Source organism: Streptomyces sp. NPDC088554 (assembly GCF_044752945.1).
Lineage (GTDB): Bacteria > Actinomycetota > Actinomycetes > Streptomycetales > Streptomycetaceae > Streptomyces.
Window position 1 is genome coordinate 202,502 of record NZ_JBIVMF010000006.1, and the last position, 102,400, is coordinate 304,901.

The 102,400-nt window shown below is 71.0% G+C and carries 90 protein-coding genes, 1 tRNA gene and 2 pseudogenes (1 of these 93 only partly in view); 42 read left to right on the top strand and 51 right to left on the bottom strand.

What is annotated here, in order from left to right; all coding sequences use genetic code 11:
• Positions 1-647, bottom strand: the 5' portion of a protein-coding gene (gene infC / locus ACIP8W_RS09855; RefSeq protein ID WP_401949992.1) for a translation initiation factor IF-3. Its footprint begins 34 nt before the window's first position; the window shows 647 of its 681 coding nt (coding positions 1-647); the start codon lies at positions 645-647; the stop codon falls past the left edge of the window.
• A gap of 365 nt (positions 648-1,012) precedes the next feature.
• Here infC and ACIP8W_RS09860 point away from each other — a divergent pair, with 365 nt between their 5' ends.
• The gene (locus tag ACIP8W_RS09860) at positions 1,013-1,375 is read left to right on the top strand and encodes a DUF1844 domain-containing protein (RefSeq protein ID WP_401949995.1); all 363 of its coding nucleotides are present in this window, start codon (positions 1,013-1,015) and stop codon (positions 1,373-1,375) included.
• A gap of 11 nt (positions 1,376-1,386) precedes the next feature.
• Here ACIP8W_RS09860 and ACIP8W_RS09865 read toward each other — a convergent pair whose 3' ends face one another.
• From ACIP8W_RS09865 to ACIP8W_RS09875, 3 genes are all read right to left on the bottom strand, one after another.
• Positions 1,387-2,130: an SseB family protein gene (locus tag ACIP8W_RS09865; RefSeq protein WP_402154181.1), complete on the bottom strand. Its 744-nt coding sequence runs from the start codon at positions 2,128-2,130 to the stop codon at positions 1,387-1,389.
• A 243-nt stretch (positions 2,131-2,373) separates the two neighbouring features.
• Positions 2,374-3,570: a type VII secretion-associated serine protease mycosin gene (gene mycP / locus ACIP8W_RS09870; RefSeq protein ID WP_401950001.1), complete on the bottom strand. Its 1,197-nt coding sequence runs from the start codon at positions 3,568-3,570 to the stop codon at positions 2,374-2,376.
• A gap of 59 nt (positions 3,571-3,629) precedes the next feature.
• A complete protein-coding gene (locus tag ACIP8W_RS09875) occupies positions 3,630-4,829 on the bottom strand; it encodes a hypothetical protein (protein ID WP_401950004.1) in 1,200 nt (399 codons plus the stop codon).
• A 209-nt stretch (positions 4,830-5,038) separates the two neighbouring features.
• Here ACIP8W_RS09875 and ACIP8W_RS09880 point away from each other — a divergent pair, with 209 nt between their 5' ends.
• Positions 5,039-6,241: an amino acid deaminase/aldolase gene (locus ACIP8W_RS09880; RefSeq protein ID WP_402202562.1), complete on the top strand. Its 1,203-nt coding sequence runs from the start codon at positions 5,039-5,041 to the stop codon at positions 6,239-6,241.
• 21 nt (positions 6,242-6,262) lie between these two features.
• Here ACIP8W_RS09880 and ACIP8W_RS09885 read toward each other — a convergent pair whose 3' ends face one another.
• From ACIP8W_RS09885 to ACIP8W_RS09900, 4 genes are read right to left on the bottom strand one after another with little or no spacing between them, the layout of a single operon-like run.
• On the bottom strand, positions 6,263-6,736 hold the full coding sequence (locus tag ACIP8W_RS09885) for a DUF2510 domain-containing protein (RefSeq protein WP_402202563.1): 474 nt from the start codon (positions 6,734-6,736) through the stop codon (positions 6,263-6,265).
• A 20-nt stretch (positions 6,737-6,756) separates the two neighbouring features.
• Positions 6,757-7,563 (bottom strand): 3-oxoacyl-ACP reductase, encoded by an 807-nt coding sequence (locus tag ACIP8W_RS09890; protein ID WP_401950012.1) that lies wholly within the window; start codon positions 7,561-7,563, stop codon positions 6,757-6,759.
• A gap of 4 nt (positions 7,564-7,567) precedes the next feature.
• Complete coding sequence (locus ACIP8W_RS09895; protein WP_401950015.1) at positions 7,568-8,944, bottom strand: aldehyde dehydrogenase family protein; 1,377 nt, start codon at positions 8,942-8,944, stop codon at positions 7,568-7,570.
• 11 nt (positions 8,945-8,955) lie between these two features.
• Positions 8,956-10,320 (bottom strand): glutamine synthetase family protein, encoded by a 1,365-nt coding sequence (locus tag ACIP8W_RS09900; protein WP_401950018.1) that lies wholly within the window; start codon positions 10,318-10,320, stop codon positions 8,956-8,958.
• Between the two features lie 99 nt (positions 10,321-10,419).
• On the opposite strand from ACIP8W_RS09900, the gene ACIP8W_RS09905 reads away from it, so the two are divergent.
• From ACIP8W_RS09905 to ACIP8W_RS09915, 3 genes are all read left to right on the top strand, one after another.
• Positions 10,420-11,151, top strand: a complete 732-nt coding sequence (locus tag ACIP8W_RS09905; protein ID WP_401950462.1) for a FadR/GntR family transcriptional regulator — start codon at positions 10,420-10,422, stop codon at positions 11,149-11,151.
• A 194-nt stretch (positions 11,152-11,345) separates the two neighbouring features.
• Entirely contained in the window at positions 11,346-12,818 is a 1,473-nt protein-coding gene (gene eat, locus ACIP8W_RS09910; RefSeq protein ID WP_402202566.1) for an ethanolamine permease, read from the top strand.
• 45 nt (positions 12,819-12,863) lie between these two features.
• Positions 12,864-13,550 (top strand): gamma-glutamyl-gamma-aminobutyrate hydrolase family protein, encoded by a 687-nt coding sequence (locus tag ACIP8W_RS09915; protein WP_401950024.1) that lies wholly within the window; start codon positions 12,864-12,866, stop codon positions 13,548-13,550.
• A gap of 19 nt (positions 13,551-13,569) precedes the next feature.
• On the opposite strand, the gene ACIP8W_RS09920 is transcribed toward ACIP8W_RS09915, so the two are convergent.
• Entirely contained in the window at positions 13,570-14,523 is a 954-nt protein-coding gene (locus tag ACIP8W_RS09920) for a LysR family transcriptional regulator (RefSeq protein WP_401950027.1), read from the bottom strand.
• A gap of 71 nt (positions 14,524-14,594) precedes the next feature.
• Between ACIP8W_RS09920 and ACIP8W_RS09925 the strand changes: the two genes are divergently transcribed.
• On the top strand, positions 14,595-15,737 hold the full coding sequence (locus ACIP8W_RS09925) for a TDT family transporter (RefSeq protein WP_402202569.1): 1,143 nt from the start codon (positions 14,595-14,597) through the stop codon (positions 15,735-15,737).
• Positions 15,738-15,763: 26 nt separating this feature from the next.
• On the opposite strand, the gene ACIP8W_RS09930 is transcribed toward ACIP8W_RS09925, so the two are convergent.
• From ACIP8W_RS09930 to ACIP8W_RS09945, 4 genes are all read right to left on the bottom strand, one after another.
• Positions 15,764-16,312 (bottom strand): helix-turn-helix domain-containing protein, encoded by a 549-nt coding sequence (locus ACIP8W_RS09930; protein WP_401950033.1) that lies wholly within the window; start codon positions 16,310-16,312, stop codon positions 15,764-15,766.
• Between the two features lie 192 nt (positions 16,313-16,504).
• On the bottom strand, positions 16,505-18,307 hold the full coding sequence (locus ACIP8W_RS09935; RefSeq protein ID WP_402202571.1) for an ABC transporter permease/substrate binding protein: 1,803 nt from the start codon (positions 18,305-18,307) through the stop codon (positions 16,505-16,507).
• Complete coding sequence (locus tag ACIP8W_RS09940) at positions 18,300-19,424, bottom strand: glycine betaine/L-proline ABC transporter ATP-binding protein (RefSeq protein WP_401950039.1); 1,125 nt, start codon at positions 19,422-19,424, stop codon at positions 18,300-18,302. Before ACIP8W_RS09940 ends, ACIP8W_RS09935 begins: the two co-directional genes overlap by 8 nt.
• 7 nt (positions 19,425-19,431) lie before the next feature.
• A complete protein-coding gene (locus ACIP8W_RS09945) occupies positions 19,432-19,596 on the bottom strand; it encodes a hypothetical protein (RefSeq protein WP_402202573.1) in 165 nt (54 codons plus the stop codon).
• A gap of 131 nt (positions 19,597-19,727) precedes the next feature.
• On the opposite strand from ACIP8W_RS09945, the gene ACIP8W_RS09950 reads away from it, so the two are divergent.
• From ACIP8W_RS09950 to ACIP8W_RS09965, 4 genes are all read left to right on the top strand, one after another.
• Positions 19,728-20,633: a 5'-3' exonuclease H3TH domain-containing protein gene (locus tag ACIP8W_RS09950; RefSeq protein ID WP_402202622.1), complete on the top strand. Its 906-nt coding sequence runs from the start codon at positions 19,728-19,730 to the stop codon at positions 20,631-20,633.
• A gap of 48 nt (positions 20,634-20,681) precedes the next feature.
• Positions 20,682-21,521 carry a siderophore-interacting protein gene (locus ACIP8W_RS09955; RefSeq protein ID WP_401950042.1) on the top strand — a complete coding sequence of 280 codons (840 nt, stop codon included), beginning with the start codon at positions 20,682-20,684 and terminating at the stop codon, positions 21,519-21,521.
• A gap of 264 nt (positions 21,522-21,785) precedes the next feature.
• A complete protein-coding gene (locus tag ACIP8W_RS09960) occupies positions 21,786-21,917 on the top strand; it encodes a hypothetical protein (RefSeq protein ID WP_402153611.1) in 132 nt (43 codons plus the stop codon).
• Between the two features lie 124 nt (positions 21,918-22,041).
• A complete protein-coding gene (locus tag ACIP8W_RS09965) occupies positions 22,042-23,577 on the top strand; it encodes an amino acid permease (protein ID WP_401950048.1) in 1,536 nt (511 codons plus the stop codon).
• Here the strand turns inward: ACIP8W_RS09965 and ACIP8W_RS09970 are convergent.
• Positions 23,492-27,604, bottom strand: coding sequence for a Pls/PosA family non-ribosomal peptide synthetase (locus tag ACIP8W_RS09970; protein WP_402202575.1), 4,113 nt, complete (start codon positions 27,602-27,604; stop codon positions 23,492-23,494). The genes ACIP8W_RS09965 and ACIP8W_RS09970 overlap by 86 nt on opposite strands.
• Positions 27,605-27,827: 223 nt before the next feature.
• On the opposite strand from ACIP8W_RS09970, the gene ACIP8W_RS09975 reads away from it, so the two are divergent.
• Both ACIP8W_RS09975 and ACIP8W_RS09980 read left to right on the top strand, forming a co-directional pair.
• On the top strand, positions 27,828-28,865 hold the full coding sequence (locus ACIP8W_RS09975; protein WP_401950054.1) for an ATP-binding cassette domain-containing protein: 1,038 nt from the start codon (positions 27,828-27,830) through the stop codon (positions 28,863-28,865).
• An 86-nt stretch (positions 28,866-28,951) separates the two neighbouring features.
• Entirely contained in the window at positions 28,952-29,806 is an 855-nt protein-coding gene (locus ACIP8W_RS09980) for an ABC transporter permease (protein WP_402202577.1), read from the top strand.
• A gap of 35 nt (positions 29,807-29,841) precedes the next feature.
• Here ACIP8W_RS09980 and ACIP8W_RS09985 read toward each other — a convergent pair whose 3' ends face one another.
• Positions 29,842-30,531, bottom strand: coding sequence for a TetR/AcrR family transcriptional regulator (locus tag ACIP8W_RS09985; protein WP_401950060.1), 690 nt, complete (start codon positions 30,529-30,531; stop codon positions 29,842-29,844).
• A 190-nt stretch (positions 30,532-30,721) separates the two neighbouring features.
• On the opposite strand from ACIP8W_RS09985, the gene ACIP8W_RS09990 reads away from it, so the two are divergent.
• The 4 genes from ACIP8W_RS09990 to atzF all read left to right on the top strand — a co-directional run bounded on the left by ACIP8W_RS09990 (position 30,722) and on the right by atzF (position 37,588).
• Entirely contained in the window at positions 30,722-31,549 is an 828-nt protein-coding gene (locus ACIP8W_RS09990) for an urea amidolyase associated protein UAAP1 (RefSeq protein ID WP_402202579.1), read from the top strand.
• Positions 31,549-32,154: an urea amidolyase associated protein UAAP2 gene (locus ACIP8W_RS09995; RefSeq protein ID WP_401950467.1), complete on the top strand. Its 606-nt coding sequence runs from the start codon at positions 31,549-31,551 to the stop codon at positions 32,152-32,154. Before ACIP8W_RS09990 ends, ACIP8W_RS09995 begins: the two co-directional genes overlap by 1 nt.
• A complete protein-coding gene (uca, locus tag ACIP8W_RS10000) occupies positions 32,151-35,708 on the top strand; it encodes an urea carboxylase (RefSeq protein ID WP_402202581.1) in 3,558 nt (1,185 codons plus the stop codon). Before ACIP8W_RS09995 ends, uca begins: the two co-directional genes overlap by 4 nt.
• A gap of 173 nt (positions 35,709-35,881) precedes the next feature.
• Positions 35,882-37,588, top strand: coding sequence for an allophanate hydrolase (gene atzF / locus ACIP8W_RS10005; protein ID WP_401950069.1), 1,707 nt, complete (start codon positions 35,882-35,884; stop codon positions 37,586-37,588).
• A gap of 61 nt (positions 37,589-37,649) precedes the next feature.
• Here atzF and ACIP8W_RS10010 read toward each other — a convergent pair whose 3' ends face one another.
• From ACIP8W_RS10010 to ACIP8W_RS10060, 11 genes are all read right to left on the bottom strand, one after another.
• The gene (locus tag ACIP8W_RS10010) at positions 37,650-40,478 is read right to left on the bottom strand and encodes a DEAD/DEAH box helicase (protein WP_401950072.1); all 2,829 of its coding nucleotides are present in this window, start codon (positions 40,476-40,478) and stop codon (positions 37,650-37,652) included.
• A gap of 153 nt (positions 40,479-40,631) precedes the next feature.
• Positions 40,632-41,582, bottom strand: coding sequence for a twin-arginine translocase subunit TatC (tatC, locus tag ACIP8W_RS10015; RefSeq protein ID WP_401950075.1), 951 nt, complete (start codon positions 41,580-41,582; stop codon positions 40,632-40,634).
• Positions 41,583-41,636: 54 nt separating this feature from the next.
• Positions 41,637-41,933, bottom strand: coding sequence for a Sec-independent protein translocase subunit TatA (gene tatA, locus ACIP8W_RS10020; RefSeq protein WP_401950078.1), 297 nt, complete (start codon positions 41,931-41,933; stop codon positions 41,637-41,639).
• Between the two features lie 231 nt (positions 41,934-42,164).
• Positions 42,165-42,362 carry a hypothetical protein gene (locus tag ACIP8W_RS10025; RefSeq protein WP_401950470.1) on the bottom strand — a complete coding sequence of 66 codons (198 nt, stop codon included), beginning with the start codon at positions 42,360-42,362 and terminating at the stop codon, positions 42,165-42,167.
• Between the two features lie 26 nt (positions 42,363-42,388).
• On the bottom strand, positions 42,389-42,649 hold the full coding sequence (locus ACIP8W_RS10030; protein WP_401950081.1) for a hypothetical protein: 261 nt from the start codon (positions 42,647-42,649) through the stop codon (positions 42,389-42,391).
• A 98-nt stretch (positions 42,650-42,747) separates the two neighbouring features.
• The gene (locus ACIP8W_RS10035; RefSeq protein WP_401950084.1) at positions 42,748-43,704 is read right to left on the bottom strand and encodes a helix-turn-helix transcriptional regulator; all 957 of its coding nucleotides are present in this window, start codon (positions 43,702-43,704) and stop codon (positions 42,748-42,750) included.
• Positions 43,705-43,721: 17 nt separating this feature from the next.
• Complete coding sequence (locus ACIP8W_RS10040) at positions 43,722-44,678, bottom strand: helix-turn-helix transcriptional regulator (RefSeq protein ID WP_401950087.1); 957 nt, start codon at positions 44,676-44,678, stop codon at positions 43,722-43,724.
• 124 nt (positions 44,679-44,802) lie between these two features.
• The gene (locus tag ACIP8W_RS10045) at positions 44,803-45,171 is read right to left on the bottom strand and encodes an FKBP-type peptidyl-prolyl cis-trans isomerase (protein WP_401950090.1); all 369 of its coding nucleotides are present in this window, start codon (positions 45,169-45,171) and stop codon (positions 44,803-44,805) included.
• Positions 45,172-45,214: 43 nt separating this feature from the next.
• The gene (locus ACIP8W_RS10050; RefSeq protein WP_401950092.1) at positions 45,215-46,150 is read right to left on the bottom strand and encodes an FKBP-type peptidyl-prolyl cis-trans isomerase; all 936 of its coding nucleotides are present in this window, start codon (positions 46,148-46,150) and stop codon (positions 45,215-45,217) included.
• 116 nt (positions 46,151-46,266) lie between these two features.
• The gene (pafA, locus tag ACIP8W_RS10055; RefSeq protein WP_401950095.1) at positions 46,267-47,628 is read right to left on the bottom strand and encodes a Pup--protein ligase; all 1,362 of its coding nucleotides are present in this window, start codon (positions 47,626-47,628) and stop codon (positions 46,267-46,269) included.
• Between the two features lie 9 nt (positions 47,629-47,637).
• Complete coding sequence (locus ACIP8W_RS10060) at positions 47,638-48,915, bottom strand: MFS transporter (protein ID WP_401950098.1); 1,278 nt, start codon at positions 48,913-48,915, stop codon at positions 47,638-47,640.
• Positions 48,916-49,054: 139 nt separating this feature from the next.
• Here ACIP8W_RS10060 and ACIP8W_RS10065 point away from each other — a divergent pair, with 139 nt between their 5' ends.
• Positions 49,055-50,101: a LacI family DNA-binding transcriptional regulator gene (locus ACIP8W_RS10065; protein ID WP_401950101.1), complete on the top strand. Its 1,047-nt coding sequence runs from the start codon at positions 49,055-49,057 to the stop codon at positions 50,099-50,101.
• A 36-nt stretch (positions 50,102-50,137) separates the two neighbouring features.
• Here ACIP8W_RS10065 and prcA read toward each other — a convergent pair whose 3' ends face one another.
• The 6 genes from prcA to arc form a co-directional block, all read right to left on the bottom strand.
• Positions 50,138-50,899, bottom strand: coding sequence for a proteasome subunit alpha (gene prcA, locus ACIP8W_RS10070; protein ID WP_401950104.1), 762 nt, complete (start codon positions 50,897-50,899; stop codon positions 50,138-50,140).
• Between the two features lie 55 nt (positions 50,900-50,954).
• Positions 50,955-51,800, bottom strand: coding sequence for a proteasome subunit beta (gene prcB / locus ACIP8W_RS10075; protein ID WP_401950107.1), 846 nt, complete (start codon positions 51,798-51,800; stop codon positions 50,955-50,957).
• Positions 51,781-52,011: an endonuclease domain-containing protein gene (locus ACIP8W_RS10080; protein WP_401950110.1), complete on the bottom strand. Its 231-nt coding sequence runs from the start codon at positions 52,009-52,011 to the stop codon at positions 51,781-51,783. Before ACIP8W_RS10080 ends, prcB begins: the two co-directional genes overlap by 20 nt.
• Before the next feature lie 8 nt (positions 52,012-52,019).
• On the bottom strand, positions 52,020-52,238 hold the full coding sequence (locus ACIP8W_RS10085; protein WP_401950113.1) for a ubiquitin-like protein Pup: 219 nt from the start codon (positions 52,236-52,238) through the stop codon (positions 52,020-52,022).
• A 144-nt stretch (positions 52,239-52,382) separates the two neighbouring features.
• Complete coding sequence (gene dop / locus ACIP8W_RS10090) at positions 52,383-53,894, bottom strand: depupylase/deamidase Dop (protein ID WP_401950116.1); 1,512 nt, start codon at positions 53,892-53,894, stop codon at positions 52,383-52,385.
• Between the two features lie 189 nt (positions 53,895-54,083).
• Positions 54,084-55,850: a proteasome ATPase gene (gene arc / locus ACIP8W_RS10095; protein WP_401950119.1), complete on the bottom strand. Its 1,767-nt coding sequence runs from the start codon at positions 55,848-55,850 to the stop codon at positions 54,084-54,086.
• Between the two features lie 253 nt (positions 55,851-56,103).
• Between arc and ACIP8W_RS10100 the strand changes: the two genes are divergently transcribed.
• Positions 56,104-56,424, top strand: coding sequence for a ferredoxin (locus ACIP8W_RS10100; RefSeq protein ID WP_401950122.1), 321 nt, complete (start codon positions 56,104-56,106; stop codon positions 56,422-56,424).
• Between the two features lie 4 nt (positions 56,425-56,428).
• Here ACIP8W_RS10100 and ACIP8W_RS10105 read toward each other — a convergent pair whose 3' ends face one another.
• From ACIP8W_RS10105 to ACIP8W_RS10115, 3 genes are all read right to left on the bottom strand, one after another.
• Entirely contained in the window at positions 56,429-57,016 is a 588-nt protein-coding gene (locus ACIP8W_RS10105; RefSeq protein ID WP_401950125.1) for a hypothetical protein, read from the bottom strand.
• A gap of 185 nt (positions 57,017-57,201) precedes the next feature.
• Entirely contained in the window at positions 57,202-58,107 is a 906-nt protein-coding gene (locus tag ACIP8W_RS10110) for a tRNA (adenine-N1)-methyltransferase (protein WP_401950128.1), read from the bottom strand.
• Between the two features lie 220 nt (positions 58,108-58,327).
• Positions 58,328-59,536 (bottom strand): site-2 protease family protein, encoded by a 1,209-nt coding sequence (locus ACIP8W_RS10115; RefSeq protein WP_401950473.1) that lies wholly within the window; start codon positions 59,534-59,536, stop codon positions 58,328-58,330.
• 94 nt (positions 59,537-59,630) lie between these two features.
• Here ACIP8W_RS10115 and ACIP8W_RS10120 point away from each other — a divergent pair, with 94 nt between their 5' ends.
• Entirely contained in the window at positions 59,631-60,548 is a 918-nt protein-coding gene (locus tag ACIP8W_RS10120; protein ID WP_401950475.1) for a RecB family exonuclease, read from the top strand.
• A gap of 132 nt (positions 60,549-60,680) precedes the next feature.
• Entirely contained in the window at positions 60,681-61,352 is a 672-nt protein-coding gene (locus ACIP8W_RS10125; RefSeq protein ID WP_401950131.1) for a response regulator, read from the top strand.
• 68 nt (positions 61,353-61,420) lie between these two features.
• On the opposite strand, the gene ACIP8W_RS10130 is transcribed toward ACIP8W_RS10125, so the two are convergent.
• The 3 genes from ACIP8W_RS10130 to metH all read right to left on the bottom strand — a co-directional run bounded on the left by ACIP8W_RS10130 (position 61,421) and on the right by metH (position 67,988).
• Positions 61,421-63,025, bottom strand: coding sequence for an ABC transporter substrate-binding protein (locus tag ACIP8W_RS10130; RefSeq protein ID WP_402202588.1), 1,605 nt, complete (start codon positions 63,023-63,025; stop codon positions 61,421-61,423).
• 573 nt (positions 63,026-63,598) lie between these two features.
• Entirely contained in the window at positions 63,599-64,321 is a 723-nt protein-coding gene (locus tag ACIP8W_RS10135; protein WP_402202590.1) for an HAD family hydrolase, read from the bottom strand.
• A gap of 157 nt (positions 64,322-64,478) precedes the next feature.
• Positions 64,479-67,988: a methionine synthase gene (gene metH, locus ACIP8W_RS10140; RefSeq protein WP_401950140.1), complete on the bottom strand. Its 3,510-nt coding sequence runs from the start codon at positions 67,986-67,988 to the stop codon at positions 64,479-64,481.
• A gap of 236 nt (positions 67,989-68,224) precedes the next feature.
• On the opposite strand from metH, the gene ACIP8W_RS10145 reads away from it, so the two are divergent.
• From ACIP8W_RS10145 to ACIP8W_RS10170, 6 genes are all read left to right on the top strand, one after another.
• The gene (locus ACIP8W_RS10145) at positions 68,225-68,989 is read left to right on the top strand and encodes an IclR family transcriptional regulator (RefSeq protein ID WP_401950143.1); all 765 of its coding nucleotides are present in this window, start codon (positions 68,225-68,227) and stop codon (positions 68,987-68,989) included.
• Between the two features lie 228 nt (positions 68,990-69,217).
• The gene (locus ACIP8W_RS10150) at positions 69,218-70,009 is read left to right on the top strand and encodes an MIP/aquaporin family protein (RefSeq protein ID WP_401950146.1); all 792 of its coding nucleotides are present in this window, start codon (positions 69,218-69,220) and stop codon (positions 70,007-70,009) included.
• 68 nt (positions 70,010-70,077) lie between these two features.
• Positions 70,078-71,634 (top strand): glycerol kinase GlpK, encoded by a 1,557-nt coding sequence (glpK, locus tag ACIP8W_RS10155; protein ID WP_401950149.1) that lies wholly within the window; start codon positions 70,078-70,080, stop codon positions 71,632-71,634.
• Positions 71,635-71,702: 68 nt separating this feature from the next.
• The gene (locus ACIP8W_RS10160) at positions 71,703-73,322 is read left to right on the top strand and encodes an FAD-dependent oxidoreductase (RefSeq protein WP_401950152.1); all 1,620 of its coding nucleotides are present in this window, start codon (positions 71,703-71,705) and stop codon (positions 73,320-73,322) included.
• 169 nt (positions 73,323-73,491) lie between these two features.
• Positions 73,492-74,163, top strand: a complete 672-nt coding sequence (locus ACIP8W_RS10165) for a FadR/GntR family transcriptional regulator (protein WP_401950155.1) — start codon at positions 73,492-73,494, stop codon at positions 74,161-74,163.
• A gap of 323 nt (positions 74,164-74,486) precedes the next feature.
• Entirely contained in the window at positions 74,487-75,521 is a 1,035-nt protein-coding gene (locus ACIP8W_RS10170; RefSeq protein WP_401950158.1) for a PAC2 family protein, read from the top strand.
• 92 nt (positions 75,522-75,613) lie between these two features.
• Here ACIP8W_RS10170 and mshC read toward each other — a convergent pair whose 3' ends face one another.
• The 4 genes from mshC to ACIP8W_RS10190 all read right to left on the bottom strand — a co-directional run bounded on the left by mshC (position 75,614) and on the right by ACIP8W_RS10190 (position 79,161).
• A complete protein-coding gene (mshC, locus tag ACIP8W_RS10175; protein WP_401950161.1) occupies positions 75,614-76,843 on the bottom strand; it encodes a cysteine--1-D-myo-inosityl 2-amino-2-deoxy-alpha-D-glucopyranoside ligase in 1,230 nt (409 codons plus the stop codon).
• Between the two features lie 138 nt (positions 76,844-76,981).
• A complete protein-coding gene (locus ACIP8W_RS10180) occupies positions 76,982-77,815 on the bottom strand; it encodes an SCO1664 family protein (RefSeq protein WP_402202593.1) in 834 nt (277 codons plus the stop codon).
• Positions 77,779-78,369: a DUF3090 domain-containing protein gene (locus tag ACIP8W_RS10185; protein WP_401950167.1), complete on the bottom strand. Its 591-nt coding sequence runs from the start codon at positions 78,367-78,369 to the stop codon at positions 77,779-77,781. The genes ACIP8W_RS10180 and ACIP8W_RS10185 overlap by 37 nt, the downstream gene beginning before the upstream one ends.
• Before the next feature lie 105 nt (positions 78,370-78,474).
• Positions 78,475-79,161 (bottom strand): histidine phosphatase family protein, encoded by a 687-nt coding sequence (locus ACIP8W_RS10190; RefSeq protein WP_402202595.1) that lies wholly within the window; start codon positions 79,159-79,161, stop codon positions 78,475-78,477.
• A gap of 73 nt (positions 79,162-79,234) precedes the next feature.
• Here ACIP8W_RS10190 and ACIP8W_RS10195 point away from each other — a divergent pair, with 73 nt between their 5' ends.
• Positions 79,235-80,248, top strand: coding sequence for a magnesium and cobalt transport protein CorA (locus ACIP8W_RS10195; RefSeq protein WP_402153460.1), 1,014 nt, complete (start codon positions 79,235-79,237; stop codon positions 80,246-80,248).
• Between the two features lie 19 nt (positions 80,249-80,267).
• On the opposite strand, the gene ACIP8W_RS10200 is transcribed toward ACIP8W_RS10195, so the two are convergent.
• Both ACIP8W_RS10200 and ACIP8W_RS10205 read right to left on the bottom strand, forming a co-directional pair.
• Complete coding sequence (locus tag ACIP8W_RS10200; protein WP_401950176.1) at positions 80,268-81,053, bottom strand: ferritin-like domain-containing protein; 786 nt, start codon at positions 81,051-81,053, stop codon at positions 80,268-80,270.
• 235 nt (positions 81,054-81,288) lie between these two features.
• Complete coding sequence (locus tag ACIP8W_RS10205; protein ID WP_401950179.1) at positions 81,289-82,341, bottom strand: LLM class F420-dependent oxidoreductase; 1,053 nt, start codon at positions 82,339-82,341, stop codon at positions 81,289-81,291.
• 130 nt (positions 82,342-82,471) lie between these two features.
• On the opposite strand from ACIP8W_RS10205, the gene ACIP8W_RS10210 reads away from it, so the two are divergent.
• Both ACIP8W_RS10210 and ACIP8W_RS10215 read left to right on the top strand, forming a co-directional pair.
• Positions 82,472-83,455, top strand: a complete 984-nt coding sequence (locus ACIP8W_RS10210) for an aldo/keto reductase (protein WP_401950182.1) — start codon at positions 82,472-82,474, stop codon at positions 83,453-83,455.
• Positions 83,452-85,749 (top strand): helix-hairpin-helix domain-containing protein, encoded by a 2,298-nt coding sequence (locus ACIP8W_RS10215; protein ID WP_402202598.1) that lies wholly within the window; start codon positions 83,452-83,454, stop codon positions 85,747-85,749. The genes ACIP8W_RS10210 and ACIP8W_RS10215 overlap by 4 nt, the downstream gene beginning before the upstream one ends.
• A 41-nt stretch (positions 85,750-85,790) precedes the next feature.
• Here the strand turns inward: ACIP8W_RS10215 and ACIP8W_RS10220 are convergent, their stop codons facing one another.
• Positions 85,791-86,441 (bottom strand): hypothetical protein, encoded by a 651-nt coding sequence (locus ACIP8W_RS10220; protein WP_401950187.1) that lies wholly within the window; start codon positions 86,439-86,441, stop codon positions 85,791-85,793.
• Between the two features lie 47 nt (positions 86,442-86,488).
• Here ACIP8W_RS10220 and ACIP8W_RS10225 point away from each other — a divergent pair, with 47 nt between their 5' ends.
• Positions 86,489-86,677, top strand: coding sequence for a DUF5703 family protein (locus ACIP8W_RS10225; RefSeq protein WP_401950190.1), 189 nt, complete (start codon positions 86,489-86,491; stop codon positions 86,675-86,677).
• 85 nt (positions 86,678-86,762) lie between these two features.
• Here the strand turns inward: ACIP8W_RS10225 and ACIP8W_RS10230 are convergent, their stop codons facing one another.
• From ACIP8W_RS10230 to ACIP8W_RS10240, 3 genes are all read right to left on the bottom strand, one after another.
• Positions 86,763-87,608: a chaplin family protein gene (locus tag ACIP8W_RS10230; RefSeq protein ID WP_401950193.1), complete on the bottom strand. Its 846-nt coding sequence runs from the start codon at positions 87,606-87,608 to the stop codon at positions 86,763-86,765.
• 136 nt (positions 87,609-87,744) lie between these two features.
• Positions 87,745-87,978, bottom strand: coding sequence for a chaplin ChpH (gene chpH / locus ACIP8W_RS10235; protein WP_401950196.1), 234 nt, complete (start codon positions 87,976-87,978; stop codon positions 87,745-87,747).
• Between the two features lie 144 nt (positions 87,979-88,122).
• Positions 88,123-89,448 carry a M20/M25/M40 family metallo-hydrolase gene (locus ACIP8W_RS10240; protein WP_402202601.1) on the bottom strand — a complete coding sequence of 442 codons (1,326 nt, stop codon included), beginning with the start codon at positions 89,446-89,448 and terminating at the stop codon, positions 88,123-88,125.
• 234 nt (positions 89,449-89,682) lie between these two features.
• On the opposite strand from ACIP8W_RS10240, the gene ACIP8W_RS10245 reads away from it, so the two are divergent.
• Positions 89,683-89,770 (top strand) — tRNA-Leu (locus ACIP8W_RS10245).
• A gap of 291 nt (positions 89,771-90,061) precedes the next feature.
• On the opposite strand, the gene ACIP8W_RS10250 is transcribed toward ACIP8W_RS10245, so the two are convergent.
• Both ACIP8W_RS10250 and ACIP8W_RS10255 read right to left on the bottom strand, forming a co-directional pair.
• Complete coding sequence (locus ACIP8W_RS10250; protein WP_402202603.1) at positions 90,062-90,244, bottom strand: hypothetical protein; 183 nt, start codon at positions 90,242-90,244, stop codon at positions 90,062-90,064.
• A gap of 510 nt (positions 90,245-90,754) precedes the next feature.
• Positions 90,755-91,084: an antibiotic biosynthesis monooxygenase family protein gene (locus ACIP8W_RS10255; protein WP_401950204.1), complete on the bottom strand. Its 330-nt coding sequence runs from the start codon at positions 91,082-91,084 to the stop codon at positions 90,755-90,757.
• Between ACIP8W_RS10255 and ACIP8W_RS10260 the strand changes: the two genes are divergently transcribed.
• Together ACIP8W_RS10260 and ACIP8W_RS10265 are read left to right on the top strand one after the other, a co-directional pair.
• Positions 91,085-92,833, top strand: coding sequence for a recombinase family protein (locus ACIP8W_RS10260; protein ID WP_401950207.1), 1,749 nt, complete (start codon positions 91,085-91,087; stop codon positions 92,831-92,833).
• A gap of 1,314 nt (positions 92,834-94,147) precedes the next feature.
• Positions 94,148-94,726, top strand: a complete 579-nt coding sequence (locus ACIP8W_RS10265; RefSeq protein WP_401950209.1) for a recombinase family protein — start codon at positions 94,148-94,150, stop codon at positions 94,724-94,726.
• A gap of 306 nt (positions 94,727-95,032) precedes the next feature.
• Here the strand turns inward: ACIP8W_RS10265 and ACIP8W_RS10270 are convergent, their stop codons facing one another.
• Entirely contained in the window at positions 95,033-96,004 is a 972-nt protein-coding gene (locus ACIP8W_RS10270) for a helix-turn-helix domain-containing protein (RefSeq protein WP_402202605.1), read from the bottom strand.
• Positions 96,005-96,100: 96 nt separating this feature from the next.
• On the opposite strand from ACIP8W_RS10270, the gene ACIP8W_RS10275 reads away from it, so the two are divergent.
• From ACIP8W_RS10275 to ACIP8W_RS10315, 9 genes and pseudogenes are all read left to right on the top strand, one after another.
• Complete coding sequence (locus tag ACIP8W_RS10275; RefSeq protein WP_401950214.1) at positions 96,101-96,295, top strand: hypothetical protein; 195 nt, start codon at positions 96,101-96,103, stop codon at positions 96,293-96,295.
• Positions 96,295-96,474 carry a hypothetical protein gene (locus tag ACIP8W_RS10280; protein WP_402202607.1) on the top strand — a complete coding sequence of 60 codons (180 nt, stop codon included), beginning with the start codon at positions 96,295-96,297 and terminating at the stop codon, positions 96,472-96,474. Before ACIP8W_RS10275 ends, ACIP8W_RS10280 begins: the two co-directional genes overlap by 1 nt.
• Positions 96,475-96,735: 261 nt before the next feature.
• Positions 96,736-97,455, top strand: a complete 720-nt coding sequence (locus ACIP8W_RS10285; RefSeq protein WP_401950219.1) for a GntR family transcriptional regulator — start codon at positions 96,736-96,738, stop codon at positions 97,453-97,455.
• Positions 97,452-98,474, top strand: a complete 1,023-nt coding sequence (locus ACIP8W_RS10290) for an ADP-ribosylglycohydrolase family protein (RefSeq protein ID WP_401950222.1) — start codon at positions 97,452-97,454, stop codon at positions 98,472-98,474. The genes ACIP8W_RS10285 and ACIP8W_RS10290 overlap by 4 nt, the downstream gene beginning before the upstream one ends.
• Before the next feature lie 104 nt (positions 98,475-98,578).
• Entirely contained in the window at positions 98,579-100,048 is a 1,470-nt protein-coding gene (locus ACIP8W_RS10295) for a purine-cytosine permease family protein (protein WP_401950225.1), read from the top strand.
• Positions 100,045-101,016 carry a PfkB family carbohydrate kinase gene (locus ACIP8W_RS10300; RefSeq protein ID WP_401950227.1) on the top strand — a complete coding sequence of 324 codons (972 nt, stop codon included), beginning with the start codon at positions 100,045-100,047 and terminating at the stop codon, positions 101,014-101,016. The genes ACIP8W_RS10295 and ACIP8W_RS10300 overlap by 4 nt, the downstream gene beginning before the upstream one ends.
• Before the next feature lie 109 nt (positions 101,017-101,125).
• Positions 101,126-101,335 (top strand): ferredoxin, encoded by a 210-nt coding sequence (locus ACIP8W_RS10305; RefSeq protein ID WP_401950229.1) that lies wholly within the window; start codon positions 101,126-101,128, stop codon positions 101,333-101,335.
• Positions 101,332-101,583, top strand: a pseudogene (locus ACIP8W_RS10310) (FAD-dependent oxidoreductase); the annotation flags it as partial. The gene ACIP8W_RS10305 and the pseudogene ACIP8W_RS10310, both read left to right, overlap by 4 nt.
• Positions 101,580-102,305 (top strand): annotated as a pseudogene (locus ACIP8W_RS10315) (cytochrome P450); the annotation flags it as partial. The pseudogenes ACIP8W_RS10310 and ACIP8W_RS10315, both read left to right, overlap by 4 nt.
• Between the last annotated feature and the right edge of the window lie 95 nt (positions 102,306-102,400).

Sequence of the window (102,400 nt, forward strand, 5' to 3'; positions counted from 1 at the left end):
GCGGCGGCTTCGGTCTCGGCCGGGGCGTCGGCCGACTCCTCTGTCGCGTAGCCCTGGCGCTCGGCCTTGCGGGCGGCCTGCGCCTCGCGAGCCTCGGCCATGGCCTCGGTCTTCTTCTTGTGCGGGCCCAGAACCATGATCATGTTCCGGCCGTCCTGCTTCGGGTTGGACTCGATGAAGCCGAGCTCCTCGACATCCGAAGCGAGACGCTGGAGCAGTCGGAAGCCCAGCTCGGGGCGGGACTGCTCACGACCACGGAACATGATCGTGATCTTGACCTTGTCACCCTGCTTGAGGAACCTGACGACGTGACCCTTTTTGGTGTCGTAGTCGTGCGGGTCGATCTTCGGCCGGAGCTTCATTTCCTTGATGACCGTGTGCGCCTGGTTCTTGCGCGCCTCACGGGCCTTCATGGCCGACTCGTACTTGAACTTCCCGTAGTCCATGAGCTTGCACACGGGCGGACGGGCTGTCGCCGCGACCTCGACCAGGTCCAGGTCGTACTCCTGCGCAAGCTCCAGGGCCTTGGCGAGCGGGACAATGCCCACCTGCTCACCACTGGGACCGACAAGTCGCACTTCGGGAACGCGAATCCGGTCGTTGATGCGGGGCTCGGCGCTGATGGATCCTCCTCGGTAGCACCACACGACTGTCTGGCAGACAGCCGCGTAACGTCTGTTTACAGACCAACCGCGGCGGAACATCAAAAATGCCCCGGACGGCACACAGGCAGGAGCTCCTCGAATACCGGAGCACCGCCGTGCAGCTACCACGGGGCGCATCGGGCAGTTCCATCGTCCGTACGGAACGATGGGGACTGCCTGACCGGTGACCCGCCGCCCGGTAGGGGCAGCCAGGTGGGAGATCGGAGCCTCCACTTGTGGGCCGGGCACACACGTGTCCGACCGGTCGTTCCAAAAGCTTAGCATCCGCGCGGGGCTTGTGCTAAGTCGTGGGTACACGCCCACTCCCCCGAACGGTCCCGTCCCCCCGTACGCCTATCGTGTGACGCATGAGCGACGCGACCCCACCCCAAGACACCCCCGGCTATGACGCCATGGCCCGCGACATCGCGGAGGTGCCCGCCGTCGAGGTGATCGTCACGGTCGCGGTGAACCTGATGAGCGCCGCCGCCGTCAAGCTCGGTCTGACCGAGGAGGGCGACGAGCACAAGGACCTGGACGAGGCGCGCAAGCTGGTCCACGCGCTGGCCGGGCTGATGGACGCGAGCGCGACGGAGATCAGCTCGTTCCACGCGGCGCCGCTGCGCGACGGGCTGAAATCGCTCCAGCTGGCGTTCCGTGAGGCGTCGGTCGTACCGGACGAGCCCGGACAGGGCCCCGGTGAGAAGTACACGGGCCCGGTCTACGGCTGACCGGCTCTTCCTTACCTCCGTACGAACAGGGGCTCGCCCGGTGGGGCGGTCTCGGCCGGCAGCAGCGCCAGGTCGAGTCCGCGTACCAGGCGGGCCCTCAGTACGTCGTCGGCCGCCAGCGCCCCGGCGATCCTGCGGGCCGCCTCCGCCGGGGCCGCGGCCGGGTCCAGTACGAGCGCGAGGGTGCCGTCCGCGCTGCCCGGACCCAGATGGGCCCGGACCACCGCGGGCTCGGCGGCGACGGCCGCCCGCACCGCCGCCACCACGGCGGGGTCCGCCAGCGGATCGGCGCTGGTGCGCCCCTCGGCGAGCGCGCGCAGAGCGGCCCCGGTGAGCTGGTAGGTGACGGGCCCCGCCAGATCCAGCACCAGGGTGTCCGCCTTCTCGTGCGCGGCGGCCCGGAGCGCCTGGTGCAGCGGTACGGCGACGGGCCGCGCCTGCGGGTCCCAGCGCGCCAGCGCCTCGGTGGAGGTGAAGGCGGGCAGCGCGCGCCGGTCCCCCGCCCGCAGCGTCGGCACGGCCATGTCGCTGGTCTTCTCGCGGCGCAGCCCCGTCGCCGGGTCCTCCTCCACCTCCCCGAGCACCGCGACCACGGGCACCAGCAGCCTGGCCCCCCGGAGCGCGGCCAGCACCCGCCCCTCGGCCCCGGGCGCCGACCGGTCCGGCTCCCACGCGGCGAGCGCCGCCGTCAGGGCGGGATCGGCGGTGCCGTCGTCGTCGGAGAAACCGGGGTCGGGGATGTTCTTGAGGGTCACCGGATCAGCCTAGGGGCTGTCCGACACATGGCGCCGTCCGCCCCCTTGGGGCGGGGCCCGGCGGCGTCCGGTGCGTGCGATCGCAAGGCGGTGGGGGGAGGCGGCCGAGGGAGTGCGTGCCAGGCGTCGCCGGCTCTGGAGGCACCTCCCGGCCGAAGGCCGGGGGAGGGATTTGTCGGACAGCGCCTGGTCAGGCCGTGGTCCGCGCGGTGGGCCGGGCGGTCGCGCGCAGGAGCGAACCGCTCAGAGGCGGGGGCCGACCCGTCTGACGCCGCCGCGCCACAGGAGGACCGCGCAGGCCAGCAGCAGCGCGCCCGCTCCGCCCGCCATCGGCGCGAGCCAGACGGCGGGCTCCGGCTCCTCGCGCGGGACGGCGGGGCCGCTGCCGAAGTACTGCTTGTCGTAGCTCGCGGCGTCGGCGGCCTCGGTCTTCAGATCCGTACGGGAGAGCTTCGCGCCCGCCGCGATCGCGGCCGCCGGGTCGACGAATCCGTACCCCTTGGAGTCGTCGCGGCCGCCCTCGGGGTGGTCGCGGGCGGTGTCGGCGAGGAGCTTCTTGATCTGGGCGGGGGTCAGACCGGGGTGCGCGGAGCGTATGAGCGCGACGGCTCCGGAGACGAAGGCCGCGGCGGCGCTGGTGCCCCAGCCCTCGTAGTAGCGCCGGTCGGGGTCGGCGATGACGACGTCGACACCGGGGGCGCTGACGGTGGCGTACCAGCGGCGGGTGGAGAACGCGGCGCGGGTGCCGTCGCGGTCGACGGCCGTCACGGCGATCACGCCGGGGTAGGCGGCCGGGTAGGAGACGCGGTCGCCCTTCTCGCCTCCGTTGCCCGCCGAGGCGACGACGACGGCGCCCTTGTCGAGCGCGTAGCGGACGGCGGCGTCCTCGCCGGGTTCGGGGTGGGCGGACTCGCTGTCGTCGCCCAGGGAGAGGTTGATGACGTCGGCGCCCTGGTCGGCGGCCCAGCGGATGCCCTCGGCGAGCGCGCCTCCTTTGGAGGTGCGCGCCTTGGCGCGGGCCGGGTCGGTGCCTTCGAGGATGACCCGGACGGGGAGGATCCTCGCCTCGGGGGCGATCCCGAGGACGCCCTCGGAGCGGTTGAGCCCGTGGCCGTGTCCGGCGATGATCCCGGCCATGGCGGTGCCGTGCCGGGCCCAGGAGCGGTCGCCGCTCACGGCGCCGAAGCCGATCAGGTCCTTGCCGGGGAGTACCTGTCCTTCGAGGTCGGGGTGGCTGTCGTCGACGCCGGTGTCCAGGACCGCGACCGTGACGCCGGTGCCCTGGGCGCTGCGCCAGGCCACTTCGGTGTGCAGGGCGTCCAGGGCCCACTGCCGGGCCCGTATCGCGTCGGCGTGCGCCGGGGTCGCGGGCAGCAGCAGGAAGGACGTGGCGGCGAGCACGGCGGCGAGGCGGCGGGGCCGGGCCGGCCTGGGGGTCATCGTCATGGGTCCTCGTCGGTGGGCTGATCGGGGTCCGGGCCGGGGCGGTGTCGTCCGGCTCAGGGCTGTTCGACGGTGCCGATGCTGACGGTCTTGCGCAGGGCGCGTTCGATACGGTCCGCGATGCCCTGGGCCTCATGGCCGAGGCCCGCCTGCGCGGGCGCGGTCGTGGCCCCGGCGACCATGGCCTGCCGTGCGGGCTGGGGCGCCGTGAACGTACGTCCGTCGGCGAAGCCGGAGACGGCGTACACGACGACGGGCGCCTCGGTGAGGACGTTCACCGTCCAGCTGGCGCGCTGCGCGTCGCCGAACGCGGCGGCGGGCGTGTCCTTGACCGGGAACGTACGGGGCATCAGGTCGGCGCGGTCGGCCAGGTCCTCGTCCCGGAAGCGGGTGCGCAGGGCGGCCGTCGTGGTGGCGTCGCCCTCGGTGAAGACGAGCCCGACCGTGGTGACGCTGCTCGATGTGGCGTCCACATAGGTGGCGCGCAGCACGCGCGCGCAGCCGACCGGGCGCAGGGCGGTGAGCAGCAGCGGGTCGAGCGCGCGGGCGCAGCCGCTGTCGGGGGCGACCCCGACCCGGGTCCAGTCGCGGTCCGAGCCGCCGGGGCCCGCGCCGTCCCCCGTGAGGGTGGTCGGGAAGAGGCTGTTGACGGGAACGCTGTGCCACAGGGCGCGTGCCGTGGTGAAGCCGTCGCGGACGGCGGGCTCGGCGGCGGAGTCGCCGGTCAGCCAACTGCCGGTGACGGCGCCGCCGATGAGCCCGAGGCCGAGCACGGCACAGACCACGGCGGCGGCGGTCCTGCCGGGGTGCCGCGCGGGCACGGGCACCAGCGTGGCGTACTCCGGCGGGGACGGCCAGGGGTACGGCGGCGCGACCGGCCGCTCCGGTACGGCCGGCGGTGCGGGGACCTCGGATCCCGGTACGGGCGGCGGGGGCGTCCGTACCGGAGCGCGCGCCGGCCGTACGAAGGACACCGGCGGGGGGACAGCCGGTGTCGGGGCGCCGTAGACGGGCCGCCGGACCTCGGAGGGCGCGGCCGGGCGGGCCGGGGGCGGGGTCCGGTCCGGGGACTGCGCGGGGATGCGCAGCGGGGGCGGGCGCAGCCGCCGGCCGTCGGCGACGCGGGCCGCCGCGGGCGAGACGCCCGCGCGCCGGGGGTCCGCCGGGGCGTCGGCGGAGGGGGTGGCCGGGCCGGGGGCGCGGGGCGGGGTCGTGGGGCGGGGTGGTACGGGAGCGCGTGGTGCCTCGGTGCTCATCCGCCCCCCAGTGCCGCCTGTGTCGATCCGGTCCTCGTGCCGGTCGGTCCTCGTGCCGGTCGCCGTACGGAGCAGGCCCGTTCGACGCGGCGTGTGCGTCACTCTACGGGCTGGAGCGGGCCCGGCGGGAACGACCGCGTGGGCCGGGGCATATCTGGCCCGGATCATCCCCCTACCCGCGCGTAATCATGTCTGGCAAGCTGCGGGCCATGAATTCGCGTGCCAGTGACCGGACCCGGTACGACCGGGCCACCGCCCATCTCGACGCACCGCTCGCCATCGTCGACCTCGACGCGTTCGACGCCAACGCCGACGATCTCGTCCGGCGGGCCGGCGGCAAGCCCGTCCGGGTGGCCAGCAAGTCCGTGCGCTCCCGGGCGCTGCTGGAACGCGTCCTGGCCCGTGCGGGGTTCGCGGGGATCATGTCGTTCACGCTGGCGGAGTCGCTGTGGCTGGCGCGCGCCGGGTTCGAGGACGTGCTGCTCGCCTATCCGTCGGCGGACCGCGCGGGCTACGCCGAACTCGCCGCCGATCCCGAGCTCGCCGCCGCCGTCACCGTGATGGCCGACGATCCGACGCAGCTCGATCTGATCGACGCGGCCCGCGCGGGCGGTCGCGAGGAGATCAGGGTCTGTCTGGAACTCGACACGTCCTTGCGGATGCTGGGTGGCCGGATCCGGATCGGCGCGCTGCGCTCCCCGCTGCGCGAACCGGCCCAACTGGCCGAGCTGGCCCGGTCGGTGGCCCGCCGCCCCGGTTTCCGGCTGGTCGGGCTCATGGCGTACGAGGGCCATGTGGCCGGGGTCGGGGACGCGCTGGCGGGGCGGCCGCTGCGGTCGCGGGCGATCCGGCTGATGCAGTCCGCCGCCCGCCGGGAGCTGGCGGAGCGGCGCGCGGCGGTGGTGCGGGCGGTGCGGGCGGTCGTACCGGACCTGGAGTTCGTCAACGGCGGCGGCACGGGCAGTGTCCAGCACACGGCGGCCGAGGCGGCGGTGACGGAGATCGCCGCGGGCTCGGGGCTCTACGTACCGAGGCTCTTCGACAACTACACCTCGTTCACGGGCCGTCCGGCCGCCCTGTTCGCGCAGCCGGTGGTGCGCAGGCCCGGGGTCGGGGTGGTGACCGTGCTCGGGGGCGGCTATCCGGCGTCGGGGGCGGCGGGCCGGGACCGGCTGCCGGTGCCGTATCTGCCGGAGGGGCTGCGGTACGACGGCCGGGAGGGGCCCGGTGAGGTGCAGACTCCGCTGCTCGGCTCCCCGGCCGACGATCTGCTGATCGGCGACAAGGTGTGGTTCCGGCACGCCAAGGCGGGCGAGCTGTGCGAGCGGTTCGACACCTTGCGGCTGATAGAGGGCGACCGGGTGGTCGGGTCCGTACCGACCTACCGGGGCGAGGGGCTCGCCTTCCTCTGAGCGCGCTGTGTCCACGGCCCGTCAGGGGCCGATGGAGCTGTCCCCGCCCCCCGAGGCGTCGCCGATCGGGCGGATGGACCGGGCGATCTCGTCCGTCCCGGTGAGCGGCGGCGCCTCGGGCCCGGCCTCGAAGGCGAAGCGGACGACGACCAGCGACTCGGTGCCGACGGTCGAGGGGAAGACCAGCGACTGGACGGAACCGCCGGGAAGGGTGGTGGAGGGTCGGTCCGAGGCGCTGCCGGTGGCCGCCGCGCGGTCCCGGTCGCCGTCGCCGAAGGGGTTGACGGCCACCGTCACGATCACCGCCGCGAGGGCCGCCCCGGCGGCCAGGGCCAGGAGCGGGCCGTTCCTCCGCTTCCCACCGGAAGGCGGCCGGGGCGGGAGACCCGCCCCGGGCTGTCGTACATGACCGGTCCGGGCGGTCCCGTCCCACCAGCGTTCGGTGGACGGGAGACCCGGATCGGGATACCGGCCCGGCGGGGTCGTCATGCTCATCGACCCAGCTGGTGGAGGCCCTACATCGGGGTGACGTACGCCCCCGCGATACCGCCGTCGACCAGGAAGTCCGTGGCGTTGACGAACGACGAGTCGTCACTGGCGAGGAACGCGACGGCCGCCGCGATCTCCTCCGCGGCGGCGAAGCGGCCCACCGGAATGTGCACCAGCCGGCGCGCGGCCCGCTCCGGGTCCTTCGCGAACAGCTCCTGGAGCAGCGGGGTGTTGACAGGGCCCGGGCACAGCGCGTTGACGCGGATGCCCTCCCGGGCGAACTGCACCCCGAGTTCGCGGGACATCGCGAGCACCCCGCCCTTGGAGGCGGTGTACGAGATCTGGGAGGTCGCCGCGCCCATCCGGGCCACGAAGGAGGCGGTGTTGATGATGGAGCCCCGGCCCTGGCGGCGCATATAGGGGAGGGCGGCCTTGCAGCACAGGTACACGGAGGTGAGGTTGACCTCCTGGACCCGCTTCCAGGCTTCGAGGCCGGTGGTCAGGATCGAGTCGTCGTCGGGGGGCGAGATGCCCGCGTTGTTGAAGGCGATGTCGACGCTGCCGTAGGTGTCGAAGGCGGTCTTGAAGAGCGCCTCGACCTGCTCGGGGTCGGTGACGTCGACCTTGACGAAGATCCCGCCGACCTCTTCGGCGGCGGCCTTGCCCGCCGTCTCGTCGATGTCGCCGCAGACGATGTGCGCGCCCTCGGAGGCGAGCCGGCGCGCGGTGGCGAGACCGATGCCGCTGCCGGCTCCGGTGATGACGGCCGTACGTCCCACCAGACGGCGGCAGACGATGGCGTCCTGAGGGTCGGTCGAGGTGTTGCCGGTCATGTGTTCAGGCCTCCGTGCTGAGGAAGACGTTCTTGGTCTCGGTGAAAGCGGTCAGGGCGTCGGGGCCCAGTTCGCGGCCGAGTCCCGACTGTTTGTAGCCGCCGAACGGTGTCCCGTAGCGGACGGCGCTGTGCGAGTTGACGGACAGGTTCCCGGCGGCGACAGCGCGCGAGACCCGCAGGGCGCGGCCGACGTCCCGGGTCCAGATCGATCCGGCGAGGCCGTAGTCGGTGGCGTTGGCCAGCCGGACGGCGTCCGCCTCGTCCTCGAAGGGCAGGACGACGGCGACCGGTCCGAAGACCTCCTCGGTGGCGACCGGGGAGTCGGCGGCGGCGTCGGTGAGGACGGTCGGCGGGAACCAGAACCCGGGGCCCTCGGGCGCGCTGCCCCGGATGCCCCGCGCGGCCCCGTCGACGTACGACCGTACCCGCTCCAGCTGGACCGCCGAGATCAGCGGGCCCATCTGGGTCCGCTCGTCGGAGGGGTCGCCGACGACGACGGACTCCACGGCGGGGGCGAGCAGTTCGAGGAACCGGTCGTGGACCTCGCGCTGGACGAGGATGCGGGTACGGGCACAGCAGTCCTGGCCCGCGTTGTCGAGGAAGGACATCGGGGCCGAGGCCGCGGCCTGTTCGAGGTCGGCGTCGGCGAAGACGATGTTGGGGCTCTTGCCGCCGAGTTCGAGGGTGACGCGTTTGAGGAGACCGCTGCTCTTCGCCATGATCCGCTTGCCGACCCGGGTGGAGCCGGTGAAGACGATCTTGGCGATGCCGGGGTGCTCGACCAGAGCGTCGCCCGCGACCTCGCCCGCACCGGGGAGGACCTGGAAGAGGCCCTCGGGGAGCCCGGACTCCAGGGCGAGTTCGGCCAGCCGGAGCGCGGTGAGCGGGGTGGTCTCGGCGGGCTTGAGGAGGACGGCGTTGCCCGCCGCGAGGGCCGGGGCGGTGGCCCAGGCGGCGATCGGCATGGGGAAGTTCCAGGGGGCGATCACGCCGATGACGCCGAGCGGTTCGAGCAGGGTGATGTCGAGGCCGCCCGCGACGGGGATCTGCCGGCCGGTGAGCCGTTCCACTCCCCCGGCGGAGTAGTCCAGCAGGTCGCGGACGTTGCCCGCCTCCCAGCGGGCGTTGCCGATGGTGTGACCGGCTTCGCGGACCTCCAGGCGGGCCAGTTCCTCCAGGTGCTCGTCGACGACGACGGCGAAGCGGCGCAGCGCCCTGGCCCGGTCGGCGGGGGCCGCGGCGGCCCATCGGCGCTGGGCGGCGGCCGCCCGGCGTACGGCGGAGTCGACCTCGTCGCGGGTGGTCGCCGGGACGGTGGCGACCGTCTCTCCGGTGGCCGGGTCGAGCACCCGGTGTGCGGCGGCGGGTTGTTCCTGCACGTCGTTGTTCCTCACAGACGTTCGAAGGAGCGGCGAAGCTCCCAGTCGGTCACCGCGGCGTCGAAGGCCTCCACCTCGACGCGCGCCATATTGCGGTAGTGCGCCACGACCTCGTCGCCGAAGGCCGCGCGGGCGATGGGACTGTTCTCCCACAGCTCGGCGGCCTCGCGCAGGGTGGTGGGTACATGGGGGTAGTCGGCGCCGTAGGCGTTGCCCGCGCACGCCTCGGGGAGTTCGAGTTCGTTCTCGATGCCGTGGATCCCGGCGGCGACCAGACCGGCGACGGCCAGATGCGGGTTGACGTCCCCGCCGGGCAGCCGGTTCTCGAAGCGCAGGGAGCGGCCGTGGCCGACGACGCGCAGGGAGCAGGTGCGGTTGTCGTAGCCCCAGGCGACGGCGGTGGGGGCGAAGGATCCGGGCTGGAAGCGTTTGTACGCGTTGATGGTGGGCGCGTACAGCAGGGAGAAATCGCGCAACGCGGCGAGCTGGCCCGCCAGGAAGTGGCGCATGACGGGCGACATGCCGCCGGGGCCGTCCCCGGCCATGGCGTTGGTGCCGTGTCCGTCCTGGAGCGAGAGGTGGATATGGCAGGAGTTGCCCTCCCGCTCGTTGTACTTGGCCATGAAGGTGAGCGACACGCCCTCCTGGGAGGCGATCTCCTTGGCGCCGGTCTTGTAGACGGTGTGCTGGTCGCAGGTGACGAGGGCTTCGTCGTACTTGAAGGCGATCTCGTGCTGGCCCGGGTTGCACTCGCCCTTGGCGGATTCGACGGTCAGTCCCGCGGTGGCCATCTCGTTGCGGATCCGGCGCAGCAGGGGTTCGACCCGGCCGCCGCCGAGGATGGAGTAGTCGACGTTGTACTGGTTGGCGGGGGTGAGGCCGCGGTAGCCGCTGTCCCAGGCATGCTCGTAGCTGTCCTTGAAGACGATGAACTCCAGCTCCGTGCCGACGTGCGCGGTGTAGCCGTGTCCGGCGAGGCGCTCCAGCTGGCGGCGGAGGATCTGGCGGGGCGCGGCGACGACGGGGGAGCCGTCGCTCCAGGCGAGGTCGGCGAGGAGCAGCACCGTGCCCTCGTTCCAGGGGACGCGGCGCAGGGTGGAGAGGTCGGGGCGCATGGCGAAGTCGCCGTAGCCGCGCGCCCAGGAGGACATCTCGTATCCGTCGACGGTGTTCATGTCGGTGTCGACGGCGAGCAGGTAGTTGCAGCCCTCGGTGCCGTGTTCCAGGACATCGGTGAGGAAGAACGAGGCGGCCAGCCGCTTGCCCTGGAGGCGGCCCTGCATATCGGGGAAGGCCAGGACGACGGTGTCGATCTCGCCGCTCGCCACGAGGACACGCAGTTCCTCGACGCTGAGCGGGGGTGTGCGGTCTGCCACGGGGGTGCTCCTCCTTCGACCAGCCGGAAGCCATAAGGTATTCCCGTAGACCATTTCTTGGGAAGGGGAAACGGCGACGTGACGGAGAACAGCGAGCCGATGGACCCGCCGGACGCGGACGCGCTGACCCCGGTACTGCGGCCCGTACGGGCGGGAAACGGCTTCGAAGAGGCGCTGGAGCAGATCCTGCGGATCGTCCGGCTCGGTCTGGTGTCCGGCGGGGAGCGGCTGCCGGCCGAGCGGGAGCTGGCGGAGCGGCTGGGGATCAGCCGGGTCACGCTGCGCGAGGCGCTCAAGGTCCTCCAGGACCAGGGCCTGCTGGAGAGCCGGCGCGGCCGGTACGGCGGGACCTTCGTGCTGCCCCGGCCCGCCGCGCCCGCCGTGGGCGCCGAGCGGGAGCTGCGGCGGCGGGTGGCCGGTCTGGACATCGAGGACGTGCTGCGCTTCCGCGAGGTGCTGGAGGTCGGCGCGGCGGGGCTGTGCGCGGCGCACGGGCTGACGGCGGCCCAGGCGGACCGGCTGCGCGCGGCGCTGGACGCGACCCACGACGCGCCGCTGGCGGAGTACCGCAGGCTGGACACGCTGCTGCATCTCACGCTCGCCGAGCTGTCCGGCTCCGCGACCCTGACCGGGCAGTACGCCGCCGTGCGGGCGTCGGTGAACGACCTGCTGAACTGCATTCCGCTGCTCGTACGGAATCTGGAGCACTCCCAGCGGCAGCACACGGCGCTGGTCGGGGCGGTCCTCGACGGCGACGCGGACGGCGCGCGGGAGATCGCCCGTGAGCACTGCGGCGGGACGGCGGCGCTGCTGCGCGGCTTCCTGGCGTGAGCCGCCCCGGCCGCATCCGAGCCGCCCCCGCCCGCATCCGAGCCGCCCGAGCCGTTCCGCCCGCCGCCCGGCCGCGTGATACGCCCGCCCGGCCGCGTGATCCGTAACAACGGCTTAACGCACGGGTCTTGCGTGGGGCCATGCGGAACGTAAAGGTGTGGCCTCACACCTTTATCCCGAGGCAGGAGCTGCCCATGTCCGACGGCACCGACTCGCTCATCCCGCCGGCCGTCGCCGCCGCCGACGACGCGGCCCGGCAGGACGCCGACTATCTGAAACGGCGCACGCTCAGACGCGGCAGCGCCGGCTGGCTGCTGCTCACCGGTCTGGGCGTCGCCTATGTCGTCTCCGGTGACTTCTCCGGCTGGAACATCGGCCTCTCCGAGGGCGGCTTCGGCGGACTCGCCATCGCCACCCTGCTGATGGGCGTGATGTACGCCTGTCTGGTCTTCTCGCTGGCCGAGCTGTCCGCCATCCTGCCCACCGCGGGCGGCGGTTACGGCTTCGCCCGGCGGGCGCTCGGCACCTGGGGCGGCTTCCTCACCGGGACCGCCATCCTCATCGAGTACATCCTGGCCCCGGCCGCCATCTCCATCTTCATCGGTGAGTATGTCGAGTCGCTCGATCTCTTCGGTCTGACGGCGGGCTGGCCGGTCTATCTGGCCTGCTTCGTGATCTTCATCGGGATCCATCTCTGGGGTGTCGGCGAGGCGCTGCGCTTCAGCCTGGTGGTGACGGCCATCGCCGTGGCGGCGCTGCTGATCTTCGCGGTCGGCGCGTTCACCGAGTTCGACGCGGGCGGGCTCAACGACATCCCCGCCGACCCGGACGCGCTGGGCTCCAGCTCCTGGCTGCCCTACGGAGTGCTGGGCATCTGGGCGGCGTTCCCCTTCGGTATGTGGTTCTTCCTCGGGGTGGAGGGCGTGCCGCTCGCCGCCGAGGAGGCGAAGGATCCGGTGCGGTCCCTGCCGAAGGCGCTGTCGATCTCCCTGGGCGTGCTGGTGCTGCTCGCGCTGATCACCTTCTTCGCGGCGACCGGCGCGCGCGGCGCGGCGGCCGTCCAGGAGGCGGGCAACCCGCTGGTGGTGGCGCTCCAGGGGGACGGCGAGCCGACCGTACTGAGCCGGTTCGTGAACTACGCGGGTCTCGCCGGGCTCGTCGCGTCGTTCTTCTCCCTCATCTACGCCGGGTCCCGGCAGCTGTTCGCGCTCTCCCGCGCGGGATATCTGCCCCGCTTCCTCTCCCTCACCAGCGGCCGCAAAGCCCCCTATCCGGGTCTGGTCATCCCCGGGGCGATCGGTTTCGGGCTGGCCGCGTCCACCGGTGACGGCGGCCGGATGCTGAATGTCGCGGTGTTCGGCGCGACCATCTCGTACGCGCTGATGGCCCTCTCCCATCTGGTGCTGCGCCGCCGCGAGCCGAGGCTGCGCCGGCCGTACCGTACGCCCGGCGGGATGATCACCTCGGGCACGGCCTTCGTGCTGGCGCTGTCCGCGCTGGTCGCCACCTTCCTGGTGGACAAGGACGCGGCGTTCATCGCGCTGGCGGTGTACGCCGTCGCGCTGGCCTACTTCACCTTCTACAGTCGCCATCGGCTGGTCGCCGCCGCTCCGGAGGAGGAGTTCGCGGCGCTGGCGGCGGCCGAGGCCGAGCTCGAACGGGGCTGACCGGTCCCGGGAAGACCGAACACCACACGACGGAGGACCGGAGCCATGAAGCCGCTCATCGGGATCAGCACCTATCTGGAGGAGTCCACCGCCTGGGGCAACTGGAATCTGCCCGCCGCGCTGCTGCCCGCCGGCTATCCCCGGCTCGTCCAGCGGGCGGGCGGGCTGGCCGCGATGCTGCCGCCGGACGGCGACCCGGACGCCGCCGCCTCGATGGTGGCGCGGCTCGACGGGGTGGTGATCGCGGGCGGTCCCGATGTGGAGCCCGCACGGTACGGAGCCGATCGCGACCCGCGTACCGGACCGCCCGCCCGGCAGCGGGACGCCTGGGAGCTGGCGCTGATCGGGGCGGCGCTCGCCTCGGGCACCCCGCTGCTGGGGATCTGCCGGGGGATGCAGCTGCTCAATGTGGCGCTGGGCGGGACGCTGGTCCAGCATCTGGACGGCCATACCGCCTCGGTCACGGGGGTCTTCGGCGCGCACTCCGTGAAGCCGGTGCCCGGGACCCTGTACGGCGATCTGGTGGACGAGGAGTTCTCCGTACCGACCCACCACCATCAGGCGGTGGACCGGCTCGGCCGGGGGCTGACCGCGTCGGCGTTCGCGTCGGACGGCACGGTCGAGGCCGTGGAGCTGCCGGGACCCGGGTGGGCGCTGGGCGTCCAGTGGCATCCGGAGATGGCCGATGACCTGCGGGTGATGGCCGCGCTGGTCGGAGCGGCGACGGCCTGAGAGCCCGCCGCGCCGCCGCTCAGCCGAGGGCCGTCCCGCGTGTCAGCGACAGCAGGTCGCGCGCCGGGCCCGCGGGCAGCGTGCCGACCGGCCAGACCGCCCGCAGATCGCGTCGCAGCGCGACGCCCGCCACCTCCACCCGGATCAGCCGGCGGGCGGCCAGCTCCTCACCGACCGCGAGTTCGCTCAGGACGCAGGGGCCCGCGCCGTTCACCGCCGCGGCCTTCAGCGCGGTGGTGGAGGTGAGTTCGAGCAGGGGCTCGGCGAGCCCTCCGTACGCGGCGAGTCCGGCGTCCAGCACCTGCCGGGTGCCGGAGCCCGGTTCGCGCAGGACCAGCGGGGTCCCGGCCAGCTCCGCCGGGTCGAGCGGGGTACGGCGCCGGGCCCAGGGATGGCCCGGCGCGGCCACCACCAGCAGCCGGTCGTGGCCGATGACGGCGGAGTCGAGGCCGTCCGGCGCGGCCAGGCCCTCGACGAAGCCGAGGTCCGCCTCATGGGCGAGGACCCGCTCGGCGACCGTGACCGAGTTGCCCGCGTGCAGGGAGACCGCGGTGTCGGGCCGGGCCCGGCGCAGCGCTATCAGCCAGCGCGGCAGCAGGTATTCGGCGATCGTCATGCTCGCGGCGATCCGCAGCCGGGAGTCCCTGCGGTCCCGCAGCGCCTGCGCCCCGGCGTCGAACGCCTCGGCCGCCTCCACGACGCGCCGGGCCCAGTCGGTGACCAGGATCCCGGCGTCGGTGAGCCGGGAGCCGCGCGGGGAGCGGTCCACCAGCGCGACCCCGAGCCGCCGCTCCATGCCGCGGATCCGGCCGCTGGCGGCGGGCTGGCTGATGCCGGTCTCGCGGGCGGCCCGGCCGAGGCTGCCGAGCCGGGCGACCGCGATCAGCAGCTCCAGCGCGCCGAGGTCGGGCACGCGCTGCGCGAGAGAGGCCGCGGGCGGGACGGCGGGCGGGACGGACGAGGCAGCGGTCATCGGTCCAGGTTATGGCCTGAGAAGGACAACGGGGCTGGTGAGGGACGGTGCGGAGGGCCGAAGGTGGGCTCATGGCCACTCTGGCGCACCCCGCCACGCTCCCTCCGCCCCCCGTCCCGCTCCCCGCGCGCGCCACCGCTCCCGGGCCGTCGCGGCTGCGCCATCTCGGGCCCCAGTGGTACGCGCCGGTGATGGGCACGGCGATCGTCGCGAACGCGGGCGCCGCCGTGGCGCCGGGCGCGTCGGGGGCCCGGGGGGTCTGGGTGGCGGTGTGGGCGCTGTCGGCGGCGCTGCTCGCGGTGGTGCTCACCGCCCGTGCCGGGCACTGGCTGCGCCACCGCGACCGGGCCCGCGCGCAGTTGCTCGATCCGGCCGTGGCACCGTTCTACGGCTGCCCGCCCATGGCACTGCTGGCGGTCGGGGCGGGCACGCTCGCCGTGGGCCGGGACGTGCTGGGCGAGGGGGCGGCGGTCACCGTGGCCGCCGTGCTGTTCGGCGCGGGGACGCTGGTGGGGCTCGGGGTCGCGGTGACGATCCCGTATCTGATGGTGGTACGCCACCGGCCGGCCCCGGCGGAGGTGTCGCCGGTCTGGCTGCTGCCGCTGGTCACGCCCATGGTCTCGGCGGCGACCGGTCCGGCGCTGGTGCCGTATCTGCCCGCGGGACAGGGCCGTGGGGCGCTGCTGCTGGGGTGCTACGCGCTGTTCGGGGTGAGCCTGCTGGCCACGCTGGCGCTGCTGCCGCTGATCGTCGGACGGCTGCTGCTGTACGGTCCGCCGCCGCTCGCGCCGACCCCGGCGCTCTTCCTGGTGCTGGGCCCGCTGGGGCAGTCGGCCACCGCGGTCCACCAGCTGGCCGGGGCGGCGCCGGGGGCCGTGCCCGCCGGGGACGTGGCCGCGCTCGGGGCCTTCGCGGTGGTCTACGGGGTGCCGGTGCTGGGGTTCGCGCTGCTGTGGCTGGCGCTGGCGGGGGCGCTGCTGGTGCGGGCGGTCCGGCGCGGGATGCCGTTCACGATGACGTGGTGGGCGCTGACCTTCCCGGTCGGTACGTGTGTGACGGGCGCGGCGGGGCTGGGGCGGCAGACGGGGCTGGTGGCGCTGGAGTGGCTCGCGTCGGCGCTGTTCGCGCTGCTGGTGACGGCGTGGGCGGTGGCGGGGTGGCGCACCCTGCGCGGGCTGGCCACCGGGGCACTGCCCGTACCGACCGGTAAGTAGTACGGGATGCCGCGCGGCGTGACCGTTCAGCGGCGGGGGTCGACCGTCGCGTCGATGTGTTCGGCGACGCCGACGACCAGGATGCGGGTGCCGGGCTCGGTGGCCCGCCAGCGGTGGCGTACCCCGCCGGACAGATACAGCGTGTCGCCGCGCTCCAGCCGGTAGGCGCGGCCCTCGGCCTCCACCTCGGCGGCGCCGTCCGCGATGTACATGATCTCGTCGTTGCGGTGCTGGTACTCGCGGCCGGTGTCCTGCTCCCCGGTGAACTCCTTGGCGTTCAGCTGGTGCCCGCCGCGCACCACCCGGCGTACCCCGGGACCGTCCTCCACGGCCCGTACGACATCGACCGTGCGCGCGGAGTCGGCGGCGGCGTGCAGCTGGGCGGGGGTGGTCTCCAGGGCGTCGGCCACCCGTTCGAGGGAGCGGGTGCTGGGCCTCGCGCGTTCGTTCTCGATCTGGCTGAGGAAGGGCACGGACAGTCCGCTGCGCGCGGCGACAGCCGCCAGGGTCATCCCCAGGGACCTGCGCCGCCTGCGGACGGCCGAGCCCACCCTGAGCGCTTCCTTGTCGTCCATGACTGGCTCCCTCCCGGCCGGGATCGACATCCTCTCAGAGATGCCGCCCGTACAAGAGCTGTCCTCCATGATGCGCGCGGCCGGTCCGGAAGGGAAACACACCGCGGGAGGGGAAACACACCGGGGAGGACGGACGCCGGAGGGGCGGGGCCCGCCCGAGGGCGAGGTCCCGCCCCTCCGATGAGCGGGGGATCAGCCGACCGGGGTCCACCGGTCGGCGACACCGGGGTGGTCCGCCAGCCAGGCGCGGACGGCGTCCTGTTCCCTGCCCTTGCCCGCCGACTGGATCCTGGCCTCCAGGCCGGTGAGCTGCTTCTCGCTCATCGAGAAGTCCTTGAGCCAGGCGGCGACCCGCGGGTTGTCCTCGGAGAAGCCCTTGCGGGCCAGCGTGTGCACTCCGTCGCTCTCCGCGCCGAAGGCCTTCTTCGGGTCCGCGAGCTTGGTCAGGTCGTACGTGTCGTACGCCCAGTGCGGCGACCAGAGCACGACGGCGACCGGCTCCTTCTTGGCGTAGGCCCGCTTCAGCTCGGCGAGCATGCCGGAGGTGGAGCCGTCGACGAGGGTGTACTCGCCGTCCAGACCGTATGCCTTGAGGACCGTGCTCTTGAGGAGCCTCATCTCGCCCGCGCCGGGCTCGATCCCGATGATCCGGCCCTTGAAGGTGGCGCTCCCGCCCTTGAGGTCGGCCAGCGAGTCGACGCCCTTCACGTACGAGGGCACCGCGATCTCCAGGGACGTCTTGCCGTACCAGGCGCCCATGTCCTCCAGCCGGTCCTGGTATTTGTCCCAGTACGAGGCGTGGGTGACCGGCAGCCAGGAGTCGGTCTGGATGTCGATCTGGCCGGCCGCCTGGCCGGTGTAGAGGGAGCCCGCCTCGTACTGCCGGGCGTCGACCTCGTAACCGCGCTTCTCCAGCAGTTCCTTCCAGAGGAAGGTGGAGGCGATGCCCTCGTCCCAGGGGATGTAGCCCATGCTGATCTTCTTGCCCTTGCCGATGTCGGCGGCGCCGGCGGCGGTCGTCGTGGCCGAGGAGCCGAAGAGGCCGATACCGCCCGCGACGAGCGCGAGGACGAGGAGCCCGGCGAGGGCTACGACGGGCTGCGGGCGGTGGTTCCACAGCTTCGGCGCGCCGGCCGGCTCCTTGGCCCTGGCCGACGCGCGGCGGCCGACCGGGGAGAGCTGGAGGCCGAGCGAGCCGGTGATCCGGTCCAGGAAGACGGCGAGGACGACGACGGAGAGACCCGCCTCGAAGCCGAGGCCGATGTCGATGTTGCCCAGGGCGCGGTAGACGGCGCCGCCGAGGCCGCCGCCGCCGACCATGCCGGCGATGACCACCATGGACAGGCCCAGCATGATGACCTGGTTGATCCCGGCCATGATCGTCTGGAGGGCCAGCGGCAGCTGGACCCGGAGCAGAGTGTCGCGGGGGGTGGTGCCGAACGCCTCCGCGGCCTCGACCAGCTCCCCGTCGACCTGCCGGATGCCCAGCTCGGTCATCCGGACACCGGGCGGCAGGGCGAAGATGATCGTGGCGATGATGCCGGGGACCACGCCGACGCCGAAGAAGACGACGCCGGGGATCAGATAGACCATGGCGGGCATGGTCTGCATCAGGTCGAGCACCGGCCTGATCAGCGAGCTGACCGTCGTGGAGCGCGCCGCCCAGATGCCCAGGGGCAGGGCGATGGCCAGCACGACGACGGTCGCGACGAGCACCAGCGAGAGGGTCTCCATCGACTCGCCCCACAGCTCGACGGAGTCGATGAGGGCGAAGCCCGCGAAGGTGAGCAGCCCCGCGAGCAGGCTCCGCAGCCACCAGGCCAGTACGGCGAGGATGCCCGCGAGCAGCAGCGGCTGCGGAGCGGAGAGCACGGCGTCGATGCCGTCGTACATGCCCGAGACGATCGAGCCGATCGCGTCGAACAGCCGGGCGAGATGGTTCTGGAGGAAGTCGACGGCGCTGTCGACCCAGTCGCCGAGAGGGAGCCTAGGCACGAGCGACCGCCTTGTCCCCGGTCGGGGTGGCTGCCGAGGAGTCGGGGGCGGGCATCGGCTCGCCGAGGACGGCGAGCAGCCCGGCGCGCGGGACGACTCCGATGAGCGTGCCCTCGTCGTCGACGACCGCGACGGCGACACCGCTGGTGGAGCAGGGGGTGAACAGCTCGATGATCGGCGTGGACTCGATCACCCGGGCGGGCGCCGCGTCGAGGATGTCCTGAGCGGTACGGAGTTCCTTGCCGTTCTCCGTACGGAGGCCGAAGGCGGTCTCCGGGGCGGCCATGATCGCGCCGGCGGTGAGCACCCGGGAGCGGTCGACGTCCTGGGTGAAGGAGGCGACGTAGTCGTTGGCCGGGGTGACGAGGATGTCCTCGGCGGTGCCGAGCTGGACGATCTCCCCGTCGCGCATGACCGCGATCCGGTCGCCGAGGCGCATGGCCTCGTTGAGGTCGTGGGTGATGAACACGATGGTCTTCTTGAGCCGTTTCTGGAGTTCGAGCAGCTGGTCCTGCATATCGCGCCGAATCAGCGGGTCGAGCGCGCTGAAGGACTCGTCCATCAGCAGCAGACCGGCGTCCGTGGCGAGCGCGCGGGCGAGACCCACACGCTGCTGCATACCGCCGGACAGCTCGTCGGGCCAGGACGACTCCCAGCCGACCAGACCGGTGAGCTCCAGGGCCTCGGCGGCGCGCCGGTCGCGCTCCTCGCGCGCCACGCCCTGCACTTCGAGTCCGTATCCGGCGTTCTCCAGGACGCTGCGGTGCGGGAAGAGCGCGAAGTGCTGGAACACCATGCTGATCCTGCGGGAGCGGACGGCGCGCAGCTCCCGGGGGCTCAGGGCGGTCAGGTCCTGGCCGTCGAAGAGGACCGTGCCCGCGGTGGGCTCCAGCAGTCCGTTGAGCATGCGCAGCAAAGTGGACTTGCCCGATCCGGACAGTCCCATCACGACGAAGATCTGGCCGGGCTCGACCGTGAACGAGGCGTCGATCACCGCGGCGGTCGTACCGTCGGCGCGGAGCTCGTCGCGGTCCGTGCCGCTCTTGAGCTTCGTCACGGCTTCGTCGGGTCGTCTGCCGAACACCTTGTACAGATGGTCGGCTTGCAGCCTGGACACATACACCTCACGCGTAGAACGGAGAACGGCCCGCGACCCCCGCGGGCGGGCCGATGGGGCGAGCGGGTTCGGCCCGTTCACCGGCCGCGATGTCGCGCATACGGCCGGGTTCGCCCCGGAACCGCGCCTGCCCCCGCTCACCCGGAGCAAACAACGAGATGATCCAGGTCACATGGCGATGTCGCGTATCGGCTCGAAACTCTCTTTCCGATACGTCCGGGTGACCGCCCGTGACCATGGGCGGCCGTCGCGCTGCCGGTGGACCGGGTTGGGGCATGATTCGGTGATGTGACGCGACGCCTGATGCTCCTCGACAGCGCTTCCCTCTACTACCGGGCCTACTTCGGGGTCCCCGATTCCGTACGGGCCCCGGACGGCACCCCGGTCAACGCGGTGCGCGGTCTGCTCGACTTCATCGCCCGGCTGGTCCAGGACCACCGCCCGGACGATGTGGTGGCCTGCATGGACGCCGACTGGCGGCCCGCCTGGCGGGTGGAGCTGATCCCCTCCTACAAGGCCCACCGGGTGGCGGCCGCGCACGCGGAGGGCCCCGACGAGGAGGAGACCCCGGACACCCTGGCGCCCCAGGTCCCGATCATCGAGGCGGCGCTCGACGCGCTGGGCATCGCCCGCGTCGGCGTCGCGGGGTTCGAGGCCGACGACGTGATCGGCACGCTCACCGGCCGGGCGACCGGCCCGGTGGACATCGTCACCGGGGACCGCGATCTCTACCAGTTGGTCGACGACGCCCGGGGCGTGCGGGTGCTCTACCCCCTCAAGGGCGTCGGCACGCTCCAGCTCACGGACGAGGCGGTGCTCCGCGAGAAGTACGGGGTCGACGGCTCCGGATACGTCGATCTGGCCCTGCTGCGCGGCGATCCGAGCGACGGACTGCCGGGGGTCCCCGGCATCGGCGAGAAGACGGCGGCCAAGCTGCTCGACGCCTTCGGCGATCTGGCCGGGATCATGGCGGCGGTCGACGACCCGCGCTCCCGGCTCACCCCCTCGCAGCGCAAGCGGCTCGACGGGGCCAGGGACTATGTGGCGGTCGCGCCGACGGTGGTCCGGGTCGCCGCCGACGTACCCCTGCCGGAGTTCGACCCGGCCCTGCCCCGGGAGCCGCGCGATCCGGCCATGGTCGACGCGCTGGCCGAGCGGTGGGGGCTGGGCGGCGCGATGCGGCGGCTGCTCGCCACTCTTCAGCACTGAGTGTTAGCTTAGGTAAACCTAAGCAGAGCGACAGTCGAGGGAGACGCCGTGGCACAGCAGTCGGCCAGTACACCGAAGGTCCACGAGGCCCGGGTCGTACGCACCGAGTGGATCACCCCCCACATGGTGCGTGTCGTCCTCGCCGGTGAGGGGCTGGCCGACTTCCGGGCCGCCGGTGAGTTCACCGACCACTACGTCAAGGTGATCTTCAACGCGGAGGGCGTGACCTACCCCGAACCCTTCGACCTGTCGCGGATCCGTGAGGAGTTCCCGCGCGAGCAGTGGCCGACCAACCGCACCTACACGGTGCGCGGCTGGGATCCGGCCGCCCTGGAGATGGTCATCGACTTCGTGGTGCACGGGGACGAGGGTCTCGCCGGACCGTGGGCGGCGCGCGCCGAACCCGGCGAGACGGTACGCCTGCTCGGCCCCGGCGGTGGCTACGGGCCGGAGGCGTCGGCGGACTGGCATCTGCTGGTCGGTGACGAGAGCGCGCTGCCCGCCATCGCCGCCTCGCTGGAACGGATGCCCGAGGGCGCCGTCGTCCACGCCTTCGTCGAGGTCCCCGGCCCGGGGGAGGAGCAGAAGGTCGCCACCCCGGACGGGGTCGGCATCACCTGGCTGCACCGGGGGGCCCGGCCGGTGGGCGAGGCGCTGGTCGAGGCGGTCCGCGGCCTCGACTTCCCGCCCGGCGACGTCCAGGCGTTCGTGCACGGCGAGGCCGGTTTCGTGAAGGAGCTCCGCAGCCATCTGCGGCTGGAACGGCAGGTCCCGCGCGAGCGGCTGTCGATCTCGGGGTACTGGCGGCTCGGCAAGACCGACGAGGCGTGGCGCGCCGTCAAGCGCGAGTGGAACGAGCAGGTGGAGCGGGAGCAGGAGAGCGCGTAGGCGCGTCGCGGACAGCGCGGCCCCCACGGACATCCGGCGCGCGAGGCCGGACGTTACGCCGTGGTGGCCGTCACCGGCGTGTTCCTGTTCAGCGCGCAGGTCATGGTGTAGGCCGCCACCGACACCGTCTACCGCGACGGCGAACGCGCCGCCGGCCTCGGCCGGGTCACCGGAATCGGCCGTACCGGCGCCGTCGTCGGCCCCTGGCTGATCGGGATCCTCGCCACCGACGGCAACCAGGACCGGGGGTTCACCGCCTTCGCCGTGGCCGGGATCGTGGGCGCGCTCGCCATCGCCCTGGTCCCGCTCGCCCGGCGGCTCGGCCGGAGCGGCGGCCCCGGGACCGTCCGCCCGGCGCCCGCCCGAACCGGTAGCGGCGGTTCCGCGCGCCCGTGAGGAAACGGGGGGAACCGTACCCCCGTGAGGAAATGTGCCCCACATGGACACGGTCGCGTGACGCCGGTGAAACAGCGCCTCCTTAATTTCTGTCAATCGACAGGAATCAGCGACAGGGGCTGTCATGACCGTCACCACGGCGTCCACGGACGTACGGCACGCACCGGAGGGGACCGGCCGGGGCGACGACTCCGTCGCTCTGGCCGATTTCGGCTACCGGCAGGAACTGCACCGCAGTATGGGACGGTACGCGTCGTTCGCGGCCGGATTCTCCTTCATCTCCGTCCTCACCACGGTCTTCCAGTTCTTCGCCTTCGGCTTCTCGTTCGGCGGCGCGGCCTTCTTCTGGACCTGGCCCGTGGTACTCGTCGGACAGCTGCTGGTCGCCGCCTGCTTCGCCGAACTCGCCGCCCGCTACCCGCTGTCCGGCGCGATCTACCAGTGGTCGTCGCGGCTCTCGACCCCGGCCTTCGGCTGGTTCGCCGGCTGGATCATGGTGATCGGCCAGATGGTCGTGGTGGCCGCCGCCGCGCTCGCCCTCCAGGTCGTCCTGCCCGCGATCTGGAGCGGATTCCAGCTGGTCGGCGGCGACCCGGCGCCCACCTCGGCGAGCGGCGCGGCCAACGCGGCGATCCTCGCCGTCATCCTGCTGGCGCTGACCACCACCGTGAACATGGTCGACAACCGGGTGATGTCGGTCATCAACCGGGTCGGGGTCACCGCCGAGATCATCGGCGCCGTACTGATCGTCGTCCTGCTGTTCACCCACGCCGAGCGCGGCCCCGGCATCACCCTCCAGACCGGCGGCCAGGGCGGCGCGATCGGCGCGCTGCTGGTGGGCTCCTTCACGGCGGCGTACGTCCTGATCGGGTTCGACAGCGCGGGCGAGCTGAGCGAGGAGACCCTCAGCCCCCGGCGCACCGCGCCCCGTACGATCCTGCTGGCCCTCACCGCCGCCGGGGTCCTCGGCGGACTGCTGCTGCTCGCCGGGATCCTCGCCGCGCCGAGCCTCACCGACGGCCACCTGGCCACGGACGGGCTGTCGTACGTACTGACCAGCAGCCTGGGCGACGGTGTCGGGCGGCTGCTGCTCGCCGATGTGGCGCTCGCCATCGCCGTGGCGACCCTCGCCATCCAGACCTCGGGCTCGCGGATGCTCTTCTCGATGGCCAGGGACGGCGTCCTGCCCGCCTCCCGGCTGCTGGCGAAGGTCTCGCCGCGTACGGGCATGCCGGCCGGGACCGCGCTGGTGGTCGGCGCGGCGGCGGCCGGGCTCTGCCTGCTGAACCTGGCGTCCCCGGAAGCGTTCCTCGCCATCGGCACGACCTGTATCGCGCTGCTGTACCTCGCGTACGCCATGGTCACGGGCCCGATGCTGTTCCGCAGGCTGCGCGGGGAGTACCCGGAGTCCACCGGCACCGACGAGACCGGGAAGCCGCTGTTCTCCCTGGGCCGCTGGGGGCTGCCCGTCAACGTGGTCGCCTGGCTGTACGGCGTGGCGATGACCGTCAACCTGGCCTGGCCCCGCGCGGCGGTGTACGACCCGGCGGGCGGCCACTGGTACTTCCAGTGGTTCACCGTGCTGTTCCTCGTGGCCGCCATCGGCCTCGGCGCCCTGTGGCGGATCCGGACGGCGCGCCGGGGACAGCTGGGCCGGTGATCTCCTTCCGGCCCGGCAGGACCGGTCCGGCAGATGGGACGGGGTGCCGCTCGGTGACCCTTTCGGCGGGGATGCCGCGCCAGCTGGTGTGGGACGTGAGGTGTTCCCCCTTCATGAGCAGGGACAGCGCGTCGAGTCGTACGTTCTCGCCGACGACGGAGTCGTAGAGCACGACCGCGCGGGTGCCGATGCTCGCACCGTCCTCGACCACGACCCGGGACATCTTCATGACACGGTCTTCGAACAGGTGTGTTTGCAGGGATACGCGCAGACCGATCGCCGCGTCGTCCCCGATGTCCACGAGGTCGAACTCCGTGAGGTAGGTGGTGCCGATCCAGGCGCCTCTGCCGATCCGCGCCCCGAACAGCCGGAGAACGGCCGGCAGATACGGCGTTCCGGTCAGGAGGCCCGCCCCTGCCGGTACCGCGGCGGCCTCGAAGAGGCCCGTGACGAATTCGGTACGGCGCACGAACAGACTCCACAGCGGCTCGACCCGGGGCCGGTAGACACCGATGACCAGGCGCTTGACCGCCGCGCAGTACAAGATCACGAAGAGGCTCACGGCCATCGCGAGGACCGGCGCCACGAGAACCGGCACCAGCAGGCCCGGACGGCCGGTCAGCCAGGACAGCGCCAGCAGGTACAGGAAGGCGGCCACGGTCAGCACCGACGCGGGCATCGTGATACGGAAGAACTCGATACCCAGGCGCTGGAGTATCGCCGCGCGGGTCGGGGCGAACGTCAGCTCCTCGGGGAAGGTCCCGCTGCTCTGGCGCACGGGCAGGCGTATCGCGGGCGAGCCCAGCCATGTGGTGTCGTCGGGTACGTCACCCTGCGGGGGGACCGTGCCCACTCCGATCAGGGAGCCCGGTCCGGTCCGTGTGCCGGCGAGCAGGAGCGCGGAGTTGCCGATGAACGCGCGCCGCCCGACCTCGGTGGGACCGAACGCGACCCGGCCGTTCGCGAAGGCGGCACCACCGACGTTGGCCATGTCCGCGACGAAACTGCCGTCGCGGAGAGTGAGCAGGTCCGGGTCGACGTGCGAGACGGTGGAGACCTCGGACCAGCGGCCGATCCGCGCACCGAGCAGCCGCAGCCAGGGGCCCGTGCACAGGGTGGCGTAGAGCGAGTTGGTGAAGGTGAGGCTGATCTCCAGCAGCTTGTCCGACACCCACTTGCGCAGGCCCAGCGCCGAGCGCGCCGGATGGATACCGGCCGGCGCACTCGGCAGGACCAGCCGCTTGCAGACGGCGACCACACAGCAGACGGTGAGGACGAACACCGGGCCGGACAGCGCGGCGACGGCAAGGCCGCCGGCAGCGCCCCAGCTCAGCGTCGCCCACCAGAACAGCGCGATTCCCGGGACGGCCACGGCCAGCTCGGCGGCCTCCAGCAGCACCAGGGCGACGAGCGCGGCGGCGAGATGGCACGGCCGCCATCCGTCCGTACCGCCCCGGGCGCGCACCATGGTCTCGACACCTGAGGAGAGGGCCTCGACCGGGCGGGGCGGCGATCCGGCCCAGCGCGCCCCCTCGGGAACCGTCTCGCCCGGACCGATGGCGGACTGTTCGCCGAGCCCCGCCCCGGCCCCCATACGGGCGCCGGGTTCGAGGACCGCGTTGGCTCCCACGAAGCAGCGTGGCCCGATCTCGACCGGGGCGACCGTGACCCAGCCGTCCGACACCCGCCACGGGACCACCGCGGCGCCGTAGCCGACCGCCGCGCCGGCGCCGATACGCACCATGGCCGGGAGCACGATGACACTGGTGGCGATGGTGGTACGGGGTCCGATCCGCGCACCGAGCAGCCGCAGATAAGCGGCCATCAGGGGGGACCCGCTGAGCACCGGCAGCGGGCCGAGGCTCAGCAGCAGATTCACCGCCCAGAGCCGCACATAGACCCGGCCCCACAGGGGATAGCGGCCCGCTCGGATACCCGCCGACAGCGGGCGTACGAGAGCGACGGGCACCAGCCAGCGCACGGCCAGATAGCCGAGGAACACACCGATCGTCGTCTGTACCGAGGACCTGACCGAGATCCGGCCGCCGTGCCTGCTGTACACGTACGCCACCGGCAGACTGAGCACCAGCAGGAGCAGGTAGACCACCCCCGCCTGGGCCGCCCCCGCGCCCGCGATACGGCCGCTGCCGTGGCGGATCGGGGCGGGACGGGGCGGGGCCGTCCGCTGCCCGGCGTTCTCCATGGCGCTGATCCTGGTCGCGAGGCCACGCACGGTCGGATGGGCGTAGAGGTCACGCAGCGCGGTGCTCTCGCCGATCCCCCGGTCCCTCAGCACCGATACGGCCTGGGCCGCCAGGAGCGAGTGACCGCCCAGGTCGGTGAAGAAGTCCGCCTCGGCCGACAGCGCCCCGGGCTCGATCCCGAGAACCTGCGCCCAGGCATCCCGTACCCGTGTCTCCAGCTCGCCACGGACCTGGGTCACCACGCCACCGCCCACCAGCCGCCGGCCGGTCGGGGCGGGCAGCCGTTTACGGTCCGCCTTGCCACTGGCCATGACGGGAAGGCCGGGGACGATGTCCAGGAAGGACGGCACCATGTACGCGGGCAGTCGCCGCCTCAGGTGCTCGTGCAACCGGGTGACCAGGACGTCTTCCGCTTCGGCGCTGTCCGGCGCGCGCACCACGTAGGCGCACAGCTCCCCGCCGCCTCCGGGCGCTTGTCCGGGGGCGGCCGCCAGATTGGTGACGGCCCCGGACACACCGGAATCCTCCAGCAGGACGCTGTCGATCTCACCGAGATCGACCCGGTGGCCACGGATCTTCACCTCGTCGTCCGCCCGGCCCAGGAACTCGATCTCCCCGTCCCGGGTCATCCTGCCGAGGTCCCCGGTGCGGTAGAGCCTGCTGCCCCGGGGCGCCAGCGGGTGGTCGATGAACCGGTCGGCGGTCAGCTCCGGCCGCCCGACGTAGCCGCGTGCGACACCGGGACCTCCGACGCAGATCTCGCCGACGGAACCGGCGGACACGGCCCGATGGTCCCCGTCGAGGAGGACAACCGTGTAGGTCGGCAGCGGTGTTCCGATGGTCACGGAGCGGCCCGGCAGCAGCTCCGCCCAGGTCGCGGTGACGGTGGTCTCGGTCGGGCCGTAGGTGTTGAGCATCCGGCGGCCGGGCCGGCTCCAGTGCTCGACCAGCTGGGCGGGGCATGCCTCACCGCCCACGATGATGCTGCGCAGGTACGGCAGCTCCTGGGTAATCGTCTCCAGCAGCGTCGGTACGCAGTACAGCATCGTGATCCGCCGGTCGTCGAGGAACTCCCCGAGTTCGGCGCCGAGCCGCCCGGAGCCGACCGGGCCGGCGACGAGCGTGGCGCCGACCGACCAGGTCGGCCAGATCTCCTCGATGGAGAAGTCGAAGGAGATCGTCATGCCCTGGTACACCCGGTCCCCCGGCCGCACGTCGTACACCCGGGGTACGACGTCGAGGAAGTTGCAGATACTCGACTGGGCGATCTCCACCCCCTTGGGCCTGCCGCTCGACCCTGAGGTGTACATGATGTATCCGGTGGGGTCGTCGGGCTCCGCGCCGTCCCCGATCGCGATCGGGGACGGACGGGCGGCGGACTCCGCGGCGAGTTCCCGGGCACACGCGTCCAGCTCGACCACCCTGCACGGCAGGCCGCCCACCGCGGACGCGAGGCCGGACGTGGTGAGCACGAGGTCGACACCCGCGTTCTCCGCGATATAGGCGACCCGGTCTCCCGGCGACTCCGGGTCGACCGGCACGAACGCCGCCCCGGCCTTGCCCACCCCGAGCAGGGACGCGTACATGTCCACCGACCTCGGCATCAGAACCGCCACCCGGGCGCCCGGTCCGACCCCGAGTCCGTGCAGGTGGCGGGCGAGCCGATTGGCCCTCGCGTCGAGTTCGGCGTAGGTCAGCGTCTCGTGTCCGCACTCGAGAGCCGTGGCGGACGGGGTACGGTCGCAGGCCGATTCGAAGACGGAGTGCAGGTATCTGCCTTCCGCCTCCCGTGACTTCCCATACGCGGCAACGAACGTTCTCATGACGTCTGTCCTTCGTTAAGACCGCGAACAGGTGGGGCGGCCTCCAAGAGGTCGTGCGAACTCCACGTCACGCCACCAGTGAACCGGCACACCCTCGGTTCGGCATCTCGAAGCGGCGCCCGCCCGCGCGGTCCCGGGACAGCGGGGAGGCCCGAGGTGCAGGGGGCGGCCCGGGGCGTTTAACTGGCCTCACGGCGCGGTCGACAACTCGGCGGAGGTGAACATGGCGCCACTCGAACGGCGGAGCGGCCCGTATCGGCTCACCCCGCTCCCGTCCGGTGGCGGCATGGGGGATGCCTCGGTGGAGGGCTCCGCCGACGTGGTCATCCACGCATCCGGATTACGGAAGGTCTACGCGAAGACGGATTTCGCGGCGGTCGACGGAATCGATCTGCGGGTACGCCGGGGGGAGATCTTCGGACTGCTGGGTCCCAACGGGGCCGGGAAGACGACCACCGTGGGCATGCTGACCACCCGTGTGGTGCCCACCTCGGGATCCGCCCGGATCGGGCGGATCGACATCGTCGGTCAGCCCACCCTGGCCAAGCAGGTCATCGCGGTGGTCACCCAGCAGAACACCCTGGACCGTTCGCTGACCGTCCGGGAGAACCTGTACTTCCATGGTCTGCTGTTCGGCTTCTCCAGGGCCGGTTCGGGGCAACGGGCCGATGAGCTGCTGGAGCAGTTCCAGCTGGCCCGGTGGCGGGATTCCTCTGTGTACGCGCTGTCCGGCGGTATGGCACAGCGGTTGCTGGTGGCACGGGCGATCTTCCACCGGCCCGCCGTGCTGTTCCTGGACGAACCCACCGCGGGGCTGGACCCGCAGAGCCGGCTGGCCCTGTGGGATGTGCTGGACGAGCTGATCGGTGCCGGCCAGACCGTCCTGCTGACCACCCACAACATGGAGGAGGCCGACCACCTCTGCGACCGGGTCGCGATCATCGACCACGGCCGGATCCTGGCGCTGGGCACCCCGGCCGCGCTCAAGCGGAGCCTGGACGCGGATGCCGTGGTCACGATCGTCACCAGCGGCAGCCCCGGGGAACTCGCCGACCGGCTGCGCCGTGACCTCACAGGGGTCGTTCACCTCAGGCTGGTCGGCGGCGGGGTGGAGCTCCAGGTGAAGGGGGGTGCCCGGCTGCTGCTCGACATCGTGCGGAGCGCCGAGTCCGGGGGTTTCGCTCTGGTCGATCTCTCCATCAAGGAGAGCACCCTGGAAACCGTCTTCATCAGCCTCACCGGAAAGGAGCTGCGGGACTGATGGCCGTATCCGGAGCGTCTCCCTCCGATGATCCGACAGCCGGCACCGGTGCCGAAGACGACCCCCCACCGGGAGGGGACCGGACCGTGTTCCGGAGCGAGGTACGTCCGCACCGGTCGGCCGCCGCCTCCAGCCGGTCCGCGCTGGCCGGGCTGGTCCGGCGCGACCTGACCGTCCTGCGGAAGAACTTCGGTGAGTTCGTGGGCCGCACCGTGATGCAGCCGTTGCTGCTCGTCTTCGTCTTTCTCTATGTCTTCCCCAGCATCGGCCAGGGCATCGGCTCGGGCGGCGGCACCACGGGCGAGTCGGCGTTCGCCACTGTCCTGGTCCCCGGGGTCGTGTCCATCGCCATCATGTTCCAGGGCATCCAGTCGGTCGCCATCCAGATGTCCCAGGAGTTCGGCTTCACCCGGGAGATCGAGGACCGGGTGCAGGCTCCCTGTCCCATCTGGCTGGTGGCCGTGGCCCGGGTGCTGTCCGGCGCCGCGCAGGGCCTGATCTCCGCGGTCATCGTGTTCCCGATCGCCGCCGTGGTCCACGCGCCGGGTGTCCATCCGCAGCTCAGCGTGGACTGGTGGATCGCGGTCACCCTCATCCCGCTGTCCTGTATCGCCATGACCTCGCTCGGGCTGCTGCTGGGAACCGCCTTCGAGCCGAGGAACATCGGTGTCATGTTCGGCTTCGTGGTCCTGCCCCTGGTCTTCCTCGGCGGTACCTACTACCAGTGGACCAAGCTGTCCCTGGTGGCGGTCGACGGATTCCACTGGCTCCAGGTGCTCGTGCTCTTGAATCCCCTGATCTACATCACCGAGGGCATGCGGGCCGGCTTCACCGATCTGTCCCACATGCCGCTCTATGTGGTCTACCCCGTCCTCATCGGCTTCTGCGCGCTCTTCCTCGGGCTGGGGCTGCGCAACTTCCGCCACCGCGTACTGTCCTGAGAGCACGCCGGCGGGACGTCACCGGACGGACGCTGTCATCCGGGGCCGTTCCCACCGGACGCCGACCGGGTGCCCGCGGCCGGGCGGCCCGCCCCCGGGTGCCCGATCCCGACGATCCGCAGCGCCGCGTCCGCCGTCGCCGCGGCGAACGCCCCGACGGGGCGCTCCGGGTCGGAGCGGTGCACCAGGATCACGCCCTCGATCAGCCCGAAGACCAGGTCCGTGCGGAGCGCCGCCTCGCCCTCGCCCAGGGCCGCGCCCGCCGCCGTGGCGGCCAGCAGCTCTCCGTACGCCGCCTTCAGCTCGCCTCGCGTCCGACGGAAGCCCGCGAAGCGCCCGGTGGTGACCTCGGGGAGCAGATACAGGCCGCCGAGGTTGTACCGGCCGCCGCAGAGCAGCGCGACATCCGAGCGGCAGAGCTCCCACAGCCTGGCCTCCGCGGGCCGCTGCGCGTCGGCGAGCAGGCCCCGGGCGAGGGCCAGCGAGGGGCGTACGGTCGATTCGAGCAGCTCGGCGAGGAGATCCTCCTTGCCGTCGAAGTAGTGGTACATCGTGGCCTGCCGCATCCCGGCGCGCTCGGCGACGGCCCGGGTGGTGGTCGCCGCGTACCCGAGCGTGGTGAACAACTCGGCTGCCGCGCGCAGCAGTTCGTCATGTGCGGACAGCCCGCTGTCCGGCCGCTGCGCCGCACGCGGCCTTCCGACCTTCCGTCCCGTCGTGCTCATGGCACCGATCGTCGCACACGCTCCGGCCCCGACCCCGGACTCCCGGTGAGGTGAGGTCCCGGTAACTCCCGCGCAATGAACGGGCAATAGGCCCGAATCACCTTTTCCCTATTTTCTGTCGTGCGACAGAAATTGCGCCGGAGACACGCGACAGAGACACGCGCCCAAGATCCAACGCGGAGGCCGAGCCATGGCGACAGCGACGACATACGGGGCCAGGGACCACGCCCGCGCCCAGGCGGGCACGGAGGCCAGGACCATGCCCGTGGTACCGGCGACCGACTGGCCCGATCCCCCCTGCGAGGCGGGGCATCTCGTGTGGGCGGAGACCGTGGCGGGCGGCAGCTACACCCACCGCGCCGTGGCCCGCGGCACCGAGATCCGGCTCACCGACCCGGACGGGGACGCCTGCGCCCATCTGCTGCTCCACGTGGCCGGCCGCCCCTGGGAGCGGCTCAACACCGCCGACACGGTCAAGGTCCAGTGGAACGCCTATCTGCGGGCGGGACAGCTGTTGCTCTCCTCCCACGGCCGGGTCCTGGCCTCGCTCGTCACCGACACCACCGACGGCCGGCACGACGCCCTGTGCGCCACCTCGACCCTCGCCACCAACACCGCGCGCTACGGCGACGGCGCCCCGCACTCCGCCTCCCCGGCCGGCCGCGAGCTGCTGAAGCTCGCCGCCCTCAAGAACGGCCTGGACCCGCGCGACCTGCCGCCCTCGCTCTCCTTCTTCCAGGGCGTGGTGGTACGAGAGGACGGCGCCCTGGAGTTCACCGGCTCCGCGGGCCCCGGCGGCTCCGTCACCCTGCGGGCCGAGCAGGACCTGACCGTACTGATCGCGAATGTGCCGCATCCGCTCGATCCGCGCCCCGAGTACACCAGCACCCCGCTGGAGGTCCTGGCCTGGACGGCCGGGCCGACCGCGCCGGGCGATCCTCTCTGGGACGCCACCCCGGAGGGCCGCCGCGCCTTCCTGAACACCGCCGAGCTCCTCGCGTCGAAGGGCGTCCGATGATGACGACAACCACCGTGGAGGCCAGGGCCGCCTGGTCCGCCGTCATCCGCGAGGGCGACCACCTCACCCTCACCGACCTGCACGGCAACCAGGCCGTGGACTTCCTCGTGTACGACGCGCACGACACCGCCGTCCGCTACAGCGCCCCCGACACGATCGCCGCCCAGGGCCGGATCTTCCTCACCACCGGCAGCGTGCTCCTGTCCAACGAGTCCACCCCACTGATGACCGTCACCGAGGACACCTGCGGCCGCCACGACACCCTGGGCGGCGCCTGTTCCAAGGAGTCCAACACCCTGCGCTACGGCCATCACACCTGGTCCCAGCACGCCTGTATGGACAACTTCCTGATCGAGGGGGCGCGCCACGGCCTCGGCCCGCGCGATCTGGTCCCCAACATCAACTGGTACATGAACGTGCCGGTGGAGAAGGACGGCACGCTCGGCATCGTGGACGGCCTGTCCGCGCCCGGTCTGCGGGTCACCCTGCGCGCCGAGCGCGATGTGCTGGTCCTGGTCTCCAACTGCCCGCAGATCAACAACCCCTGCAACGGCTTCGACCCCACCGCCGTCGGCATGACGATCACCGACGGGACCACCCCATGACCTTCGACACGCTCCTGGTCGCCAACCGGGGCGAGATCGCCGTACGGATCATCCGGACCGCCCGCCGCCTCGGGCTCCGTACCGTCGCGGTCTTCTCCGACCCCGACAGGACCGCCCCCCACGTACGGCTCGCGGACGAGGCGGTACGGCTGGGACCGGCGCCCGCCAAGGAGTCGTACCTCGACGCCGGACTGGTCCTGAAGGCCGCCCTGGACACCGGGGCGGGCGCCGTCCACCCCGGCTACGGCTTCCTCTCCGAGGACGCCGGGTTCGCCGCGCGCTGCGAGGAGGCCGGGATCGTCTTCGTGGGCCCGACCACGGCGCAGCTCGGGCTCTTCGGCGCCAAGCACACCGCGCGCGCCGCCGCCGAGGCCGCGGGGGTCCCGCTCGCGCCCGGCACCGGTCTGCTGCCCGATCTGGCCACCGCGCTGGCGGCGGCGGAGCGGATCGGCTACCCCGTGATGCTCAAGGCGACCGGCGGCGGTGGCGGCATCGGGATGCGCGCGGTGTACGACCCGGCGGGGCTCGCCGACGCCTGGGAGGGGGTGCGGCGCACGGCGGCGGCCTCGTTCTCGTCCGCCGGGCTCTTCCTGGAGCGGCTCGTCGAGCGAGCCCGCCATGTCGAGGTGCAGGTCTTCGGCGACGGTCTGGGCCGGGTCGTCTCCTTCGGCGACCGGGACTGCTCGCTCCAGCGCCGTAACCAGAAGGTCCTCGAAGAGGCCCCCGCCCCCGGCCTCCCCGACCGGGTCCGCCACCAACTGGCTGCTTCCGCGCGCGAGTTGTGCGCTTCGGTCGACTACCGCTCCGCCGGTACGGTCGAGTTCGTGTACGACGCGATCCGCGAGGAGGCGTACTTCCTGGAGGTCAACACCCGGCTCCAGGTGGAGCACCCGGTCACCGAGGCCGTCTACGGCGTCGACCTCGTCGAGTGGATGCTGCGCCTCGCGCAGGGCGAGACCGCCGTCGTCCAGGAGCCCGGCGAGCCGGCCGGCCACGCCGTCGAGGCCCGGGTGTACGCGGAGGACCCGAGCCGGGACCACCGCCCGAGCGCCGGGCTCCTCACCCGGGTGTCCTTCCCGCCGGAGTCCGAGGCCCGCGTCGACTCCTGGGTGGAGACGGGCACGGAGGTGACGACGTCGTACGACCCGATGCTCGCCAAGGTCATCGCGCACGGCGTCGACCGTACGGAGGCGCTCGCCGCGCTCGACAGGGCGCTGGCCGCCACCCGGATCGACGGGATCGAGACCAACCTCGGGCTGGTGCGCGCCGCCCTCCGCCATCCGGACGTGCGCGCCGCCGCGCACTCCACGGCCACCCTCGCGACGGTCACCGACCCGACCCCGCGGATCGAGGTCACCTCGGGCGGCACCCTGACCACGGTCCAGGACTGGCCGGGCCGTACCGGCTACTGGCAGGTGGGCGTCCCGCCGTCGGGGCCGATGGACAGCCTGTCGTTCCGGCTGGGCAACCGCGCGCTCGGCAACGACGAGGGCGCGCCGGGGCTGGAGTGCGTCCTCCAGGGCCCGACGCTCCGTTTCACCCACGCCACCACGCTCTGTGTCACCGGCGCCCCCGCCCCGGTCGCCGTCGACGGCGCGCCGGTCGCCCTGTGGGAGCCGTTCACCGTCCCCGCCGGGGCGTCCCTCACCATCGGCGCCCCCGCCGCACAGGGGCTGCGGACCTATGTCCTGTTCGCGGGCGGCGGTCTGGACGTCCCGGAGTTCCTGGGCAGCGCCGCCACCTTCACCCTCGGCGGCTTCGGCGGCCACGGCGGCCGCGCGCTGCGCACGGGCGATGTGCTGCACGGCGGTACGGACACGGCACCGGGCGCCCCGGTCCCGTACGCCGACCGGCCCGGCCTCCCGAACAGCTGGCGGATCGCGGTCGTCGAAGGCCCGCACGCGGCGCCGGAGTTCTTCACCGAGGACGACATGCGGGCGTTCTACGACGCCGAGTGGAAGGTCCACTTCAACTCGGCCCGCACCGGGGTGCGGCTGGTCGGCCCGAAGCCGCGCTGGGCCCGTACGGACGGCGGAGAGGCGGGGCTGCACCCCTCCAACATCCATGACACGCCGTACGCGGTCGGGGCCGTCGACTACACCGGTGACATGCCGGTGCTGCTCGGCCCCGACGGCCCCTCGCTCGGCGGCTTCGTCTGCCCGGCGACGATCGTCACGGGCCAGCGCTGGAAGCTCGGCCAGCTGCGCCCCGGCGACACGGTCCGCTTCGTCCCCGTGACCCCCGGCGCCGCCGCCGCGCTGCGCCGCGCCCCCGCCTCCGAACCAGTCGCCGACCGGCCCTTCGTCGCGGACGGCGGCGTGCTCGGCCGCGGCCCGGACGTCACATACCGTCGCAGCGGGGACGACAACGTCCTGGTGGAGTACGGCGAGATGCGGCTCGACCTCGCCCTGCGGATGCGGGTCCACGCGCTCGCGGAGGCGGTGGCGGCCGAGGAGCTGACCGGGATCACGGACCTCACGCCCGGGATCCGCTCGCTCCAGATCCAGCTGGACCCGGACGTCCTGTCCCAGGACGCGCTGCTGGTGGTCCTCACCCGGATCGAGGCGCGGCTCCCGCCCACGGACCGGCTGGTGGTCCCCTCCCGCACCGTCCATCTGCCGCTGTCCTGGGACGATCCGGCGACCCGCGAGGCCATCGCCCGCTATATCGCGGGGGTACGGGACGACGCGCCCTGGTGCCCGTGGAACATCGAGTTCATCCGCCGGATCAATGGCCTGGACTCACCGGACGAGGTCTACCGCACGGTCTTCGACGCCGAATATCTCGTGCTGGGACTGGGCGACGTGTATCTGGGCGCGCCGGTCGCCACCCCGCTCGACCCCCGCCACCGGCTGGTGACCACCAAGTACAACCCGGCCAGGACCTGGACCGCCGAGAACTCGGTGGGCATCGGCGGCGCGTACCTCTGCGTCTACGGCATGGAGGGGCCCGGCGGCTATCAGTTCGTGGGCCGTACGACCCAGGTGTGGTCCGGCTGGCAGCAGCGCGGGGCGTTCCGGGACGGCAAGCCGTGGCTGCTGCGCTTCTTCGACCGGATCAAGTGGTACCCGGTCGACGCGGACGAGCTGCTCGCGCTGCGCGCCGATATGACGGCGGGCCGGTTCGTCCCCCGGATCGAGGAGGGCACCTTCTCCCTCGCGGACCACGAGCGCTTCCTCGCCGCGAACGCGGAGTCGATCGAGGCGTTCCAGGACACGCAGGCGGCGGCGTTCGCGGCGGAGCGCGCCGCGTGGGAGGCGTCGGGCGAGTTCGCGCGCGCCGAGGAGGTGCCCGCCGCCGCCGTACCGCGTGCCGAGATCACCGTCCCGCCCGGCGGACAGCTGCTCGAAGCCGAGTTCGCCGCCTCGGTCTGGCAGCTGAATGTGGCCCCCGGCGACCGGGTGAGCGCGGGCCAGCCGCTGCTCGCGCTGGAGGCGATGAAGATGGAATCACGGGTCCACGCACCGGCGGACGGTGTGGTGGCGGAGATTCTGACGTCCCCGGGAGCCCAGGTGGAGGCCGGTACGCCCCTCCTGGTCCTGGCCCCCGCGTAAGAGGTCGCGCGGACAGGTGGGGCGGCGTCGTGGGCCGATGGTTCTCGCCCGGCCGCGTTGTCGTCGGTCGCCGCGGCTCCGCCGCGTCTTCCTCCTCCGCCTTGCCCGACTCGGCCCTCGACCGCTCCTTTCCCCACCCCACCTGTCCGCGCGACCTCTCAGGAGCGTTCCCCATGCAAGATTTCCCCGCGCCCGCTCTTCCCGAGCCGGCTCTCCCGGCACACTTCTTCTCCGCGCTCGAATTCTCCGCGCTCGACCGGGTGCGCGCCGCCTACCGCCGTATCGCGGAGGTCGACCGCCCGGAGATCTGGATCACCCTGCGCCCGCAGGCCGAGGTGGAGGCCGAGGCCAGTGCCCTCGACGCGCGGCTCGCCGCCGGCGACGGGCCGCTGCCGCTGGCGGGCCGGCTCGTCGCGGTCAAGGGCAACATCGACGTGGCGGGGATCCCCACCACCGCGGGCTGCCCCTCGTACGCGTACGACCCGGAGTGCGACGCCCCCGCCGTGGCGCGGCTCAGGGCGGCGGGCGCCCTCGTCCTGGGCGCCACCAACCTCGACCAGTTCGCCACCGGCCTGGTCGGGACCCGCTCGCCGTACGGCGCGGTACGGGGCGCCCGCGACCCCGAGCGGATCTCCGGCGGCTCCAGCTCCGGTTCCGCCGTCGCCGTGGCCCTGGGGATCGTCGATCTGGCGCTGGGGACGGACACGGCGGGCTCCGGCCGGATCCCCGCCGCCTTCAACGGCATCGTCGGGCTGAAGCCGTCGCGCGGACTCGTCCCCACCGAGGGCGTGGTGCCCGCCTGCGCGAGCCTGGACTGTGTCACCGTCTTCGCCCGTACGCTCCCGGAGGCGAGCGAGGCGCTCACCCTGATGTCCGTGCCGCCGGGCCGCGAGGCCCCACGCCGCGCCCCGGGCCCCTGGCGGGTCGCCGTCCCCGACCTCGCGCACCTCGGCGAGCTGGACGACGGCTGGGCCGAGGCGTATCAGGCCGCCGCCGCCCGTCTCCGGGCCGCCGGGGCGCGGCTGGTGCCCATCGATCTGACGCCGTTCAGCGAGGCGGCGCCGATGCTGTACGAGGGGGCGTTCGTCGCCGAGCGCTATACGGCGGTGGGCGACTTCGTCGACCGGCACGCCGGCGCGGACGACCTCGACCCCACCGTCGCCGGGATCATCCGCCGGGCCCGCGACATCCCCGCCCACCGGCTCTTCGCGGACCGGGACCGGCTGGACGCCCTGCGGGAGGCCGCGCTCGCCGGTCTCGGTGACGCGGACGCGCTGCTGCTGCCCACCGCGCCCGGCCATCCCACCCTGGCCGAGGTGGCCGCCGACCCGCTGGGGGCCAACGCCCGGCTGGGCCGGTTCACCAACTCCACCAACCTCTTCGACCTGGCGGCGGTCGCCGTCCCCGCCGACGAGGTCGGCGGGCTCCCCTTCGGGGTCATGTTCATCGGCCGCGCCGGGACGGACGACCGGCTGGCCGCCCTGGCGGGGCTGCTCGCCCCGCCCGTCAGGCTCGCCGTCGCGGGCGCGCACCTGACCGGCCAGCCCCTCAACCCGCAACTCCTGGCACTGGGGGCGCGGCTGGTCCGTACCACCACGACCGCGCCGGTCTACCGGCTGTACGCGCTGGACACCACCCCGCCCAAGCCGGGCCTCGTCCACTCGGGGGCCGGGGGCGCCGCGATCGAGACGGAGATCTGGGAACTGCCCGCCGCGGGTCTCGGCGCGCTCACCGCCGCGCTCCCCCGGCCGATGGCGATCGGCCGGGTGGAACTGGCCGACGCGACCACCGTCGCGGGCTTCCTCTGCGAACCGGCCGCGCTCACGGACGCGGAGGACATCACCGAGTACGGCGGCTGGCGGGCCTATCTGGACAGCTGAGCGCCGTACCGGGGAGGGCCCACCGGAACCTCCGGTGGGCCCTCCCCTTCGGCCGTGCCGGTCAGCCGACCGAGCTGTACGCCACCACCCCGCGCAGCACCGCGTCGACCGCCTTGCGGGCGTTCTTCGCGACCGTGCTGTTCTCGCGGGGGGCCGCCGCCGCGATCTGGCCGAGGACATCGATGACCTGCTTGCACCAGCGCACGAAGTCACCGGCCGGCATCTCCGCCTCGCGCAGCACCTCGTCGAGCCCCTTGCCCGAGGCCCACATATGGACCGCCCAGGCGAAGCCGAGATCGGGCTCGCGCTGCCCGACGCCCTCGGTCTGGCTGATCTTGAGGTCCTCCTCCAGGGCGTCGAGCCTGCCCCAGATACGGACCATCTCGCCCAGCGCCTCCTTGGCCGCCCCCGAGGGGACCTTGGGCGCCACCGCGTCGTCGGACTGCCGGGCCTCGTAGACCAGCGCGGAGACACAGGCCGCCAGCTCGGCCGGGGAGAGCCCTTCCCAGACCCCGTCGCGCAGGCACTCGCTGGCCAGCAGGTCCAGCTCGCCGTAGAGCCGGGCCAGCCGCTTGCCGTGCTCGGTGACCTCGTCACCGCGCAGATAGTCCAGCTCGGTGAGGAGCGCGACGATCCGGTCGAAGGTACGGGCGATGGTGTTCGTCCGGCCCTCGATCCGGCGCTCCAGCTGACGGGTGTCGCGCTGGAGCCGGTAGTAGCGCTCGGCCCAGCGGGCATGGTCCTCGCGCTCGTCGCAGCCGTGGCACGGGTGGACGCGCAGATCCGCCCGGAGCCGGGAGATCTCCCGGTCGTCGGCGGCCGCCGCCCGCTCCTTGCGGTGCCGCTCGGGCACGATGTGCCCGGCCTTGGTCCGCAGCGCCGACGCCAGATCGCGGCGGGACTGCGGCGAGCGCGGGTTGAAGGACTTGGGGACCCGCATCCGCTCCAGCGCCTCGACCGGCACCGGGAAGTCCATCGACGCCAGCCGCTTGACCTGCCGCTCCGAGGTCAGGACGAGCGGTCGCGGCCCGTCCTGGTACTCGAAGCCGCGGTGCCCGTTGGCACGCCCGGCGGGCAGCCCGGGGTCGAGCACCAGCGCGAGACCGGCGAACTTGCCGGTCGGCACATGGATCACATCGCCGGGCTTGAGCTTCTCCAGCGACGAGGCGGCCGCGGCCCTGCGCTGGGCGGCGCCCTGCTTGGCCAGCTCCGTCTCGCGGTCCTTGAGGTCGCGGCGGAGCCGCGCGTACTCCTCGAAGTTCCCGAGGTGGCAGGTCATGCCCTCGCGGTACCCGTCGAGCCCTTCCTCGTTCTTCTGCACCTGCCGGGAGATCCCGACGACCGACCTGTCGGCCTGGAACTGCGCGAAGGAGGTCTCCAGCAGCTCGCGCGAGCGGTGCCTGCCGAACTGCTGGGTCAGGTTGACGGCCATGTTGTACGAGGGGCGGAAGCTGGAGCGCAGGGGGTAGGTCCGGGTCCCGGCGAGCCCGGCCAGCGCGCCCGGGTCCAGGCCGCGCTGCCAGAGCACCACCGCGTGGCCCTCGACGTCGATGCCCCGACGGCCGGCGCGCCCGGTGAGCTGGGTGTACTCGCCGGGGGTGATGTCGGCGTGGGTCTCGCCGTTCCACTTGACGAGCTTCTCCAGCACCACGGACCTGGCGGGCATGTTGATGCCCAGCGCCAGGGTCTCGGTGGCGAAGACGGCCTTGACCAGGCCCCGGACGAACAGCTCCTCCACGACCTCCTTGAAGGTCGGCAGCATTCCGGCGTGGTGCGCGGCGATGCCCCGCTCCAGCCCCTCCAGCCACTCGTAGTAGCCGAGGACATGGAGGTCCTCGCCGGGGATGGAGGCCGTGCGCTCCTCGACGATCTCGCGGACCCGGTGGCGCGCGTCCTCGTTGTTGAGCCGCAGCCCCGCGTACATGCACTGCTGCACGGCGGCCTCGCAGCCGGCCCGGCTGAAGATGAAGGTGATCGCGGGCAGCAGCCCCTCGGCGTCGAGGCGCTCGATGACCTCGGGCCTGCCGGGCGTCCAGATCCGGCCGCGCTGTCTGCGCTCGCGCTCCCGGTCGGCCTCGCGGACCATCTTGCCCCGGCGGCGCTCGCGCGGGTTGTACGTGCGCTGGTTCTCCATCCGGGCGAGCCGGACGAGATCGGGGCTGACCTCGCGCTTCGCGCTGCCCCGGCCGCCGTGGTCGGTCTCCTCCTCGAAGAGGTCGTACATCCGGCGGCCGGCCATCACATGCTGCCAGAGCGGCACGGGCCGGTGCTCGGAGACGATCACCGCGGTATCGCCTCGGACGGTGTCCAGCCAGTCACCGAACTCCTCGGCGTTGGAGACCGTCGCCGACAGCGAGACCAGGGTGACCGACTCGGGCAGGTGGATGATCACCTCTTCCCAGACGGCGCCCCGGAAACGGTCGGAGAGGTAGTGCACCTCGTCCATCACCACATAGCCGAGGCCCAGCAGCGACGGGGACGACGCGTAGAGCATGTTGCGGAGCACCTCGGTGGTCATGACGACCACCGGCGCGTCCGAGTTGACGCTGTTGTCCCCGGTGAGCAGGCCGACCTTGTCGGCGCCGTACCGCTTGGCCAGGTCGGTGTACTTCTGGTTGGAGAGCGCCTTGATGGGGGTGGTGTAGAAACACTTGCGGCCCTCGGCCAGGGCCAGGTGCACGGCGAACTCGCCGACGATGGTCTTGCCCGAGCCGGTGGGCGCAGCGACCAGCACGCCCTTTCCCGCCTCCAGGGCCTGGCACGCCTCGATCTGGAAGGGGTCCAGGCCGAACTCGTACATCTCGCGGAAGGGCGCCAGCGCCGTGGCCTCGTCGGCGGCACGGATCCGGGCAGCGGCATAGCGCTCGGCTGGTGAGAGGTCCTCTGTCATCTTGCTGTCGAGCCTACCCGCCGCCTCCGACAGTCAGCCCGGACTTTGACGACCGGTCCCGGAAACCCCCGCCGCCCGGGACACACCCCGGGAACGCCACCGCCGGGCGGGCCGTCTCCGGCCCGCCCGGCGGGGGATCGTACAAGGCTCGGATCAGGTGACGTCGTCGTACCCGTTCAACCGGTCCGACCGGCCGCCGTCCGACTGTCCGGGGAGCGAGGGCCTCGTACGGCCGGATTCGATCGAGCCGATGGGCTCGGGCGTCAGATCGAGGTCGGACGCCTCGTCGTCGCCGAGATCGCGATCCGGGTCGCGCAGGTTCCGCCGCCGGTCGTTGAGGAGCGCGAAAACGCAGGCGAGGAGGTACAGCACCGCCAGCGGTCCCGCGAGCACCAGCATCGAGATGGGGTCACCGCCGGGGGTGGCGACGGCCGCGAAGATCGTCAGGCCGACGATCATCCCGCGCCACCAGCTGACCATCCGCTTGCCGGTGAGCACCTTGGTGAGGTTCAGCAGGATGAACAGCAACGGCAGTTCGAAGGCGAGCCCGAAGACGATGACCATGCGCGTGATGAGGTCGAGATAGTCATCGAGCGGCAGCAGGTTCTTCGCGTCCTCGGGCGTGAAGCTCAGCATGATGGCCGCGGTCTGCGGCAGGATCGTGTACGCGAGGAACGCGCCGCCGATGAACAGCGGCACCCCGAGCGCCACGAAGCTGAGCGAGTAGCGCTTCTCCTTGCTGTGCAGCCCGGGGGCGACGAACGCCCACAGCTGGTAGAGCCACACAGGGGTCGCGGCCAGCACGCCCGCCATCAGCGACACCTTGAGCGCGATGGTGAACGGCGACATCAGACCGCTGGTGACCATGTCGGCGCACGGGTCGCCGTTGACCATGGTCGAGGCGCCGTTCGTACAGCCGACGGACGACAGGATCGGTTCCATGAGGAACTTGAAGATCTTCGCCTGGAAGAACATCGCGATGATCACGGCCACCAGGATGGCCAGCACCGACTTCAGCAGGCGGTTCCGCAGCTCACGCAGGTGCTCCGTGAGGGGCATGCGCCCCTCCGTGTCCTTCGCCTGCTTCAGGTCAGACTTGAGCAAACCGCGTCCCTCGTCTCATTACATGCCGTGACACAACAGCACCGGTGTGGTGGGTCAGCTCTGCTGCGCGGTGCGCGTCGGCTCACTGACGGGACGGGCGCTGGTGACATCACCGGGCGCCGCCTGGATGGTCCGCGCGGCGGCCTGCGGCTGCGCGGCTGCGTCGGCCACATGGTCCGTCGCGGGGGCCGCCGCCTCGTCGTCCTTCTTCATCGCCTTGGCCTCGCTCTTGAGGATACGGGCCGACTTGCCGAGCGAACGCGCCATGTCAGGAAGCTTCTTGGCACCGAACAGCAGCACGATAACAGCGATGATCAGAAGGATCTCAAGGGGCTTCAGGTTGCCGATCATGTGGTGACTTCCTTCTCACTGAGGCGGCTGGGGCGGGCGCTGCCCGTGCGGTCCGGACGGGCATCCGGGTCCGTGGTGCTTTCAGCGATCGTAACGCGCAGGCATGAACGCGAGGCAATCCCTGTGCGTACTTCACAGGCAGCCCATACCTGATCAACAGGGCCACGTATCGCAGCGTACCCCGCGACCGGAGCCCTCAGCAGGGGGCCATAAGTCCCAAAGATCCGGGTGCTACCGCAGCGCCTCGCCCGTCGCGGCCAGCCGGGTGGCCGAGCGCTCCAGCTCATCGGCGGCCCGGTTGATCCGCTCCGTGGTGACCGCGATCTGCCGGCCGAGCCGCTGGGCCTCGACGAAGACACGGACCGCCAGGACGCCGAGTACGGCGAGACCGAGGAATCCCAGGGCGATGGCCAGCATGGGCCAGAACATCGACATCGGCAGCGCCTCGAACCGTTCTAGTGGGTGGAGTGGAGGCGCAGCGTCCGTACCCCGCCGCCGGTGAGGAGTTCGATGATGCGCTCCCCGGCGGGCTTGCGTACCGAGGTCTCGCACTCCGGGCAGGTGAAGGAGTAGAAGGTGGTGTTCCGGCTGGCCCCGATCGCCAGGCGCAGCGCGCCGGCGGACAGCTCGAAGGCGGCTCGGCACTCCGGGCACGCCGCCTTGAAGAGGACCGGAACGACTGCCGAGAGACTCGACAGTCCAGACATGGCCGACATTTTTTCCTGATTCTCCCTGTCCTCGTGCTCAGCCGTTCACTCTTGGCCCGCGGTCCACAGCGCGCCCGGGTCCGCCGCGGACCCGGCCCGGACGTGCCTCAGAGCTGATGGTCGTACGCCGCGAGCGCCTCGGCCGCCGAGCGCCGCGCGCTGTCCGCCAGCTCCGGGGGCGAGACGATCCGGCCGTCCCCGCCGAGCCGCAGCGCCAGCCGCCGCAGCGAGGCGGGCGCCGGTGTGCGCAGGGTGATCCGCAGCCCGCCGTCCGGCAGCTCGACCGCGCTGTCGTGCGGGTAGTACTCGGCGACCCACCGGCCACCGGGGCCGACCTCGACCACCACCTCGGGATCCTCGGCGGACGGCTGCACCAGCCCCTCCGACAGATCCCGCAGCTCCAGCTCGGGCGGCGCGGCGGGCGCGTCCAGCAGCCTGATCTCGGCGACCCGGTCCAGCCGGAACGTACGCCGTGCCTCGGAGAGCCTGCACCAGGCCTCCATATAGGTGTGGCCCACGGCGAACAGCCGGATCGGGTCGACCTCGCGCTCCGTCAGCTCGTCGCGCGCGGGCGAGTAGTAGCGCAGCCACAGCCTGCGCCGCTCGGAGATCGCCCGGTCGACCTCGGCGAACACCCCGCCCTCGGACTCGAAGGTCACCGAGAGCCGCGCGCTCGCCCCGGCGGCCTCCCCGGCCGCCGTCTCCAGCTTGGCGGTCGCCCTCAGCAGCGCTTCCCTGTCCCCCTCGCGCAGCCCCGGCAGGGTCGCCACGGCGCGCGCCGCGACCAGCAGGGCCGTCGCCTCGTCGGCGGCGAGCCGCAGCGGCTCGGCGACATCGTCCGGGTTGTGCCACCAGATGCGGTCGCCGTCGGTGTCGATGTCGAGCAGATCGCCGCCGCGGAAGCTGGTCCCGCACATGGGCAGGACGTCGAGGTCCGAGATCAGCTCGTCCTCGCTGATCCCGAACGCGCGCGCCACATCGCTGACACGCGCGCCGGGGCGCTCCCGCAGATAGGTCACCAGCGAGAGCATCCGCCGGGTCTGGTCGATGGCGTTGGCTGCCATGGTTGTACGAGTCCCCCTCAGCCCTTGGCCACGGCGCGCAGCCGGTCCAGGACATCGGCCCGCAGATCCGCGGGCTCCAGTACGACCACGTCCGGGCCGAACTCCACGAGCCAGGCGTCGAGCCCGTGTCCGTACGGGATCTCCAGCTCGTCCCAGCCGTCGCCGAGTTCCCGGGACGACAGCGCCCGGGAGCGCAGCGGATAGCCGCACCCGGAGCGCAGCCTGATCAGCGCGGACCGGGTCGCCGTCTCGCCCGCCCAGCTCTCCACGGTCTCCCGCACGGTGACCACATCGGGTACGGGAGCCCCGAAGACCCCGCTGCGGGAGCGGACCCGGCCGGTGATCCTGGAGAGCCTGAAGACGCGCTCCGCCCCCCGGTCGCGGTCCCAGCCCGCCAGATACCAGTGCCCGCGCCAGCACTCCAACGTCCAGGGCTCGACCTGCCGCTGTTCGGGGCGGGCCGCGTTGGCCTTGCGGTAGTCGAAGACGACGGGGCGCCGGTCCCGGCAGGCGAGCATCAGCGGCTCGAACGCGGCCTCGTGGACCGGGATCCGCGGTTCGAGGGCGCCGTGCTGCGGCTCGTACGAGTCCTCGGCCTCCGGCATCCCGGCGGCGCGCAGCTTCTGGAGGGCGCCGCTCGCCGCGCCCGCCAGCCGGGCCTGCTGCCAGACCTTCGCGGCGAGACCGAGGGCGGCCGCCTCCTCGGCGTCGAGCGTGATCGCGGGCAGCCGGTTGCTGTCACGGCGCGCGAGATAGCCGATGTCGCCGTCGAGGCTCTCCACGGTCTCGATGACCAGCCCGAGTTCGCGCAGATCGTCCTTGTCCCGCTCGAACATCCGGTTGAACGAGTCGTCGGTGCCCGCTTCCAGATATGCCTCGATGGAGCCCCGCAGCTCACGTTTGCTGAGCGGGCGCCGGGTCCCCAGGAGACACAGCGCCAGATTCATCAGTCGCTCGGCCTTGGCAATGGCCATCGACGCCTCGCACCCCTTTTGATCGTCCCGCCTGCGCCCGCTGACCGTACCGCCCCCGGGTCTCGCGGCAAAAGCCGAGGGTCCATGCCGGACGGCATGGACCCTCGGATGTCTCCGGTACGACTCAGACGGCGATCAGGTCGCAGACGAAGATCAGCGTCTCGCCCGGCTCGATGGGGCCCTGGCCGCGGTCCCCGTACGCGAGGTGCGCGGGGATGATCAGCTCACGACGGCCGCCGACCTTCATGCCCTGCACGCCCTGGTCCCAGCCCTTGATGACCTGTCCGGCACCGAGGCGGAACGGAAGCGGCACGCCGCGGTTCCAGGAGGCGTCGAACTCCTCACCGGTGGAGAAGGCCACACCCACGTAGTGCACCTGGACATTGGCTCCGGCCTTGGCCTCGGCGCCGTCGCCCTCCCAGATGTCACGGATCTGGAGATCCTTGGGGGGCTCGCCGCCCGGGAAGTCGACCTCGGGCTTCTCGATGCTCACTGAACTGCTCCTCTAAATGATGAACGGTGCAACCGGGACAGTGTTACACCTTCGCCAGGATGTCCACGGCGAACACCAAAGTGGAGTTCTTCGGGATGCCCTGCTGCTCCTGGTCGCCGAAGGCCTGGTCCGGCGGGACCACGATCAGCACCCGGCTGCCCACCTTCTTGCCGACGATGCCCGACTTGAGCCCCTTCAGCGTGAGCTGCGGCAGCGGGAACGTCGTCGTACGGCCCGTCTTGTACGTCGAGTCGAACTGCTTGGCGTCCTTCCAGAGGTACGCCGCGTAGTTCAGGACGACCGTGTCCGACTCCTTGACGACATCGCCCTTGCTCTCCAGTACGTAGTTGGAGACCAGCTTCTCGGGCGGGGTGCCGTCCTTCGGGATCGTGACCTTCGGCTCCTTGCCGTCGTCGTTGGTTCCGACCACGGGCAGCGCCTTGTCGTCCTGCGGAACGACGGTGCCCTTCGCGGTCGTCGGCACCTGGGTCGCCTTCAGGATGTCGACGACGAAGACCAGCGTGGCATTGGGCTTGATGTCGCCCTGGCCCTGCGCGCCGTACCCGAGGTCCGGCGGGATCCCCAACTCGACGCGGCTACCGACCTTCTGGCCTTCGAGACCCTGGTCCCAGCCCTTGATGACCATGCCCGCGCCGAGGGTCAGGTCGAACGGCGTCTTGCGGTCGAAGCTGTTGTCGAACGGCTTGACCGAGTCCCAGCTCTGGCCCAGGTAGTTGACCTGGATCGCGTCGCCCTTCTTGACCTTCGTCCCGTCACCCTCGCTGAGGACATCGACCGTCAGTTTCTCGGGCGGCTTCCCCTCCCCCTTGTCGAGGGTCGGCTTCTGTCCGAACTTGGCGCCCGCGCTGATCGCGGGGAGCCCGTTCTTGGACGAGGTGGAGTCGGAGCCTCCGTCGCTCCCGCAAGCCGCTGTCAGCAGCAGCGCGGGGACGATGATGAGGCCGGCAAGTCGGCGCACGTGTTCCTCAGATCTCAGACGGCACAGTAGTCGCCCACTCTAAGGCGTGCCGAGGGCCCCGTACGCGATACATACGGGGCCCGGGTGGCATTCCGCCAATAAAGTCACCCGCCGGGTCACATACCGGCGATGAGCTTTTCCACCCGCTCGTCCACGGAACGGAACGGGTCTTTGCAGAGCACGGTGCGCTGCGCCTGGTCATTGAGCTTGAGATGCACCCAGTCGACCGTGAAGTCCCTGCGCTGTTCCTGTGCGCGACGGATGAAATCGCCGCGCAGTCGCGCCCTGGTGGTCTGCGGGGGAACGGACTTGGCCTCGAAGATCTTCATGTCATTGCAGACCCGCGCCGCCTGCCCCCGCTTCTCCAGCAGGTAATAGAGACCACGACGCCGGTGGATGTCGTGGTAGGCGAGGTCTATCTGAGCGACCCTCGGATGCGACATGGTCATGTTGTGCTTGGCTCGATATCGCTCGATGAGCTGATATTTCATGACCCAGTCGATCTCGGTGGAGATCCGGTCGAGATCCTCCGCCTCGATCGCGTCGAGCGTACGGCCCCACAGTTCCAGGACCCGCTCGACGGTGCCGGTGCGGATTCCGCGGCGCTCCACGAAATCCACGGCCTTCTCGTAGTACTCCCGCTGGATCTCCAGCGCGGAGGCCTCCCGGCCGCTCGCCAGCCGCACCTTGCGCTGGCCGGTGAGGTCGTGGCTGACCTCGCGGATCGCCCGGATGGGATTCTCCAGGGTGAGGTCGCGCATCACCGTGCCCGCCTCGATCATGCGCAGGACGAGGTCGGTGGCACCGACCTTGAGCAGCATGGTCGTCTCGGACATGTTGGAGTCGCCGACGATCACATGGAGCCGGCGGTAGCGCTCCGCGTCGGCGTGCGGCTCGTCACGCGTGTTGATGATGGGACGGGAGCGGGTGGTGGCGGAGCTGACCCCCTCCCAGATGTGCTCGGCGCGCTGGCTGGCGCAGTAGACCGCTCCGCGCGGGGTCTGGAGCACCTTGCCCGCGCCGCAGATGAGCTGTCTGGTGACGAGGAAGGGGATGAGGATGTCCGCGAGCCGGGAGAACTCCCCGTGGCGGGCGACGAGATAGTTCTCGTGGCAGCCGTAGGAGTTTCCCGCCGAGTCGGTGTTGTTCTTGAAGAGATAGACGTCGCCCGCGATTCCCTCCTCGTGCAGGCGGCGCTCGGCGTCGACGAGCAGACCTTCGAGAATCCGTTCGCCCCCCTTGTCGTGCGTGATCAGCTCGGGAACGTTGTCGCATTCGGCAGTCGCGTATTCCGGATGCGAACCCACGTCGAGATAGAGGCGGGAGCCGTTCCGCAGGAACACATTGCTGCTGCGGCCCCATGACACAACACGGCGGAAGAGGTAGCGCGCCACTTCGTCAGGTGACAGTCGGCGCTGTCCCCTGAACGTGCACGTGACGCCGTACTCGTTCTCCAGCCCGAAAATGCGGCGGTCCATGTCTGAACATTACGCCTGATGACCTGAGCTGAAACCGGGTTCGACAGCACCGCTTGGATCATTTTCCGGCCGGACCGCGCCATCCGGGGGTACGTCGGGAGCCGCGAGGACCCGCCGGGTCGCCAGCAGGACCAGCAGCGCGACGATGCCACTGGCCCCCGCGACCGCGAAGCCCACCGGGGTGCCGCCCAGTTCGACGGCGGGTCCCGCCGCCGCCGTACCGAACGAGGTGCCGACGCCGAAGGTGGTCACGAGCCAGGAGAACGCCTCGGTGACCGTGCCGCGCGGGGCGTGCCGGTCGACCACGACGAAGGCGCAGGCGAGCGCGGGCGCCAGGAAGACCCCGGCGAGGACGGCGAGCGCGATCATCCCGACGACGCCCGGGGCGAGCGTCAGCGGCAGGTAGCACAGGGCCAGCAGCGCGACGATGGACCGGAGCCTGGACTCGGGGGCACCGGCCCACTGCCGCACCCCGTACACCGCGCCGCCCACCAGCGCGCCGAATCCGAGGGCGGCCATCAGCCAGCCGTACACGGACTCGCGGCCGTGGTCGTCCGCGTAGGCGATGGCCGCGACCGTGATCGAGCCGAGTGCCATGCCGATGAAGAGGAACGCGCCGAGCAGGACGAGCAGCCCGGGTGAGCGCAGCGCGCCGAGCCAGTGCGCCTCGCGGGGCGCGGAGCGCCAGGTCCTGGACGGCTCGGAGAGGACCACGGAGAGCGCCCCGAGCACCCCTGTCGCGTTGATGACGAGCAGCGCCGCGCCCGGGGACCAGAGCGCGACCAGCAGGGTGACGAGCAGCGGGCCGACCGTGAACATGATCTCCTGGGCCACCGCGTCCATCGCGTACGCCCGGTGCACCCGGTCCTCGCCGCCGAGGACGCCCGGCCACAGCGCCCGCAGCCCGCCCTCCAGGGGCGGGGTGAACACCCCGGCGACCGCCACGGCCGTATAGGCGAGCCAGGGCGAGTCCGTCCCCACGACGACGAGCAGCAGCATGCCGAGGGCGGAGACGACGGCGGCGGGCAGCTGCACCCGGGGCTGGCCCCGCAGGTCCACGGCCCGGCCGAGCAGCGGCTGGCCGACGGCCGTACCGATGCCGTAGACCGCCGCGAGCGCGCCCGCGAGGCTGTAGCTGCCGCCGGCCGCCCGGACGAAGAGCACGATGGCGATCGAGGCCGTGGCGTTCGGCAGCCGTCCCACGAGCGTGCCGGTGAGCAGCCGCGCCGCGTACGGCGCCCTGAGGATGTCTCCGTACCCGGTGGTTCCGGTGGTTCCCGCGGCCAATGTCCCGTCCCCCTGCTTCCGTACCCCGGCCCGGCCGAGGTTTTACGTATAACTTCAGGGCCATACGTACCATGAGCGCAGCCCGCGGGTCCACCGCGACGCCTTGCCGCGCGACGGAGAACGACGGAGCACGCCAGCCATGACAGAGCAGTCCGCCAGGCCCACCAGCAGGGACGTGGCACGCGCGGCGGGCGTGTCCCAGGCCACGGTCTCGCTCGTCCTCGGCGACAAATGGCCGGGCCGGGTCTCCGAGCGGACCGCCGGACTCGTCAGGGACACCGCCCGCGCCCTCGGCTACCGTCCCAACCTCGCCGCCCGCAATCTGCGCCTCGGTACGACCAGAACGGCGCTCCTGGTCGTCCCCGCCCTCACCAACGAGTTCTTCGCCCGCGTCTACACCGGCGCCGCCGCGGTCGCCGCCGAACACGGCTTCGGCGTGGTCCTCTACCCCTCCCCCGCCGGGATCGGCCCCGCCAGGGACCCCTTCGCCTCGGCACGGGCCGCGCTGGACGGGGTGATCGCCTCCTCCATGGCCTCCGACGCCCTCGACGCGATCCGGGGCACGGACGGCGCGGACCTGCCCCTGGTGATGCTGGACAGCGACCCGGCCGCCCCGGGCTCCGCCGCCCAGGTCAATCTCGATATCGCCGACGGCATCCGGCAGGTGACGGACCATCTGCTCGGCCTGGGCCACCGCCGGCTGCTGCACCTCGCCTCGGCGGTCCCCTCCTGGACCTTCGACGTACGGACCGATGCCCTGGCCTCGGCGGTACGGAACACGCCGGACGTGACCGTACGGAAGGTCTCCGCGGCCCTGGAGGTCGGCGCGGCCCGGGAGGCCACGGAGCGCGCCCTCGCCGCCCCCGGCCCCCGCCCCACCGCGATCGTCTGCGACGACGACATCCTCGCCGCGGGCGCCTGCAAGGCCGTGCGCAGGCTCGGCCTGCGCGTCCCCGAGGACATCTCCGTCACCGGCTTCGACGACCTCGCCCTCTCCACCGCCCTCGAACCGGAACTGACCACGGTCCAGCTCCCGGCCGAGCAGGTCGGCGAGCGCGGGATGGCGGCGCTGCTGACCGTCCTCGACGGACAACGGCCGAAAACCGCCGATCTGCCGGTCTCCCTGGTGGTCCGTGGCTCCACCGCACCACCGCCCCCGGACACGGCCCGGCCCCGAACCACCTGAGCGATCCGGGGCACCAGCGGGGCCGACAAGCCCTAGCTAGGCGTCGCCCTCCGGCTCCTCGATGTCCGAGGGGGCGTCGGTCGGCGTCGAGGCCGCGCCGTCCGCCTCCAGCAGCCGGGAGAGCTGACGGCCGACGATCCGCTTGAACTTGCGCTGCTGAGGTCTCGTACGGTCCAGGACCGCCACCTCCAGCCGTTCCGCGGGGATCTCCCGCTCACCGCCGTTGGTGTCCCGGGACAGCGCCTGGACCGCCAGCTTCAGCGCCTCCGCCAGCGACATCCCCTCCCGGTGCCGCTGATCCAGGAACGTGCTGATCTGCTCCGAACTGCCACCGACCGCGACCGAACCGTGTTCGTCCACGATCGATCCGTCGTGCGGCAGCCGGTAGATCTGGTCGCCGTCCGGTGTGGCACCCACCTCGGCGACGACCAGCTCCACCTCGTACGGCTTCTCGCCGGCGCTGGAGAAGATGGTGCCGAGCGTCTGGGCGTAGACATTGGCCAGCCCACGGGCGGTCACATCGTCACGGTCATAGGTGTAGCCGCGCAGATCCGCGTAGCGCACACCGCCGATCCGCAGGTTCTCGTACTCGTTGTACTTACCGGCGGCCGCGAAGCCGATCCGGTCGTAGATCTCGCTGAACTTGTGCAGCGCGCGGGACGGGTTCTCGCCGACGAACACGATGCCGTCGGCGTATTGCAGCACAACCAGGCTGCGACCGCGGGCGATGCCCTTACGGGCGTATTCCGCCCGGTCGGCCATGGCCTGCTGGGGTGAGACATAGAACGGCGTCGACACCGGCTATCCGTCCCTTTCTGTCAGTGGCAGGTTCATTCAGAAGAGAGAGGCACCGTCAGAGCAGCGCGGCACGCGGGCCGTCGGGCTGCTCCAGCCGGCGCGCCAGGATCTCGCGGGCCACCTCTGCCGACTCCTCGTCGGAGAGCTTCCGGAAGCCCTCCTCGGTGATGACGTCGACGATCGGATAGATCCGGCGGGCCACATCGGGGCCGCCCGTCGCCGAGTCGTCGTCCGCCGCGTCGTACAGCGCCTGGATGACCAGGGTGACGGCCTGCCGCTCCGTCAGATCCTCCTGGTAGAGCTTCTTCATCGCGTTACGGGCGAAGATCGAACCGGAGCCGGTGGAGGCGTACCCCAGCTCCTCGGAACGGCCGCCCGTGACGTCGTACGAGAAGATGCGGCCCTTCTCGCGCTCCACGTCCCAGCCCGCGAAGAGCGGGACGACCGCCAACCCCTGCATGGCCATGGACAGATTGGACCGGATCATCGCGGAGAGCCGGTTGGCCTTGCCCTCCAGGGAGAGCTGCGCCCCTTCGACCTTCTCGAAGTGCTCCAGCTCCAGCTGGAAGAGCTTGACCATCTCCACGGCGAGCCCCGCCGTGCCCGCGATACCGACCGCCGAGTACTCGTCGGCGGGGAAGACCTTCTCGATATCGCGCTGCGCGATCATGTTCCCCATGGTCGCGCGCCGGTCACCGGCCAGGACCACCCCGCCGGGAAAGGTCACCGCCACGATCGTCGTCCCGTGCGGGGCCTCGATCGCCCCCTGCAGGGGCGGCAGTGAGCGCTTGCCCGGCAGCATGTCCGGCGAGTGGTCGGACAGGAAGTCCATGAACGAGGACGAGCCGGGAGTCAGGAAGGCAGCTGGTAGACGCCCGGTGCTACGAGTGTTGGCTTCCACGCGTTTCCCTCCAGGTATGCGACGGCCCGACGCGGCCGCCGGGATCGTCTCCCGACGGGCCGATGGCCGAGTTGCAGTTGAAGCACAGTACGTCACGGACCCTACCCGCCTGGTGGCAGTGATCCACATGAACTTCGGGAGCGGCCGGACGGATCGCGCGCACGCCCGTACGCGTCGAGTCCGCGCCGTCCCGCACCGCCCCGACGTTCACATCTGTGGCTACTGTCCGCCCTTTTGCACGAATCCTCGGACAAAGTCCTCGGCGTTCTCTTCGAGCACGTCGTCGATCTCGTCCAGAACGGAGTCCACGTCGTCCGACAATTTCTCCTGGCGCTCCTTGAGGTCCTCCGAAACCTGCGCGTCCTGCGCCTGCTCCTCGGTCTGCTCCGTGGAACGCGTCGCCTTCTGCTGTCCGCCGTCGGTGTCCTTGGCCGCCATAACACTCACCCCGCTCGGTTCGCCCCGCTCGATGTGACCTTCGAGATCCGACCCTACAAGGAGGGTCGGACATCGGCCCCGTACTTCCCTCAACCTGGCAGAACGTCCGGGGATCACCTCGATCATTCCCCGGACGGGACCGTTTCAGCCTCCGGAGAGCACCTGGACCAGCTCCTCCGCCGTGCGGCACCGGTCCAGCAGTTCCTTGACGTGGTTGCGGGTACCGCGCAGCGGCTCCAGGGTGGGCACCCGCTGGAGCGAGTCGCGGCCCGGCAGATCGAAGATGACCGAGTCCCAGGAGGCCGCGGCCACATCGTCCGCGTACTGGTCGAGACAGCGGCCCCGGAAGTACGCCCTGGTGTCCTCGGGGGGCTTGGTCCTGGCGCGCTCCACATCCCGCTCGTCGACCAGGCGCTTCATCCGGCCCCGGGCCACCAGCCGGTTGTACAGGCCCTTCTCCGGCCGCACATCGGCGTACTGGAGGTCGACCAGATGCAGCCGCGCCGCGTCCCAGTCCAGGCCGTCCCGGCGGCGGTAGCCCTCCAGGATCTCCTGCTTGGTGATCCAGTCCAGCTCGCCGGACAGGCTCATCGGATCGTTCTCCAGCCGGTTGAGCGTGTCCTCCCAGCGGATCAGGACATCCTTGGTCTGCTCGTCGGCATCCGCCCCGTAGCGCTCCTCGACGTACTTCCTGGCGAGTTCGAAGTACTCCATCTGAAGCTGGACCGCGGTGAGTGTCCGGCCACTGCGGAGCGTGACCAGTCTGCGGAGCGTCGGGTCGTGGCTGACCTGGTGCAGGGTACGGACCGGCTGGTCCACGGCCAGGTCGACGTTGATGAAGCCGTCCTCGATCATGGAGAGCACGAGCGAGGTGGTGCCGAGCTTGAGGTACGTGGAGATCTCCGACAGATTCGCGTCGCCGATGATCACATGCAGTCTGCGGTACTTCTCCGCGTCCGAGTGCGGTTCGTCCCTGGTGTTGATGATGGGACGCTTGAGCGTGGTCTCCAGGCCCACCTCGACCTCGAAGTAGTCCGCCCGCTGGCTGATCTGGAAGCCGTGCTCGTGCCCGTCCTGGCCGATGCCGACCCGGCCCGCGCCCGTGACGACCTGCCGGGAGACGAAGAACGGCGTCAGATGGCGCACGATGTCCGAGAAGGGGGTCTCCCGCTTCATCAGATAGTTCTCGTGCGTGCCGTAGGAGGCGCCCTTGTTGTCGGTGTTGTTCTTGTAGAGATGGATGGGCTGGGCCCCCGGCAGCTGCGCCGCCCGCTCGGCCGCCTCGGCCATGATGCGCTCGCCGGCCTTGTCCCAGAGGACGGCGTCACGCGGGTTGGTGATCTCGGGGGAGCTGTACTCGGGGTGCGCGTGGTCGACGTACAGCCGCGCGCCGTTGGTGAGGATCACATTGGCCAGCCCGATGTCCTCGTCGGTGAGCTGGCTGGAGTCGGCCGTCTCGCGCGCGAGGTCGAAACCCCGGGCGTCCCGCAGCGGGTTCTCCTCCTCGAAGTCCCAGCGGGCCCGCCGCGCCCGGTGCATCGCCGCCGCGTAGGCGTTGACGATCTGGGACGAGGTGAGCATGGCATTGGCGTTCGGGTGACCCGGGACGGAGATGCCGTACTCCGTCTCGATGCCCATTACTCGCCGTACGGTCATGCGGCCCTCCTTGCCCGGCGGCGCTCCGCAACGCCGCGGTACGAAAGAGACTAGAGCGCCTCCGCGCCTGCGGGCAGATCATTTCCGTCATTGGCCTGGTGTGGTGCACGGTGCGGGTCGAAGGGGTGATCAGGTCGGGAAAGCAACGGGCTGCGGACGCCCTTGGGACATCCGCAGCCGGTCCTCGCTCTACAGGTACTGACCGGTGTTGGCCACCGTGTCGATGGAACGTCCGGTGTCCGCGCCCTGCTTTCCGGTCACCAGCGTGCGGATGAATACGATCCGCTCGCCCTTCTTGCCGGAGATACGGGCCCAGTCGTCCGGGTTGGTGGTATTCGGCAGGTCCTCGTTCTCCTTGAACTCGTCCACGCACGCCTGGAGGAGATGGGAGACCCGCAGACCCTTCTGCCGGTGATCGAGAAATGCCTTGATGGCCATTTTCTTGGCCCGGTCGACAATGTTCTGGATCATCGCGCCGGAATTGAAGTCCTTGAAATAGAGGACTTCCTTGTCGCCGTTGGCGTACGTGACCTCCAGGAAGCGGTTCTCCTCGGTCTCCGCGTACATCTGCTCCACGACGGTCTGGATCATTCCGTGTGCCGCGGCTTCCTTGGAGCCGTTGTGCTCGGAGACATCGTCCACGTGCAGCGGCAGGGTCGCCGTGAGGTACTTCGCGAAGATGTCCTTGGCCGCCTCCGCGTCCGGACGCTCGATCTTGATCTTCACATCGAGCCGGCCGGGCCGCAGGATCGCGGGGTCGATCATGTCCTCCCGGTTGGAGGCACCGATGACGATGACGTTCTCCAGGCCCTCCACACCGTCGATCTCCGCCAGCAGCTGGGGGACGATGGTGTTCTCCACGTCCGAGCTGACACCGGATCCACGGGTGCGGAAGAGCGATTCCATCTCGTCGAAGAAGACGATGACGGGGGTGCCCTCACTCGCCTTCTCCCGGGCGCGCTGGAAGACCAGGCGGATATGGCGCTCGGTCTCGCCCACGTACTTGTTGAGCAGCTCCGGGCCCTTGATGTTGAGGAAGTAGCTCTTCCCCGCGGGCTGGCCGGTCACCTCTGCGACCTTCTTGGCAAGGGAGTTGGCCACTGCCTTGGCGATCAGTGTCTTGCCGCAGCCGGGCGGACCGTAGAGCAGGATGCCCTTCGGCGGCCGCAGCTCGTGCTCCTTGAAGAGGTCCGGGTGGAGATACGGAAGCTCGACCGCGTCCCGGATCATCTCGATCTGGCCGCCCAGACCGCCGATCTTCTCGTAGTCGACGTCCGGGACCTCTTCGAGGACCAGCTCCTCGACCTCGCTCTTCGGCACCACTTCGTAGACATAGCCGGAGCGGGGTTCGAGCAGCAGGGCGTCGCCGGGACGGATGGTGATGTCCAGGAGCGGCTCCGCGAGCCGCACCACCCGCTCCTCGTCGGTGTGGCCGACCACCAGGGCGCGCTCGCCGTCCTCCAGGATCTCCTTGAGGGTGACGATGTCCCCGGCGCGCTCGTAGGCCATGGCCTCGACCACGTTGAGCGCCTCGTTGAGCATGACTTCCTGACCGCGCCTGAGCTCTTCGAGCTCGACGCCGGGGCTGACGTTCACCCGGAGCTTGCGGCCCCCGGTGAAAATGTCGGCCGTACCGTCCTCATTCGCCTGCAGGAATACCCCGAAGCCGGCCGGCGGCTGCGCGAGCCGGTCGACTTCCTCCTTGAGGGCCACGATCTGGTCGCGGGCCTCGCGGAGCGTATTGGCGAGCCGCTCGTTCTGCGCGGACACACCCGCCAGGTTGGTCTGCAACTCGACGATCCGCTCTTCGAGAATTCTCGTGTGCCGCGGAGATTCGGCGAGCTTACGTCGCAGGACGGCGATTTCCTGCTCGAGATAGGCAACCTGGCCGGCTGGGTCTTCTGACCCCCGCACGGGCCGGATGCCGCGGTTGATGTCGTCGTCGTGGGCTGCCACGGTCCTCACCTCCTCCAAGGGGAGCTGGACGCTTCCTGACCCTACCTGGGTGGGTGATGATTGAAACCCCTAGATCACAAAGACTGTCGGGGTGTGTCCGATCTTCACCCTTGCGCTCTCCCTCACGCTCAGGGGATACCCACCCAGGGGCATCGGAAAGCCGCCGGTTGTATCGTCGAAGTGTTCAACACCCGTCAGGGCTGGCGCGACTTACCCCACAACACACCGTCCGAAGCAGGAAACGGCAGGAGAAATGACCGTGCAGCAGGAGGCTCCCACCGAGGACCGCACCGAGTCCGGTGAACCGCTGGAGGTCTGGATCGACCAGGACCTCTGCACCGGCGACGGGATCTGCGTGCAGTACGCGCCCGACATCTTCGAGCTGGACATCGACGGACTGGCCTATGTGAAGAGCGCCGACGACGAGCTGCTCCAGTCCCCCGGCGCCACCACACACGTCCCGCTGCCCCTGCTGCGGGACGTGGTGGACTCCGTGAAGGAGTGCCCCGGCGACTGCATCCATGTACGCCGGGTCACGGATCAGATCGAGGTGTACGGCCCCGACGCGGAGTAAACGTTCACCTGCCGCGGGCCGCGGGGCGCTCACCCCGTACGAACGCGCCGTTCTTCCAGGCCCAGGAGACCCGCTCCTCCTCGTCGGGACAGCAGCTGGGAACGCCGGGCCCCGAGTAGCCGAGCAGGGTCGCCAGGACCGCTCCCTCGCGTACCGCGAAGTCGGGTCCGACGCTCTGCTTGTCCTTCGGGTCGACGAGCGTCGCCACGATCCTGGCCCGGTCCCCGGCCGCCCTGGTCAGTACGTACACACCGCTGGGCGGGGTGCCCGAGCCCGCCGCGCAGCGGACCACGGCCACGGTCTCCGGGGCGCCGTCCCCGTCGAGGTCCCCGGACGCCTTTCGCGTCACCGTCGTACCCGCTCCCCCGCACTCCAGCGGGAACACCGCCTCCGCGGGGTCCGGGGCGGGCAGCGCGGCCATGCGCGGAGCGGCCCCTCCCAGCGGCGCGGGGCCCTGCTGGGAGGCGGTGGCGGCGCCGGGCTGCGACAGCCCCGCCAGAGCCACGACACCCGCCATCGCGGTGGCCGTCGCGAGCCAGTGCACCGGACGGGGCCGACTGTGCGCGAGGTCCGTAGCGTCGGAGATCTGCACGCGGTGTTGTCTCCTGGGAAGAGCGATGCCGACGAGAAGTCGGAAGTGCGGGAGGGAGACAGCATCGTGCCACATGTCACAGTGCGGCGGAACAGCGGGGTCCGTATCGCCAACATAAAGAAACCGCCGTCGAGTTCCCCCGTACGGAAGGGAACTCGACGGCGGTCGTGCCGTGTTGGGACGGGCTAGCGAGCGGCTCCGCCATTGGCGCTGCCGGGACCCTCGTAATCCTCGCCGTACGAGCCCTTGGAGGGCCGGCGACGGCGCAGCGGGGGCTCGACACCGTCGGCGAGACGGCGGGCCGTCACCAGGAAACCGGTGTGGCCGATCATCCGGTGGTCGGGACGGACGGCGAGACCCTCGACATGCCAGTTGCGGACCATCGACTCCCAGGCCGCCGGCTCGTTGAACGTGCCGAACTCCCGGATGGTCTCCACCGTGCGGGAGAGCTGGGTGGTGGTCGCGACATAGGCGCAGAGGATGCCACCGGGCACCAGGGCCTTCGAGACGGCCTCGATGCACTCCCACGGGGCGAGCATGTCCAGGATGACCCGGTCGACATCCGTGTCCGACAGGTTGTCCTGAAGGTCACCGACCGTCAGTTCCCAGGCGGGATGCGGCTCGCCGAAATAGCGCTCGACGTTCTGCCGGGCGATATCGGCGAAGTCCTGACGCCTCTCGTAGGAGTGCAGCATGCCCTGGTCACCGATGCCGCGCAGCAGGAAGCTGCTCAGCGAACCGGACCCCACACCCGCCTCGACGACACGCGCGCCGGGGAAGATATCGGCGAAGGCCAGGATCTGGCCCGCGTCCTTGGGATAGACCACGGCGGCACCGCGGGGCATGGACAGGACATAGTCGGGGAGCAGGGGGCGCAGCGCGAGGTAGGCGACGTTTCCCGTGGTACGGACAACACTGCCCTCGGGAGCACCGATCAGCTCGTCGTGCGGGAAGGACCCTTTATGGGTGTGGAAATTCTTCCCGGCTTCGAGCGTGAAGGTGTAGTGGCGTCCCTTGGGGTCGGTGAGCTGAACCTGGTCCCCGACCTTGAAGGGGCCGCGACGACGGGCGGCACCGGTCGGTTCGGACATACGCCCACCCTAACCCTTCTTTTTGAGGGCTCGGTTCGCCTCCGGGGCGCTCATGCCACTGTCGACAGTCGACCGTACTCGGTTCGCTCGTTCCTCACGAACCTCCGCGCGCTCTCCTTTACGGCAGCAGCGCGCCCCTTCGGCTCACTCTCCGGGCGAGAACGGGCATCCCCGCCCTCGTTGGCGGGGGTGGCGCCCCGGAGGCGACCGAGCCCTTGGATCAGTGCGGCCGGGCCATGGCGGAGACGAAGGCGCGTTCCACATCCGCCGTGGAGAGGACGCCGTAGATCTCGCCGGACTCCTCCAATACGAGGTACTCCGTGGCCGGGCTGGCCCTGAGGCGGTCGAGGAGGGCTTCTCCGGCGAGGTCGGCGGGGACCTTCATACCCTCGGTGAGGTCCTGGGCGAGGCCGCTGACCGCGACCCAGGGGCGGCGGTGCTGGGGGACGCCGACGATGGCGGATTCGCGGACCAGGGCCGTCGGGTCGCCGTGGCCGTCGACGACGACCAGGGCGCGGGCGCCCGCCTCGTTGGCCCGGCGCAGCGCCTCGGAGAGCGGGGTGCTGGACTCGACGGGGACGGCGCGCCGGGTGAGGGCACGGGCCTGGAGTTCGGGGAGGTGTTCGCGGAGCCTGGCCATGCGCAGGCTGTTGCCCGCGCCGGTCCAGATGATCGCGGCGAGGATGGCGGCGAGCAGCGCGTCCGTGACGGTCTCGACGCCGCCCATGTCCCGGGACGAGGAGCCGAGCGCGTCCGTACGGGTGAGCAGCGGGAGGCCGACGAGCACGGCGACGGCGAGGGCCCTGCCGACCCAGGCGGCGGCGACGGTGCCGCTCATGGGCTTGCCGGTGATCTTCCAGACGATCGCGCGGAGCATCCGGCCGCCGTCCAGGGGGAGGCCGGGCAGCAGGTTGAAGGCGGCGACGATCAGGTTGGAGAGCATCAGCCCCGCGAGCAGGACACCGGGGACCGTGCCGGCCTCCACGGCGAGCATGCCGAGGTAGAAGATCCCGGCGAGCACCAGGGAGAGCAGGGGGCCGACGAACGCCAGGACGAATTCGCGGCCTGGGGTCTCGGACTCCTTCTCGATCTCGGAGACTCCGCCGAAGAACTGGAGCTGGATCCGGCGCACCGGCAGCTTGAAGCGCAGGGCCGCGACGGTGTGGGCGAGTTCGTGGACGAGTACGGAGGCGTAGAAGGCCACCGCGAAGAACAGGGCCACCAGGTAGCGCAGATTGCCGAGTTCGGGCAGTACGCGGTCGAGCTGGCCGCCGAAGATCCAGGTGATGAGCGCGGCCACCACGAACCAGCTGGGGGCGACGTAGACCGGCACGCCGAAGGGGCGGCCCATGAGAATGCCACCGCCGGGATCTTCGCGGCGCGGCGGCTTGCCGCCGGGGCCCGAGTCCCCCTTGCCGGGCTGCGGCATACCGCTCTCGCCGCTCTCGTCGTCCTCTTTCACGGGTTCCCTTCGTCGGCGGCTTCGCTCGCTCGATCATGCAGTGCGAGAGGCTCTGTGGTCGATGGTATTCCGCTCGCTGTCAGTGTCGGGCCGTAGGGTCTGCGTCATGAGTACGAGCCTGCCGCCCTCCTCGCTGTCGCCGTCGCGCGCGAACGACTTCATGCAGTGCCCGCTCCTGTACCGGTTCCGGGTGATCGACAAGCTCCCGGAGAAGCCGAGTGAGGCGGCGACGCGCGGCACGCTGGTGCACGCGGTGCTGGAGCGGCTCTTCGACGCCCCGGCGGCGGAGCGGACGGCTCCCAGGGCCAAGGGGCTGGTGCCGGGCGAGTGGGACCGGCTGCTGGCGGCGCGGCCGGAGCTGGGCGAGCTGTTCGCGCAGGATGCGGAGGGCGAGCGGCTGGCGGGCTGGCTCGCGGAGGCGGAGCGGCTGGTGGAGCGGTGGTTCTCGCTGGAGGATCCGACCCGGCTGGAGCCCGCCGAACGGGAGATGTTCGTCGAGACGGAGCTGGATTCCGGGCTCCGGCTGCGCGGGGTGATCGACCGGGTGGATGTGGCGCCCACCGGCGAGGTGCGGATCGTCGACTACAAGACCGGCAAGGCCCCCCGGCCGGAGTACGCGGAGGGCGCCCGCTTCCAGATGACGTTCTACGCGCTGGTGGTGCGACGGCTGAAGGGCGTGCTGCCGCGCCGGCTCCAGCTGGTGTACCTGGGCAGCGGCGAGGTGGTGACGTACGACCCGGTGGAGGCGGACCTGGAGCGGGTGGAGCGCAAGCTGCTGGCGCTGTGGGAGGCGATCCGGCTGGCGACGGCCACGGGCGAGTGGCGGCCCCGGCGGACGAAGCTGTGCGGCTGGTGCGACCACCGGGCGCTGTGCCCGGAGTTCGGTGGTACGCCACCGGCGTACCCGCTTGAGGTGACCCCGGTGACGGCCGGGGTGCCCGCGCCGTCCGGGGCCCGGCTGGAGTCCGGCGTCGGCTGACCCGGACGCGTACCCGGCCACGTACCGGACCGTGCCCGGCCACGTACCCGGCCGAGCACCCGGACCGTGCCCGGACGCGTCGTCCGGGGGCGGCCGGGGCAGAATGGGGCCGGTCTACCGAAGGAGTTCTCCGTGACTGTCCGCGTCCTACTGGTCGACGACCAGCCGCTGCTGCGCACCGGCTTCCGGATGATCCTGGAGGCGGAGGGGGACATCGCGATCGTCGGTGAGGCCGGGGACGGCCTCCAGGCCATCGACCAGGTCCGCGCGCTCCAGCCCGATGTGGTGCTGATGGACATCCGGATGCCCCGGATGGACGGGGTCGAGGCGACGCGCCAGATCACCGGCCCCGGCCGGGACGGTCCGGCGAAGGTGCTGGTCCTGACGACGTTCGATCTCGACGAGTACGTGGTGGAGGCGCTGCGCGCCGGGGCCAGCGGCTTTCTGCTCAAGGACGCGCCCGCCCATGAGCTGGTCCAGGCGATCCGGGTGGTCGCGGCGGGCGAGGCGATGCTCGCGCCGAGCATCACCCGCCGGCTGCTCGACAAGTACGCGGACCATCTGCCGTCCGGTGAGGAGCCGCTGCCCGACACCCTGCACACCCTGACCGAGCGCGAGGTCGAGGTGCTGAAGCTGGTGGCGCGTGGTCTGTCGAACGCGGAGATCGCCGCGGACCTGTTCGTCAGCGAGACGACGGTCAAGACCCATGTGGGCCATGTGCTGACGAAGCTGAGCCTGCGCGACCGGGTGCAGGCGGCGGTGTACGCGTACGAGAGCGGTCTGGTGCGCCCCGGCGCCCAGTAGCCGCGGGGCCAACGGGGAAGGGCTGCCGAGAGGTTCCGGCAGCCCTTCGACCTGTGCGGTGACGGCGGTCAGGAGGCGGTGCCCCGGCGCAGCTCCCACAGGAGCAGCTCGGCGGAGGAGTTGACGGCCCATTCGACCCCGGCGATGTCGTCGCGCGAGGCGACATACGTCTTGCCCTGCCAGAGCGGCAGCACGGGGACGTCCTCGGCGACGATGTCCTGGATCTCACCGAAGGTCTTGGTGGCCGCGCTGCGGTCGGCCTCGCGGCGCGACTGCGGGATCAGCTCGGTGCGCAGCGTGGGGTTGTCGTACGGCGAGTTGAGGAAGTTGCCGCTGTCGAGGAAGGGCGCGATGTAGTTGTCCGGGTCGGGGAAGTCGGGGAACCAGCCCATCCCGTAGACCGCGTAGTCGCCCTTGCCCTGGTCGGGTCGGAAGGTCTTCCACTCCGTGCCCTTGATGGTGATGTCGAAGAGCCCGCTGCTGTTGAGCTGGTCCCTGAGGGTCTCGAACTCCTTCTTCGTGGCCGAGCCGTAGTGGTCGGTGGTGTAGTTCAGCGTCAGCTTGACCGGTGTGGTGATGCCGGCGGTCTGGAGGACCTTGGCGGCCTTGGGCAGGTCCCGGTCGCCGTACTTGTTGAAGAAGGAGTTGGTGTGGGTGGTGACGCTGGACGGGATCAGCGAGTACAGCGGTTCGGCCATCGTGCCGTACACCTTGGTGACGAGCTGGCCGCGGTCGATGGCGTAGGCGATGGCCTGGCGTACGGCCTTGTCCTTGACGCCCGGGGCGTTGGTGTCGAAGCCGAGGTAGCGGATCTCCAGGCCGGGCATCTCGGTGAGCTGGATGCCGTCCTTGGGGTTCTCGGACATGGACTCGACCTGCTCGGGCGACATCGCGCGGGTCATCACATCGATCTGGCCCTTGTCGAGCGCCTTGCCCATCTCGGCGGCGTCCTTGAAGGAATCCAGCTCGACCTTGTCGTTCTGGACCTTCAGATCGCCCTTGTAGTCCGGGTTCCTGGTGAAGACCGCCTTGACGACGGTGCCGTCCTTCACGTCGGCCTTGAAGGTGTACGGGCCGGAGCCGGTGACCTCGAAGCCGTCGCGGAGCTTCTTCGGCGCGTAGTCCTTCTTGCTGACGATCCCGGAGGGCGGGGTCGAGAGCTTGTACGGGAACGTCGCGTCGGCCGTCTTCAGATGGAAGATGACCTTGGAGTCGCCGTCGGTCTCGATGGTGTCGATGTTGTCCAGCAGGCTGTAGACACCGCTGGGGTCCTTGATGTTGAGGACGCGCTCCAGGGAGTACTTCACGTCCTCGGAGGTGAGCGGGTCGCCGTTGGAGAACTTCAGCCCGTCGCGCAGGGTGCAGCGGTAGCTCTGGTTGGCGCGGTCGGTGAACCCGCACTCCGAGGCGGCCTCCGGGACCGGCTTGCCGCCGCCGCGCGGCACGTGCATCAGGGTCTGGATGGTCTGGCGCAGGATGTTCCAGGAGCCGACGTCGTACGCGAAGGCCGGGTCCAGTGGCGCTCCGTCGTCCTTCGTGGCGATGTAGTGGTCCGTGGTCCCCACGACTATGGCATCACCGCCGCCGGAGCCACCGTCCGAGCCGCCGCAGCCGGCGAGCACGGGCGCGAGCACGCCGATCACGACCGGCAGCACCAAAGTCTTGCGGTTCATCCTGGACGTACTCCCTCATCCGGCACTGAGATACAGCGGTAATCAAGGAGACTCCGCCGCGTTTACCCGGTCGGGGTAGTGCGATCGGGCCGGGATACAGGGCGATCGGGCCTGTGTGCGGGGCGACTTGGCGGGTCGTCGGGACACGTCGTTCGATGCGGCGAAGTGCTCGCGACGAGATTAGTCGCCAAGCCCCGGGAATGCCGGACGGGGCCCGATCCGAAATGTCATCGCACAGTGAGCGGAAATAGCGGGGCGTAAATATGCCAGCCGCGGCATGTTTCGCGCACGTCACCACCAAACGGGACACATATGCACAGGAAGACGCCTCCCCGGCAGGTCCGGACCGGCCGAACCCGCCACTGTCGACGGGAACGCGCGTGACAAAGGTCACTCACCCGCCCTTTAGGTCGGGCCCCGATCGCCCACGGCGGTAGTCACGGAAAATGTCCGTGCGAATGCGATGAGTTTCCCTTTTGCATTTCCGGCGTGATGTTCGGTGCGCTGATCACTATCCGCGGACCAACAGATCGGCTCCGCGCACCAACAGATCGGTCTGCGCGTGCCAACGGATCAGTCTCCGCTCACCACGGATCGGTCTGTGCGCACCATCAGATCGCGCAGGAATACCAGGTCGACCTCTTCCAGCGACCCGACGACCGTGCACCCGTGCGCCGGTGCGATGGGCGCGACCGAGGGTACGGCGACCACCCGGCACCCCGCGGCCTCTGCGGCGGCCACTCCGGTGGCGGTGTCCTCGATGACCGCACAGCGCGCCGGGTCGGCGCCCAGCCCGCGGGCGGCGAGGAGATAGGGGTCGGGGTGCGGTTTCGTACGGGGGACCTCGTCGCCCGCGATGGTGAGCGCGAAGTTCTCGGAGCCGAGCGAGAGCAGGACACGGTCGATGATGCGCCGGTGTGAGGCGGAGACCAGCGCGGTGGGCACCCCGTGCGCGGCCAGTTCGGTGAGCAGCCGGCGGGCGCCCGGCATCAGCGGGACATCGCGTCCGACGCGGTCCTCGAAGGTGTCGTTGAGCAGGACGGTCAGCTCGGCGAGGGTGATGGCGGCGCCGGTGGCCTCGATGAGGAAGCCCGCGCTGCGGGTCATGGGACCGCCGACGACCACTTCGCGCCAGGACTCGTCGAGGATGTGTCCGAGGCTCTTGAAGACCTCCACCTCCGCGTCCCACCAGAACCCCTCGCTGTCCACCAGGGTGCCGTCCATGTCGAGCAGAACGGCCTGAAGCGCGGAGCCTTCGGCTGTACGGGTCATGGACGCGGGGACCGTACTGGTCATCCGGCACACCTCCAAGAGGGACGAGAAGGCCGGTCGCCTCCCCCACGGGTCTCCCCGCCGGGACAGGCGACCGGCCTGCGCTGGACCGACCAGTGTACGGCGCGTCCGCCGGTTGCGCGCGCCCCGGTGGACGCGCCGTACCACCGAAGACGCAGGGTCAGCGCGCGTTGAAGTACTTCGCCTCGGGGTGGTGGATGACGATGGCGTCGGTGGACTGCTCGGGGTGGAGCTGGAACTCCTCGGAGAGCTGGACGCCGATCCGCTCGGGCTCCAACAGCTCGGCGATCTTCGCGCGGTCCTCCAGGTCGGGGCAGGCCCCGTAGCCCAGCGAGAAGCGGGCGCCCCGGTACTTCAGCGAGAACATGTCCTCGACATCGGCCGGGTCCTCCCCGGCGAAGCCGAGCTCCGAGCGGACCCGGGCGTGCCAGTACTCGGCGAGCGCCTCGGCGAGCTGGACGGAGAGTCCGTGCAGTTCGAGGTAGTCGCGGTAGGAGTTGGACTCGAACAGCTCGGCGGTCGCCTCGCCGATCTTCGAGCCGACGGTGACGACCTGGAGGCCGACGACATCCGTCTCGCCGGACTCCTCGGGGCGGAAGAAGTCCGCCAGGCAGAGCCTGCGGCCGCGGCGCTGGCGCGGGAAGGTGAAGCGGGTACGCTCGGCGCCGTCCTCGCCCAGCAGGATCAGGTCGTCGCCCTTGGACACACAGGGGAAGTAGCCGTAGACGACGGCCGCTTCGAGCATGTTCTCGGTGTGCATCCGGTCCAGCCAGCCGCGCAGATGGGGCCGGCCCTCGCTCTCCACCAGCTCCTCGTAGGTGGGGCCGCCCTTGCGGGCCTCCTTCAGCCCCCACTGGCCCTTGAAGAGGGCGCCCTCGTCGAGCCAGGAGGCGTACTCCTTGAGCTGGATGCCCTTGACGACGCGCGTGCCCCAGAACGGCGGGGTGGGAACGGGGTTGTCGACGGAGACGTCCGAGCGGACGGTGCCCTCCTCGGGGCTCTCCTCGACCACGGTGGCCGCGGTGGCCCTGACCCGGCGCTGCTTCAGCTCGGGGAGGACGGCGCCGGGGACACCGCGCTTGACCGCGATCAGGGCGTCCATCAGGCGCAGCCCCTCGAAGGCGTCACGGGCGTAGCGGACCTCGCCCTCGTAGATCTCGTGGAGGTCCTGCTCGACATAGGCCCGGGTGAGCGCGGCGCCGCCGAGGATGACCGGGTAGTCGGCGGCCATCTGACGCTGGTTCAGCTCCTGGAGGTTCTCCTTCATGATCACGGTCGACTTGACGAGCAGACCGGACATGCCGATGACATCGGCGCGGTGCTCCTCCGCGGCCTCCAGGATCGCGGAGACGGGCTGCTTGATGCCCAGATTGACCACGTTGTAGCCGTTGTTGGAGAGGATGATGTCGACGAGGTTCTTGCCGATGTCGTGGACGTCGCCGCGGACGGTGGCGAGGACAATGGTGCCCTTGCCGTCGGCGTCCGTCTTCTCCATGTGGGGTTCGAGGTACGCGACGGCCTTCTTCATGACCTCGGCGGACTGGAGGACGAACGGCAGCTGCATCTGGCCGGAGCCGAAGAGTTCACCGACGACCTTCATGCCCTCCAGGAGCGTGTCGTTGACGATGGCGAGGGCGGGCCGGGTCTGGAGCGCCTCGTCGAGATCGGCCTCCAGCCCGTTCTTCTCGCCGTCGATGATGCGGCGCTGGAGGCGCTCGTCCAGCGGCAGGGCGAGGAGTTCCTCGGCCCGGCCGTCCTTCATCGACTTGGTGTTGACGCCCTCGAACAGCTCCATGAGCTTCTGGAGCGGGTCGTAACCCTCGGCGCGCCGGTCGTAGATGAGGTCGTGGGCGACCTTGACCTGCTCCTCGTCCAGCCGCGCGATCGGCAGGATCTTGGAGGCGTGCACGATCGCGGAGTCGAGTCCCGCCTTGACGCACTCGTCGAGGAAGACCGAGTTCAGGACGATACGGGCGGCCGGGTTGAGGCCGAAGGAGATGTTCGACAGACCGAGGGTGGTCTGTACGTCGGGGTGACGGCGCTTGAGTTCGCGGATGGCCTCGATGGTGGCGATGCCGTCGCCCCGGGACTCCTCCTGGCCGGTACAGATGGTGAAGGTGAGGCAGTCGATGAGGATGTCCGACTCATGGACGCCCCAGAGGGTGGTGAGGTCGGTGATCAGCCGCTCGGCGATGGCGACCTTGTGCTCGACGGTACGGGCCTGGCCCTCCTCGTCGATGGTCAGCGCGATGAGGGCGGCGCCGTGTTCGACGGCCAGTTCGGTGACCTGCGTGAAGCGGGACTCGGGACCGTCGCCGTCCTCGTAGTTGACGGAGTTGATGACGGCCCGGCCGCCGAGCTTCTCCAGTCCGGCGCGCAGGACGGGCAGTTCGGTGGAGTCGAGGACGATGGGCAGGGTGGAGGCGGTGGCGAACCGGCCCGCCAGCTCGGCCATGTCGGCGACGCCGTCCCGGCCGACGTAGTCGACACAGAGATCGAGCAGATGGGCGCCCTCGCGGATCTGGTCGCGGGCCATCTCCACGCAGTCGTCCCAGCGGCCGTCCAGCATGGCCTCACGGAACTTCTTCGATCCGTTGGCGTTCGTCCGCTCACCGATCGCGAGGTACGAGGAGTCCTGGCGGAACGGCACCGTCTGGTAGAGCGAGGCGGCGCCCGGCTCGGGGCGAGGCCGGCGCGGGGTGACGGCCTCGCCCCGGACGCGCTCGACGACCTGGCGCAGGTGTTCGGGGGTCGTACCGCAGCAGCCGCCGACCAGGGACAGTCCGTATTCGCGTACGAAGGTCTGCTGCGCGTCGGCCAGCTCCTCGGCCGACAGCGGGTAGTGCGCGCCGTCCTTGCCGAGGACGGGGAGGCCCGCGTTGGGCATGCAGGACAGCGGGATGCGGGAGTGACGGGCGAGATAGCGCAGGTGCTCGCTCATCTCGGCGGGGCCGGTGGCGCAGTTCAGGCCGATCATGTCGATGCCGAGGGGCTCCAGCGCGGTGAGGGCCGCGCCGATCTCGGAGCCGAGGAGCATGGTGCCGGTCGTCTCCACCGTCACCGAACAGATGATCGGAAGGTTCAGCCCCGAGCTGGTCAGCGCCCGGCGGGCGCCGAGGACGGCGGCCTTGGTCTGGAGCAGGTCCTGGGTGGTCTCCACCAGCAGGGCGTCGGAGCCGCCGGCGATCAGGCCCTCGGCGTTGAGCTGGTAGGCGTCGCGCAGGGTGATGTACGGGGCGTGGCCCAGGGTCGGCAGCTTGGTGCCGGGGCCCATCGAGCCCAGTACCCAGCGCTGCTGTCCGGTGGAGGCGGTGAACTCGTCGGCCACCTCGCGGGCGATCCTGGCGCCGGACTCGGCCAGCTCGTACACCCGATCGTCGATGTCGTACTCGGCCAGCGCGGCGTAGTTGGTACCGAAGGTGTTGGTCTCCACGCAGTCCACGCCGACGGCGAAGTACTCCTCGTGGACGGAGCGGACGATGTCCGGCCGGGTGACGTTGAGGATCTCGTTGCAGCCTTCCAGGTCCTGGAAGTCCTCCATCGTCGGATCCTGCGCCTGGAGCATCGTGCCCATCGCCCCGTCCGCCACCACCACCCGGGTGGCGAGCGCCTCACGAAGGGCGGCGATACGGGTCCGGCTGTCGGTGGGGGGGGTCGGCAACGAGGCCATGAAAGTACTCCCGGGGCTGCGACGGCTGTCGGCTTTGCGCCTGGCTGGTGGAAGGCGCACCCGGTCAGGGTAGCCGGGCGGGGCCCCGAACGGTGAGGTATTCCAGCGGTCGGACGGCATCCTGGTGCACGGGGTGTCCGAACACACGGTCTTGACAAGATCCCTCTCCGGAGAGAAAAGGTCGGCATAGGCCGATAGTGTTCAGCATTGTCGAACGTAGTGGAGGTCCGGGTCCGATGGCGAAGAGCATCCAGTCACTGGAACGGGCGGCGGCCATGCTCAGGCTGCTCGCCGGCGGTGAGCGCCGGCTCGGCCTGTCCGACATCGCTTCCGCGGTGGGGCTGGCCAAGGGCACCGCGCACGGAATACTGCGCACCCTCCAGGCCGAGGGCTTTGTCGAGCAGGACACCGCGTCCGGGCGCTACCAGCTGGGCGCCGAGCTGCTGCGGCTCGGGAACAGCTATCTGGACGTGCACGAGCTGCGCGCCCGCGCCCTGGTCTGGACGGACGATCTGGCCAGGTCGTCCGGGGAGAGCGTGCATCTGGGCGTCCTCCACCAGCAGGGCGTCCTCATCGTCCACCATGTCTTCCGCCCGGACGACAGCAGACAGGTCCTGGAGGTGGGCGCGATGCAGCCGATGCACTCGACCGCGCTGGGGAAGGTGCTCTCGGCGTACGACCCGGTGGCGCACAGCGAGGCCGTGGAGGGCGAGCGGCCGGCCCTCACCCCGCGGACCATCACCGATCTGGCCGAATTCGAGTCGGCGCTCGATCTGACCAGGGCACGCGGCTGGGCGGCCGATGTGGAGGAGACCTGGGAGGGGGTGGCCGCGGTGGCCGCGCCCATCCACGACCGCCGCCGAATGCCGGTGGGGGCCATCGCCATCACCGGAGCGGTGGAGCGGATCTGTCCGGCGGGAGAGCTGCGGTCCGAGCTGGTGGCCGCGGTACGCGAGTGCGCGCGGGCGGTTTCCAGGGACATCGGCGCCGGGCGCTTTTGAGCCGTATGCCCGATCATCGGTATTGATCGAGGTTTCGGCTCCCGAAACCCTTGACGCGGTGTTGACCGGAGGGCAAAACTGCCGTTCAGCGGTCGGCATTGTCGAACACCTACCGGCAATACGAGTTAGTGTGTGGCAACGCCATTGGCCGATAACGCCCTTACCTGAGGGTGCGGACCCTCTGGTGCTCACCGGAGGTCCGCCTCCCCCTGGACGAAGGAGTCTCGGGTGTCCAACTTCGACATCTTTATCGGCGAGGTCACAGGGACCGCCCTGCTGATCCTGCTCGGTGGCGGCGTGGTAGCCGCAGTGGTACTCAAACGCTCGAAGGCGCAGAACGCGGGCTGGGTCGCCATCACCTTCGGCTGGGGCTTCGCCGTCATGGTCGGCGCGTACCTCGCCGCCCCCATCTCCGGCGCCCTGCTGAACCCCGCCGTCACCCTCGGTCTCGCGATCGAGGGCGGCATCAAGTGGAGCGATGTCCCGCTGTACGTCGCCTCCCAGCTGCTGGGCGCGATGATCGGCGCCTTCCTGGTCTGGGTGGCGTACATGGGCCAGTTCAAGGCCCATCTCACCGACCCGGAGATCCTCGCGACGCAGCCGACGATCGAGGGCATGATCGACCAGACGTCGGCGCCCAAGGCCGGGCCCGTTCTGGGCATCTTCTCCACGGGCCCCGAGATCCGGAACGTCGTACAGAACATGCTCACGGAGATCATCGGCACCTTTGTGCTGGTCATCGCGATCCTCACCCAGGGGCTGAACGACAAGGGCAACGGCCTCGGTGTGATCGGCGTGCTGATCACCTCCTTCGTCGTGGTGGGAATCGGCCTCTCGCTGGGCGGTCCGACGGGATACGCCATCAACCCGGCCCGTGACCTCGGCCCGCGCATCGTGCACGCGCTGCTGCCGCTGCCCAACAAGGGTGGTTCCGACTGGAGTTACGCCTGGATCCCCGTGGTCGCCCCGCTGATCGGCGCCGCGCTGGCCGGCGGCTACTACAACTGGGCCCTGACGTAGGTCCTCCCTTCCCTTCGCGCGAACAGCCTTCGCGCGAGCAGCCTTCGCACCGAGCAGGAGCAGACACCGTGAGTGACACCACCAACACCGGCACCTCCTCCCATGGGACGGGCCCGTTCATCGCGGCCATCGACCAGGGCACCACATCCAGCCGCTGCATCGTCTTCGACCGGGACGGGCGCATCGTCGCCGTCGACCAGAAGGAACACGAGCAGATATTCCCCAAGCCCGGCTGGGTGGAACACGACGCCACCGAGATCTGGGCCAATGTCCAGGAAGTCGTGGCCCGCGCGATCGAGAAGGCCGGCATCACCTCCGCCGACGTCAAGGCGATCGGCATCACCAACCAGCGCGAGACCACACTGCTCTGGGACAAGAACACCGGTGAGCCCGTCCACAACGCCATCGTCTGGCAGGACACCCGCACCGACGCCCTCTGCCGGGAGCTGGGCCGCAACGTCGGCCAGGACCGCTTCCGCCGCGAGACCGGTCTGCCGCTGGCCAGCTACTTCGCCGGCCCGAAGGCCCGCTGGCTGCTGGACAACGTCGAGGGGCTGCGCGAACGCGCCGAGCGCGGCGACATCCTCTTCGGCACCATGGACTCCTGGGTCATCTGGAATCTGACCGGCGGCACCGACGGTGGTGTGCACGTCACCGACGTCACCAACGCCTCCCGCACGATGCTGATGAATCTGGCCACCCTCCAGTGGGACCAGAAGATCCTCGCCTCGATGGAGGTCCCGGCCGCGATCCTGCCGGAGATCCGCTCCTCCGCCGAGGTGTACGGGCACGCCAAGGCCGGCGTCCTGGCCGGCATCCCCGTCGCCTCCGCACTCGGTGACCAGCAGGCGGCCCTGTTCGGCCAGACCTGTTTCGCCGAGGGCGAGGCCAAGTCGACGTACGGCACCGGCACCTTCATGCTGATGAACACCGGCGACAAGCCCGTCAACTCGTACAACGGCCTGCTGACCACGGTCGGGTACCGCATCGGGGACCAGAAGGCGGTGTACGCCCTGGAGGGCTCCATCGCCGTCACCGGCTCGCTGGTCCAGTGGATGCGCGACCAGATGGGGCTGATCAAGTCCGCGGCCGAGATCGAGACCCTGGCGTCCTCGGTCGAGGACAACGGCGGCGCGTACTTCGTCCCCGCGTTCTCCGGTCTCTTCGCACCGCACTGGCGCCCCGACGCGCGTGGTGTCATCGCCGGTCTGACCGGTTACGTCACCAAGGCGCACATCGCCCGCGCGGTGCTGGAGGCCACGGCCTGGCAGACGCGCGAGATCAGCGACGCCATGACCAAGGACTCCGGTGTCGAGCTGGCCTCGCTCAAGGTCGACGGCGGGATGACCTCCAACAATCTGCTGATGCAGACGCTCTCCGACGTCCTCGACGCACCCGTGGTGCGCCCGATGGTCGCCGAGACCACCTGCCTCGGCGCCGCCTACGCCGCGGGGCTGGCCGTGGGCTTCTGGCCGGACACCGACGCGCTGCGCGCCAACTGGCGCCGGGCCGCCGAGTGGACGCCCCGGATGGACGCGGCGGTCCGTGACCGCGAGTACAAGAACTGGCTCAAGGCCGTCGAGCGGACCATGGGCTGGCTCGACACCGATGACGACGACAGCTGAACCCGGACAGCTGACCAACCGACAGCCGACCGGCCACGGAGGCCGGGACCGCTGAAGAGGAGTGAAGAATGAGCACCCTGCGCTGCGTCCCCGCACTGGGGACGCACCCGGCCGGCGGTTCCCTGCCGAGCCGCGCCGAAACCCGCGACCAGTTGTCCCACGCGACATACGACCTGCTGGTGATAGGCGGCGGCATCCTGGGCATCTCCACCGCCTGGCATGCCTCTCAGTCGGGACTGCGGGTGGCACTGGTGGACGGCGGCGACTTCGCCGGCGCCACTTCCTCCGCCTCCTCCAAGCTGCTCCACGGCGGTCTGCGCTATCTGCAGACCGGCGCGGTGAAGCTGGTGGCGGAGAACCACTTCGAGCGCCGTGCGGTGTCCCGGCAGGTGGCACCGCATCTGGCCAACCCCCTCACCTTCTATCTGCCGGTCTACAAGGGCGGCCCGCACAGCGCGGCCAAGCTCGGCGCGGGCGTCTTCGCCTACTCCGCGCTCTCCGCGTTCGGTGACGGCGTCGGCCATGTGATCAGCCCGGCCAAGGCCCGGCAGGGCGTCCCCGAGCTGCGTACGGACAATCTCCAGGCCGTGGCCGTCTACCACGACGACCAGATGAACGACGCGCGCATGGCGCTGATGACCGTCCGCGCGGCCGTCGACTCGGGCGCCACCGTCCTCAACCACGCCTCCGTCACCGGGCTGCGCTTCACCCAGGGCCGGGTGACGGGCGCCGAGCTGAAGGACGCGCTCGACGGTACGGAGTTCGGCGTCGACGCCCGGCTGGTCCTCAACGCCACCGGCCCCTGGGTCGACCACCTGCGGAAGCTGGAGGACCCCGCCGCGGCGCCCTCCATCCGGCTCTCCAAGGGCGCCCACCTGGTCCTCAAGCGGACCTCCCCGTGGAAGGCCGCGCTCGCGACCCCCATCGACAAGTACCGGATCACCTTCGCCCTCCCCTGGGAGGACATGCTGCTGCTCGGTACGACGGACGAGGAGTACGAGGGCGAGCCCGCCGACGTCGCGGTCAACGAGAAGGACATCCACCAGATCCTGGACGAGGCCGCGTTCTCCGTACGCGACCAGCAGCTGTCCCGCGATCTGATCACCTACTCCTTCGCCGGACTGCGCGTCCTGCCCGGCGGCCCCGGCGATACCTCCAGGGCCAAGCGCGAGACCGTGGTGACCGAGGGCCGCGGCGGCATGCTGTCGATCGCCGGCGGCAAGTGGACGACCTTCCGCCACATCGGCCGCACCGTGCTCAAGAAGCTGGAGTCCCTGCCGGGCCACCCGCTCGGCCAGGGCATGGAGCCCGTCTCCCAGCTGCCCAAGAAGCTTCCGCTGCCCGGTATCTCCAACCCGAACGCGGTCGCCCACCGGCTGCTGATCGACGGCGGCGGTACGGGCCCGTCCATGGCCGTCGACACCGCCCGCCACCTCGCCACCCACTACGGCTCGCTGGCCTTCGACATCGTGCGGCTGGCCAACGAGTTCCCGGAGCTGGGCGAGCGGATCCACCCGGACGCCCCGGAGATCTGGGCGCAGGTCGTCTACGCCCGCGACCACGAGTGGGCCGAGACCGCGGACGACGTACTGCGCCGCCGTACGACCCTGACGATCCGCGGCCTGGACACGGACCCGATCCGCGCCAAGGTCGAGGAGCTGCTCGCCAAGCGCGGCCGGCTCGGCTGACGGGGATCCGGGCGGCCGACGGCCGCCCGGATCCGTATCGGACTGATGTACGCATCGAGGGGCGCCCCCGGCCGGGGGCGCCCCTCTCCGTTTCCCCGCTCCGTTTCCCTGTTCCGCTCCTCCGAGGCACATAATGAGAGCCGATAGATCGGATGTCTGGAGGTCGCCCATGGCTGTCACCGACGAGGCCATCGAGAAGATCAAGGGGATGATCGTCTCGGGTGCGCTGCGCCCGGGGGACCGGCTCCCCAAGGAGAGCGAACTCGCCGCCGAGCTGGGCCTCTCCCGCAACTCGCTGCGCGAGGCGGTACGGGCGCTCTCACTGATCCGCATCCTCGACGTACGGCAGGGCGACGGCACCTACGTCACCAGCCTCGCCCCCCGGCTGCTCCTGGAGGCACTGAGCTTCGTCGTCGACTTCCACCGGGACGACACCGTGCTGGAGTTCCTGGCCGTACGCCGCATCCTGGAGCCGGCCGCCACCGCGATGGCGAGCGCCCGGATCGACACCGCCGCGCTCGACGCGCTCGACGAGCGCCTCGACGCACTCGGGCCGCGGCCCTCGGTGGACCAGCTCGTCGCGGCCGATCTGGAGTTCCACCGGGAGATCGTGCGGCACTGCGGCAACTCGGTGCTCTGCTCCCTGCTGGACGGGCTCTCGGGGCCGACCACCCGGGCCAGGGTCTGGCGCGGTCTGACCCAGGAGGACGCGGTCGCCCGTACCCTCCACGAGCACCGGGCGATTCTCTCGGCGCTCCGCGACCGCGACGCGGAGGCGGCCAGGTCCTGGGCGACGGTCCATATCGCGAGTGTGGAGATGTGGCTCAGATCCACCCTCTGAGTACGGGGACGATCCCGGCGTCCGGCGCCGCCCTCCGCCCTCCGCCCTCCGCCCTCCGCCCTCCGCCCTCGGGAAGAACATCGGACCTCTCCCTGTCATCCGATGTATCGGCTCGTGGGAGCGCGACCGAACAGGACCTGACCGAAAAATAGGGAAACAGCTCGGATGAATCCCCGGGGGAATGGACAGAGAGTGGGGGTACCCGCCGTGGCCCGTCCGCCCGTACGGGGAAGTTCACCCGGCCGTGCACGGGCTGCGGGCGGGCAGGGGCGAAGCCGTAAGGTTGGTGCGGTACGAGAGGGAACTTCGGAAGGAGGCACTGGGTGATCGAGCTCGAGGGGGTTCCCGAGCTGATCGACCCGGTCATGGTGGCCGCGTTCGAGGGCTGGAACGACGCGGGCGACGCGGCCTCCACAGCGGTGGCGCATCTGAACCGGGAGTGGAAGGGCGAGGTGTTCGCGGCGCTGGACGCCGAGGACTACTACGACTTCCAGGTCAACCGGCCCACGGTCTATCTGGAGGGCGGCCAGCGGAAGGTCACCTGGCCGACCACCCGGCTCTCCGTGGTGCGCGTCGGCGGGGAGAAACCCCGCGACCTGGTCCTGGTCCGCGGTATCGAACCGTCCATGCGCTGGCGCTCGTTCTGCAACGAGCTGCTGGGCTTCGCCCATGAGCTGGGCGTCGAGATGGTGGTCATCCTGGGCGCGCTGCTCGGCGACACCCCGCACACCCGGCCGGTGCCGGTCAGCGGGGTCACCTCGGACGGGGACCTGGCCAGGACGATGGACCTGGAGGAGTCGCGGTACGAGGGGCCGACCGGCATCGTCGGCATCCTCCAGGAAGCCTGCACCCACGCGGGCGTACCGGCGGTGAGCCTGTGGGCGGCGGTGCCGCACTACGTCTCGCAGCCGCCCAACCCGAAGGCGACGCTGGCGCTCCTCAACCGCCTGGAGGACCTGATCGGTCTGCGGATCCCGCTGGGTGAGCTGGCCGAGGACGCCAGGGCCTGGCAGCTGGGCGTGGACCAACTGGCCGCCGAGGACAGCGAGGTGGCGGAGTACGTCCAGTCGCTGGAGGAGGCCAGGGACACGGCCGAGCTGCCGGAGGCGACGGGCGAGGCCATCGCCCGGGAGTTCGAGCGGTATCTGCGCCGGCGGGACGGCGGCCCCGGTCAGACACCGGGCGGCCATGCCACGGAGAGCGGTGAGGGCACGGCGTATCTGCGCGACGCGTCCGGCGGACGTACGCGCCCGCCGAAGCCGCCGCGCGGCGGCCCCGGCACCGACAAGGACCCCGACCAGGGCTCCGGACCGGGACCGGCCGACGAATCGGGCGCCCCGGACGACGAGGACGACTGAGCGCGGGCGGACATGGCTGAGGGGCGGTGCCATCGGGCGCCGCCCCTCAGCCATGTGTCCGGTCGGGTACGGGCACGGCCCGCGTCCGGGTCCTACAGCGCGACGCCGAGCAGCGCGTCGACCGTGCGGGACACCACGCCGGGCGCGCCCTCCTCCGTACCGCCCGCGGTGTCCTGGAGCGCGGCCCAGCGGTCGACGGCCGCGAGGGCGGCCGGCGCGTCCAGGTCGTCGGCCAGCGCCTCGCGTACCTCGTCGACCAGCGCCTCGGCCGACGGGCCGTCGGGCCGCGACACCGCGGCCCGCCAGCGGGCCAGCCGGTCGACGGCGTCCTGGAGGACCTGGTCCGTCCACTCCCAGTCGGAGCGGTAGTGATGCGCGAGGAGCGCGAGGCGGATCGCCGCCGGGTCCACACCGGACCTGCGCAGCGTCGACACGAAGACGAGATTGCCCTTGGACTTGGACATCTTCTCGCCGTCCAGCCCGACCATGCCGGCGTGCACATAGGCACGGGCGAACGGGTGCTCGCCGGTCAGCGCCTGGGCGTGCGAGGCGCCCATCTCGTGGTGCGGGAAGGCCAGGTCGCTGCCGCCGCCCTGGACGTCGAAGCCCATGCCCAGGTGTTCGAGGGCGATGGCGACACATTCGATGTGCCAGCCCGGCCGGCCCTGTCCGAGGCTGCCGCCGTCCCAGCTCGGCTCGCCGGGGCGGGCCGCCAGCCAGAGGATCGGGTCGAGCGGGTTCTTCTTGCCGGGCCGCTCGGGGTCGCCACCGCGCTCGGCGGAGAGCAGCCGCATGGCCTCGGCGTCGAGCCCCGAGACCGCTCCGAAGTGCGGATCGGCCGCCACGGAGAAGTAGATGTCGCCTTCGAGTTCGTACGCGGCGCCGGCCTCGCGCAGCCGCTCCACCAGCGGGATGATCCCCGGTATCGCCTCGACGGCGCCGATGTAGTGCTGGGGCGGCAGCATGCGCAGGGCGGTCATGTCCTCCCGGAAGAGCGCCGTCTCGCGCTCGGCGAGCGCGGTCCAGTCCTCTCCGTCGCGCACCGCACGCTCCAGCAGGGGATCGTCGACATCGGTCACGTTCTGGACGTAGTGAACCTGCCGCTTCGTATCGAGCCACACGCGCTGCACGAGGTCGAACGCGTTGTAGGTCGCCGCGTGACCCATGTGGGTGGCGTCGTACGGCGTGATGCCGCAGACGTAGATACGGGCGACGGGACCGGGCTCTAGGGAGACTCGGCCATTGGTCGAGGTGTCGTGAATCCTGAGGTCGCGGCCCTTGCCAGGAAGGGCGGGGACCTCGGAAGCGGGCCAGGCATGCATGTCATGAGCGTAACCGGATGGAGGTTCCGGATACGAACCGGAGGGGCGATCCTGTCCCATTGGGCACTCTTGCGCGATCCGCCGAAAACTGCTGCGCCGGTCCCGGCGGGACCGGCGCGGCGGTTCACTGGTCGGTGCTCACACCGGGGGCCAGGGGATCGGCGGCCACTCCCCCGAGGGGCGCGGGTGCAGACCGGTGTGGCGCAGCTCACCGACCCGGGCCCGCAGGGCGTCGGTCTCGGCCGGGGTGATGAGTTCGGCCAGCCGGGTGGCGAGCGGGCCGCCCGGCGCGAGGACCTCCGCCAGCCCGTCCAGCATCGCGCGCGCCTCCTCGGTCAGGGGCTCGCCCGCCCAGCCCCAGAGCAGGGTGCGCAGCTTGTCGTCCACGTTGAACGTGACGCCGTGGTCGATGGCGTACAGCCGCCCCCCGGACGCGGGCAGCAGATGGCCGCCCTTGCGGTCGCCGTTGTTGATCACCGCGTCGAGTACGGCGAGCCGGCGCAGCCGTTCGTCGTCGGCGTGCACCAGCAGGGCGGTGCGCCCCTCGCCGACCTCGGCGCGGCCGACGGCCTTCCAGCCCTCGCCCGGCTCCTCCTCCTCGATGAGGGCCAGCAGCGGCGCCCCGGCGGGGGCGTCCTCCGGCTCCGGGTCGATCCACAGCTGGCACATGCCCTCGCCGTACGGCCCGTCCCGCAGCACGGTCGGCGGTACGAGACTCCAGCCGGTCGCCTCGGAGACCTCGTAGGCGGCCACCTCGCGCCGGGCGAGCGTCCCGTCCGGGAAGTCCCACAGCGGGCGCTCCCCCGCGACCGGCTTGTAGACGCAGCCGGCCTCCCTGCCCTCGTACGCGACCGAGCAGTAGAGCACCCCGTTGGACGCCTCACGGATCCGGCCGCGCACCGTCAGCTCGCCCCGGGCGAGCAGATCCACCTCGGTCACGCTCCGCGGCGGTATCCGTTCTGGCGCGGGCATACGTGTCCTTCCGGGTCGAGCGGCAGGCTGCACAGCGGGCACGGCGGCCGGCCGGCGTTGACCACGTCCAGGGCGCGTTTGGCGAAGGCTCTGGCCTGGGCGCCGGAGAGCCGGACGCGGAGCATCGGCGGGCCGTTCTCCTCGTCCTGGAGCAGCCGCTCCTCGGCCTCGGCGAGGTCCTCGTCGGTGTCGGCGTCCAGCTCGACGAGGGCCTGTGCCTCGATGATCATGCGCTGCTCGTCGCCGTCCCAGGCCAGCGCCATGGTCCCGACCCGGAACTCCTCCTCGACGGGGGCGTCGAGGGGGGCCGAGTCGAAGATCCCGGAGGGCGCCGCGGCCGGTACGGGAGCGTTGCCCCCGGTACGGCGTACCACCTCGTCCAGCAGTTCGTCGATCCGCTCGGCGAGCGCGGCCACCTGGGTCTTCTCCAGGGCGACGCTGGTGACGCGCCCGGCGGCGGAAGCCTGGAGGAAGAACGTACGGCGTCCAGGCAGCCCGACCGTACCGGCCACGAAACGGTCCGGTGGGTCGTAGAGGAACACCTGACGGGACACGTCCTGTCTCCCTTGGAAATCGTCGGATATCAGAATCGGATCATCAGATCAGAAGGGCTGTCCGGAATCGCTCGGACGGCGCGTCCACCCTACTGCGCCGATGGATCACGGTGCTCCCGCACCGCCCCCCACCACACCGGCCTCGCCTCCCGGGTGTTCCCTCGGAGCCAGCCCGGCGAGGTCACCGGTGTCGCCGAGCCGCAGCAGAAACGGGCGCAACCGGGTGTAACGGATGGCGGTGAGCGAGCAGGGGTCCACCTGGATCCGCTGGAAGAGGTCGAGATGCATCCCGAGGGCATCGGCCACGATCGCCTTGATGATGTCCCCGTGCGAGCACATCAGCAGCACGGCGTCCTCACCGTGCTCCTCGTCCACCCGCGCGGTCCACTCCCGTACGGCGTCGACGGCGCGCGCCTGCATCGCGCGCATCGACTCGCCACCGGGGAACGCGGCGGCGGACGGATGCTGCTGGACCACCGTCATCAGCGGCTCGTCCATCAGCTCCGCGAGTTTGCGGCCCGACCAGTCGCCGTAGTCGCACTCCCCCATCCGGTCGTCGGTGCGCAGCTCCAGCTCCGGCCGGGCGTCGAGCAGCGGACGCAGGGTCTCGCGGCAGCGCTGCAACGGGCTGGAGACCACCGCGGCGAGCGGCACGTCCGCCAGCCGCCCCGGCAGCGCGGCGGCCTGCGCGGCGCCCCGCTCGTCGAGCGCGACACCCGGTGTCCAGCCGGCGAGCAGCCCCGCGGTGTTGGCGGTGGACCGTCCATGACGTACGAGGATCAACGTGGCCATGCGTGCAGCCTAGGCGTTCGGTGGGCGCGCGCTCCACGGCCCGGGGGTGCGGTCGCGGGCCGGAAAGGGAAGAATGCCCGCCGTGATCGTGGACTGTGCCATCTACCGCGACGGGCGCCGCACCGACGGGCCCGCCGATTTCTCCGATGCCCTCGCCGAGGCGCGGGCCGAGGGGGACGCGTTCCTCTGGCTCGGGCTGCACGAGGCCACGGAGAAGGAGTTCGCCCTCGTGAGCAGCGAGTTCGGGCTGCATCCGCTGGCCGTGGAGGACGCGCTCACCGCGCATCAGCGGCCCAAACTGGAGGTGTACGACGGCTCGCTGTTCGTCGTCCTCAAGCCGGTCCGGTACGACACCGTCAGCGATGTCGTCACCACCGGCGAGCTGATGGTCTTCATAGGAGACTCGTTCGTGGTGACCGTACGGCACGGCGAGGGCGCCCCGCTGGCCGCCGTACGGCAACGGCTGGAGGCCGAGCCCGAGGTGCTCAAACACGGCCCCACCGCCGTGCTGTACGCGGTCAGCGACGCGATCGTCGACAACTACATCGAGGTGGCCGGGGAGCTCCAGATCGATCTGGAGGAGCTGGAGGAGGAGGTCTTCGCACCCAACGGCGGCGAGGGCGCGCCCGACGCGGGCACCCGGCCCCCGACCGCCGCGCGGATCTACAACTTCAAGCGCCAGGTGCTGGAGTTCCGCCGGGCCACCGGGCCGCTGGCGGGGCCGATGGCCCGGCTCGCGGGCGCCGGGGTGCCGTTCGTCCATGACCACGCGCAGCCGTTCTTCCGCGATGTCAACGACCATCTGCTGCACGCCAACGAGCAGGTGGAGGGGTTGGACCGGCTGCTCTCCGACATCCTGTCGGCGCATCTCGCGCAGATGGGCGTACGCCAGAACGACGACATGCGGAAGATCTCGGCATGGGCCGCCATGGCCGCCGTCCCGACGATGGTCGCGGGGATCTACGGCATGAACTTCAAGCACATGCCGGAGCTGCGGTACGTGTGGGCGTATCCGGCCGTGCTGTGTTTCATGGCCGTCACCGTCTTCGGGCTGCACCGGGCCTTCAAACGGCGCGGCTGGCTCTGAGGGCTTCGAGCCGGAGCCCTCAGAAGGCGGGCGCCGCGGTGGCGGGCCCGCCGAGGGCGTCGCGCCGCTCGGGCATCGCGAGACCGGTCATCCGGCGCCATCCGGTGGCCCGTTCGTACGCGTACACGGCGTGGATGCCGGCCGCCAGCGCCGCGGCCTTGGGCGCGGGCCAGCCGAGGATCCGGCCCATCCGGTCCATCACGGCGAGGCTCACCTCGCGGTAGACCCGGATCTCGGCGAGGGCGCACGCGCGCAGGGCGCGGTGGATCGTACGGCCGTGGCCCGCCCGTGCCAGCCGCAGCAGCTCCTCGTGGCAGTAGGCGAGGTGGTTGTCCTCGTCGTTGCTGATCATCTTGACGGCCCGGCCGATCTGCGGGTCCCGGCCGAAGTGCTTGACCAGCATCGCCATCTGCTCGGAGGCGCGCTGCTCGGTGACCCGGCTGTGGGCGAGATAGACGACGATGTCCTCCTCGGACAGCCGTCTCTCCCCGTGCAGCCTGGCGTGGGTGAGCCCGATGCCCCGCCGCTCCAGCAGTCCGGTGTAGTCGGTCTCCGGCGGGACCTCGACCGGGTCGAGACCGCGCTTGCGCAGCAGGGCGTTGAAGATCCGTCCGTGCTTGTCCTCGTCGGTGCCGTGCCGGGTGATCTTCGGGGCGAGATCCCGCATGGAGTCGGGCACCAGCGCGGCGATCCTGCCGTTCTCCCAGCCGCCCTGGGCCTCGCCGCCCGCCGCGATGGAACAGAAGAGCCGGAAGGAACGGTCGTCGTCCAGGATCTCCTGGAACAGGCTTCGGGCCGAGAGCATCACTGCCACCTCCTGGGCACATCCGGACATCGCCACCCGTAGAAGACGAGTCAAAGCGGATGCGGGTCGGCGGGCAACAGGTACGCCGGTCCACTGGACCGAAAGACTGAGGACGACGTCCCGTACGGCGCGTTGACCAGGGACGTCCGCAGGCGTCGCGGTATGCGCCGGCCCTGGCCGGGAGGAGCCCCGGGCCCCACCCCGGCCGCGGACCCGGCCCGGCCGGGACCGCGCGTTACGACGCCAGCCCGGCGCGCTCCAGCGCCGCCGAGCCGACGCGCAGCGCCTCGACCCGCTCGTCGAGCGTGAAGCCGGACGGCGCGAGGGTCAGGGTGGTGACCCCGGCGGCGGCGTACTCCCGCATCCGGTCCGCGATCCGGTCGACCCGGCCGAGCAGCGTGGTCGAGTCGATCAGGTCGTGCGGCAGGGCCGCCGCCGCCCCGTCCTTGTCGCCCGCGAGGTACTTGTCCTGGACCTCGACGGCCTCCTTCTCGTACCCCATGCGCCGCGCGAGCTGGTTGTAGAAGTTCTGCTTGCGGCTGCCCATGCCCCCCACATAGAGCGCGGTGTACGGGCGGAACGTGTCGGCCAACGCGTGGATGTCGTCGCCGACCGCGATCGGCACGGTGGGACAGACGTCGAAGCCGTCCATGGTCAGCCCCGCCTTCTCGCGGCCCGCCCGCAGCGGGGCGATCGCCGTGGACTCCAGCTGACCGGCGGACGCGAAGATCAGCAGCGCGCCGTCGGCGATCTCGCCGGTCTGCTCCAGGTTCTTCGGGCCGATCGCGGCGATGTAGAGCGGGATGCGCTCGCGCTCCGGGTGCACGGTGAGCTTCAGCGGCTTGCCGGGCCCGCCGGGCAGCGGCAGCGTCCAGTGCTCGCCCTCGTACGACAGCCGCTCACGGGTCATCGCGCGGCGGACGATCTCGACGTACTCCCGGGTGCGGGCCAGCGGCTTGTCGAACTTCACGCCGTACCAGCCCTCGGAGACCTGCGGTCCCGAGACACCGAGGCCGAGCCGGAAGCGGCCGCCGGAGAGCGAGTCGAGGGTGGCCGCGGTCATCGCGGTCATCGCGGGCTGGCGCGCCGGGATCTGGAGGATCGCGGAGCCGACGTCGATGTTCTCCGTGTGCGCGGCGACCCAGCTCAGCACGGTCGGGGCGTCGGAGCCGTACGCCTCGGCGACCCAGCAGACGTCATAGCCGAGCCGGTCGGCCTCCTGTGCGACGGCGAGGTTGTCGCCGTCCATCCCCGCACCCCAGTACCCGAGGTTGATGCCGAGCCGCATAACCACTCCCTTACCGATGAGTAACGTCCCTGTTCCGGGGGACTCTAGCGCGCCGCTCCGACATTCGTCAGGCGCCCCGTTGTCCACAGGCTCTCTCCGCCCGGGGCCGTGGCCAGTAATCTCAAGCGCCATGGAGCAGAGGCATCTCGGCCGTACCGGCCTGCGTGTGTCCCGGATCGGGCTCGGCACCCTGACCTGGGGACGGGACACCGACGAGCACGACGCCGCCGACCAGTTGAAGACATTCTGGGAAGCGGGCGGAACGCTGATCGACACCGCGGATGTGTACGGGGGTGGGGAGGCGGAATATCTGCTCGGTCAGCTCGTCGAACGGCTTGTGCCACGGCGCGACCTGATCATCGCGACAAAAGCCGGGAGCGTCCCCGATCCGTACCGCCGCTTCGACGGGTCGCGGGGGCATCTGCTCGCCGCGCTGGACGCGTCGCTGGAGCGGCTCGGCACGGACTATGTCGACCTGTGGCAGATACACGCCTACGACACCGACACCCCGCTGGAGGAGACGCTCCACGCGCTGGACATCGCCGTCAGCAGCGGCCGGGCCAGATACGCGGGGGTGTCGAACTACTGCGGCTGGCAGCTCGCCAAGGCCGCCACCTGGCAGCTCGCGGCGCCCGGGATACGGACCCGGCTGGCCAGTACGCAGATGGAGTACTCCCTGCTCCAGCGCGGGGTGGAGCGGGAGGTGCTGCCCGCCGCGAACGACCTGGGGGTGGGGCTGCTGCCCTCGTCCCCGCTCGGTCGCGGGGTCCTCACCGGCAAGTACCGGCACACCACCCCGCCCGATTCACGGGGCGCGTCCGAGCAGATGGCGCCCTTCGTCGAGCCGTATCTCGACGAGGCCGCGCGCCGGATCGTGGACGCCGTGGCGACCGCCGCGGACGGGCTGGCGACCACCCCGCTGGAGGTCGCGCTCGCCTGGGTCAGGGACCGCCCCGGAGTGGTCGCGCCGATCATCGGCGCGCGCAACGCACAGCAGCTCACGGCCGCTTTGTCAGTGGAGAGCCTTAGTCTTCCTGACGAGATCTGCCAGGCGCTCGACGATGTGTCGGCGCCCGTGCACCGCTATCCCGACCAGGACTGGAGCACGCTGTGAGTACGGACCGCGACACCGCTGTCACGGAGGAGCCCACGGCCGGGGCCGAGGCCGGGGCCGAGGCCGAGGCCGGGGCCGAGGCCGAGCTTGTTGAGGCCGAGGCTGTTGCCGAGCCCGAGGTAGCGGCCGAGGTAGCGGTTGAAGCCGGGGCCGAGCGCCTGAGCTCCGAGGCGACGGCGGAAGCCGAGGCGGCGGAGGCGGCGGAGGCGGAGGCGGCGGAGGCGGAGGCGGCGGAGGCGGAGGCGGCGGAGGCGGAGGCGGAGGCGGAGCTGTCCGAGGCGGCGGCCGAGCTGGCCGCGCAGCGGGAACTGCGGGCCCGGATCGAGCAGCGGAAGGCGGAGAAGGCCGGACCCATCGCCGCCGGCGCCAAGCTGAGCGGCCGGGCCGCGGATCTGCTCGCGGCCGTACGGGCCGTGGAGAGCGGAGCGCCGGTCGACCCGGCGCTGCTGAAGGCGGTGGCCCCGGCCGTCGCGCCGCCCCCGCCGGTCGCGCCGTCGCCGGATCCACGGCCCGCCGCGCGCGCCACCCGGCCCTCGTCGGCGCCCTCGTCCGCCCCCGCCCCCGCCCCCGCCCCCGATCCCGGGACCGTCGCCGCCGTACGGGCCGTGCTCGCCGAGGGCGGGGCGCCGCCCGCGCTCGCGGGGCAGGTCTCGGACGTGCTCGGGGAGCGGGCCGCCGAGGCCCTGCGGGAGGACCCGTGGCGGCTGCTCGCCGTGGCGGGGGTGCGGCCCGAGCAGGCGGACGGGTTCGCGCGGGCGCTGCTGGGGGCCGCGTGCGGCCCCGGGGACGAGCGCAGGGCCGCCGCGCTGGCCGGATGGCTGCTGGAGCAGGCCGCGCTCCGGGGCCACACGGCGCTGGCGGAGGCATCGGTGCGTACCGCGCTGGCGGGGCACGCGGTGCCGGACCCCGCCGGGGCCGTACGGCACGCGGTGGCCGAGGCCGTGGTGCTGGAGTTCCGGGACGGCCCGGAGGAGGACGAGGCGGACACTGATCCCGACGAGCCCGGCGCGGAGACAGCGGCAGCGCCGGTGCTGCTGGCGCTCGACCGGTACGCGCTCGCGGAGGAGAGCCTGGCCGACGGGCTCGCACGGCTGCTGAAGACCTGCTCGGAGACGTCCTGGGAGGAGGCCGCGGCGGGCGCGGCCTCGTCCTCCGCCGCCGAGCTGATCCGCGCGGCCGCCGGTCATGGGCTCGTCGCGCACACGGGCGGTGAGGCCGCGCGGGCCGAGCCGGTGGCCCTGGCCGGGGCGGTCCGCGCGCTCGGGATGCGCGCGGCGGTCGCGGTCCACAGCGAGAACGGCCGCGACCGGCTGGCGGCGGGCCCGGAGCCGGACGCGGTCACGGTGGCCGGTCTGCTCTCCGGTGCGGCGGGCCCGGGGCGGGACGCGGACGGGCTGTTCGCGCTCGACCTCCTGGTGGTGCTGGACGCGCCGCAGCTGGATGTGGAGACGGCGGCGATGCTCGTGGAGTCGCTGCCGGACGGGGCGAGGCTGGTGCTCAGCGGTGACCCCGGGGTGCTCGCGTCGGCCGGCGCGGGCCGGGTGTTCGGCGATCTGCTGGCGGCCCGGGTGTGCCCGCGCGTCGCGTCCCGTACCCCCGATCCGGGGCCGGTCGGCGAGCTGGTCTCCGGGATCGGCGTCGGCGAGCTGCACCAGGTGGCGGCGCCCGGCAAGGAGGTCGTGATCGTTCCGGTACGGGACGCGGGCGAGGCCGTGCACCGCGCGGTGCAGCTGGTGGCCGAGTCCGTGCCGCGCGCCTTCGGGGTGACCGCCGGGGAGACCCAGGTGATCACCGTGGGCCACGGCGGCCCGGCCGGTACGCGCGCGCTCAACGCGGCGCTCAAGCAGCGGCTCAACCCGGGCCCCGGCGCGTTCGGCGGCTTCGACCCGGGGGACAGGGTCGCCCACGTCCCCGCGCCCGGCCGGACGCTCCAGGGCGTGGTGGTCTCGGCGGACGCCGAGGGGCTGCGGCTCGACTGCGGGGGTACGCCGGTGCTGGTGCCCCGGGAGCGGGTCGAGTCGGCCGTACGCCACGGCTGGGCGCTCACGGCGCACCAGGCGGCGGGGATGCGGTGGCCCGCGGCGGTCGTGGTGCTCCCCGGGGACGCGGCGGGCGGGCTGAGCCGTCCCTGGGTCTATACGGCCTTCGGCCGGGGCGACCGTCATCTGTCCGTGGTCCACGGTGTCGACCAGGCGCTGGCACGCGCGGTGGCCGACGTACCGGCGCAGGACCGCACGACCCGGCTGGGTCCGCTGCTGGAGGCCCTGCTGGCTCCGGCGGACCTGCCGGGGTGACGGGATGATCCGGGCGCCCGCCGTCGGGGCGCGCGCCGGGATCAGGCGTCCTGTTCTTCCAGATCGTCCAGGTCCGCGTCGAGGTCGTCCTCGTCGAAGACCGCGCTGACGTCGAACCGGCAGACCACCTGCTGGGGGTCGGCCTGTTCGAAGGGGGCCGCCAGCCACTCCCCCGGTTCGGGGAGATCCTCGGCGGCCGACACCCAGAGCGTGGAATCGCCCTCCTCAAGGCCGAACTCCTTGTGCCGGGAGGCGATCTCGTCCGGTTCGTACTCCCCGAAGAGCACCCCGAGGGCGGCGTGCACACTGCTGCCCACCACGGATCCGGTGTCGGTGTCCGCCTCCACATCGGCGATGCGCTGTGCCTGGGCGAGCAGCCGCTGCGGCTCCGCCACCGCGTAGTCGCGCCGGATCAGCACGCTGAGGGCGTTGGGTTCCTCGGGACCGTTGTAGGGCGGCAGCGAGTCGTCCGGGTCGGGGATCTCGAAGGGGGTGACCTCGTCGTATCGGTTGTAGAGCCGCTCGTCGTAGACCTCGGCCGCGACGGCGAGGGCGTTGAACGCGTCGGAGACAGCCGGGTCGTCCTCACCCGTGCGGTGTTCGACCGCTGCCAGATGACGGTCCAGAGCGACCTTGACCGCCTCGGCGGCAGCACGTACCTCGGCAGCGGTGGGCTGCGCAGCATCAGACATAGTGCAGACGCTATCCGTACCGGGCCTCTGCCCGCACAATAGATGCGATGCCGGAATACGAATTTGTCGACGTGTACGTGCCGCGCGCGGTTTCCCGCAGGGAGGCGGCCCGTCTGCTGACCGACCATGCCGAGTACGGGCACTGGGAATTGGACCGTCTGAGCCTGCACCGGGACGGCAGCCGCAGGGTGCGGCTGCGCCGGCGCATCATCCGCCAGGTGCGCGCCACCTGGTGAGTACGGCGGAACGGGCCCCGCTGACGCGAGGCCCGCCCCGGTCCCGTACCGGACGGCTCCCGCGAGCCGTCCGTGTACCGCCCGACTACGCCGAAGCGCGGGCGCGGCGGTAGAGGATGGTGCCCGCCAGCAGCAGTCCGGCGCCCACCGGGATGGCGACCCCGAGCCCACCGGCACCGGTCGAGGCGAGGACGTCGGGCGACTCGGGCTTCGCGACGTTCTGCGTCTCGGGGGTGTTCGGCTTCTCCGGGGTCGTGGTGACCGTACGGACCTCGGTCGGCTTGCCGGGCCTGCCCGGCGGGTTCGGCTCCACGACGGGCTCCTCGGGCCCGACCGGCGGGGCGACGGGCGCCTCGACGTTCTCACAGCCGTTGCCGAAGGTGGGGTTGAGGAGCCCGACGATGTCGATGCTGTTCCCGCAGGCGTTCACGGGGATGTCGATCGGCACCTCGATGGAGTTGCCCGAGCCGACACCGGGCGAGTTGACCGCGCCGCCGCCGGCGTGGGCGCCGCCGCCGTGCGAGCCGCCGGCCGGGACGGTGTGGGTGGCACCGGGGTGCGACTCCCCGTAGCCACCGCCGGTGTGCGAGCCGCCGTACGAGGGGGCGGTGTGCCCGCCGCCGCCGTACTCGCCTCCGTACCCGTCCTCGCCGTAACCGCCGCCGTGCCCGCCGCCGGAGGGCTTGGCCGACACGTTGGCGCAGCTGTTGCCGAAGGCCGGGTTGAGCACGCCGATGACGTCGACGGTGTTGCCGCACACGTTGACCGGGACGTGCACCGGAACCTGGACGTTGTTGCCGGACAGCACGCCCGGGGAGTTCGCCGCGGTGCCACTGGCGCCCGCGTCCGCCTGCGCGTAGCCGCCACCGAGCGCGAGCACTCCGCCCGCTGCCGCCACGGTGATCAGGCTTTTGCGCGTGACCTGCCTCATTGCTTCGATCCCTGCCTTCTGCCTTGGGGACTGCCCCTGGGCATCGGTGCCGGGGCAGGATGCCCAGCGGCCCCGGAGCGCTGGGCGCGCTCCGGGGCCGACCGGGCTCGGGCTCTCATGAGTGAGAGCTACGACGTCACTGGTTGACGCAGACGTTGCCGAAGGCGGGGTTCAGCAGCCCGATCACGTTGATCGTGTTGCCGCACAGGTTGACCGGGATGTGCACCGGAACCTGGATCACATTGCCCGAGAGCACGCCGGGGGAACCGACGGCGGCGGCCTGAGCGCCCGAGTCGGCAACGGCCATACCCGCACCCGCGAGCACGAGACCACCGGTGACAGCCGCAGCAGCGACGACCTTCTTGAGCATTTGTTCCTCCTTGTAGGCACATGCGGTCCCAGCCGCGGACCGCACCACCTGTAACGAGGGGGAATTAATGAGGCTACGACCGTATGAGCGCGTTCACTCTTCTCAGTCGCATACGCACACGCGGACGAATATGTGCAGGATGTGTCAGCTGTGGTCGATGAAGCGATCGAGTACGCGCACCCCGAACTGGAGACCCTCCACCGGCACCCGTTCGTCGACCCCGTGGAACATCCCCGCGAAATCCAGCTCGGGCGGCAGCTTGAGCGGCGCGAACCCGAAGCCGCGGATCCCGAGATCGTCGAACGACTTGGCGTCCGTACCCCCCGAGAGCATGTACGGCACGGCCCGCGCGATCGGGTCCTCGGCCACCAGCGCGGTCTGCATGGCGTCCACCAGCTTCCCGTCGAAGCTGGTCTCCAGCGCCTTGTCGCCGTGCACGTCCTCGCGCTTGACCCGGGGACCGAGGATCCGGTCGAGGTCGGCCAGGAACTCCTGCTCGTACCCGGGCAGGAAACGGCCGTCGACATGCGCGGTCGCCTGGCCGGGGATCACGTTCACCTTGTAGCCGGCGCCGAGCATGGTGGGGGCGGCGGAGTTGCGCAGGGTGGCCCCCACCATCTTCGCGATCCCACCGAGCTTGGCGAGCGTGGCGTCCATGTCCTCGGGGTCCAGCGGGGTGCCCAGCGCGTCGGACAGCTCGTCGAGGAACGACCGTACGGTCTTGGTCACCCTCACCGGCCACTGATGGCGGCCGAGCCGGCCCACGGCCTCGCACAGCTCCGTGATGGCGTTGTCGTTGTTGGTCATCGAGCCGTGCCCGGCGGTGCCCTCCACCGTCAGCCGCATCCAGTGCATGCCCTTCTGCGCCGTCTCGACGAGATACAGCCGCAGGTTCTCGTTGACGGTGAAGGAGAAGCCGCCGACCTCGCTGATCGCCTCCGTGACCCCCTCGAAGAGCCCCGGGTGCTTGTCGACGAGATACCGCGCGCCGTACGTGCCCCCCGCCTCCTCGTCCGCGAGGAAGGCCAGCACGATGTCGCGCGGCGGCTTGCGCCCGCTGCGCATCCGGTCCCGTACGACCGCGAGGGTCATCGCGTCCATGTCCTTCATGTCGACCGCGCCCCGGCCCCAGACACAGCCGTCCGCGATCTCGCCCGAGAACGGGTGGTGCGTCCAGTCCTCGGCGTTGGCCGGTACGACATCGGTGTGGCCGTGGATGAGCAGCGCGGGCCTGGAGGGGTCCTCGCCCTCGATCCGGGCGACGGTGGAGGCACGCCCCTTGTGCGACTCGAAGATCTGCGGTTCGAGGCCCACCTCGGCGAGCTTCTCCGCGACGTACTCGGCGGCGGCCCGCTCCCCCGGCCCCGAGTGGTCGCCGTAGTTGCTGGTGTCGATCCGGATCAGATCACGGCAGAGATCGACGACCTCGTCCTCGCCCGAGACGGTCCTGCCCGCGTTCGGCTCGCTCACGCTGCTCACTCCCACGGTCGTTACTACTGGTCCACGGCCCGGTACGGGCTGCTGCTCCCCCCATACTCCCGCGCCCCACCCCCACACCCAAGACGGCCCCCACCCCGGCATACACCCACCACACGCCCCGGCCCGAACGGCGGTCCGGCCGAACGGGGGCGTGATCGGGCACCCTCGAATGTTTGCTATGGTTTTCCACGTCGGAACGCCCCAGGGCAGCCCGGCAGACACCTTGTCCGGGTGGCGGAATGGCAGACGCGCTAGCTTGAGGTGCTAGTGCCCTTTATCGGGCGTGGGGGTTCAAGTCCCCCCTCGGACACCAGCTGGAACCCCTGTTGATCAGGGGTTTTCTGCTTTTCTGGGCTGTGGCGTGACCAACCACGCGACCAACAGCCCAGCGAATCCCCTGTCGGATCAGGGAAGACAGGCCGGGACGGCCCGCACCGGAAGCGGCCGGTCGGCGCGCTCCGTCCTTACGTGAGTGGCCGTACCGGACCATGGTGCGGCCCGGCGAGTGATGCCCGGACATTCGCGGCGCAGGGTGCGTCATCGCGCCGACACCTTCTCCGGGCCCCGGGGCCGGCCTGTCCCACCCCGGTGGAACTTGCACCCGTCACGGGGCGAACACAAGGTCATGATCGACCCACGCCGCCCCGAGACGCTGACGCTCGGAATCCCGCCGCTCCTTCTGCCGCTTCAGAATGTTGATCACGGACTGATCCACGAAGATCAGCGCGTTGTCGTCGCCCCGGTAGGTGGGTGAGTCGGAAGCGGCCGGAGGCTCGTACAACCGCATCCTGCCGTTTCCGCTCGGGTCGGTGCCGATGCTCGATGACGACCGCGTGAGCCTGCCGGCCCGGTCGCTGTGGCGGATCGTACGGCGGTACGCGCATCCTGGGTGAGCCCCTGCCGGAGGGGCAAGCCGTTTCATCGAGCGGACCGCAGCGCAGACGCTCAGGGCCGCGGCCTGTCCGGCGGCGTCCGAGTGCTCGGAGACGATCCCGGAAGAGACGCTGACGGCCGCCTTCCCCCCCTGGTTCGCCGGTCGGCGCATGACGCCGTGCGCATCACCGAGGGGGCCGCCTCTCCGAAGGCGGAGCGTCAGCCGCTCAGCCTTGAGGACAAGGTGCGGAGAGCGGCCGTCTCCTTCGGGTGATCGTCGCGCGCCTCGGGGACCGTGCGCACCGCACGGCGGCGGTGCGCCGGAAGCGGTCCGGCCCGGGCGGAGCGTTGCCCCGGCCCGCGCTGCCGGGGGCCGGGGTCCTTCATCCGCCGGTGCCGCGCGTGCGCGTGGCGGACTGTCCGCCTACTTCTGGGGTGCCGCCTGCTGCACGACCTCGAAGGACCACAGCGTGGACCCGCTCGCCGCCGGCTTGGGGCGGTCGCCGCCCTCCGCGTTGCCGCCCTGATGGGCCGCCTTCATGGGGCCCTCCATCCATGCCTGGAAGGACTCCTCGTCCTGCCACCGCGTGTAGACGAGATAGTTGTCGGTGCCTTCGACGGGGCGGAGGAGTTCGAACCACTCGAACCCGTCGGAGCCCTCTACGGCATGGGCACGGGAGGCGAAGCGCTTCTCCAGCGTCTCCCGCTGCTCGGAGGGAACGGTCAGTACGTTGATCTTTACCACACTAGGCACATGACACCTCTCAGGAAGTACAGGCCGGGCACCGCACCTAGCCTTGACCACGTGCGAGCAGTCTCCTACATCCGTCAGTCAAAGCGCCGTGAGGACGATTCGCAGGCGTCACCCGTGGCGCAGCGCGACCGGTGCGCGTCACTCATTAGCTCGAAAGGGTGGAACGACGCGGGCCACTTCGAGGACGTCGGCAAGTCCGGATGGGACCCCAGCATTCACCGTCCGGGGTTCGAAGAGATGATGGATGCCGTACGTGGCGGGCATGTGGACGCGGTGGTCGTCTTCTCGCTGTCCCGCCTCACGCGTCGGGGCGCGCTGGAAGCCATGCGGATCATCGAAGAGTTGGAATCGCACGGCGTCCGGCTGGTCAGCGTGGAAGAGCCGTACCTTGACACGTCCACCCCTGTCGGTGTCGGCATCCTGGCCATCATCGCGGGTCTGGCGCAGCAGGAATCCGACATGAAGTCGGCCTACGTCTCCGCCACGAAGGACACACTCCGGCGAGCCGGTAGCCACGTGTCCGGCGTCGCCCCGTACGGCTTCACGACGGAGCGGGGAACCAGCGGCAAGCTGTCCGTCATCCGGCTCGTTCCGGATCCGGTAGAGGCCCCGCACGTCCGCGACATGGCCGCGTGGGCGGCGGACGGCCTGTCCGCCTCGCAAATCGCCAAGCGGCTCAACGAAGAGGGTGTGCCCACCAAGGCTGAGTCCCTGGGAGAGGCGGGCATAAAGCGGCTCGCCGCGCGGCGTGCTCGGGCGATCTCGGAAGCTGTGGACCGGCCCGCGTGGGTGTCCTCCACCGTGCTTCGCATCCTGCGGGATCCGCGCCTTGCCGGGTACGCGATCGAATGGCAGGGGCGGGTACAGCCGACCAAGGATGCTGAAGGCAACCCGGTTCCGGGGAAGACGGGCAAGCGCGTCATCCTCCGTGACGAAGATGGGCAGCCCATCCAGACGCACGACGCGCTGATCCCCGCCGAGGAGTGGTGGCAGCTACAGGACGTGCTTAACGGCCGCACACAGACCGTCGTGCACGCCGGGCGACGCGTGCCCACGCTGCTTGCCGGTCACGGGCTGCTGTTCTGTGACGTGTGCGGCTCCGTCATGGTCACTGACCGCCGGGCGGGGAAGCTCTACTACAAGTGCAACCGTGCCGGGGGAGTCGTAGTCGGCCATGGCGGTCTCGTCATCGGCCAGGAAGCGGCGGACGACCAAACGGCACGCCGAGTGTGGGCGCGCCTCACCGCTATGGACCCGGACGACCCGGAAGACCTCGAATGGCTTGCTGAGGCGGCACGTCGATTCGCCAGGCAGCGGGACACGTCCCAGCGGGACGCTGAACGAGCGGCAGTGCGCGCCGAACTGGACCACGTACGGGAGTCACGCCGCATCCTGCACATGGACCGGTTGGCCGGTGTCTACGACGACAAGACGGGCACGCAGATGTTCCACGAGTCCATGGCGCGTCTGTCGGCCCACGAGGAACGCACGGCCGAACGACTTGCCCAACTGGACGCGACGGAAAGCCAGACGATCGAGATTCCCAATGAGTGGACCGGTGTGGACGGAGACCCGATCGGCGAGGGGTCCACGTGGGCAGCGTGGGACCTCAAAACGAAGCGGGAGTTCCTGGCGCTGTTCATCGACTCCGTGAGGATCGCCAAGTCCGTGGGCAGGGGCCGGAACGCGAACACCCTTGACCGCGTGATCCTGCGGTGGGCTGAGTCTCCGGAACCTGCGAGTGCCTGAGCCTGCCTGCGCGCTGTTCGCGGCCCGTTGCTGGGGAAACCCGGTGGCGGGCCGTTCGGCGTTCCTGGCAGCGTGTGTGACCTGCGGGATTGCTGTCAGCGGGTCCGGCTAGGGTCGGGGACGACGTCGGACTTCGGTCACGGTTTCGTCGGGGGAGTGGTGGAACGACGTTCACGGGGTGGGTCTCGGTTTCCGCTGTTTTGCTTCTTTGGGCCCTGCCCGGCACCCGGTCCCAACCCTTGCGGCTACTGGCTTGCAGTGCCCCTGCAGCAATGCTTCATGATCAACAAAAACGAAAGAGGTGGGGTGTCGCTTGACGGCCCTTGACGAGTCTCGCGCCACGCGTTCGGAGTGCCTTGGTTCGCGTCCACGTTCCGACCGTGGGACGTGTGGTGCGCCGCTGTGTGTCGAGTCGGCACGGTTGCAGATCGCTGCCCGTAAGGCGCGTGAGGCGGCGCGGGCTGCCGTTGGTGCTCCGCGCTGCCATCGGTGTGATGAGCCGCACGGTCGGGAGTCCTGGGCGCTGTCCTGCTTGCGGTGCGCTGAGGAAGTGGACAAGTCGCGCCGGGCGGAGCGCCGTAAGCGGGTGGAACAGAGGCGGCAAGAGGCTGCCGCAATGCCGTGCCAGGGCCCGAGGTGTTCGAACCTCGTGGGCGTGTCGGGCGGCCGGGGTCGCCTGTACTGCTCCGAGGAGTGCAGCCGTGCCGCTGAGTACGTCCGTAAACGTGCTCGCACGAAGCCTGAGCCGGTGCCGTGCCGGCGGTGCGGTAAGCCCGTGGTGCTCAAGTTCCGTGACGGGGTGTGCCGGTCGTGCCAGAAGGTACAGCGCACAGTGACGCGCCGGGTGACGGTTCAGCGCAAGGTGCGTGAGGCGCACGGGGATGCGGGGTGCTTCCACTGTTCGGCTCCGCTGCCCGAAGGCGGCGTGATCGATCACCTGATCCCGATATCGAGGGGCGGCCTGTCCAGATCGCCAATCTGCGGGTGGTCTGCGTGCTCTGCAACGCGTCGAAGAAGGACAAGTCGATGGACGAGTGGTCTCCGCCTCTCCTGACGCTGAGCTGACCCCAGGGGGGTGCTCCCCTCCCGCCTTACGCCAGAGCGTGTGGGAGGAGAAACTTTCCGATGGCTCATCAGGGTGTTTCTGCGGGTCGCCCGTTGCGCTCCGTGATCGTTGGTGGACGTCTCTCAAACGATGGTTATCGAGACGGCCCCGCCGACCACTCCAGGCCCCTGAAACCCCGTAGCAAAACCCGTCTCAGAACTTGCTCAAACCTCTTGATGTTATGAGACGAGTTATGAGACGACCTCGTCATGAACACGACCACGGGGCACATGATCGGGTACGCACGCGTCAGCACGGACGACCAGGAAGCGCAGTTGCAGAACGACGCGCTGACGGAGGCAGGCTGCGCCCGGATCTTCACGGACAAGGCGAGCGGGAAGAACGCCGACCGCCCGGAGCTTGCCGCCGCTCTCGACTACGCGTGTCCCGGTGACACGGTGTGCGTGTGGAAGCTGGACCGGTTCGCCCGTTCGCTGATCGACCTTGTGACGATGGTGGACTCGCTTGCGGCTCGGGGTATCGGCTTCAAGGTGCTCACGGGGGCGCTGGCGAGCATCGACCCGAACACGCCGGACGGGCGGCTGATGCTTCAGGTAGTGGGTGCCATGGCGGAGTTCGAGCGGGACTTGATCAAGGACCGTACGCGGGCGGGTCTCGCTGCTGCCAGGGCTCAGGGGTGTACGGGCGGGCGTCCGGCGGTGATGGACGCTGACAAGCTCGCTGCGGCCAAGGCTCGCCGTGCCAAGGGCGAGAGCGTCACGGCCGTTGCCAAGGCTCTCGGGGTGTCCCGTGCGACTCTGTACCGGGCATTGAGCGAAGCCGAGTAGCCCGACCCGACTTGAGAGACCGTCTGTCCCTGGTGGTGGACGGTCTTTCTCATGTTCAGACCCACGGGTATGCCTGATCAAAGTTCAGGTGACACCCTCGCTGGCGACCCCGGCCCCAGCACGGCGTACGCGCGCTAGGTGTGATCCCATTTTTCGGATGCTAATCGGTACCTGACCAGCGGGAACGTACTGGACGGCACCGGAGGATAGCCACGTGAAGGGGTGGGGGGGTGCCCCGGAACGCCCTGATCAGAGACCGGAGCGTGGTGGCAGCCGTGTCCGTGTACGGGCTTGGCAGCCGTCAGTTCAGCGCGCCGCCAACGCCCTCTTCAGCGCGTCACGATGTTCCCAAGTCCATGGGGCGTCCCGCAGCTCATTGGGCAACCCTGCGAGCCCCGCCCCGATGTGGTCCGCAGCGTCCGCGTAGCGGGCAAGCCCCAGGTTCGCGAGACCCATGTTCAAGCGGTTGAACTCGGGCGTGAGCCAGTAGGCCGTCTCTGGGGGTGGCAGTGCTGCGGCGGTGTCAGTCAGCCTCTCCGCGTTCTCGACCAGGCGTAGGGCGTTGTCTCTCTCCCCTAGCTCCGCCAAGCCGGCTGCCGCCTGGAGCATGTCTCCGAGACGTTGAGCGGGGTGGGCACCCGGTGTGAATGCTGCCGCTGCATACCAGCGGGCGACACCTTCGGGCCTGCCTTGCTGGCGGGCTAGGTAGCCCTTGAAGTTGAGGGCCTGAGCGGCGAGCGTGCCGTTCCCGATTTCGTCGGCCAACTCCACGGCATCATTGAGGAGTCGGACAGCCAGGGCGTCCTGTCGGTCCTGGGCGAGCATCCATCCGCCGAACTGGACGAACTCTGACGCCACCCCCGCGAGCCTGTCGCGGTGGGGACCCCGGGCACCCTTCAGCATCCGGGTAACTTCCTTCATTTGGGCGAGAGTTGCCGGGATGATCGACTTGGGTTGCGCCGTGTCATCAAGTCGTCGGTAGGCAGCGAGGATACCGGCCAGTGCATCCACGGTCCCGGCGTCCAGTCGTGAGGGGTTCTCAGCGCTGCGGGACGCCCGGGAGTCGTCGTCAGGGTCCAGCAACGTGTCCACCAGTGCTCCGCTGGTTCCCAGAAGATCGTCTAGGGCTTTAGCCAGGGCGAGTGACGGGCGCTGCTTCCCGTTGAGCACACGGGACAGAAAGGCGGGGTCGTAGTTGGTGGCGCGTGCGGCGGCCTTCATTGAATAGCCGCTCTCGTGGAGGAGACGGCGGGCAAGATCAGCGAAGTCGTTACGCATCGTGCCTCATCACGCAGGGGTTGACCGATGGATGTCCAGAGTAGTCAATGCTGGTCAACTCCCGCGTGAGCTATCGGCGGACCGATCATGAACGTCATGACCGAACCCACGCGATACAGCATGAAACCGGTGGAACTGCTTTTACGGCTGGACCCGGAACCGGCCCCGGTGGAGGGGTATGCGGGGTGCACTGAATTGGCCAACGTGCGCGCCCGCGCCCGTGCTGGGGGTGACATGACCACGGTGTCTGACTGCAACGTCTTCATGAGGCGGCACCGCGAGGGGCACTGATGGTCAGTACGGAGGACATCGGGCGACGAGTAGAAGACGGCGCGGGACAGGTCGGCGTCCTGCGTGACGTGATCCCGAACTATGAGGACCCCGCCGAACTGCCGGGCGAGCGCCGGAAGCGTCCTACGGCGTTCCTGTGGCCCGAGGGCGGGGGCCGTGAGTGGGCTGGTCCCGCCTGATGGCGTGAAGCGCGCGTAGCGCCCCCCATACGGCCCCGTCCGGAGGAGCAAGACAGCCGGGCGGGGCTCTTATGCTGGCCGTCGCTGGTGCGGATGCCCTCCAGCAGCATATGTGAGTATGTTGACGCCTTCATTGATCTTGACGACACTCATGGCCTCATCCTGCCGCACGGCGGTCGATGGACCGAAGAGCGGGTCGACCCTCCAAAAAATCGCCCACGCCCATGGACACGGCGGGGATGGCCCGCATATCTTCTGGACATGCCTGGACAGGTACAGAAATTTCATCGAATCGCTCGCGTGCTCGCCGACGAGATCCGCTCGGGAGTGCACTCGGTCGGCAGCAAGCTGCCCGGGGAACACGCGCTCACCCAGCGGTTCGGTGTCAGTCGCACCACACTGCGGCAGGCCCTGCAGGTCCTCGGCGAGCAGGGACTGATCTCCACACACGCCGGGATCGGCTCGTTCATCACCTTCGACGGAACGCCCCTGGACAACCGCCTCGGCTGGGCCCAGGCACTGGCCGAGCAGGGCATCGCACTGCCCGTGGAAGTTCTGTGCTTCGAAGAGGTGACCGATCAGGAGCTGGCCGGGGAGCTGGGGCTGGAGTCGAGTACGTTCATCGCCCTCGACCGGGTCAGGCGTCTGCCCGACGGGCGGGGCGTCTCCCTCGAACGCAGCCGGGTACCCGCCGTCGGGGAACTGGCCGGGCTGGCGAGACGCGGCCTCGGCGGCGGTTCGCTGAACACGGCTCTCGTCGCCGCGGGGCGGGTGACCGACTCCGGTGAGGGGTTGGTCTCGGTCCGCGGGCTGGAGGCGGCGGAGGCCGCCCTGCTGAGCCGCTCCCCGGGGGAATCGTTTCTCCATCTCGCCCAGGTGTTCCGGGCCGCCGACGGTTCGGTCGTCGAGCAGGTCACCAGCCTGCTGGACCCGGTCAGGTTCCAACTGCACGTCCGCTCGGGCCAAGGAGGCCAACCATGAACGACCAGCTCGACCGCGCCCTGGGCGCCTTCTACGGACTCGCGCTCGGCGACGCGATGGGCATGCCGACCCAGGTCATGTCCCGGGAAGAGGTCGTACGGGTCTACGGAACCGTCACCGGCTTCGAACCCGCGCGGCCCGACAACCCGGTCAGCGCGGGCATGCCGGCCGGGTCGGTCACCGACGACACCGACCAGGCGGTCATCGTCGGACGGCTGCTCGACGAGGGGCAGGGCCGGATAGATCCGCTCCGGTTCGCCCGGAGACTCCTCGACTGGGAGAAGGAGATGAAGGCCAAGGGCTCCCTCGATCTCCTCGGCCCCTCCACCAAGGCCGCGCTGGACGCTGTCTCCCGGGGCGTGCCGCCCCGGGAGGCCGGCAGGTACGGTTCGACCAACGGCGCCGCGATGCGCGTCACCCCGGTCGGGATCGCCTTCGCTGCCGAGCCGTCGGCCGTTTTCCTGGACCGTGTCGTGGAGTCCTGCCAGGTCACCCATGACACGACGGTGGGGATCGCGGGGGCCGCGGCCGTCGCCGCCGCCGTGAGCACCGGGGTCGGCGGTGGCACGCTGGACGAGGCCGTCGCCGCGGCGGTCGCCGCCGCGCGGGCCGGGGCCCGGCGCGGGCACTGGATCGCCGGGGCGGACATCGCGGCCCGGATCGAGTGGGCCCGGAACCTGGTGGCGGGCCTGCCGGAGGCCGAGGCCCTGGACCGGATCTGCGCACTCGTCGGCACCAGCGTCGCCAGCCAGGAATCGGTGCCCGCGGCCTTCGCGGTGCTCGCGGTGGCCGACGGCGATCCGTGGCGCAGCGCGCTGCTGGCCGCCGGTCTCGGCGGCGACAGCGACACCATCGGTGCCATCGCCGGGGCGGTCGCGGGCTCGGTGACCGGGCTCTCGGCGCTGCCCGCCGAGGCCGTCCGGACCCTGCGGACCGTCAACGCGCTGGAGCTGGAGCCGTTGACCGTACGTCTGCTCGCTCTCCGCGGGCCCGGTCCCGCGTCCGCGCCGACCTCCTGAACCGCAGGACCGGTCGGCGCGGCCCGGCCCGCCGGCCGCTCCCAGGGCGCCATCGCCCGTACCCACCCCGTACCATCCCTTCGCACCAAGCAAGGAAGTCCGTCATGACCGCATCGAGAACCCACGACGTTGTCGGTTCCGTGGAGACCCGGGGGATCGAACCGGTACCGGATGCCGAACGGCACGGCCACGCCGGTCAGATGTTCTGGACCTGGTTCGCCGCCAACATCAGCATCCTCGGGCTTCCGCTCGGTGCCACGCTCGTCGCCTTCCGGGGGCTGAGCATCTGGCAGGCCGCGCTGGTCGCCCTGGTCGGTTCGTTCGGCTCCTTCGCGCTGGTCGGCGCGTTGAGCCTGGCGGGCAAGAAGGGCGGCGCGCCCGCGCTCACCCTCTCCCGCGCCGTTTTCGGGCAGCGGGGCAACGCCGGGCCGACGCTGATCAGCTGGCTCAGCAGGATCGGCTGGGAGACGATCACGACGACCACCGCGGCGTACGCCCTGCTGGCGCTGCTGGCCCTCGTGTTCGATGTCGGCCGGAACACCCTGCTCACCTTGGTCTGTCTGCTGGTCTTCATCGTCTGCACGTTGCTGATCAGCGGTCTCGGACACGCCACCATCATGTGGATCAACAAGTGGGCGACCATTGTGTTCGGCGTCCTCAATCTGGTCGTGATGGGCTTCCTGGTCTCGACCGTCGACTGGGCCAAGGTGCTCGACGCGCCGGCCGGACCGGCCAGCTCGGTGGTGGCGGGGATCGGGTTCATCGCCGCGGGCACGGGTATCGGCTGGGCGAACGCGGGCGCCGACTACGCCCGTTATCTGCCGCGCGCGATTCCGGCACGGCGGCTCGTCGTTGCCTCCGCGTTCGGCGCGGGCATCCCGCTGGTACTGCTGATCTCGCTCGGATCGCTGCTCTCCGCCGGTGACCCGACGCTCGCCACCGCGTCCGACCCGGTCTCGGCCATCAACGCCATGCTGCCGTCCTGGATGGCCGTCCCGTACCTCGTCGCGGCCTTCGGCGGACTGCTGATGTCGAACCATCTCTCCACCTACTCCGCCGGACTGACCATGATCACACTGGGTCTGCGCGTACCGCGCCCGGTGGCGGTGGCCCTCGATGTCGTGCTGATGTTCGCTGGCGGCATCTACTTCATGCTGATCGCGAAGGACTTCTACGGTCCCTTCACGACCTTCCTGACCCTCCTGGCGGTGCCCGTCTCCGCGTGGATCGGGGTGGTCGCGGTCGACTCCGTGCGCGGTCGCGACTACGACGCCGCGGCGCTGATGGACACCGCGCGCGGCAGCCGGTACTGGTACACGGGCGGTTTCCATCTGCCCGCCGTCGTCGGCTGGGGCGTGGCCATCGTGGCCGGCCTGCTGTTCACCGAGGCGGGGACCGACGAGAAGCACCTGTGGTTCTCCGGTCCCCTCGCCGGTACCTGGCTCGGTACGAACGGTCTGGGCTGGGCGATCTCGATGGCCGTCGGCGCCGGTGTGTACGCGCTCTGCGGCCGCCTCGGCGGAAGTCCGCGCGACGCCGCCGCGGCGCCCGTGCTCGACAAGGCCGGCCGATGAGCGGCCGTCTGGTCCTCGCCGGGAACGTCATCGCGGATCTGGTGATCGAGGTCCCCGAACTTCCCGAGCGCGGCGGAGACGTCATCGGCTCGCGTACCGAACTGACGGCGGGCGGCGGTTTCAACACGCTCACCGCGGCCCGACGCCTCGGTACGGAAGCGGTCTTCGCGGGACTGCACGGCACCGGCCCGTACGGAGACCTCGTCCGCGCGGCCCTCGCCGCCGAGGGGATCGAGGTCCTGCTGCCGGTCCGTACCGACGGGGACACCGGTTTCGCCGTCGCACTCGTCGACGCGGGCGGCGAGCGTACGTTCGTCACGAGTTTCGGAGTCGACGCGCGGCTCACGGAGGCGGACATCGTGACCGTCGCCGCCCGGCTTCGGCCGGGAGACATGGTGCAGCTCTCCGGATACGGCCTGGTGATGCCCGGCAACGGCCCGCTGCTGTCCCGCTTCACCGCCGCACTGGGCCCGGACGTCACGGTCTGTCTCGATCCGGCGCCGCTGGTCGCCGACATCCCCGACGCGGTACTGGCCCCGGTGCTGGCCCGGACGGACTGGCTCAGTGCCAATGCGCGCGAGGCCCGGCTGATGTCCGGCCACCACGACCCCTCGGCGGCCGCCACGGCGCTGCGGGCCCGGCTGGCGCCGGGCGCGGGGGTGATCGTACGGGCCGACAAGGACGGCTGCTGGCTGGCCGCACCCGGGGAACCCGTCCGTCATGTGCCGGGCTTCCCGGTCCGGCCGGTCGACAGCAACGGAGCGGGCGATGCCCATGTGGGCTCGTTCCTGGCGCTGCTCGCCCAGGGCCGGGATCCCCTCACAGCCGCCCGTGGCGCCAACGCGGCGGCGGCCTACGCGGTGACCCGCCGTGGCCCCGCCACCGCGCCCGACCGCGACCGGCTCGCCGCGTTCCTGAACGGTGACCCCCTGGCGGAGCTGCTGTTCGGGGACGCCCGCCACGGTTGACCCGACCGGCGGGCCGCCGCCGGTCACACCGCCGGAGCAGCCCCGCTCGCGCCGCGCGCCCGCAGGGCATAGGACGGAGACGGCGGGCGGCGCGGAGGGGTGTACCGGGATGCAGATCGTTGTCGATCTCAATCGTTGTCAGGGTTACGCGCAGTGCGTGTTCCTCGCCCCCGAGGTGTTCGAGCTGCATGGCGAGGAGTCCCTGATGTTCACACCTGCCGTTCCCGACGGTCAGTACGAGGAGGTCCGCAGAGCGGCGGCGGCCTGCCCGGTGCAGGCCATCCTCGTCGGTGAGCCGGCGGGTCCCGGTGCCGGATGAACAGTGGCGACCGCATCGTCGTCGTCGGCGCCTCGCTGGCCGGTCTGCGGGCCGCCGAGACCCTGCGCGAGGAGGGCTTCGGCGGATCGCTGACCCTCGTCGGGGAGGAGCCCCACCCTCCGTACGACAGGCCACCGCTGTCCAAGCAGGTACTGCTCGGCCGGGTCCGCGCGGGCGATGTCGGGCTGCCGCGTCGCCGCGTCGCCGACGCCCGGTGGAAGCTCGGGGTGCGCGCCGAGCGGGTCGACCCGGCCTCGTCGACGACTTCGCGTATCCGCTCCCCGTCACCGTGATCTGTCGGCTGCTCGGGGTGCCCCACGAGGACGTGCCGCGCGTCCGCGCCTGGACGAACGCCATCATCACCGGTATCGATCTCACCCCCGGCCATGACCCGGAGCAGCGTCGGCGGGCGGCGCAGGAAGCCCGGACCGCGATGGCCGTGTACCTCGGGGAACTGGCCGAGGAGCGCCGCGGCCGGCCCTCCGCCGACATGCTCTCCGCCCTCGTCAACGACGAGGGCCCCGAAGGCGGCCTCAGCCATGCCGAGTTGATGGCCACGGCGGTGCTGCTGCTCATCGCCGGACACGAGACCACCGTCAATCTGATCACCAACGGCATGCTCACCTTCCTCCGCCACCCCGGCGTCCTGGAGCGGCTGCGCGCCGAGCCCGCGCTCATGCCGCGGGCGGTGGAGGAGCTGCTGCGCTACGAGCCCCCCGTCCACTTCCTGCCCCAGCGCTCGCCGCTCGTCGATATCGAAGTCGCCGGTGTCACGGTCCCGCGGGGCGCCCCGCTGATCCTCGTACTCGCTTCCGGCAACCGGGACCCTTATCGGTTCGACGCCCCCGACCGCTTCGACCCGCTGCGCGAGGACAACCAGCACTTCGGCTTCGGCGGTGGCGTCCACAACTGTTTCGGTGCCCCGCTCGCCCGTCTCGAGACACAGATCGCGCTCAACGCGCTCCTGCGCTGTCAACGGCCTCGTAGTGCTCCCCGTGGGCGGCCAGTGATCTTCCCCGCTGGTGGCCTCGTGGGTGTCCCTGGTGGCGGCCAGATAATCTCCCC

Coding starts and splice junctions, on each gene's coding strand:
- ACIP8W_RS09860 (WP_401949995.1), top strand. CDS start 1,013: ATGAGCGACGCGACCCCACCCCAAGACACCCCCGGCTATGACGCCATG.
- mycP (WP_401950001.1), bottom strand. CDS start 3,570: ATGACCCCCAGGCCGGCCCGGCCCCGCCGCCTCGCCGCCGTGCTCGCC.
- ACIP8W_RS09875 (WP_401950004.1), bottom strand. CDS start 4,829: ATGAGCACCGAGGCACCACGCGCTCCCGTACCACCCCGCCCCACGACC.
- ACIP8W_RS09880 (WP_402202562.1), top strand. CDS start 5,039: ATGAATTCGCGTGCCAGTGACCGGACCCGGTACGACCGGGCCACCGCC.
- ACIP8W_RS09885 (WP_402202563.1), bottom strand. CDS start 6,736: ATGAGCATGACGACCCCGCCGGGCCGGTATCCCGATCCGGGTCTCCCG.
- ACIP8W_RS09890 (WP_401950012.1), bottom strand. CDS start 7,563: ATGACCGGCAACACCTCGACCGACCCTCAGGACGCCATCGTCTGCCGC.
- ACIP8W_RS09905 (WP_401950462.1), top strand. CDS start 10,420: ATGGACCCGCCGGACGCGGACGCGCTGACCCCGGTACTGCGGCCCGTA.
- eat (WP_402202566.1), top strand. CDS start 11,346: ATGTCCGACGGCACCGACTCGCTCATCCCGCCGGCCGTCGCCGCCGCC.
- ACIP8W_RS09915 (WP_401950024.1), top strand. CDS start 12,864: ATGAAGCCGCTCATCGGGATCAGCACCTATCTGGAGGAGTCCACCGCC.
- ACIP8W_RS09920 (WP_401950027.1), bottom strand. CDS start 14,523: ATGACCGCTGCCTCGTCCGTCCCGCCCGCCGTCCCGCCCGCGGCCTCT.
- ACIP8W_RS09925 (WP_402202569.1), top strand. CDS start 14,595: ATGGCCACTCTGGCGCACCCCGCCACGCTCCCTCCGCCCCCCGTCCCG.
- ACIP8W_RS09930 (WP_401950033.1), bottom strand. CDS start 16,312: ATGGACGACAAGGAAGCGCTCAGGGTGGGCTCGGCCGTCCGCAGGCGG.
- ACIP8W_RS09950 (WP_402202622.1), top strand. CDS start 19,728: ATGCTCCTCGACAGCGCTTCCCTCTACTACCGGGCCTACTTCGGGGTC.
- ACIP8W_RS09965 (WP_401950048.1), top strand. CDS start 22,042: ATGACCGTCACCACGGCGTCCACGGACGTACGGCACGCACCGGAGGGG.
- ACIP8W_RS09970 (WP_402202575.1), bottom strand. CDS start 27,604: ATGAGAACGTTCGTTGCCGCGTATGGGAAGTCACGGGAGGCGGAAGGC.
- ACIP8W_RS09975 (WP_401950054.1), top strand. CDS start 27,828: ATGGCGCCACTCGAACGGCGGAGCGGCCCGTATCGGCTCACCCCGCTC.
- ACIP8W_RS09985 (WP_401950060.1), bottom strand. CDS start 30,531: ATGAGCACGACGGGACGGAAGGTCGGAAGGCCGCGTGCGGCGCAGCGG.
- ACIP8W_RS09990 (WP_402202579.1), top strand. CDS start 30,722: ATGGCGACAGCGACGACATACGGGGCCAGGGACCACGCCCGCGCCCAG.
- ACIP8W_RS09995 (WP_401950467.1), top strand. CDS start 31,549: ATGACGACAACCACCGTGGAGGCCAGGGCCGCCTGGTCCGCCGTCATC.
- uca (WP_402202581.1), top strand. CDS start 32,151: ATGACCTTCGACACGCTCCTGGTCGCCAACCGGGGCGAGATCGCCGTA.
- atzF (WP_401950069.1), top strand. CDS start 35,882: ATGCAAGATTTCCCCGCGCCCGCTCTTCCCGAGCCGGCTCTCCCGGCA.
- ACIP8W_RS10010 (WP_401950072.1), bottom strand. CDS start 40,478: ATGACAGAGGACCTCTCACCAGCCGAGCGCTATGCCGCTGCCCGGATC.
- tatA (WP_401950078.1), bottom strand. CDS start 41,933: ATGATCGGCAACCTGAAGCCCCTTGAGATCCTTCTGATCATCGCTGTT.
- ACIP8W_RS10025 (WP_401950470.1), bottom strand. CDS start 42,362: ATGTTCTGGCCCATGCTGGCCATCGCCCTGGGATTCCTCGGTCTCGCC.
- ACIP8W_RS10030 (WP_401950081.1), bottom strand. CDS start 42,649: ATGTCGGCCATGTCTGGACTGTCGAGTCTCTCGGCAGTCGTTCCGGTC.
- ACIP8W_RS10035 (WP_401950084.1), bottom strand. CDS start 43,704: ATGGCAGCCAACGCCATCGACCAGACCCGGCGGATGCTCTCGCTGGTG.
- ACIP8W_RS10040 (WP_401950087.1), bottom strand. CDS start 44,678: ATGGCCATTGCCAAGGCCGAGCGACTGATGAATCTGGCGCTGTGTCTC.
- pafA (WP_401950095.1), bottom strand. CDS start 47,628: ATGGACCGCCGCATTTTCGGGCTGGAGAACGAGTACGGCGTCACGTGC.
- ACIP8W_RS10065 (WP_401950101.1), top strand. CDS start 49,055: ATGACAGAGCAGTCCGCCAGGCCCACCAGCAGGGACGTGGCACGCGCG.
- ACIP8W_RS10085 (WP_401950113.1), bottom strand. CDS start 52,238: ATGGCGGCCAAGGACACCGACGGCGGACAGCAGAAGGCGACGCGTTCC.
- dop (WP_401950116.1), bottom strand. CDS start 53,894: ATGACCGTACGGCGAGTAATGGGCATCGAGACGGAGTACGGCATCTCC.
- ACIP8W_RS10100 (WP_401950122.1), top strand. CDS start 56,104: ATGACCGTGCAGCAGGAGGCTCCCACCGAGGACCGCACCGAGTCCGGT.
- ACIP8W_RS10110 (WP_401950128.1), bottom strand. CDS start 58,107: ATGTCCGAACCGACCGGTGCCGCCCGTCGTCGCGGCCCCTTCAAGGTC.
- ACIP8W_RS10115 (WP_401950473.1), bottom strand. CDS start 59,536: ATGCCGCAGCCCGGCAAGGGGGACTCGGGCCCCGGCGGCAAGCCGCCG.
- ACIP8W_RS10120 (WP_401950475.1), top strand. CDS start 59,631: ATGGTATTCCGCTCGCTGTCAGTGTCGGGCCGTAGGGTCTGCGTCATG.
- ACIP8W_RS10130 (WP_402202588.1), bottom strand. CDS start 63,025: ATGAACCGCAAGACTTTGGTGCTGCCGGTCGTGATCGGCGTGCTCGCG.
- ACIP8W_RS10135 (WP_402202590.1), bottom strand. CDS start 64,321: ATGACCAGTACGGTCCCCGCGTCCATGACCCGTACAGCCGAAGGCTCC.
- metH (WP_401950140.1), bottom strand. CDS start 67,988: ATGGCCTCGTTGCCGACCCCCCCCACCGACAGCCGGACCCGTATCGCC.
- ACIP8W_RS10145 (WP_401950143.1), top strand. CDS start 68,225: ATGGCGAAGAGCATCCAGTCACTGGAACGGGCGGCGGCCATGCTCAGG.
- ACIP8W_RS10160 (WP_401950152.1), top strand. CDS start 71,703: ATGAGCACCCTGCGCTGCGTCCCCGCACTGGGGACGCACCCGGCCGGC.
- ACIP8W_RS10165 (WP_401950155.1), top strand. CDS start 73,492: ATGGCTGTCACCGACGAGGCCATCGAGAAGATCAAGGGGATGATCGTC.
- mshC (WP_401950161.1), bottom strand. CDS start 76,843: ATGCATGCCTGGCCCGCTTCCGAGGTCCCCGCCCTTCCTGGCAAGGGC.
- ACIP8W_RS10180 (WP_402202593.1), bottom strand. CDS start 77,815: ATGCCCGCGCCAGAACGGATACCGCCGCGGAGCGTGACCGAGGTGGAT.
- ACIP8W_RS10190 (WP_402202595.1), bottom strand. CDS start 79,161: ATGGCCACGTTGATCCTCGTACGTCATGGACGGTCCACCGCCAACACC.
- ACIP8W_RS10195 (WP_402153460.1), top strand. CDS start 79,235: ATGCCCGCCGTGATCGTGGACTGTGCCATCTACCGCGACGGGCGCCGC.
- ACIP8W_RS10200 (WP_401950176.1), bottom strand. CDS start 81,053: ATGCTCTCGGCCCGAAGCCTGTTCCAGGAGATCCTGGACGACGACCGT.
- ACIP8W_RS10205 (WP_401950179.1), bottom strand. CDS start 82,341: ATGCGGCTCGGCATCAACCTCGGGTACTGGGGTGCGGGGATGGACGGC.
- ACIP8W_RS10210 (WP_401950182.1), top strand. CDS start 82,472: ATGGAGCAGAGGCATCTCGGCCGTACCGGCCTGCGTGTGTCCCGGATC.
- ACIP8W_RS10220 (WP_401950187.1), bottom strand. CDS start 86,441: ATGTCTGATGCTGCGCAGCCCACCGCTGCCGAGGTACGTGCTGCCGCC.
- ACIP8W_RS10225 (WP_401950190.1), top strand. CDS start 86,489: ATGCCGGAATACGAATTTGTCGACGTGTACGTGCCGCGCGCGGTTTCC.
- ACIP8W_RS10230 (WP_401950193.1), bottom strand. CDS start 87,608: ATGAGGCAGGTCACGCGCAAAAGCCTGATCACCGTGGCGGCAGCGGGC.
- chpH (WP_401950196.1), bottom strand. CDS start 87,978: ATGCTCAAGAAGGTCGTCGCTGCTGCGGCTGTCACCGGTGGTCTCGTG.
- ACIP8W_RS10250 (WP_402202603.1), bottom strand. CDS start 90,244: ATGCGGTTGTACGAGCCTCCGGCCGCTTCCGACTCACCCACCTACCGG.
- ACIP8W_RS10260 (WP_401950207.1), top strand. CDS start 91,085: ATGACACCTCTCAGGAAGTACAGGCCGGGCACCGCACCTAGCCTTGAC.
- ACIP8W_RS10265 (WP_401950209.1), top strand. CDS start 94,148: ATGAACACGACCACGGGGCACATGATCGGGTACGCACGCGTCAGCACG.
- ACIP8W_RS10270 (WP_402202605.1), bottom strand. CDS start 96,004: ATGCGTAACGACTTCGCTGATCTTGCCCGCCGTCTCCTCCACGAGAGC.
- ACIP8W_RS10275 (WP_401950214.1), top strand. CDS start 96,101: ATGACCGAACCCACGCGATACAGCATGAAACCGGTGGAACTGCTTTTA.
- ACIP8W_RS10280 (WP_402202607.1), top strand. CDS start 96,295: ATGGTCAGTACGGAGGACATCGGGCGACGAGTAGAAGACGGCGCGGGA.
- ACIP8W_RS10285 (WP_401950219.1), top strand. CDS start 96,736: ATGCCTGGACAGGTACAGAAATTTCATCGAATCGCTCGCGTGCTCGCC.
- ACIP8W_RS10290 (WP_401950222.1), top strand. CDS start 97,452: ATGAACGACCAGCTCGACCGCGCCCTGGGCGCCTTCTACGGACTCGCG.
- ACIP8W_RS10295 (WP_401950225.1), top strand. CDS start 98,579: ATGACCGCATCGAGAACCCACGACGTTGTCGGTTCCGTGGAGACCCGG.
- ACIP8W_RS10300 (WP_401950227.1), top strand. CDS start 100,045: ATGAGCGGCCGTCTGGTCCTCGCCGGGAACGTCATCGCGGATCTGGTG.
- ACIP8W_RS10305 (WP_401950229.1), top strand. CDS start 101,126: ATGCAGATCGTTGTCGATCTCAATCGTTGTCAGGGTTACGCGCAGTGC.